100 protein-coding genes (2 of these 100 only partly in view) are annotated in these 114,686 nt (G+C 59.7%); 43 read left to right on the top strand and 57 right to left on the bottom strand.

Annotated elements, in window-relative coordinates; genetic code table 11:
* Nucleotides 1–836, top strand: the 3' portion of a protein-coding gene (locus ACN19L_RS07495; RefSeq protein ID WP_426492895.1) for a RagB/SusD family nutrient uptake outer membrane protein. The gene continues 553 nt to the left of window position 1, outside the view; the window shows 836 of its 1,389 coding nt (coding positions 554–1,389); its start codon lies off the left edge, out of view; its stop codon occupies nucleotides 834–836.
* 60 nt (nucleotides 837–896) lie between these two features.
* Here the strand turns inward: ACN19L_RS07495 and ACN19L_RS07500 are convergent, their stop codons facing one another.
* From ACN19L_RS07500 to lon, 4 genes are all read right to left on the bottom strand, one after another.
* A complete protein-coding gene (locus ACN19L_RS07500) occupies nucleotides 897–1,622 on the bottom strand; it encodes an SDR family NAD(P)-dependent oxidoreductase (protein ID WP_426492896.1) in 726 nt (241 codons plus the stop codon).
* A 123-nt stretch (nucleotides 1,623–1,745) separates the two neighbouring features.
* Nucleotides 1,746–3,164 carry an ATP-dependent protease ATPase subunit HslU gene (gene hslU / locus ACN19L_RS07505; protein ID WP_426492897.1) on the bottom strand — a complete coding sequence of 473 codons (1,419 nt, stop codon included), beginning with the start codon at nucleotides 3,162–3,164 and terminating at the stop codon, nucleotides 1,746–1,748.
* Nucleotides 3,165–3,282: 118 nt separating this feature from the next.
* Nucleotides 3,283–4,344 (bottom strand): type IX secretion system protein PorQ, encoded by a 1,062-nt coding sequence (porQ, locus tag ACN19L_RS07510; RefSeq protein WP_426492898.1) that lies wholly within the window; start codon nucleotides 4,342–4,344, stop codon nucleotides 3,283–3,285.
* 212 nt (nucleotides 4,345–4,556) lie between these two features.
* On the bottom strand, nucleotides 4,557–7,013 hold the full coding sequence (lon, locus tag ACN19L_RS07515; RefSeq protein WP_426492899.1) for an endopeptidase La: 2,457 nt from the start codon (nucleotides 7,011–7,013) through the stop codon (nucleotides 4,557–4,559).
* Between the two features lie 366 nt (nucleotides 7,014–7,379).
* Here lon and ACN19L_RS07520 point away from each other — a divergent pair, with 366 nt between their 5' ends.
* A complete protein-coding gene (locus tag ACN19L_RS07520; RefSeq protein WP_426492900.1) occupies nucleotides 7,380–9,455 on the top strand; it encodes an OmpA family protein in 2,076 nt (691 codons plus the stop codon).
* A 191-nt stretch (nucleotides 9,456–9,646) separates the two neighbouring features.
* On the opposite strand, the gene ACN19L_RS07525 is transcribed toward ACN19L_RS07520, so the two are convergent.
* The 5 genes from ACN19L_RS07525 to ACN19L_RS07545 form a co-directional block, all read right to left on the bottom strand.
* Nucleotides 9,647–10,153, bottom strand: coding sequence for a DUF6702 family protein (locus tag ACN19L_RS07525; protein ID WP_426492901.1), 507 nt, complete (start codon nucleotides 10,151–10,153; stop codon nucleotides 9,647–9,649).
* A gap of 130 nt (nucleotides 10,154–10,283) precedes the next feature.
* On the bottom strand, nucleotides 10,284–11,699 hold the full coding sequence (locus ACN19L_RS07530; protein WP_426492902.1) for a site-2 protease family protein: 1,416 nt from the start codon (nucleotides 11,697–11,699) through the stop codon (nucleotides 10,284–10,286).
* Between the two features lie 94 nt (nucleotides 11,700–11,793).
* Nucleotides 11,794–12,969 carry a 1-deoxy-D-xylulose-5-phosphate reductoisomerase gene (locus ACN19L_RS07535; RefSeq protein ID WP_426492903.1) on the bottom strand — a complete coding sequence of 392 codons (1,176 nt, stop codon included), beginning with the start codon at nucleotides 12,967–12,969 and terminating at the stop codon, nucleotides 11,794–11,796.
* Between the two features lie 63 nt (nucleotides 12,970–13,032).
* Entirely contained in the window at nucleotides 13,033–13,491 is a 459-nt protein-coding gene (gene lepB, locus ACN19L_RS07540; protein ID WP_426492904.1) for a signal peptidase I, read from the bottom strand.
* Between the two features lie 26 nt (nucleotides 13,492–13,517).
* A complete protein-coding gene (locus tag ACN19L_RS07545) occupies nucleotides 13,518–13,943 on the bottom strand; it encodes a hypothetical protein (protein WP_426492905.1) in 426 nt (141 codons plus the stop codon).
* Nucleotides 13,944–14,162: 219 nt separating this feature from the next.
* On the opposite strand from ACN19L_RS07545, the gene ACN19L_RS07550 reads away from it, so the two are divergent.
* Nucleotides 14,163–14,639: a hypothetical protein gene (locus ACN19L_RS07550; RefSeq protein ID WP_426492906.1), complete on the top strand. Its 477-nt coding sequence runs from the start codon at nucleotides 14,163–14,165 to the stop codon at nucleotides 14,637–14,639.
* Between the two features lie 59 nt (nucleotides 14,640–14,698).
* Here the strand turns inward: ACN19L_RS07550 and ACN19L_RS07555 are convergent, their stop codons facing one another.
* The 4 genes from ACN19L_RS07555 to ACN19L_RS07570 form a co-directional block, all read right to left on the bottom strand.
* Nucleotides 14,699–15,145, bottom strand: a complete 447-nt coding sequence (locus ACN19L_RS07555; RefSeq protein WP_426492907.1) for a 3-oxoacyl-ACP synthase — start codon at nucleotides 15,143–15,145, stop codon at nucleotides 14,699–14,701.
* A complete protein-coding gene (locus tag ACN19L_RS07560) occupies nucleotides 15,145–15,576 on the bottom strand; it encodes a hypothetical protein (protein ID WP_426492908.1) in 432 nt (143 codons plus the stop codon). Before ACN19L_RS07560 ends, ACN19L_RS07555 begins: the two co-directional genes overlap by 1 nt.
* A 15-nt stretch (nucleotides 15,577–15,591) precedes the next feature.
* On the bottom strand, nucleotides 15,592–16,437 hold the full coding sequence (locus ACN19L_RS07565) for an endonuclease/exonuclease/phosphatase family protein (RefSeq protein WP_426492909.1): 846 nt from the start codon (nucleotides 16,435–16,437) through the stop codon (nucleotides 15,592–15,594).
* Between the two features lie 141 nt (nucleotides 16,438–16,578).
* Nucleotides 16,579–18,075, bottom strand: a complete 1,497-nt coding sequence (locus ACN19L_RS07570) for a GH3 family domain-containing protein (RefSeq protein ID WP_426492910.1) — start codon at nucleotides 18,073–18,075, stop codon at nucleotides 16,579–16,581.
* 177 nt (nucleotides 18,076–18,252) lie between these two features.
* On the opposite strand from ACN19L_RS07570, the gene ACN19L_RS07575 reads away from it, so the two are divergent.
* Together ACN19L_RS07575 and ACN19L_RS07580 are read left to right on the top strand one after the other, a co-directional pair.
* Entirely contained in the window at nucleotides 18,253–18,681 is a 429-nt protein-coding gene (locus ACN19L_RS07575; protein ID WP_426492911.1) for an OsmC family peroxiredoxin, read from the top strand.
* 127 nt (nucleotides 18,682–18,808) lie between these two features.
* On the top strand, nucleotides 18,809–19,288 hold the full coding sequence (locus ACN19L_RS07580) for a hypothetical protein (protein WP_426492912.1): 480 nt from the start codon (nucleotides 18,809–18,811) through the stop codon (nucleotides 19,286–19,288).
* Between the two features lie 87 nt (nucleotides 19,289–19,375).
* On the opposite strand, the gene dnaA is transcribed toward ACN19L_RS07580, so the two are convergent.
* The 3 genes from dnaA to ACN19L_RS07595 all read right to left on the bottom strand — a co-directional run bounded on the left by dnaA (nucleotide 19,376) and on the right by ACN19L_RS07595 (nucleotide 23,012).
* Nucleotides 19,376–20,875, bottom strand: coding sequence for a chromosomal replication initiator protein DnaA (gene dnaA, locus ACN19L_RS07585; protein WP_426492913.1), 1,500 nt, complete (start codon nucleotides 20,873–20,875; stop codon nucleotides 19,376–19,378).
* Nucleotides 20,876–21,190: 315 nt separating this feature from the next.
* Nucleotides 21,191–22,120, bottom strand: a complete 930-nt coding sequence (locus ACN19L_RS07590; RefSeq protein WP_426492914.1) for a bifunctional metallophosphatase/5'-nucleotidase — start codon at nucleotides 22,118–22,120, stop codon at nucleotides 21,191–21,193.
* Nucleotides 22,121–22,253: 133 nt separating this feature from the next.
* Nucleotides 22,254–23,012, bottom strand: coding sequence for a 5'-nucleotidase C-terminal domain-containing protein (locus ACN19L_RS07595; RefSeq protein WP_426492915.1), 759 nt, complete (start codon nucleotides 23,010–23,012; stop codon nucleotides 22,254–22,256).
* 299 nt (nucleotides 23,013–23,311) lie between these two features.
* Here ACN19L_RS07595 and ACN19L_RS07600 point away from each other — a divergent pair, with 299 nt between their 5' ends.
* The 4 genes from ACN19L_RS07600 to ACN19L_RS07615 all read left to right on the top strand — a co-directional run bounded on the left by ACN19L_RS07600 (nucleotide 23,312) and on the right by ACN19L_RS07615 (nucleotide 28,779).
* A complete protein-coding gene (locus ACN19L_RS07600) occupies nucleotides 23,312–25,087 on the top strand; it encodes a methylmalonyl-CoA mutase family protein (protein WP_426492916.1) in 1,776 nt (591 codons plus the stop codon).
* A gap of 125 nt (nucleotides 25,088–25,212) precedes the next feature.
* Complete coding sequence (scpA, locus tag ACN19L_RS07605; RefSeq protein ID WP_426492917.1) at nucleotides 25,213–27,414, top strand: methylmalonyl-CoA mutase; 2,202 nt, start codon at nucleotides 25,213–25,215, stop codon at nucleotides 27,412–27,414.
* A 34-nt stretch (nucleotides 27,415–27,448) separates the two neighbouring features.
* Nucleotides 27,449–28,342 (top strand): hypothetical protein, encoded by an 894-nt coding sequence (locus ACN19L_RS07610; protein WP_426492918.1) that lies wholly within the window; start codon nucleotides 27,449–27,451, stop codon nucleotides 28,340–28,342.
* Entirely contained in the window at nucleotides 28,342–28,779 is a 438-nt protein-coding gene (locus tag ACN19L_RS07615; protein ID WP_426492919.1) for a hypothetical protein, read from the top strand. The genes ACN19L_RS07610 and ACN19L_RS07615 overlap by 1 nt, the downstream gene beginning before the upstream one ends.
* A 209-nt stretch (nucleotides 28,780–28,988) precedes the next feature.
* On the opposite strand, the gene ACN19L_RS07620 is transcribed toward ACN19L_RS07615, so the two are convergent.
* Together ACN19L_RS07620 and ACN19L_RS07625 are read right to left on the bottom strand one after the other, a co-directional pair.
* Nucleotides 28,989–30,110, bottom strand: coding sequence for an MBL fold metallo-hydrolase (locus ACN19L_RS07620; protein WP_426492920.1), 1,122 nt, complete (start codon nucleotides 30,108–30,110; stop codon nucleotides 28,989–28,991).
* 237 nt (nucleotides 30,111–30,347) lie between these two features.
* Nucleotides 30,348–30,839, bottom strand: coding sequence for a hypothetical protein (locus ACN19L_RS07625; RefSeq protein WP_426492921.1), 492 nt, complete (start codon nucleotides 30,837–30,839; stop codon nucleotides 30,348–30,350).
* Between the two features lie 232 nt (nucleotides 30,840–31,071).
* Between ACN19L_RS07625 and ACN19L_RS07630 the strand changes: the two genes are divergently transcribed.
* Nucleotides 31,072–31,815, top strand: a complete 744-nt coding sequence (locus ACN19L_RS07630; protein WP_426492922.1) for a metal-dependent hydrolase — start codon at nucleotides 31,072–31,074, stop codon at nucleotides 31,813–31,815.
* A gap of 117 nt (nucleotides 31,816–31,932) precedes the next feature.
* On the opposite strand, the gene ACN19L_RS07635 is transcribed toward ACN19L_RS07630, so the two are convergent.
* Nucleotides 31,933–32,421 carry an ankyrin repeat domain-containing protein gene (locus ACN19L_RS07635; RefSeq protein WP_426492923.1) on the bottom strand — a complete coding sequence of 163 codons (489 nt, stop codon included), beginning with the start codon at nucleotides 32,419–32,421 and terminating at the stop codon, nucleotides 31,933–31,935.
* A gap of 146 nt (nucleotides 32,422–32,567) precedes the next feature.
* Between ACN19L_RS07635 and ACN19L_RS07640 the strand changes: the two genes are divergently transcribed.
* Nucleotides 32,568–33,359, top strand: coding sequence for an SDR family NAD(P)-dependent oxidoreductase (locus tag ACN19L_RS07640; protein ID WP_426492924.1), 792 nt, complete (start codon nucleotides 32,568–32,570; stop codon nucleotides 33,357–33,359).
* A 79-nt stretch (nucleotides 33,360–33,438) separates the two neighbouring features.
* Here the strand turns inward: ACN19L_RS07640 and ACN19L_RS07645 are convergent, their stop codons facing one another.
* The 4 genes from ACN19L_RS07645 to ACN19L_RS07660 form a co-directional block, all read right to left on the bottom strand.
* Nucleotides 33,439–34,221, bottom strand: a complete 783-nt coding sequence (locus tag ACN19L_RS07645) for a CPBP family intramembrane glutamic endopeptidase (protein ID WP_426492925.1) — start codon at nucleotides 34,219–34,221, stop codon at nucleotides 33,439–33,441.
* A 132-nt stretch (nucleotides 34,222–34,353) separates the two neighbouring features.
* Entirely contained in the window at nucleotides 34,354–35,511 is a 1,158-nt protein-coding gene (locus tag ACN19L_RS07650) for a geranylgeranyl reductase family protein (protein WP_426492926.1), read from the bottom strand.
* 43 nt (nucleotides 35,512–35,554) lie between these two features.
* Nucleotides 35,555–36,022, bottom strand: coding sequence for a DUF4174 domain-containing protein (locus ACN19L_RS07655; protein ID WP_426492927.1), 468 nt, complete (start codon nucleotides 36,020–36,022; stop codon nucleotides 35,555–35,557).
* 8 nt (nucleotides 36,023–36,030) lie between these two features.
* Nucleotides 36,031–37,008: an alpha/beta hydrolase gene (locus ACN19L_RS07660; RefSeq protein WP_426492928.1), complete on the bottom strand. Its 978-nt coding sequence runs from the start codon at nucleotides 37,006–37,008 to the stop codon at nucleotides 36,031–36,033.
* A gap of 122 nt (nucleotides 37,009–37,130) precedes the next feature.
* On the opposite strand from ACN19L_RS07660, the gene ACN19L_RS07665 reads away from it, so the two are divergent.
* The 4 genes from ACN19L_RS07665 (at nucleotide 37,131) to ACN19L_RS07680 (ending at nucleotide 40,714) form a co-directional block, all read left to right on the top strand.
* Nucleotides 37,131–37,880, top strand: coding sequence for a L,D-transpeptidase family protein (locus ACN19L_RS07665; protein ID WP_426492929.1), 750 nt, complete (start codon nucleotides 37,131–37,133; stop codon nucleotides 37,878–37,880).
* Nucleotides 37,881–38,090: 210 nt separating this feature from the next.
* Nucleotides 38,091–38,888, top strand: coding sequence for a M57 family metalloprotease (locus ACN19L_RS07670; protein ID WP_426492930.1), 798 nt, complete (start codon nucleotides 38,091–38,093; stop codon nucleotides 38,886–38,888).
* A gap of 82 nt (nucleotides 38,889–38,970) precedes the next feature.
* Nucleotides 38,971–39,522 carry an NUDIX hydrolase gene (locus tag ACN19L_RS07675; protein ID WP_426492931.1) on the top strand — a complete coding sequence of 184 codons (552 nt, stop codon included), beginning with the start codon at nucleotides 38,971–38,973 and terminating at the stop codon, nucleotides 39,520–39,522.
* Between the two features lie 91 nt (nucleotides 39,523–39,613).
* A complete protein-coding gene (locus tag ACN19L_RS07680) occupies nucleotides 39,614–40,714 on the top strand; it encodes a TolB family protein (protein WP_426492932.1) in 1,101 nt (366 codons plus the stop codon).
* Nucleotides 40,715–40,947: 233 nt separating this feature from the next.
* On the opposite strand, the gene ACN19L_RS07685 is transcribed toward ACN19L_RS07680, so the two are convergent.
* Nucleotides 40,948–42,345, bottom strand: a complete 1,398-nt coding sequence (locus ACN19L_RS07685) for a DUF5723 family protein (protein ID WP_426492933.1) — start codon at nucleotides 42,343–42,345, stop codon at nucleotides 40,948–40,950.
* 127 nt (nucleotides 42,346–42,472) lie between these two features.
* Between ACN19L_RS07685 and meaB the strand changes: the two genes are divergently transcribed.
* Complete coding sequence (meaB, locus tag ACN19L_RS07690) at nucleotides 42,473–43,450, top strand: methylmalonyl Co-A mutase-associated GTPase MeaB (protein ID WP_426492934.1); 978 nt, start codon at nucleotides 42,473–42,475, stop codon at nucleotides 43,448–43,450.
* A gap of 60 nt (nucleotides 43,451–43,510) precedes the next feature.
* Here meaB and ACN19L_RS07695 read toward each other — a convergent pair whose 3' ends face one another.
* The 6 genes from ACN19L_RS07695 to ACN19L_RS07720 form a co-directional block, all read right to left on the bottom strand.
* On the bottom strand, nucleotides 43,511–46,114 hold the full coding sequence (locus ACN19L_RS07695) for a DUF5916 domain-containing protein (RefSeq protein WP_426492935.1): 2,604 nt from the start codon (nucleotides 46,112–46,114) through the stop codon (nucleotides 43,511–43,513).
* A 242-nt stretch (nucleotides 46,115–46,356) separates the two neighbouring features.
* Nucleotides 46,357–49,089: a M56 family metallopeptidase gene (locus tag ACN19L_RS07700; protein ID WP_426492936.1), complete on the bottom strand. Its 2,733-nt coding sequence runs from the start codon at nucleotides 49,087–49,089 to the stop codon at nucleotides 46,357–46,359.
* Nucleotides 49,086–49,505, bottom strand: a complete 420-nt coding sequence (locus ACN19L_RS07705) for a BlaI/MecI/CopY family transcriptional regulator (protein ID WP_426492937.1) — start codon at nucleotides 49,503–49,505, stop codon at nucleotides 49,086–49,088. Before ACN19L_RS07705 ends, ACN19L_RS07700 begins: the two co-directional genes overlap by 4 nt.
* A gap of 295 nt (nucleotides 49,506–49,800) precedes the next feature.
* The gene (folB, locus tag ACN19L_RS07710; RefSeq protein WP_426492938.1) at nucleotides 49,801–50,157 is read right to left on the bottom strand and encodes a dihydroneopterin aldolase; all 357 of its coding nucleotides are present in this window, start codon (nucleotides 50,155–50,157) and stop codon (nucleotides 49,801–49,803) included.
* A 172-nt stretch (nucleotides 50,158–50,329) separates the two neighbouring features.
* The gene (locus ACN19L_RS07715) at nucleotides 50,330–51,289 is read right to left on the bottom strand and encodes a DivIVA domain-containing protein (protein ID WP_426492939.1); all 960 of its coding nucleotides are present in this window, start codon (nucleotides 51,287–51,289) and stop codon (nucleotides 50,330–50,332) included.
* Between the two features lie 129 nt (nucleotides 51,290–51,418).
* Nucleotides 51,419–52,366, bottom strand: a complete 948-nt coding sequence (locus ACN19L_RS07720) for a WD40 repeat domain-containing protein (protein WP_426492940.1) — start codon at nucleotides 52,364–52,366, stop codon at nucleotides 51,419–51,421.
* Between the two features lie 137 nt (nucleotides 52,367–52,503).
* On the opposite strand from ACN19L_RS07720, the gene ACN19L_RS07725 reads away from it, so the two are divergent.
* Entirely contained in the window at nucleotides 52,504–53,163 is a 660-nt protein-coding gene (locus ACN19L_RS07725; RefSeq protein ID WP_426492941.1) for a 4'-phosphopantetheinyl transferase superfamily protein, read from the top strand.
* A gap of 87 nt (nucleotides 53,164–53,250) precedes the next feature.
* Nucleotides 53,251–53,859 (top strand): redoxin domain-containing protein, encoded by a 609-nt coding sequence (locus tag ACN19L_RS07730; RefSeq protein WP_426492942.1) that lies wholly within the window; start codon nucleotides 53,251–53,253, stop codon nucleotides 53,857–53,859.
* 208 nt (nucleotides 53,860–54,067) lie between these two features.
* On the opposite strand, the gene ACN19L_RS07735 is transcribed toward ACN19L_RS07730, so the two are convergent.
* From ACN19L_RS07735 to ACN19L_RS07765, 7 genes are all read right to left on the bottom strand, one after another.
* Nucleotides 54,068–54,943, bottom strand: coding sequence for a transglutaminase-like domain-containing protein (locus ACN19L_RS07735; protein WP_426492943.1), 876 nt, complete (start codon nucleotides 54,941–54,943; stop codon nucleotides 54,068–54,070).
* 217 nt (nucleotides 54,944–55,160) lie between these two features.
* On the bottom strand, nucleotides 55,161–56,888 hold the full coding sequence (poxB, locus tag ACN19L_RS07740) for a ubiquinone-dependent pyruvate dehydrogenase (protein ID WP_426492944.1): 1,728 nt from the start codon (nucleotides 56,886–56,888) through the stop codon (nucleotides 55,161–55,163).
* A gap of 110 nt (nucleotides 56,889–56,998) precedes the next feature.
* Nucleotides 56,999–57,856: a DUF5694 domain-containing protein gene (locus tag ACN19L_RS07745; RefSeq protein WP_426492945.1), complete on the bottom strand. Its 858-nt coding sequence runs from the start codon at nucleotides 57,854–57,856 to the stop codon at nucleotides 56,999–57,001.
* 90 nt (nucleotides 57,857–57,946) lie between these two features.
* Nucleotides 57,947–62,605, bottom strand: a complete 4,659-nt coding sequence (gene avs2 / locus ACN19L_RS07750) for an AVAST type 2 anti-phage system protein Avs2 (protein ID WP_426492946.1) — start codon at nucleotides 62,603–62,605, stop codon at nucleotides 57,947–57,949.
* Nucleotides 62,606–62,650: 45 nt separating this feature from the next.
* Nucleotides 62,651–64,279 (bottom strand): acyl-CoA carboxylase subunit beta, encoded by a 1,629-nt coding sequence (locus ACN19L_RS07755; protein WP_426492947.1) that lies wholly within the window; start codon nucleotides 64,277–64,279, stop codon nucleotides 62,651–62,653.
* 177 nt (nucleotides 64,280–64,456) lie between these two features.
* Nucleotides 64,457–65,458 carry an MlaD family protein gene (locus ACN19L_RS07760; protein WP_426492948.1) on the bottom strand — a complete coding sequence of 334 codons (1,002 nt, stop codon included), beginning with the start codon at nucleotides 65,456–65,458 and terminating at the stop codon, nucleotides 64,457–64,459.
* A gap of 65 nt (nucleotides 65,459–65,523) precedes the next feature.
* Nucleotides 65,524–66,333, bottom strand: coding sequence for an N-acetylmuramoyl-L-alanine amidase family protein (locus ACN19L_RS07765; RefSeq protein ID WP_426492949.1), 810 nt, complete (start codon nucleotides 66,331–66,333; stop codon nucleotides 65,524–65,526).
* An 87-nt stretch (nucleotides 66,334–66,420) separates the two neighbouring features.
* Between ACN19L_RS07765 and ACN19L_RS07770 the strand changes: the two genes are divergently transcribed.
* The 8 genes from ACN19L_RS07770 to rplS all read left to right on the top strand — a co-directional run bounded on the left by ACN19L_RS07770 (nucleotide 66,421) and on the right by rplS (nucleotide 74,770).
* On the top strand, nucleotides 66,421–69,288 hold the full coding sequence (locus ACN19L_RS07770) for a putative LPS assembly protein LptD (protein WP_426492950.1): 2,868 nt from the start codon (nucleotides 66,421–66,423) through the stop codon (nucleotides 69,286–69,288).
* A gap of 160 nt (nucleotides 69,289–69,448) precedes the next feature.
* Nucleotides 69,449–70,264 carry a 3-methyl-2-oxobutanoate hydroxymethyltransferase gene (gene panB / locus ACN19L_RS07775; RefSeq protein WP_426492951.1) on the top strand — a complete coding sequence of 272 codons (816 nt, stop codon included), beginning with the start codon at nucleotides 69,449–69,451 and terminating at the stop codon, nucleotides 70,262–70,264.
* Between the two features lie 115 nt (nucleotides 70,265–70,379).
* Entirely contained in the window at nucleotides 70,380–71,087 is a 708-nt protein-coding gene (locus ACN19L_RS07780) for an RluA family pseudouridine synthase (RefSeq protein ID WP_426492952.1), read from the top strand.
* Nucleotides 71,088–71,340: 253 nt separating this feature from the next.
* A complete protein-coding gene (locus ACN19L_RS07785) occupies nucleotides 71,341–72,096 on the top strand; it encodes an acyl-CoA desaturase (protein ID WP_426492953.1) in 756 nt (251 codons plus the stop codon).
* Nucleotides 72,097–72,290: 194 nt separating this feature from the next.
* Nucleotides 72,291–72,836 (top strand): 30S ribosomal protein S16, encoded by a 546-nt coding sequence (locus ACN19L_RS07790; protein ID WP_426492954.1) that lies wholly within the window; start codon nucleotides 72,291–72,293, stop codon nucleotides 72,834–72,836.
* Between the two features lie 118 nt (nucleotides 72,837–72,954).
* Nucleotides 72,955–73,536 carry a ribosome maturation factor RimM gene (rimM, locus tag ACN19L_RS07795; RefSeq protein WP_426492955.1) on the top strand — a complete coding sequence of 194 codons (582 nt, stop codon included), beginning with the start codon at nucleotides 72,955–72,957 and terminating at the stop codon, nucleotides 73,534–73,536.
* A gap of 15 nt (nucleotides 73,537–73,551) precedes the next feature.
* The gene (gene trmD / locus ACN19L_RS07800; RefSeq protein ID WP_426492956.1) at nucleotides 73,552–74,226 is read left to right on the top strand and encodes a tRNA (guanosine(37)-N1)-methyltransferase TrmD; all 675 of its coding nucleotides are present in this window, start codon (nucleotides 73,552–73,554) and stop codon (nucleotides 74,224–74,226) included.
* A gap of 166 nt (nucleotides 74,227–74,392) precedes the next feature.
* Nucleotides 74,393–74,770: a 50S ribosomal protein L19 gene (gene rplS / locus ACN19L_RS07805; RefSeq protein ID WP_426492957.1), complete on the top strand. Its 378-nt coding sequence runs from the start codon at nucleotides 74,393–74,395 to the stop codon at nucleotides 74,768–74,770.
* Between the two features lie 84 nt (nucleotides 74,771–74,854).
* Here rplS and ACN19L_RS07810 read toward each other — a convergent pair whose 3' ends face one another.
* Complete coding sequence (locus tag ACN19L_RS07810; RefSeq protein ID WP_426492958.1) at nucleotides 74,855–75,223, bottom strand: hypothetical protein; 369 nt, start codon at nucleotides 75,221–75,223, stop codon at nucleotides 74,855–74,857.
* Between the two features lie 155 nt (nucleotides 75,224–75,378).
* Here ACN19L_RS07810 and ACN19L_RS07815 point away from each other — a divergent pair, with 155 nt between their 5' ends.
* Together ACN19L_RS07815 and ACN19L_RS07820 are read left to right on the top strand one after the other, a co-directional pair.
* Complete coding sequence (locus ACN19L_RS07815) at nucleotides 75,379–78,375, top strand: M1 family metallopeptidase (RefSeq protein WP_426492959.1); 2,997 nt, start codon at nucleotides 75,379–75,381, stop codon at nucleotides 78,373–78,375.
* A gap of 99 nt (nucleotides 78,376–78,474) precedes the next feature.
* A complete protein-coding gene (locus ACN19L_RS07820) occupies nucleotides 78,475–79,077 on the top strand; it encodes an inorganic diphosphatase (RefSeq protein ID WP_426492960.1) in 603 nt (200 codons plus the stop codon).
* 73 nt (nucleotides 79,078–79,150) lie between these two features.
* Here the strand turns inward: ACN19L_RS07820 and ACN19L_RS07825 are convergent, their stop codons facing one another.
* Nucleotides 79,151–79,861: a DNA repair ATPase gene (locus tag ACN19L_RS07825; protein WP_426492961.1), complete on the bottom strand. Its 711-nt coding sequence runs from the start codon at nucleotides 79,859–79,861 to the stop codon at nucleotides 79,151–79,153.
* A gap of 272 nt (nucleotides 79,862–80,133) precedes the next feature.
* Here ACN19L_RS07825 and ACN19L_RS07830 point away from each other — a divergent pair, with 272 nt between their 5' ends.
* From ACN19L_RS07830 to ACN19L_RS07845, 4 genes are all read left to right on the top strand, one after another.
* The gene (locus ACN19L_RS07830) at nucleotides 80,134–80,541 is read left to right on the top strand and encodes a 6-pyruvoyl trahydropterin synthase family protein (RefSeq protein WP_426492962.1); all 408 of its coding nucleotides are present in this window, start codon (nucleotides 80,134–80,136) and stop codon (nucleotides 80,539–80,541) included.
* Nucleotides 80,534–81,223, top strand: coding sequence for a GTP cyclohydrolase I FolE (gene folE / locus ACN19L_RS07835; protein ID WP_426492963.1), 690 nt, complete (start codon nucleotides 80,534–80,536; stop codon nucleotides 81,221–81,223). The genes ACN19L_RS07830 and folE overlap by 8 nt, the downstream gene beginning before the upstream one ends.
* Nucleotides 81,224–81,355: 132 nt before the next feature.
* Entirely contained in the window at nucleotides 81,356–82,270 is a 915-nt protein-coding gene (locus ACN19L_RS07840; RefSeq protein WP_426492964.1) for a TIGR01777 family oxidoreductase, read from the top strand.
* Between the two features lie 9 nt (nucleotides 82,271–82,279).
* Entirely contained in the window at nucleotides 82,280–83,485 is a 1,206-nt protein-coding gene (locus tag ACN19L_RS07845) for a hypothetical protein (RefSeq protein WP_426492965.1), read from the top strand.
* A 33-nt stretch (nucleotides 83,486–83,518) separates the two neighbouring features.
* On the opposite strand, the gene ACN19L_RS07850 is transcribed toward ACN19L_RS07845, so the two are convergent.
* From ACN19L_RS07850 to ACN19L_RS07880, 7 genes are all read right to left on the bottom strand, one after another.
* Entirely contained in the window at nucleotides 83,519–85,906 is a 2,388-nt protein-coding gene (locus ACN19L_RS07850) for a transglycosylase domain-containing protein (protein WP_426492966.1), read from the bottom strand.
* Between the two features lie 188 nt (nucleotides 85,907–86,094).
* Entirely contained in the window at nucleotides 86,095–86,481 is a 387-nt protein-coding gene (locus ACN19L_RS07855; protein WP_426492967.1) for a hypothetical protein, read from the bottom strand.
* Entirely contained in the window at nucleotides 86,469–86,861 is a 393-nt protein-coding gene (locus tag ACN19L_RS07860) for a hypothetical protein (RefSeq protein ID WP_426492968.1), read from the bottom strand. The genes ACN19L_RS07855 and ACN19L_RS07860 overlap by 13 nt, the downstream gene beginning before the upstream one ends.
* 1 nt (nucleotide 86,862) lies before the next feature.
* Nucleotides 86,863–87,105: a hypothetical protein gene (locus ACN19L_RS07865; protein ID WP_426492969.1), complete on the bottom strand. Its 243-nt coding sequence runs from the start codon at nucleotides 87,103–87,105 to the stop codon at nucleotides 86,863–86,865.
* Between the two features lie 27 nt (nucleotides 87,106–87,132).
* The gene (locus tag ACN19L_RS07870) at nucleotides 87,133–88,758 is read right to left on the bottom strand and encodes a DUF4173 domain-containing protein (protein WP_426492970.1); all 1,626 of its coding nucleotides are present in this window, start codon (nucleotides 88,756–88,758) and stop codon (nucleotides 87,133–87,135) included.
* Nucleotides 88,759–88,822: 64 nt separating this feature from the next.
* Entirely contained in the window at nucleotides 88,823–89,116 is a 294-nt protein-coding gene (locus ACN19L_RS07875) for a winged helix-turn-helix domain-containing protein (protein ID WP_426492971.1), read from the bottom strand.
* Between the two features lie 107 nt (nucleotides 89,117–89,223).
* The gene (locus ACN19L_RS07880; protein ID WP_426492972.1) at nucleotides 89,224–89,898 is read right to left on the bottom strand and encodes a hypothetical protein; all 675 of its coding nucleotides are present in this window, start codon (nucleotides 89,896–89,898) and stop codon (nucleotides 89,224–89,226) included.
* Nucleotides 89,899–90,181: 283 nt separating this feature from the next.
* Between ACN19L_RS07880 and ACN19L_RS07885 the strand changes: the two genes are divergently transcribed.
* From ACN19L_RS07885 to ACN19L_RS07905, 5 genes are all read left to right on the top strand, one after another.
* Nucleotides 90,182–90,457 carry a hypothetical protein gene (locus ACN19L_RS07885; RefSeq protein ID WP_426492973.1) on the top strand — a complete coding sequence of 92 codons (276 nt, stop codon included), beginning with the start codon at nucleotides 90,182–90,184 and terminating at the stop codon, nucleotides 90,455–90,457.
* A 90-nt stretch (nucleotides 90,458–90,547) separates the two neighbouring features.
* Nucleotides 90,548–90,976 (top strand): hypothetical protein, encoded by a 429-nt coding sequence (locus ACN19L_RS07890; protein WP_426492974.1) that lies wholly within the window; start codon nucleotides 90,548–90,550, stop codon nucleotides 90,974–90,976.
* A gap of 53 nt (nucleotides 90,977–91,029) precedes the next feature.
* Entirely contained in the window at nucleotides 91,030–91,827 is a 798-nt protein-coding gene (locus ACN19L_RS07895; RefSeq protein ID WP_426492975.1) for a class I SAM-dependent methyltransferase, read from the top strand.
* Nucleotides 91,828–91,864: 37 nt separating this feature from the next.
* A complete protein-coding gene (locus tag ACN19L_RS07900; RefSeq protein ID WP_426492976.1) occupies nucleotides 91,865–92,740 on the top strand; it encodes a UbiA family prenyltransferase in 876 nt (291 codons plus the stop codon).
* A gap of 62 nt (nucleotides 92,741–92,802) precedes the next feature.
* Entirely contained in the window at nucleotides 92,803–93,426 is a 624-nt protein-coding gene (locus ACN19L_RS07905) for a hypothetical protein (RefSeq protein ID WP_426492977.1), read from the top strand.
* 144 nt (nucleotides 93,427–93,570) lie between these two features.
* On the opposite strand, the gene ACN19L_RS07910 is transcribed toward ACN19L_RS07905, so the two are convergent.
* Together ACN19L_RS07910 and ACN19L_RS07915 are read right to left on the bottom strand one after the other, a co-directional pair.
* Nucleotides 93,571–94,218: a DsbA family protein gene (locus tag ACN19L_RS07910; protein WP_426492978.1), complete on the bottom strand. Its 648-nt coding sequence runs from the start codon at nucleotides 94,216–94,218 to the stop codon at nucleotides 93,571–93,573.
* A gap of 41 nt (nucleotides 94,219–94,259) precedes the next feature.
* Nucleotides 94,260–95,693, bottom strand: a complete 1,434-nt coding sequence (locus tag ACN19L_RS07915; RefSeq protein ID WP_426492979.1) for a Gfo/Idh/MocA family oxidoreductase — start codon at nucleotides 95,691–95,693, stop codon at nucleotides 94,260–94,262.
* A 562-nt stretch (nucleotides 95,694–96,255) separates the two neighbouring features.
* On the opposite strand from ACN19L_RS07915, the gene ACN19L_RS07920 reads away from it, so the two are divergent.
* Nucleotides 96,256–98,613, top strand: a complete 2,358-nt coding sequence (locus ACN19L_RS07920; protein WP_426492980.1) for a T9SS type A sorting domain-containing protein — start codon at nucleotides 96,256–96,258, stop codon at nucleotides 98,611–98,613.
* 76 nt (nucleotides 98,614–98,689) lie between these two features.
* Here ACN19L_RS07920 and rho read toward each other — a convergent pair whose 3' ends face one another.
* The gene (gene rho, locus ACN19L_RS07925) at nucleotides 98,690–100,945 is read right to left on the bottom strand and encodes a transcription termination factor Rho (protein ID WP_426492981.1); all 2,256 of its coding nucleotides are present in this window, start codon (nucleotides 100,943–100,945) and stop codon (nucleotides 98,690–98,692) included.
* 482 nt (nucleotides 100,946–101,427) lie between these two features.
* Here rho and serS point away from each other — a divergent pair, with 482 nt between their 5' ends.
* Nucleotides 101,428–102,702: a serine--tRNA ligase gene (gene serS / locus ACN19L_RS07930; RefSeq protein WP_426492982.1), complete on the top strand. Its 1,275-nt coding sequence runs from the start codon at nucleotides 101,428–101,430 to the stop codon at nucleotides 102,700–102,702.
* A gap of 84 nt (nucleotides 102,703–102,786) precedes the next feature.
* Here the strand turns inward: serS and ACN19L_RS07935 are convergent, their stop codons facing one another.
* The 6 genes from ACN19L_RS07935 to ACN19L_RS07960 all read right to left on the bottom strand — a co-directional run bounded on the left by ACN19L_RS07935 (nucleotide 102,787) and on the right by ACN19L_RS07960 (nucleotide 110,560).
* Nucleotides 102,787–104,001 carry a sensor histidine kinase gene (locus tag ACN19L_RS07935; RefSeq protein WP_426492983.1) on the bottom strand — a complete coding sequence of 405 codons (1,215 nt, stop codon included), beginning with the start codon at nucleotides 103,999–104,001 and terminating at the stop codon, nucleotides 102,787–102,789.
* A gap of 26 nt (nucleotides 104,002–104,027) precedes the next feature.
* Nucleotides 104,028–104,471 (bottom strand): response regulator, encoded by a 444-nt coding sequence (locus ACN19L_RS07940; RefSeq protein ID WP_426492984.1) that lies wholly within the window; start codon nucleotides 104,469–104,471, stop codon nucleotides 104,028–104,030.
* A 2-nt stretch (nucleotides 104,472–104,473) separates the two neighbouring features.
* A complete protein-coding gene (locus ACN19L_RS07945) occupies nucleotides 104,474–106,786 on the bottom strand; it encodes an ATP-binding protein (RefSeq protein WP_426492985.1) in 2,313 nt (770 codons plus the stop codon).
* Nucleotides 106,768–107,337, bottom strand: a complete 570-nt coding sequence (locus tag ACN19L_RS07950) for a biliverdin-producing heme oxygenase (protein ID WP_426492986.1) — start codon at nucleotides 107,335–107,337, stop codon at nucleotides 106,768–106,770. Before ACN19L_RS07950 ends, ACN19L_RS07945 begins: the two co-directional genes overlap by 19 nt.
* Nucleotides 107,338–107,633: 296 nt before the next feature.
* Nucleotides 107,634–108,686 (bottom strand): glycosyltransferase family 9 protein, encoded by a 1,053-nt coding sequence (locus ACN19L_RS07955; protein WP_426492987.1) that lies wholly within the window; start codon nucleotides 108,684–108,686, stop codon nucleotides 107,634–107,636.
* A gap of 119 nt (nucleotides 108,687–108,805) precedes the next feature.
* Entirely contained in the window at nucleotides 108,806–110,560 is a 1,755-nt protein-coding gene (locus ACN19L_RS07960; protein ID WP_426492988.1) for a helix-hairpin-helix domain-containing protein, read from the bottom strand.
* A 288-nt stretch (nucleotides 110,561–110,848) separates the two neighbouring features.
* On the opposite strand from ACN19L_RS07960, the gene ACN19L_RS07965 reads away from it, so the two are divergent.
* The 4 genes from ACN19L_RS07965 (at nucleotide 110,849) to ACN19L_RS07980 (ending at nucleotide 113,892) form a co-directional block, all read left to right on the top strand.
* On the top strand, nucleotides 110,849–111,244 hold the full coding sequence (locus tag ACN19L_RS07965) for a lipocalin family protein (protein ID WP_426492989.1): 396 nt from the start codon (nucleotides 110,849–110,851) through the stop codon (nucleotides 111,242–111,244).
* A 42-nt stretch (nucleotides 111,245–111,286) separates the two neighbouring features.
* Nucleotides 111,287–111,679, top strand: a complete 393-nt coding sequence (locus ACN19L_RS07970; RefSeq protein ID WP_426492990.1) for a hypothetical protein — start codon at nucleotides 111,287–111,289, stop codon at nucleotides 111,677–111,679.
* Between the two features lie 50 nt (nucleotides 111,680–111,729).
* On the top strand, nucleotides 111,730–112,140 hold the full coding sequence (locus tag ACN19L_RS07975) for an EVE domain-containing protein (protein WP_426492991.1): 411 nt from the start codon (nucleotides 111,730–111,732) through the stop codon (nucleotides 112,138–112,140).
* 168 nt (nucleotides 112,141–112,308) lie between these two features.
* Nucleotides 112,309–113,892, top strand: coding sequence for a hypothetical protein (locus ACN19L_RS07980; RefSeq protein ID WP_426492992.1), 1,584 nt, complete (start codon nucleotides 112,309–112,311; stop codon nucleotides 113,890–113,892).
* A 77-nt stretch (nucleotides 113,893–113,969) separates the two neighbouring features.
* Here ACN19L_RS07980 and ACN19L_RS07985 read toward each other — a convergent pair whose 3' ends face one another.
* Together ACN19L_RS07985 and ACN19L_RS07990 are read right to left on the bottom strand one after the other, a co-directional pair.
* On the bottom strand, nucleotides 113,970–114,524 hold the full coding sequence (locus ACN19L_RS07985) for a DUF4252 domain-containing protein (RefSeq protein ID WP_426492993.1): 555 nt from the start codon (nucleotides 114,522–114,524) through the stop codon (nucleotides 113,970–113,972).
* A 108-nt stretch (nucleotides 114,525–114,632) separates the two neighbouring features.
* Nucleotides 114,633–114,686, bottom strand: partial view of an OmpA family protein gene (locus ACN19L_RS07990; RefSeq protein ID WP_426492994.1) — the 3' portion only. Its footprint extends 1,413 nt past the window's final position; 54 of the gene's 1,467 nt are visible here — the last part of the coding sequence; the start codon falls outside the window, past its right edge — the gene reads right to left on this strand; its stop codon occupies nucleotides 114,633–114,635.

Below are 114,686 nucleotides of genomic sequence, written 5' to 3' on the forward strand. Positions count from 1 at the left end.
CGAGCGATGCTGCGGCCATTGCTCGTAGCTCGGAGCAGGAGGTTATTGCGGCAATCAATGCAGATCTCACGTTCGCAATTGCCAACCTACCGGCTGCCGTGGGTAACCGTGCCCGTTTGAGCCGGCCTGCTGCTAATGCACTAAAGGCACGTTTTGCGCTGCGGAACCGAGACTACGCCACGGCCGCTGCCGCTGCGGCAGAGGTGCCAACCTACACCTTAACCAGCAGCTATGAGTCTATCTTCCGGGATAAAAACAGTTCCGAATCTATTTGGGAACTGGCTTTTGACCCTACGGATACCAACCAGTTAGCTTTCTTCTATTACCCTTCGGCTAATGGTGGGCGTACGGAAGTTGCCTTCACCACTTCGTTGCAACAAGCTCACGAAGCTAATGACCAGCGCCTACCGGTGAATGCTGCTACCACTCCCACCGGAACTACACGGAAATATACTCGTCCGGCTGGCGATGATAACGTGATTCTGGTTCGTTACCCAGAAGTATTGCTCACGCGTGCTGAAGCTCTTGCCCGTATAGGGGGAGCAGCAAACCTCACTGCGGCCGTCGGCTTTTTAAATACTGTACGTAGTCGAGCTGGCCTGGCAGCGCGCACTGTTACCACGCAGGATGCTCTGATTGCCGATATCCTACGGGAGCGGCGCATTGAACTGGCACATGAAGGTTTCCGCTGGTTTGATCTGCGCCGGACAGGTACAGCTCTGACTACAGTACCCAGCTTGGCTGCGCAAAATCAGTCCTTCCGACTATTATGGCCAATCCCGCAGCGGGAAATTCTTAATGGCGGTGGCTTAGTCGTTCAAAACCCTAACTATTAAGCGACTAGACGATTCTATTTAACAAAAAGAGCCCCGCATCAATTTGCGGGGCTCTTTTTGTTAAATAGAATCTATTCTACTTATTACTTCAGTGGCAGAGGCTGGTTGCTGCAGCCACATTACAATGCGCTGCGCTATTTGCAGAGGAGTACTCAACAAGCCCTCAGCATACAGTGTCTGAAATTTTTCTGCTTCGCTGAAGCTATCAGCAGCGGCAGTGCGAATGTGGTCCTGCATACCGGTATCAATTACGCCGGGGGCTACGCTGCGGATACGGACGCCGGTACCGCGGAGGTCCTGCTCCTTCTGGGCCGTGCAGGAGAGAGCGTCGAGGGCAGCTTTGGAAGCGCAGTAGGCGGCCCAGCCATCTACGGGACGCTGGGCGGCACCACTACTGATGTTTAAAATGGTACGCGGTATAGTAAGGTCAGAATAAGTGCTGAGAAACGTGTTCATAAGCATGGCTGGCGCAATTACATTCACATCGAAAACAAACTCGAAATGCTCGTTCGGTACCTCGCCCATGTAGCTGATTTCGCCTAAAACACCGGCATTGTTGATGAGCGTGATACTGCTGGCATCGGCAAAAGATGGAAATACTTTCTGCACGTTGTTTTGTAAGGCCAGCATATCCGACAAATCCAATGGCTGGTGCCGGTAGCGGGGATGCTCGATAGTGGCATGACGTGATACGCCGGTTACGTGCGTATCGGGCTGTTGCAGCAGCGTTTCGGCCAGGGCTTTACCCAGGCCGCGGCTGGCTCCGGTGATGATGTAGTAGTGCATGTGAGAAGGCAGAGAAGTAAAGTAAAGAGGCGTGTCGTTCAGCAGTCTATCCCACGGGCGATACGCCAGGGAACAGAAGACTGTTGGACGACACGCCTCTTTTTACGGAATACCTTCTGCCTTTTACAGAATATACTGGCTTAGGTCCCGGTTGCGCACCATATCCCGCAGGCGTTCCTCCACTAGCTCCCGGGTAATCTGCACGTGGGCATTGGCTCCGATGACGTCGGGCACATCGAAGAGAATATCATTGAGCAGACGACTCATAACGGTGTGCAGACGGCGGGCGCCGATATTCTCAACTTCACTGTTCACCTCAAACGCAATTTCGGCCAACCGCTCCAGCGCGGTATCCTCAAAACTGAGCTTTACATTCTCAGCCTGTAACAAGGCTTCGTACTGTTTGGTAAGAGCATTTTTGGGATCCTTCAGGATCCGGTAGAAGTCGTCCTTGCTCAGGCTCTGCAACTCTACCCGGATCGGGAAACGGCCCTGTAATTCGGGAATCAGATCGGAGGGCTTGGCGACGTGGAAGGCGCCGGCGGCAATGAACAGGATGTGGTCGGTGTGGATGATGCCGTATTTGGTATTCACGGCCGAGCCTTCCACGATGGGCAGCAAGTCGCGCTGCACGCCCTCCCGACTCACGTCGGGTCCGCCCCCACCCTTGCCGCTACGGCTGGCTACCTTATCAATTTCATCGATGAAGATGATGCCAGCGTTTTCAGCCTGGCGGATGGCTTCATCCTTGACCTCATCCATGTCAATGAGCTTGGCCGCCTCTTCATCCAGCAGGATCTTGCGGGCCTCGGCTACAGTTACTTTGCGCTTGCGGGTTTTCTTGGGCAACATGGAGCCCAGCATATCCTGAATGCCGGCCATGCTGGCTTCGTCAATGCCACCGGGGCCGCCCACTACCCCAATGCCGGGGCTGCTGTTCTGCTGCACCCGAATATCAATTTTCCGCTCGTCCAGCTCCCCATTGCGGATTTTCTCGCGGAACCGTTCCCGGGTCCGTTCATTCAATTCGTGGTCGGAGTCAGGTACATCAGTGCCGGAGGCAGGCAGCGGAAAACCGACCGTTGGTTTAGCCGGCGTGGGCGCGCCGGTTGTAACCGGCGGAATCAGGATGTCTAGGATGATATCTTCTACCACTTGGGCAGCCTGTACTTTCACTTCTTCCTTGCGGCGCTGCTTTACCATGTTCACCGACTGCTCCACCAGGTCGCGCACCATGCTTTCCACGTCGCGGCCTACGTAGCCTACTTCGGTGAATTTGGAGGCCTCTACTTTGGTGAAAGGCGCACCAGCAATGCTGGCCAGGCGGCGAGCAATTTCGGTTTTACCCACGCCCGTGGAGCCAATCATGAGAATGTTGTTAGGCACGATTTCGCGCTGCATCTCCCGGGGCGCGTGCAAGCGCCGCCAGCGGTTACGCAGGGCAATGGCTACGTGCCGTTTGGCATCCTGCTGGCCGATGATGTACTTATCGAGTTCGGCCACAATCTGGGCCGGGGTGAGGAACTCCGTGGAATCGAGCATGCAGGGGTACTATGATAAATGTGCCGAATGTATAAAATGTGCGGAGGCAAAATATGTTTACGCGCAGCAGTTGATGAACGGCTACCTTCTACCCACTCTTCACATTTCCCACATTCAACTAGGGCTGCTTTTTGAACAGCGAATCGAGGTTGCGGGCAATGGTAAAGTAGTTGGCCCCGCCCGAGGCGTGGTAGCCGGCGTGGGTGTAGTCGAGCTGAAACTGGCTGATGCGCAGCATGACGCCAAACGAGAAGCCAGCCCCGCCCGACGTATTTTCCAGGCGCAGTTCCCGGCGCTGCAGGTGGTTGTAGCCCAGGCGGACGTTCAGGTTTTTGCTCAGCAGCAGCTCGCCACCCACCACAAAATGCCGCGCAATCTGGTCGCCTAAACTTTTCTTCGGCTTAACTTCCTCCCCGTTTTCGTCGATTTGCCCGCGCTGATTGGGGTCGAGGTACACAATATCCAGCTGCTGCAGGTGGTGGGCCGTGAAGGAAAACCGGAATGGCAGGTGCTCGGGCTTGAAGGAAGTGCCCAGCTGCACATCCAACGGCATCGGTTCCCGGCCGGCTCCATCGTAGGGCTTAAGCTGCACACCAGCGTTGCGCACCACCAAGCCCACCGTAAAATCCTGCTCAGGGTGCTTGAACAGGCCGCCCACATCGGCCAGGGCCGCGTAGGAGTGGTTGCCCGCAATACCAGAGCCGACCAGCTTCAGCGTACCGCCAATGGTAAAAGCCCCGCTGGTGTAGGAGTCAGCCACACTTAAGGCGTATTCATTCACCGAAAATTCCCCCAGCAGATTACCCGCAGGATCATACTGCTTATTCTCACCGTAATTCAAATACGTGAGACCCACCCCGAAGCGGCCGGCTTTCTGAGTGTTGAACACATACGCAGCCGTAGTCTGCTTAATGTCGGCCAGGTAATCAACGAAGCCCAGGGCCAGGCGGCCATCCATATCGGCGTTCAGTAGGGCCGGGTTGCCGTACAGCATAGTGCCATCAGCGTCGCGGGCCGAGACATTGACGCCGCCCAGCCCGGCCAGTTTGGCGCTGGTGGGCAGGTTCAGAAACGACATAGCCCGCTTGCCCCCGATCTGGGCCCGGGCCGCCGGAGTGGCCCCCAGCACAGCCAGGCAGGAAACAGCAAGCAGAAGGGTGCGGCGTATGGGTAGCATCATCAGCAACGAAGATAAACGCGGATTGTGCGGATTACTCAGATTTCACGGATTTTGGATACGCCAAGGTTGCAGGCAATCTGCTTACCCGTTCTCGTGCGTCAGCCAGCTCTGGTCGGAGCCACTGAATCCAGTGAACGAGCCTACGGCTGAAAATCATATCCAAAATCATATCCAAAATCAGCGAAATCTGAGTAATCCGCACAATCTGCGCTTCAGTTGACTTCTACGCTGGGGCCGACGGGCAGCGGAGGCTCGTCGCGCACTACCAGCTTCATGGGGTGGGCCACTTTTTCCTCCAGCAGGGCCACGCGCAGCACATCATCTACCCGGTCGGCGTAGTGAATGGTGAGGTCCTTCAGGTACTCGGCCGAAATTTCGTCGATGTCCTTCTTGTTTTTCGGGCACAGAATAATGTCGCGCACTCCGGCCCGCTTGGCGGCCAGAATCTTCTCCTTGATGCCGCCCACCGGCAGCACCTTGCCACGCAGGGTAATTTCGCCGGTCATGGCCAGATGGCTGCGGATTTTGCGCTGCGTGAACACTGAGGCAATGCTGGTAAAGATGGCAATACCGGCCGAAGGGCCGTCTTTGGGGACGGCACCTTCGGGGAAGTGAATGTGCAGGTCGTACTGGTCGAAGAGGCGGTAGTCGATATCCAGTTCCTCGGCCCGGCTGCGCAGGTAGCTCAAAGCCGTTACGGCCGATTCCTTCATCACGTCGCCGAGCTGGCCGCTCAGGGTGAGTTTGCCCCGCCCCCGGCTCAGCAGGCTTTCGATAAACAGAATGTCGCCGCCCACGGAGGTCCAGGCCAGGCCCGTTACCACGCCGGCAGTTTCATTATCCTGGTACTGGTCCCGGTCGAAAAGGGCAGCCCCAAGGATGCGGCGCACGTCTTTGGCTTCCAAGGTGGCGGGGTGGGGTTCCTTCATGGCCTTGCTCTTGGCAATGTTGCGCACTACCGCGCCCAGCTTCCGCTCCAGGCTCCGCACGCCCGATTCGCGGGTGTAGTCGTCAATCACACGCTGCAGAGCGCCGTTGGTGATGCCGGCGTCTTTGAGGGTGAGGCCGTGCTCGTGCAGCAGCTTGGGCCAGAGGTGCTTTTTGGCAATCTGGGTTTTCTCCTCCAGCGTGTAGCCGGTCAGATCGATAATTTCCATCCGGTCGCGCAAAGCAGGCTGAATGGTATCCAGGGAGTTCGCCGTGGCAATGAACAGTACCCGCGAAAGGTCATATTCTACCTCCAGGAAGTTATCGGTGAAGGTGGAGTTCTGCTCGGGGTCCAGCACTTCCAGCAGCGCCGACGACGGGTCGCCGCGGAAGTCGGACGCCAGCTTGTCAATTTCATCCAGCACAATGACCGGGTTAGAGGCGCCGGCCTTCTTGATTTGCGAGATGATGCGGCCGGGCATGGCCCCCACGTAGGTTTTGCGGTGTCCCCGGATTTCGGCCTCGTCGCGCACCCCGCCCAAGCTCATGCGCACGTACTGCCGACCCAGGCTTTTGGCAATGGAGCGGCCCAGGCTGGTTTTGCCCACGCCGGGCGGGCCATACAGGCATAGAATAGGCGCTTTCAGGTCGTTTTTGAGCTTGAGCACCGCCAGATACTCCATAATGCGTTCCTTCACCTTTTCCATCCCGTAGTGGTCCTGGTCGAGGATTTTTTGGGTGCGCTTCAGGTTGAAGTTATCCTTGGTGTACTCGCCCCAGGGCAAATCCAGCAGAAACTCCACGTAGTTCAGGCTCACCGGATACTCAGCGGCCTGCGGGTTGATGCGGGTGAGTTTGTCCAGTTCCTTGGTGAAATGTTTGGCTACAGCCTCCGGCCAGTTCTTGCTCTTGGCACGCTGGCGCAGCTTTTCAACTTCCTGGTCGGGGCCATCGAAACCCAGCTCATCCTGCAACACTTTAATTTGCTGGCGCAGGAAATAGTCGCGCTGCTGCTGGTCGATGTCGGTGTGGACCTTCGTCTGGATTTCGCGTTTGATTTCCAGCAGCTGAATTTCCTTCATCATCAACTCCAGCAAGCGGGTGCCGCGCTCCACCCCGTCGGCCGTTTCCAGCAGCTGCTGCTTCATGCTCACCTCCACGTTGATGTTGGAGGACAGGAAATGCGTGAGGAACGAAGGCGACTCGATGTTATCCAGCGCCACCTGGGCTTCCTGCGGAATTTCGGGGTTGAGTTTGAGCATGCGGGCCGCCGCTTCCTTCAGCGACGAGACCAGGGCCTTTACCTCCTTGGAGGTTTTAGCCGGAAATACTTCCGGAATGTAGCTCACACGGGCCGTGAGGTAGGGCGTAGTCTGCACAGCTTCCTCGATGCGGAAGCGGGACTGACCCTGGATGATGATGGTAGTATTACCATCGGGCAGCACCAGCAGCTTCAGAATTTTGGCCATGGTACCTACGGGGTACAGGTCCTGCAGCTCGGGGTCGTCGCTCTGGCCGTTTTTCTGGGCCACTACGCCCACAATCTTGTTGCCCCGGTACGCCTTGCGCACCAGTCGGATGCTCTTCTTGCGCGTAACGGTAACTGGCAGCACCACACCCGGAAACAACACCGTATTGCGCACCGGCAGCAGCGGCAGTACCGCCGGCGACTCATCGGCCGTAAGCGTCTGGTCGGGGTCAGCGGCCACAATGGATACCAGTTCAGCGGGGTCTTCAGTCATCAGCAGCAAAGAAGAGAAGGATGGAGAGGGCGGTGTATGACGGCTCATGCGAGGAAAGGCAGGCAAAATCGAAGCCGGATGCCACAATGACAGATAACCGGGTTGGCTTCGGCCCCTAAAAGGTGGGGTATTTTCGAAGGTACGGATTCGGCAAGTGCCGTGCCACCACGAAGCGCCGTCACATCGGCAGGGCGCAACGTGGTGTGAATAGCAGAAGGGAAGAACGGGGGACGGGGGAATGAATGTGCATACGCTTGCAGTCATTCTTTCCTTCCACCATTCTTCCCTTTTCCCTGCCGCCGGTATCCAAAATTTCCTATTTTTGATGCTTGCCGGTTCCCACCGCTTTCGTGCCTTATTGCTGCTATGCGTTTTTTTGCCCGTTTGCTGACTTTATGCACGGTGTTCCTTGCACTGTGCCCACCTACTACTTTATCAGCGCAACAAAAAACGGGGCTACCCAACGCGCAACGTAAGCTGACGGCTAAGGTAATCCGGCAGGCCCGGGCCCGCCGCGACGCCACTCCTGAGTTCCTGAACGTGAACCGACTGGCGTATTTTCAGGATAAAAAGGCCCTGCGCGAGATTCAGCGGGCTGAAAAGCGCAAGAATTGGACGGCGGCCCGTAATCTGCTGGAAGCCTACGTGGGCCAGTTCGGCATTGAAAACTTCTATAAGGACAACCAGCTGCTCTGGCACCTGGGCCAGCTCTGGGAAAAAGCCGAGAACGAGGAGCGCGCCAAGGCCTACTACCGCCTGGCGCTCAAGCACCGCCGCCAGTCGCTTACCAAAGTGCAGCGCTACTACGACTCGCTGGAGCAGAAGGACACGGAGCTGTACGTGCCCCTGAAAACATACTATGACATTGTGGAGTACCGGAAGAATATTGCCACCTTCCGGCCCCCCAAAGGCGTGTACACCACCATGGGCGACGCCATTAACTCCCAGCGCGAGGACTACGGCCCCACCCTCAGCGCCGACGCCGACCAGCTGATTTTCTCCTCGAAGCGCAAAATGCGCGGCCTCAACGGCGTTATCGACGAAGACCTGTACACGGCTCACCGCGAAAATGGCGTCTGGACGCCGGCCGAGCCGCTGCCCAAGCCCATCAACTCGCCCTACAACGAAGGCTCGGCCTGCATCAGCAAGGACGGCACTACGCTCTACTTTGCCCGTTGCGAGTGCCCCACCTGCCACGGCAACTGCGACCTGTACACGGCTACGTTTAAAGACGGCAAGTGGTCGATGCCAAAAAGCCTCGGTACCAACGTAAACTCCACGGCCTGGGACTCGCAGCCCACCCTCTCACCGGGGGAAGACACGCTGTATTTCGCCTCTGACCGACTGGGGGGCTTCGGCTTGTCGGATATCTGGTTCACGGTGAAGCAGAAGAACGGGCAGTGGAGCAAAGCGCAGAATATGGGCCCGGTGGTGAATACCCGCGAGAGTGAGGTGAGCCCCTTCTACCACCCGCTCTACCATGTGCTGTATTTCAGCTCGCGCGGGCAGCTGCTCAACTTCGGCGACTTTGATATTTACAAAACTTACCGGGTGCGCAGCCGCTGGCAGGAGCCCATCAACATTGGCCCGCTGGTGAACGGCAAGGGCTCGGAATACTACTTCACCATCGACTCCGACTCCAAGAGCCTGTATTATGCCCGCTCCGAGGAAAAGGACATGAAAAACCTGGACCTCTACTCCTTCCCGCTGCCCATGGAGGCCCAGCCGCTGGCTACTACGCACGTGGAAGGCTCCCTCATCGACTCAGTAAGCCGCAAGCCCCTCAATGGCATCATCAGCATTATTGATACTGACAACGGCATTGAGGTAGCCAGCAAATACCTGCGCGACGACGGCTCGTTTGACTTCGACCTGATTGAGGGCTCGCACTACGTGATGCTCATCCAGAGCCCCGATTTCTTTAGCGTAGAGAAGAAGTTTGCGTTGGAAGGCGACACGGTGATGAAGCTCATGACGAACTCCATCGACTACAAACTGCCGCTGATTTTCAAGAACATTGAGTTCGACCAGGATAAGTCGCAGATTCGGGCGAGCATGCACCCCATCCTGGACCGCATTGCGGTGTTCATGGTTGACCACCCCACGTTCCGGCTCAGCATCACGGGCCACACCGATGGCAAAGGTGACCCGGAATTCAACGAACGGCTTTCCCAGGAACGGGCTGAATCCATCCGGCGCTACATTGAGCAGAAAGGCAAGCTGGCCCCCAACCGCATCGATAGTTTCGGCTACGGCTCCTCCCGCCCGCTCAAGGATGAGGTAACCGAAGAAGATGCTAAAACCAACCGCCGGGTAGAGTTCCGCCTTCTCCGCTCCGGCGGCGACAAGGACGACGAATTCAAAGCCGACCCCGTTGCCCCCACCAAGCCTGAGCCTGCCAAACCCACCAAGGGTGATAAGGATGGGAAGTTTGACTGGTAGAAGCACATGTCATTGCGAGCGAAGCAATCCGTCCTTCGCTCCGCTCCAAGCCCTGACCTATTCAAAAGCCCTTGCCATCTATAGATGGCAAGGGCTTTTCATTTGTCTCTTCCTCGATAGAAGGTTGGGGAAGGATTATTGGTTTGCGCGCTGTGAAAAGGACGGATTGCTTCGCTTCGCCCGCCATGACGCTACCATTTTAGCTGCTGCTGCGTCTCTCCCTCCCGAAAAAGCAGGCTTTGCTTCTGACCCCGGGCTTCCAGGTTCACGATGTTCATTTGGTCGGGAAAGAGGGTGAGCAGGAGCTGATGGCGCAGCGTGACGCCGGTAGCCTTGCCTGAGAGTGGGGCCGTGAAGAACACCCAGTACGCATCCTTTTCCTTCTGCAGCCCTACCAGCGTGAGCGGCAGCGCAGCCTCGCCGGGGCGGGCGCTGAACTGCACGGAGCGGCGCAACAGGTCTTCCAGCAGCGGGTTCAATTGGGCCCGCGTGAGCTGGTCGGTGCGTACGGGCCGGGGCTTGCCGTTGGACAGGTCTTGCTCCAGGTCGTCGGTGAAGATTTTCAGGGCCATTTCCAGCCGCTGCTTTTCCGGGTTGAAGCGCAGCTCCAGGATACTGGCGTGGTAGGCGTGCGCCCAGGCGGCCAGACTCAGCGTGAGCAACAGCCCCAAAGGCAGCAGAAAACGGGGAAACTTCATGGCGTACAGACGAGGAATTGGCAAGCGGGTTGCGGGCGGTGTATTCGCTCCGGTTGTAGAACCGGCTTCATGTAAAAGCCGTGCCACCTTTCGCAGGCGGCACGGCTTACACTTCGATGTCGGGAATCAGCTAGCCGATGGCGTTGAGGATCTGCTTGATGATCAGGACATACGCCATCAAGCTCAGAATAAGGAACATACCTACTTTCTGGGCGTTTTCCAGGAACGCGTCCGAAGGCTTACGGCCGGCAATCATCTCGTAAAGCAGGAACACCACGTGCCCCCCGTCCAGGGCCGGTACGGGCAACAGGTTCATGAAGGCCAGCACCATCGAGAGCATGCCCGTGAGAGTCCAGAAGCGGTACCAGTCCCACTGCCCGCCGTACTGCTGCGCTATTTCCACCGGCCCACCCAACGACTTGCTGAGGGAGGCTTCGCCGCTGAAGATTTTCTTGAAGCCCGCAATCTGCGTGGTTATCACCGCAAACGCCTGCTTGGTACCTACGCCAATCGATTCAACGAAATTATAGCGGCGCACGCCATCCTTAATCAGCAGCCTGGGCTTGAACCCAATCGTGCCGTCCTCATCAATCATAACGGACAGCGGCACTTGCTTGCCGGCACGCTCCACCAGCAGCGTGGTGGTGTTGGAGGTCAGCCGTTTGGGCTTGGTGCCCCGAATCCAATTGATAAACCGTTGCAGCAACGAAGGGTGCTCCACCTTGTTTGCGTTGGCCCGGAGTGCCTTCTGCAGGTCGGAGAAGAAGGGAACGGGCTGATTGCCCACTTTCAGAACCTTGTCGTTGGCCTGCAGCCCGGCTTTGGCGGCCGGAGTACCGGCCATTACCTGCTCTACGTCGAAGGCAACCAGCGGCGTCACAAACCGCTCTTTCGCGTCCGTCAGGTCGTCCATCAGGTTGTTGGGTACCGGCACGTCCACTATCTGCCCGCTGCGGTCAACGGTGTAGTAGGCATCCGTTCCAAGTAGCGCATCTACCCCGTAGATATTCTCGAAATCCGCGAATGGCAGACCGTTGATCTTCACGATTTTGTCGCCGCGCTGAAAGCCGATTTTCTTCCCCAGGTCACTGACATCCACCCCGTAGCGCACTTCCGACACCGGCAGATAGCTCTCCCCATACTTGAAAGTCAGCAGCGAGAAGATGACGATGCCGGTAATCACGTTCATGATGATGCCGCCCAGCATCACAATCAGGCGCTGCCAGGCCGGCTTGGCCCGGAACTCGTTGGGCTGGGGCTCGGCGGCCAGGGTGTCGGCGTCCTGGGTTTCGTCGATCATGCCGTGGATGGCCACGTAGCCGCCCAGCGGAAACCAGCCGAGGCCGTATTCCGTCTCGCCGATTTTCCTCTTAAACAGGGCGAAGTTCATTACCCCGGGCAAGGGGAACAGGAAGTCGAAGAAGATGTAAAACTTATCGACCCGGATTTTAAAGTATTTGGCGGCGGCAAAGTGGCCAAACTCGTGCAGGCCAACCAGTATGGAAAGGCCCAGCAGCATCTGCCCGGCCATAATAAGTCCTGTCAAGGGAAGTAGGTAATGAGGTGATGAAGGGTACTAGTGCCCGCCGCAACAAACAACGCACCGAAGCGAAGAGTTGCCGCTGGAGCCCGTCAAGGTGTCAGACGCGGGTGCTGATAAGCTCCCGGGCCACGCGGCGGGTTTCCTGGTCGGTCAGCACGTAGTCGTCGAGCGAGGGCGTGGCAAGGTACGAAACCCGGGCGAGGCTGGACTCCACTACATCGGACATTTCCAGAAACCCGATTTCGTCGCGCAGGAAGGCGGCCACGGCAATTTCGTTGGCCGCGTTGAGGATGCAGGCCGCATTGCCGCCCCGTTTCAGGGCCTCAAAGGCCAGGGCCAGGTTGCGGAAAGCGGTGGTATCAGGTTGCTCGAAGGTAAGCTGGGGATACTCAAGGAAGCTGAAGCGCGGGAACTGGTTGGGCAGCCGTTGGGGGTAGCCCAGGGCGTACTGGATGGGCAGCTTCATATCGGGCAGGCCTAGCTGGGCCTTCAGGGAGCCATCCTCGAACTGCACCAGGGAGTGGATGATGCTTTGCGGGTGCACTACCACGTCAATCTGCTCGTTGCGGAGGTTGAACAGCCACTTGGCCTCAATCACCTCCAGGCCCTTGTTCATGAGGGAAGCCGAGTCGATGGTGATTTTGGCGCCCATATCCCAGTTGGGGTGCTTGAGGGCCTGGGCCTTGGTTACCTGGGCCAGCTGCTCGCGGGTGCGCCCCCGGAACGGCCCGCCCGAGGCCGTGAGGATGATTTTCTCGATGGGATTCCGCTCCTCCCCCACCAGGCACTGAAAAATAGCCGAGTGCTCCGAATCGACGGGCAGCAGCTGCACGCCGTGCTCCTGCGCCAGCCCGGTGATGAGCTGGCCGGCTACTACCAGGGTTTCCTTGTTGGCCAGGGCAATGTCTTTGCCGGCCCGGATGGCGGCCACCGTGGGCAGCAGCCCGGCGTAGCCCACCATGGCCGTGAGTACCACATCGGCATCGGGCCGGCCGGCTACCTCGGTGAGGGCATCGGGGCCGGCCAGTACTTCGGTTTCGGGCAGGGAGGCTAGGGCGTCGCGCACCTGCGGGTACTTGGCTTCGTCGCCGATAACCACGGCGGCGGGCCGGAACTCCCGGGCCTGGGCGATGAGCAGCTCGGCGTTGGACTGGGCTGAAAGAGCCGTCACCTGAAACCGGCCGGGCTGAGCACGTACTACGTCGAGGGCCTGGGTGCCGATGGAACCGGTGGAACCCAGCAGGCTGACGCGTTTGGGAAAATCAGAAAGCATGAGGAAAACGATGAGGGCAGAGAGCCACAAAAGTAACGGGAAGTAATCGGGCCCGTGCCAGGGCTACTCTGCCGCTACACGGCTGCCGATGCGGCTCACACGGGGACTCCAGTAAATATACTGCACCGGGCCGGTCACGGAGGACGCCGGAATGGGGCCTATATAACGACTGTCCATGGCATTGTCCCGGTTGTCGCCAACAACGTAGTAAGTACCGGAAGGTACTAGTGTTGGCGGTACATTACTGTTTTCGAAGGCCTGACCGGCTTCGGAATACGTCCGGTAAATGGAAAAAGCAGGAGTTGCAGGTGAGGTAATCGTGTACTCGGAGCCCGGCACGTCTTCCTCCCTGATGCGCCGCATAAAGCGTCCTTGCTCGCGCTGGCCGTTGCGGATAACCCAGCCAGCCTGCACCGCCACGGTGTCGCCGGGTACTCCTACTACCCGGAATAGCCAGTAAGTGCCCGGTTCTCGCTGAAATGCTACAACTTCTCCGTAATGCGCCTCCCGCCGCTGTAGCACCTGCGTATCGACTACTACCCGCTCGCCTACCTGTAAAGTGGGGCGGACGAAGGGGTTACAATGGAAAATGTTTGAATGCCCGGCCAGCCCAGGCTACCCAGAAAGCCCACTCCCAGAAACCAGATGATCACCGTTGCCAGGTACCAGTACCACCGGTTAATGGGCTGCAGCGTGTAAGCCGCCAGGCGCCGAGCCATTACAACAGCCTCAATTGTTCCCGCCAAACGCAGGCCTATTTCCAGCAGTAGCAGCAATATCAATCCGCCGAAATACCGCACGATTCCGCTGGTGTGCATGGTCGCTTCCAGCAGCAAATAGCTCCCCATCAGCAGCCCCGCCCTGCCGGTCTGGCCGTTGTACACTTGTCCTAATCCAGGAATACAAAAGGAAAGAAGCCCCGCCAACCACGGCTTCCGTGCCGCTGGCTGTAGCTCTGGTGGAATGCTTGTCATGTCATTACGGATAATACGCAGCGCGGCTGGCACAGATGGTCAACAGTACCCGGATTCACTAGCTGAGAAATGGCAGAAATTTCGTGTTGCAGCTCAAAGAAACGGGAAGACTTAATCAGGACAAAATACCGAGTACGCAGGCGAATACTCCCCTACTCCCGTTAACTGCGCGCCCGTAAAACCGCGTACTTTTGGGCTGCTGATCTACGTAGCCACTCCGTGACCGAACCCGCCGCTTCTTCCGCCTTCGACAAAGCCCGCATCGGCCTCTGGGCCAGCCTGCAAAAGCACCTGAGTACGGTGTACTCCGCCGAAAAGGACTTCCGGGCCGCTACCCGCTTCACCGATACCTTTCCCTTCTCGGCTGCCAGCCTAGAACCGCAACAGCTACTCGACTACCAACACCAGCGGGCGGTATTGCGCGACCTGTACGTGGACGAAACCACCCAGCTCGACAGCCTGGTGAAAGCCGTGCGCCAGAAATCCTACCAGGAAGACGACAAGAAACTGCTGTTTCTGATGATCCTGGGCTACATGGACCTGGCCGAAACCGTTTTCACTCTGCTCGACACGCACCGCCCTACCAAGCTGGAACCCGACGAGGAAATGGACGAGGCCAACGCCCGCTTCGAGCGGGTGCGCAACTTCGTGCGCCTCAACATCCGGGGTATTTCGGGGCTGCTGCCGCGGGTGTAAAAAGAACTGTCATTCCTCGCCTTGCCCGGAATGACAGTTCAGGGCTTTTGCCACTTGGCTTACTCAATTCCCATAATCCGAACCGACTTGCCATTGAACACGGCCGACTCCCCAGCCCGCTTGCCGGCCAAAGCAGCGGCTACGGGTGCGGCAGCCGATACGGCGAAGTAGTCCTGGCCCTCCACGGTGAGCTTGCCGGCGCTGATGCCGAGGTAGAACGTGCCCATACTGGTGCGCACCAAAGCCCCGGGCCGCACGGTGTCGCAGGGCAGGGCGGGGTTGATGCGCTGCAGCTCGCCATGGAGCTGCTGGGCCTGCTGAAGCTGGATGGCGTTTCGGTCCCGCTCGTTCTGAGCCATGGCCCGGCCGGTTTCGTACTTGTCGCCGGCGCTGCTCTTGGTTTCGGAGTTGGCCGATTCCTGAGCGGCCCGAATGGCAGCCTGGCAGGCATCGATGCGCTCCTGCACGTAGGCCAGGCAAAGGGCGTGGAGGTGGGGTTTAAGCATTAGCTGGTTTGAGCTTCCCAATATATTTCAGAGTTGTCCTTCACTTCCCACTTGGCCAATAAGCGGCCCAGTTGGTTAAGAGAGGCTACCTCAGCGGGAATGGAGAAGTTAATACGAAAATCGTTGGGAGGCTCTTTCTGGTGGTCAATGTTTACTGTAAGGGCTGCATGCCCGAGACTATCGTAGCAGTACGCTTTCAATAAAATCTTCTCTTCTGCATAGCTGTCAATACCCGACTGGAAAAACAGATACTGAGTCGTTTTTGTCGGAAAAGCAAGTAGCGCATTACCGAATCCTTTCCAGCTGTTGGCATCTCCATAAAAACTCGTTTGCACCTCAAGCGCACCTTTTTGCACAGTTACGAAGAACGTACACATGCCATAGTTATATTCATCGACGTTGGCTCTAAACAGAATACTTCCTTGTAGCATACAATTACATTTTCTCTACTGCTGCACCACGTTCACCACTACCGGGAAATGGTCGGAGGGGTACAGGCCGCGCATGGAATCGGTGAGGACTGCGTAATCCAGCACGGTGAACTGCTGGCTCACGAAGATATAATCGATGCGGTCGGCCAGTGGCGCATCCAGCTTGAAGCCGTTGAACGTGCCCACGGGGCCGTAGGGTGGCTGCCGGGTGATGCGGAAGGCATCCTGCAGCAGCGTCTGCATCGTGCGGATTTGCTCGGTTTCGGGCGTGGAGTTGAAGTCGCCGACGCAGATAACCGGGGCAGACGCGGCAATTTCCTTGATCTTCTCCACCATCAGCCGGCCCGATTGGCGGCGGGCTTCCACACCCTCATGGTCGAAGTGGACGCTGAAGAAGAACAGCTCCTGTTTGGTAGCGAGGTCCCGGAACCGGGCCCAGCTACAGATGCGGTTGCAGCATTTGGCATCCCAACCCTTGGACGGCTGGGTGGGCGTCTGGCTAAGCCAGAAGTCGCCGGATTGCAACAGTTGCAGGCGGCTTTTCCGGTAGAAGATAGCCGAATGCTCCCCGGCCTCCTTACCGTCGTCGCGGCCGTGGCCCACGAAGCTATAATCGGTTAGCTCGGCCACATCGTTGAGCTGGCCGCGGAAGCCTTCCTGGGTACCGAATACATCAAAACCGTGGTAGCGCACCAGGTTTTTGACCAGCTCCTTGCGGTTGGGCCAGGCATTCACCCCGTCGCTGGCCACGTTGAGGCGCAGGTTATAGGTAGCTACCCGCAGGGGCTGGGCAGGCTTTTGGGCAACGGAGGAATGGCTGCCGAGCAGGAAGCTCAGCAGCACCAGAACAAGCAGGCGCATAATGGAAGCGGAAGGTGGAAGGCGGGGCAAATTACGGGTTCTGGCTTCGGTAGCATTTGTAGCGTTGACCGGTTTTATTCGAGCAGACAAATAGACACGAAGTGTCGCGTCTCTACACAGTTCAATAAACTACTTCAAGCATTATCCCATGCCCAACAGTCCCTCGGCTAGCGTCCGGTCGTTGCTGAGGCGGGGCACTTTGTTCTGGCCACCGAGTTTACCCTGGCTTTTCATGTAGCGCTGAAAGGCTCCGGCCGGCAGCGGCGTGAGCTGCAGCGGGGCCAGGATGTGGCCGGCCAGCAGGTCGTCGTAGTACACGTTGCGCTGGCGCAGGCTGGCATCGAGGGCAGCGGCAAAGGCGGCGGGGTCGTGGGGCGGGCGGGCGAATTCTACGAGCCACTGGTGGCGGGAGGGCACGGCGGGGTCGTCGCTGACCTGGGGGGCCACGGTGAATTCTACCACTTCCACCTCGGGGTGCTGGCGCATGGCCTCGCGCAGGGTCTGCTCCACTTCCTCCCCGATGACGTGCTCCCCGAAGGCCGACAAGAAGTGCTTGATGCGGCCCGTAATCACCACCCGAAACGGATAGCGGCTCACGAAGCGCACCGTGTCGCCGAGGGAGTAGCCCCAGAGGCCGGCATTGCTACTCAGCACTACAGCGTACTGGCGGTCCAGCTCCACGTCGGCCAGAGTGAGACGGGGCGGATTCTTCTCGAAAAACCGCTCAGCCGGGATAAACTCGTAGAAGATGCCCGCATCCAGCAGCAGCAGCAGGCCAGGGTTGCCGGGCTCGTCCTGGAACGCCAGAAAGCCCTCGGAGGCCGGAAACAGCTCCACGCTGTCCACGGGCCGACCGATGGTTTCGAGCAGCTTTTTGCGGTAGGGCTCGAAGTTGACGCCGCCGTACACAAACAGGTCGAACTCCGGGAACACCTCCCCCACCGGCCGGCCGGTACGCTGCACGATGCGGTCAAAATACATCTGCACCCAGGGCGGAATCCCCGAAATCAGCGTCATGGGCTGGGTCAGGGTTTCGTCCACAATCCGGTCGAGCTTGGTTTCCCAGTCCTCGATGACGTTGGTAGCGTAGCTGGGCAGCTGGTTGCGGCGCAGATAGGCCGGTACGTGGTGGTTCACGATGCCCGAGAGCCGGCCCGTGTGGATGCCGCCCACCGCCTCCAGCTCCGGGCTGCCCGACAAAAACATCAGCTTACCATCCAGAAACCGGCTGTTGCCGGTGCGGTGCACGTAGTGGAGCAGGGCATCCCGCGCCCCGTTGATGTGGTTAGGGATGCTGTCTTTGGTTAAGGGAATATACTTGGCCCCGGAGGTGGTGCCCGAGGTTTTGGCCAGATACAGCGGCTTGCCGGGCCAGAGCACGTCGGCCTCGCCGGCCTTCACCCGCTCGAAGTACGTTTTCAGGGCTTCATAGTCGCGCACGGGTACCTGCCAGGCCAGATCCTGGGCCGTGCGGGCGTTGTGCAGGCAATGGTCGCGCCCGAAAGCCGTATTGGCCCCGCGTGCCAGCAACCCGCGCAGCACCCGCTGTTGGGTTCCGATGGGGTCGTGCTGCCACCTGGCGTACTGGCGGGCAACGTAGGCGGCCAGCGGCCGGCTTAGAGTTGATTTCAGGCCCATGAGTGGTGAGGTTGTGCAAGGTGAAATTGTGAAGAGAATTGCGTACTCTTCGCATCAGACACCTTTCAAAGGTACGCTTCCGCTTATGTTTCGCCAGAAACGCTGAGCTCATCCTTTACGGCTTCTTTCCCGTACTGCCTTCACAACTTCACCTTTCACAACCACACCATCTCCCCCATGATCAACCAACGTGGCACGGCCGTCTGGAACGGCGACATTAAAGGCAGCGGCGAAATTTCTACCCAGAGCGGCACCGTGAAGGTGCCTTACTCCGTGGGTGCGCGGTTTGAGGGCCAGAAAGGCACCAACCCCGAGGAGCTGATTGGCGCGGCTCACGCCGGCTGCTACACCATGTTCCTGAACAGCATTCTGAGCAAAGACGGCAAAGCCGTGAAGCACCTGCACACCGAATCAAAAGTAACGCTGGATACGTCCGGGGACGTACCGAAAGTGGTGAAAATCAGCCTCAGCACCGAGGGGGAAGTAGAGGGCATTTCGCAGGAAGAATTTCAGCAGTATGCCGAGAAGGCCAAAGAGAATTGCCCCATTTCGGTGCTGCTGAAGGCGGTACCGGAAATGGAGCTGGCTTCGGCCAAGCTGAAGTAAGCGGTTGCGAGGGGCCGGTTGTCAATTCGGTCCGCAAAACCTTCACCTGGCAACCGGCAACTCACAACTGGCAACTCATAACCGGCAACTGCTTACTTTTGCGGGCTACAGCGACTTTTTGCCATTTATGCACCCTGACTCTACCCGCATTCGTCTTCAACCCGCCAACACGCAGCGCATCCCGTTCTGGGGGCAGCTTTTCCTAGGGCTGCTCTGGATAGCCTACACGGTGGCCCTCATTGTCACGGGCGAAGGGAAGAGCGACATGAACTTCCTGCACTACGTATTTCTGGTATTCAGCCTGGTTTACCTGGGCTACGTGCTGGTGCACAACGCCCCCGTATTCGGCACGCAGAGCTACCTGGAGTTTACACCCGCTTATATTGTGCACAAAGACGGTCTGTTTCGGCCCAAGCAGGCTTTTGCTGCCGAGAATATTGCCGGGCTGGAGCTGGCTCCCCAGCAGCTGCGCGTGCAGTTGAAGGAAGGCGGTACCTACTCATTGAGCCTGCGGCAGGTGAAGGGAGCCAAACGCAAGCGCATTCTGCGCGAACAGGTGCGCAGCTTTGCCGCCAAACACAACCTGCAGCTGCGCGACGCTCAGTAGCTTCCGCATGCAACTGAAAAAGGCCGGGCCCGCAACTGCTGTCGTAGTTGCGGGCCCGGCCTTTTTCAGTTGCATGCAGACGGAGTTTTACTTGCCTGCGAACTTTTTACGAAGCTCTACAATCGTGCTCCGGAACGACTTGTCGGAATCAATCAGGTCCGATACGGTTTGCACCGAGTGAATTACGGTACTATGGTCGCGCCCGCCAAAGTGGTGGCCGATGCTTTTCAGCGAGTGCGTGGTGTGCTCCTTGGCAAAGTACATGGCCACCTGCCGGGCCGTTACCACTTCTTTTTTGCGGGTTTTGGCCTTCAGCAGCTCTAACGATACCCCGAAATATTCGGCGCAGGTTTTCTGGATGAAGTCTAGGTTCACTTCGGCCTCCACTTCCTCAATGATGTGGCGCAACGCCTGCTTGGCCATTTCCAGGTCAATTTCCCGACGGTTGAGGCTGGATTGGGCCACCAAGGAAATCAGCACGCCTTCCAGCTCCCGCACGTTGGTATTCACTGAGTGCGCCAGGTACTCTACCACCTGCGGCGGAATGTCAATGCCATCCTGCTGCATCTTGTTCTGAATGATGGCCATGCGCGTCTCGAAGTCGGGACTCTGCAGGTCAGCCGTCAGGCCCCATTTAAAGCGCGACAACAAACGGTCTTCCAGCCCCACCAGGTCGCGCGGGGGGCGGTCGGAGGTCATCACAATCTGCTTGCCGGCCTGGTGCAGGTGGTTGAAGATGTGGAAGAACATTTCCTGCGTCTTGTCCTTGCCGGACAGGAACTGCACGTCGTCCAGAATCAGAATGTCCACCAGCAGGTAGAAGTTGGCGAAGTCCTGCACCTGGTTGGAGCGCAGGCTTTCGATAAACTGATTCGTGAACTTCTCGGCCGACACGTACAGCACGAACTTGTCGGTGTTGGTGGCCTTGATATGGTTGCCGATGGCCTGCACCAGGTGGGTTTTACCCAGCCCCACACCCCCGTAAATCATCAGCGGGTTGAAGCTGGTAGTACCGGGCTTGTTGGCCACGGCGAGGCCGGCCGAGCGAGCCAGGCGGTTACAGTCGCCCTCGATGTAGTTCTCGAAGGTGTACGTGGTATTCAGCTGCGACTTCAGGTAGTCGCGCTCAATGGTTTTGCTGGCCTCGAAGGGGTTGCGCAGGGTGGGCGGAGCCGGAGCCGGCGATACGGCGGCGGCAGCCACGTTGCGGGCCGAAGCGGTGAGGGCGCTGGCGGCCATGGCCGTCGCGGCGGGTGTAGCAGAGGCAGCCGGGCCGGCTACTTTGCGGGCCGTAGGCAGATTCAGGGTACGCGGCTTTTGCTGGGCGTTGCCCTGGTCCACCACAATGCTGTATTCCAGCCGGCCTTCAGGACCCAACTCCTGATGAATGGCGCGCTTGAGCTCTTCCACGTAATGCTCCTCCAGGAACTCGTAGAAGTAAGTACTGGGCACCTGAATCAATAAAATGTTATTGTGCAGCTGCACCGGCACGATGGGCTGGAACCAAGTGCGGAAGCTCTGCTCACCAATCGTTGCCTTAATGACACGAAGACAGTTGGCCCATACGGTTCGACAATCCTTGTGCATCAATCAGATAGGGCAAAAGCAACGGGTGCGCAGGTGAGGGAATAACAGGCCGGCAACGAACCTGGGAGGGCGCGTTTTTGGAAGGGGGAGACAAAAATGTGGAAAACTCCTGAGACAAAAAAAACTTCCGGGCCTTGCATTTTTCACGCTTTTACCACTCGCCACCGCAAATCGGGCTAGGGTTTCTCCAACGGTTTTTTTAGGGATGCGGGTATACTTTCGCGTAAATACTCCGCTGCCTGCAAAGCCGCAGGCTCCGGCCCGGCAGCCGAAGCCGCCCGGCCGGAGCCTGCTGCGCATGCTTGTAACTTCGGCCTATGCCTCCCGGATGGGCACTACGGCCGCGGCAGCCACCGTGGGCCGGCGGGTGCCGTGCTCAAACGCGTAATCGAGACGGCCCAGGTTGATGCCCGACCAGCCCACCTGGTTGATGAGCGTCTGCTGGCCGTTGGGGCTGGCAATGGGCTCGGGCTGCTCCAGAAACGTGTGCGTGTGCCCGCCCAGGATCAGGTCGATGCCGCTGACCTGGGCGGCCAGCTTCCGGTCGTCGATTTTGGCCGACTCGTACTTGTAGCCCAGGTGCGAGAGGCAAATCACCAGGTCGCACTTCTCGGTGCCGCGCAGCTTGGTTACCATGTCCTTCGCCACGGCTACGGGGTCGAGGTACTTGGTGGCCCCGAAGTTTTTATCGGCTACCAGCCCGGCCATTTCAATGCCCAGCCCAAACACCCCGATGCGGATGCCCTGCTTTTCGAACACTTTGTAGGGCTGAAACTTGCCGGCCAGAATGGTGCCCGTAAAATCGTAATTGGCAATCAGGAAGGGAAACGTGGCGTTGGGCAGCTGCTTCTGCAACCCTTCCAGCCCGTTGTCGAAATCGTGGTTGCCCAGGGTGCTGGCGTCGTAGGCCATCTGGCTCATGAGCTTGTACTCCAGCTCGCCCTGGAAGAAGTTGAAATAGGGCGTACCCTGCCAGATGTCGCCGGAATCCAGCAGCAGTACGTTGGGTTCCTGCTTGCGGATCTGCTCGATGAGCGTAGCGCGCCGGGCCATACCACCCATGCCGGCCCACTGGGCCGCGTTATCGGGGAAGGGCTCGATGCGGGAGTGCATGTCGTTGGTGTGCAGAATGGTCAGGCGCACACCTTTTTTATCGGCCGCGGCGGCGGGCACGGCAGCCGCGCCCAGCAGGCCCAGCGACGCGGCCCCGAGGCCAGAGTACTTCAGAAATTCGCGACGGTCCACGGTTGGAATGCGTTGATAAAAATGTGGAAAATGTGGGTTGAATGCATTAAATGTGCGGAATGACAAAGCGTGGATAGAAGTAGGTTAGTGCCGTTTTGCTTTTGCACATTTCCCGTTTTCCACTTTTCCCACATTAAAACTTCACCCGGCCTTCAACTTTGGCTTCGATGGGTTTACCCTGCTTGGTTTGCTCCTGAATGTACTCGGCAATGGCGGAGCGCAGTAGTATGCCCGTACCCCGGGGCTTGAGGGCCTTAAAGAACACCATGTTGTCGCCGCCCCCGGCCAGGTAGTCGGAAATGGCAATAGTGTAGGTGCGGCCGGCATCAAACGGCTGGCCATTGATGAGGATATTCTGGGGCTTGCCATCGGCCGAAACCACGTAAGTAGCGCCCGAAATGGCCATTTTGATGCGGGCCGCGTAGGTGAACAGCTGCTGCACCACGGCTCCGGGAGCATCCAGCACCACCAGCTCGTTCTCGAAGGGCATCAGCTCGAACACCGAGCCCATGGTAACGGCCCCGGCCGGAATGGGAGCCCGCAGCCCCCCATTCGACATCACGCCCAGATCAACCGGCTGGCCCAGCTCCCGGCTAGCCCGCACCCGCTGAATATCAGCCACGAAGTTGGATAGCGGCGACTCGCCACCATTTTTAGTGAGGGCCACCGGGGCCTGCCCGATGACGGCCGTCATCTGCTCGGTCACGCGCTGGCGGTAGGGCGCAATGGTAGCGGCGGCCTGGGCATTATCGGGCAGGGCTTTGCCCACGGGCTGGGCCGTTACGGGAGCCAGCTGGGGCTTGGCCACGTAGGCTCCGCGCTGACAGGCGGGAGCCAGGACCACCGTAGTCAGCAGGCCCAACGCGGCTATGCGGGAACGGAAAAACTGCATGTATTCAGGAAAAGAAGGACAGCAAACCACAAAGATACAGTGCGGCAGGTGGAATTTGGGTGAGTGGCAAATAGGGCCTCTTCGCCGTCTGAAAGCAGCATTGGCGGCCTGTTGACATCCTTCACGTCCAATATCAAAGCAGTTCCCTCTCCTCCTGCAAACCACCTTCTGGCAGTTTGCTAGGCCTGCTAACCTGAATCCCGCCTCAATTAACTGCTGCTGTCCGGATTCTCTCCCTGAACCGGTATCTTTAGCCCGCTGCCAGCAGCGCCCGTTCCACCCACTCCACCCGCCGCCTTATGGCCGATTCGCCGCGCCCGACGCCCGTTTCCTTTTCCGAGTTTGCTCCCGTATCCACCGCCCAGTGGCAGGAGCGCATTGCCCGCGACCTGAAGGGCAAAGACCCCGCCGCCCTCACCTGGACCACGCCCGACGGGTTTACGGTGCAGCCCTTTTACCACCAGGAGGCGTTGCAGGCCCTGGGCAGCCTGCCCGCCCCGCAGGTACGCGCCGCGGCGTGGCGCAACGTGCCCACCTACACGGTGCCCGCGCTGGAGCGGGGCCACGCGGCCATCCAGCGCGCCACCGAAGCCCTGCACCGGGGAGCCAGCGGCGCGCATTTTGTGCTGGGCCTGGCCGAGGGCTTTGATCTGGAATTGCTGCAGCAGGCCCTGCCGACGGAAAGCGCGTACATCGGCTACACCGTGCGGGGCGGAGCGGCCGGTTTCATGCAGCGGCTGGCCGCCTTGCCCACGGCCCCCCGGGGCTTTCTGACTTCCGACCCCGTTACCCGCCACGCACCCGATATGGCCACGCAGCTGGCCGATCTGCGGGCGGCTATTCAGCTGGCCCGCACCTGCCCCGAGTTTAAGGCCCTGGGCCTGGATGCGGCCTATTACGGCAACCGCGGCGCCACCGCCACCCAGCAGATTGCCTTCGCCCTGAGCACGGCCGCGTACTACCTGAGCGAGCTGCCCACTGAGGAGCTACCGGTAGCCGATGTAGCGGCGGCGTTGCACCTGCACGTAGCCGTGGGGCCGAACTACTTCTTCGAAATTGCCAAGCTCCGGGCCCTGCGCCGGCTGTGGGCTACGCTGCTGCACGCTTATGGGCTGCCCGCGGAGGCCGCCCGGCAGCTCACCATTTTCGCCAGTACGGCTACCTGGAGCCAAACCACCCTCGACCCGCACACCAACCTGCTGCGCACCACCACCGAGGCCATGAGTGCCGTAATGGGCGGGGCCGATGCCGTGAGCGTGGGCACTTTCGACAGCCTGTTTCACGCCCCTAACGAGTTTGCCGAGCGCCTGGCCCGCAACCTACCAGTGCTGCTGCGCGAAGAAGCCTACCTCGACCGGGTGCAGGACCCCGCCGCCGGCTCCTACTACGTGGAAACCCTCACCGACCAACTGGCCCGGGAGGCCTGGGCGCTGTTCCAAAAAATTCAGGCTCAGGGCGGGCTGCCCGCCGCCACGGGGTTTGTGCTGCAGGAGATGCACACGTCGGCCCAGGCGCAGTTCCGGCGCATTGCCACCGGCGAGCAGGTGGTGGTGGGCACCAACAAATTTCAGAACCCCCAGGAAACCTTCGACTACAACCCCAAGCGCCTGCTGCGCAGCCGGGACTTTGATAGCACCCGCGCTACGTACCCGGCTGAGGTGCTACGCCTGGCTACGGCCCTGCACTTTGAGCGTCGGGAGAAGAAGAAGAAGCGGGCGGCGCTGGTGCTACTAGGGGCCCACACCAACCAGATTATTCTGGAATCCTTCCTGCGTACCCTGCCGGAGCAGGAGCGGCCGGAACTCCGCAAGGCCCACCCCGAAGGCACATTGTCGGTACTGTTTTCCTCACCCGAGGAGGCTACGCTGATGTACGCCACACCCGAGCAGTTCGGCCGCCTGGCCCGGGCCATCAGCCACATTCCCATCGACGAGCCCAACTTTATCCCGCCCGCCCTGCTCACCGCCGACCTAGCCACGATGCAGGAAGCCACCCACATCTTCGGCCTGCAGGAATTCAGTGTGCAGGGCTATTCTACTGAGGACGTGCTGGCCCGCCTGCAGGGGAAGAAGTGAAATTGTGAAGTGGTGAAATGGTGATTTGACGTTCCGGCGGCGCTATCTGTGCTTTTCTGGTCTACAATCCATTTCACTATTCCCTTCAATTCACAATTTCACAAACTCACAATTTCACCATTGCCATGAAGCCCGACTTCTCTACCATAGCTTACGACGCAGCACAGCTTCCCACCCCAACTGTTGAGCCTACCGAAACCACCACGCCGGAGGGTATTGCACTGAAATCATTCTATACAGCGCAGGACGTGCAGCACCTCGACCACCTCGGCTTCGGGGCGGGGCAGGCGCCATATTTGCGGGGGCCCTACAGCACCATGTACGTGCAGAATCCCTGGACCATCCGGCAGTACGCGGGCTTTTCTACGGCTGAGGAAAGCAACGCCTTTTACCGCCGCAACCTGGCCGGCGGGCAGAAGGGCCTCTCAGTGGCCTTTGACCTGGCGACGCACCGGGGCTACGACTCCGACCACCCCCGCGTGGTGGGCGACGTGGGCAAGGCCGGCGTGGCCATCGACTCGGTGGAGGACATGAAGGTGCTGTTTGACCAGATTCCGCTGGACCAGATGTCGGTGAGCATGACCATGAACGGGGCGGTGCTGCCCATTCTGGCGTTTTATATTGTGGCGGCCGAGGAGCAGGGCGTAACGCCGGATAAGCTGGCGGGTACCATTCAGAACGACATTCTGAAGGAGTTTATGGTGCGCAACACCTACATCTACCCGCCCCAGCCGAGTATGCGCATTATTGCGGATATCTTCAGCTTCACGGCCCAGAAGATGCCCAAATTCAACAGCATCAGCATCTCGGGCTACCACATGCAGGAGGCCGGGGCTACTGCCGATTTGGAGCTGGCCTACACCCTGGCCGATGGACTGGAGTACGTGCGGGCGGGCCTGGCAGCGGGCATGAAGATTGACGATTTTGCGCCCCGACTGTCGTTTTTCTGGGCCATTGGCATGAACCACTTCATGGAAATTGCCAAGCTGCGCGCCGGGCGTTTGCTATGGGCCAAGCTCATCCAGCAGTTCGAACCTCAGAACCCCAAAAGCCTGGCGTTGCGCACGCACTGCCAGACCTCGGGCTACTCACTCACCGAGCAGGACCCCTTCAACAACGTGGCCCGTACGGCCATTGAGGCCATGGCCGCGGCCCTGGGCGGCACCCAGAGCCTGCACACCAACGCCCTCGACGAGGCCATTGCCCTGCCAACCGACTTCTCGGCCCGCATTGCCCGCAACACCCAGCTCTACATCCAGCACGAGACGGACATTACCCGCGTGGTGGACCCCTGGGGCGGCTCCTACTACGTGGAAACCCTCACCCACGAGCTGGCCGACAAAGCATGGGCCCTGATTCAGGAAGTGGAGGAGCTGGGCGGCATGGCCAAGGCCATTGAAACCGGCCTGCCCAAAATGCGCATCGAGGAAGCCGCCGCCCGCAAACAGGCCCGCATCGACTCGGGCAAGGAAACGGTGGTGGGCGTGAACAAGTACCGCGTAAACGAGGCCACCGACATTGAGGTGCTCGACATCGACAACGCCGCCGTGCGCGAGTCGCAAATCACCCGCCTGAACACTATTAAAGCCTCCCGCGACACGGCCGCCGTGCAGCAGGCCCTGGAGGCCCTCACGGCCGCTGCGCGAGGGAATGATGAATTAGGAATGATGAGTGATGAGTCAACCAGCTCAGACACCACTGCGGAAAACCCAACTCATAACTCATCATTCAACTCTCATAATTTATTGGCCCTGGCCGTAAACGCCGCCCGCCTGCGCGCTACGCTGGGCGAAATTTCGGATGCGCTGGAGAAAGTGTACGGCCGCCACCAGGCCACTATTCGGGCTATTTCGGGCGTGTACTCCCAGGAAATGAACTACGACGAGGAGTTTGCCAAGGCCCGCCAGCTGGCCGATGAGTTTGCCCAGCGCGAAGGCCGCCGCCCCCGCATGATGGTAGCCAAAATGGGCCAGGACGGCCACGACCGGGGCTCCAAAGTAATTGCCACCAGCTTCGCCGACGTGGGCTTCGACGTGGACATTGCGCCCCTGTTCCAGACGCCCGCCGAGGTAGCCCGCCAAGCCGCCGAAAACGACGTGCACGTAGTGGGCGTGAGCAGCCTGGCCGCCGGCCACAAAACCCTAATTCCGCAGCTACTCCAGGAGCTGCAGCAGCTCGGCCGCGAGGATATCCTCGTCATTGCCGGCGGCGTCATCCCCGCCCAGGACTACCAGTTCCTCTACGATGCCGGCGTGGCCGGCGTGTACGGCCCCGGGACGGTTATTGCCGTAGCCGCTCAGGAGATTTTGGGGAAGCTGGGGGAGTAGATTTTAATTTTTCAAATTCTTAATCATATTTCACATGAACCTAATAGAAATAGCTAATCTCATTCGAAATAATATACAAAATATAAAATATGAATATAAATATTTAAGTGGTGAACAAAACCCTTATTATCTTCAAGGTCTGGGAAAATTAAAATTAGGATTAAGAAATATAAAAAATATACCTTATATACAAGATGAATTAGATAAAATTGAATCAAGCTGGCTGTTTAAAAGTGATGCCGATGAAACACGTGTTGATTATAGTAAAAATAGCGAAGTAGAGCCATATATTAAAAAAATACAAACTGGTCTTGAGTATCTTTTAAGGGTTTACAATTCATCAAGTTACGCTAATTCTGAAGACGTTATATATATCAGACTTCCTGAATTACATTCGTTTGAAGAGCTTGCTAGAACAGCTAACGATCTAAAAAAATCTATTGAGATACCTGTTCAATTAGACAATATAGGAGGTGATGTTGAAATTGTGTCAGCTGAAAGCGGATCAATATGGTTAATTGTTTCAGTTGGATCGATAGCTGCCATAAATTTAGTAGGCTCTTTATGCTGGGCAGCAATGGTTCTTAGGAAAAAGCATTTAGAAGCAAAAATATTTGAACAACATTTAAAAACATTAGAATTGAAAAATTCAGCTATTGAAGATTTTGTAATGGCGCAAAAATCTCAACTTAGCAATATTTTAACAAACGAAGCTGAAGCAATTTCTAATAAACACTACAACAGAAACGAACCCGAAAATATTGAAAGATTGAAACTATCCATTAATACTATAGCAGATTTAATAGAAAAAGGAACGCAAATATTACCTGCATCTAAAGATAGTGACACGCAAAAATTATTTCCAGACTATAATAAAGGCAGCTTAATTGAATCAAGCATCAAACAAATAATGGGTTCATCAATATAATGCGCATTCACGAAATCGACCAGGAAGACGCCGATATTGACTACTTCGCCACCGATGCGGCCGGACACATTGTGCACGTTGCGTCCGGGGGCGGGGTGCTGCCGGAATCGGTGGCGGCGGATGAGGCGGCGCTGCTGGAGCTGCACCAGTATTTCCTGACGCGGCCGGAAACCGATTCGGCGGTGGCGGCCGCGCCGGCTTTGGCCCAGGACGGGGCCTACCCGGGCGCCGCCCGCTACGCCCGGCGCGGGCTGTTCTCCTTCGCCAAAACCCGCCTGCACGAGCGCGCCGATACCCGCTACTACGCGGTGGCCCGCCCCCTGCAGCCCCTCACCCTCACCGAGCTGCCGCCGCCGCTGGCGGAGCTACTGCGCCGCACCCAACTACCCGGCTCCGCCGCCGAGCTGGAAATGCTGGACATAGGCGGCATTGCCTGAACTCAAACCCGGCCCGCTGCTGCAGCGGGCCGGGTTTGGTTAGAGCTAAAGCTAGTTCCCCTCCTTGGAAAGGAGGGGCTAGGGATGGTTGATGAACGTCAGAACGATTCTAGAACTAGAGCTAGATGATGTTCAACGATTGTCAACCACCCCTAGCCCCTCCTTTCCAAGGAGGGGAACTAGCTTCTAGCTTTAGCTCTAGCATCGCCTCACTCCCACCACCGCCGCTGCGGCAGGGGCTGGCCCAACGTAATGGGCTGGCCCAGCTCGGGGGTGGTGATGGGCAGCTGGTGCAGGGCGGCGGCGGCGGTGGCGCGGCGCACGGGCTCATTCCAGGCGTGGTGGGCTTCGGTGAAAGCACCCCAGTGTACCGGCAGCATGGTGCGGGCCCGTACATCCAGGGCGGCCTGCACGCTTTGCTCGGGCAGCATGTGAATCTGGGCCCAGTTGGCGTCGTACTGCCCGCATTCCAGCAGGGCCAGATTAAAGGGGCCGTGCTGCTGGCCGATGGCGCGGAAGTGTTGGCCGTAGCCTCCGTCGCCGCTGTAGAACACGCGGTGGATGGGCGTTTTCAGCACCCAGGAACTCCAGGAAGTGGAGTTGCGGTTGGTGAGGCCCCGGCCCGAGAAGTGCCGGGCCGGCGTACTGACGATGGTCAGGCCCGGCAGCTGCACCGAATCCTGCCAGTCCAGCTCCTGTATTTTTTCGGGTGCTACGCCCCAGGCCAGCAGGTGCGCCCCCACGCCCAGCGGCACCAGGAAGCGGGCCGTTTTGTCCTTGAGCTTCCGGATAGTCTGGTAGTCGAGGTGGTCGTAGTGGTCGTGGGAGATGAGCACGGCGTCGATGGCCGGGAGCTGCTCGGCGGTAATGGCCAAGCTGGGGTTGTAGCGCCGGGGCGTTACGAGGGGCAGCGGGCCCATCTTCACGCTCAACATGGGGTCGAGCAGGACATTTTTGCCCCCGATTTCCACCAGACTGGCCGAGTGCCCGAACCAGGTGACGCGCACCAACTCCGGCGTTTTGCGGGTGATGCTGCTGGAATCGAGCGGCTGGGTGGGCAGCGGAGCCGCCGGGGCCGCGTTGGGTACTTTGGTGAACAGGAAACGCCACAGCACCGAAAACGTGCTGCCGCCCGTCATTACCTCGGTGGGCTCCAGGTTGCGGAATTCGCCATCGACGTAACGGCCGGTGCAGGCGTAGGCAGCCTTCTGGGCCTTGGTGGGCTTGCCGCCCAGCTCGGGGCTGAAGTTGGCAAAGGCCACGCCCGCCACTACCAGTACGGCCAGCAGCACCAGGGCCAGGCGGCCGGTTACTTTCAGAAATCTGCGCATCAATTCGAGCTATAAGTACCCGCCTGAGGGGCGGGTATTCAGGTAGTCGGATTGATACGGGAAATATTCGCCCGACGCTACTCAAAAACTGCCCGATGCTGCATTTCATCTCTATCTGTCATCCTGAGCACAGCGAAGGACCCTATCACGCCGCAACGACACTCGTTCCAACGCAATAAGGTCCTTCGCTGTGCTCAGGATGACAACGTCTGTAACGCTGAGGCCTGGTAAGCGTGCCTAGCCCCGGCCGTTGAAGTCGCGGCGCTGCTCGGAACCGCCGCGCCGCTGGTCGCCCCGGCGGCTTTGCAGCTGGCGCATCCGCTCCTGGCGCTTGGCTTCCAGCTGGGCGTACTGCTTTTTGGACAGCACGTCTTTCAGTTTTTTATCGGTGCCTTCGTGGATGCGCTTGAACTCGTCGCGCTGCTGGCTGCGGTCCTGGCCCGACTGGCCGCGCAGGGCCTGCATCTGCTGCTGCTGCTCCCGGAAGATTTTCTCCACTTTGGATTTCTGCTTGCTGCTCAGGTCCAGTTCCTGGGCCATGGCATCCAGGCGCTGCTGGCGGCGCTGGCCGTCCTGGCGCGGGCCCTTGCGGCCCTGGCGGCCATCTTTGTCACGGCGGTCATCCTGGCGCTGCTCCTGCCCGAACACGGCGGGGGCGGCAAAGGAGGCTTCGGCAGCGGAGGCAATCAGACCGAGAAGCAGGGCGAGGCTCAACAATTGCTTTTTCATGGGTGCTTGAACTAAAGGTGAAAGTCGAAGGAAAATGGGTTTCAGAACCGTGCGTTCTGGTCGGCCTTCATTCAAACCCAGTGCCGCAGACCGCCCGCGCGGAGCCGGAATCCAGCAAGCCCGCAGAAAAACCGACCAACCGCCGCATTTCTTCGCCCACGCCCCCGGCCGCTAATCCGGCCTGCGGCGTTACTTTGCCGCTTCTACCTCTTTCCCCCCGTTTTATCCGCTTATGACACCTGCCTCCACGCAGCTCCAGCTGCTCGGCCACGCCAGCTTCCGCATCACTACGCCCGAAGGCCGCATTATTCTGCTGGACCCCTGGCTCAGCAACAACCCCTACGTACCGGCAGCGCTGCGCCAGCCCGAGCGCGCCGACCTCATCCTGCTCACCCACGGCCACGATGACCACATGGATGCCGAACTCCCCGCCCTGCTGGCCCGCACCGGAGCCAAAGTAGCGGCCCCCGCGCCCGTGCGGTTTTATCTGCAGGAGCAGGGCGTACCCGCCGCCCAGTGCGAGGCCATGAACGTGGGCGGCAGCATTGACCTGCCGGACCTGCGCCTGACCATGACCGTAGCCCACCACGCCGCCCACGTGGACCGCCCCGATGGTACCACCAGCCACCAGCACGAGGGGGTGGGCTTCATTTTGCGCTTCTCCGATGGCACCGTGCTCTACGCCGCCGGCGACACCGCCTTGTTCGGGGATATGCGCCTGCTGGCGGAACTCTACCAGCCCACCGTAGCCCTGCTGCCCATTGGCGACCGGTACACGATGGGCCCGCTGGAAGCCGCCCACGCCGCCCGACTGCTGGACGTGCGCCACGTGGTGCCGTTTCACTACGGCACGTTCCCGTCGTTGGTGGGTACGCCCGGGCAGCTGCGCCAGCACTTGGGCCCCGAGGCGGCCGTGGCAGTACACCCGCTGCAGCCCGGCGAAACGCTGATGCTGGGTGAGCTGCAAGCGGTTTAGTGGATAACTGGGCTACCGTTGCGGTATTCTCGCTCAGAAGGCCGCTAACGACAACCGGCCCGACGGGCTGCGCCCGTTGGGCCGGAGCCGGAAGTTGCTGATGTGGTGGGCGGCCGGCTAGGCCTGCGGGAGCAGATTCAGGGCGGTTTCGTTGTTTTGCTGCGCGGCCACGTCGCGGGCGGAGCGGCCATCGGCGTCGCGCAGGGCGGCGTTGGCCCCGGCGTTCAGGAATAGCGTGATGAGGTGGTAGCGGCTGAACATGGTGGCAAACATGAGGGCCGTGCCGCCGGTGCCGTTCTGGGCGTTCAGGTCGGCTCCCTTATCGATGAGCAGCTGGGCAATTTCGGGGTAGCCTTTGAAGGCCACGCCCATCAGGGCCGTGTTGCCGGCGGCGTCGCGCAGGTTGGGGTTGGCGCCGGCCTCCAGCAGCAGGCGGGCAGCGTCGAGGTGGTTTTCGTAGGCGGCCAGCACCAACGGCGTGAAGCCGCGGGCATCCTGGGCATTGACGTTCAGGCCGGCTTGCAGCAGCTGGCGCAGCGTGGCTGTGTCGCCTTGGCGGGCCGCGTTGAACAACTGGTCTTCGGGACGGGAAGCGGTGGAATCCATGAGTAGAAAAGGTTGGCAGAAACGGAGCCGGCCCAACGGCTGGCTGGCCTGGACAGTACGCAGGCGGTCCGAAATGGATAGCCCGGCAGACAAAATAGCGGCCTTGGGGTTATACAACTTCATTCTTTCCATTCAGGTTATTTCCCATGGACTTACAGCTCACCCATAAAACGGCCCTCGTTACGGGCTCCACGGCCGGCATCGGGCTGGCCATTGCCCGCCGCCTGGCCGCCGAAGGAGCCGAGGTTATCCTCACCGGCCGCACCGAAACCCGCATCAACGAAGCCCGCGCCGCCATTCGGCAGGAAACTCCCACTGCCAAACTGCGCGGCGTTGCCGTCGATTTTAGCCGGGCTGAGCAGGTACAGCACCTACTCAGTGAAGTCCCGTCGGTGGATATTCTGGTGAACAACGTGGGCATCTTCGAGCCCAAGCCTTTCGCCGATATTACCGATGCAGACTGGCTGCATTTCTTCGAGGTGAACGTGCTGAGCGGAGTGCGCCTCGCGCGCCAGTACTTCCCGCCGATGCTGGCAAAGAAGTGGGGCCGCATCCTGTTCATCTCCAGCGAATCGGGCCTGCAGATTCCGCAGGAAATGATTCATTACGGCACCACCAAAACGGCCCAGCTGGCCGTGGCCCGGGGCCTGGCCGAACTCACGGCCGGCACGGAGGTAACCGTTAACTCGGTGCTGCCCGGCCCCACGGCCTCCGAAGGCGTGGAGGAATTTCTGCAGAAGCTAGCCGGCGACGGGAAAACCCGGGAGGAAGCCGAGCACGAGTTCTTCCGCGACGCCCGGCCCTCGTCCCTGCTCAAACGCTTCATCACCCCCGAGGAAATTGCCAACATGGTGGCCTACCTGGCCAGTCCGCTGGCCGTGGCTACCAACGGGGCCTCGGTGCGGGTAGATGGGGGCGTTATTCGCAGCATTGGGTAAGTATTGCCAGTTGAACCGCCGCGCCGCAGGGGCAGTGCGGCAGAACCTCTCGTTTGGGCTCCTGCGGCGCGGCGGCGGTTCAGGCAACTGATGGTGCCATGCGCAGCACCGGCTCCGCGGCGGGCCGGGCTGCTTGGCGGCGCAGGTACCAGCGGGTGGCTACTACGGACAGCAACACGGTAAGTGCCCGGCACACGTTGGCCCCCACGCTGCCCACTACCGTATCGGCAACGTCAAACAGCATCCACCAGCCATTCATAAAAATGTGCATGCAGGCGGGCACCCACAGATTTTGCCAGCTCTTGTACAGCCACCCAAACCACACGCCGCCGCCGAAGGTAATGGCCAGCACCCCCAGCGCGGAGGCCAGGTTGTGGCTCTGGTAAAGGTGGCCCGTGGCGAAAATCCCCGACTCAACCACCACCGTCAGCAGCCAGGGTAGCCGCACCCGGCGGTAAAACTGCCCGAACAGAAAGCCCCGGAACAGCGTTTCCTCGCTCAACCCCGCCCACACGGCTCCCCGCAGCAGGTGCGAGGCCAGCACGGCCGGAGCCACTGCGGCCATCGGGAACAGCAGGGCGTAGCCCAGCAGCATGGGCAGCGTGCAGCCCAGCCCCATAAGCAGGCCCGTGAGGAGTGAGGCGCGCCAGCCCAGCTCCGGCAGCACCCGCCGCCAGCCGTACCAGCCCGCCAGCATCAGCATGGGCAGGCCCAGCCACCACGCGGCCCGGTGCAGGGAGAAGGCCCAATCAGAGAAGTGCCGGGGGTGCCAGCCCAGCAGAGGATCTACGTAGCGAGGCCCGAAGCAGGCCAGCAGAAAGGTGGCCAGGGTGAGAATGGCGAGCAGCAGGCGTTTTTTCATGGCGTTGGGGGTTGAAGTATGGCTCTGCCTCAAAAGTGCGGTACCTCCTCTTCCACCCAAACCGGAAAGCCGCCAACCAGCGGAAAAACCGGCTAAGCTGCGGCAATCTTCCCACCGGCTGCTGCGCGGCCCCTACCCTACCGCCCGCACCAGTCGCCGCTGCAGCCAGGGCCACCGGCTCAGCCGGAAAGCCGCCTCCACCACTCCCGGAAACCGGGCCAGCCACCGCATCAGTCCGTAGCGAAACCGTAGCTCAGCCCCGAAGCGCTGGTGCACGGCCGCGGCGTACTGCGCTACTGAAGCCGGGCTGAAATCCTGCGTCTGGCAGCACCGCCGGGCATGCTCGGCCGCCAGGATGCCGCTGATCACCGCCTTATCGATGCCGTGGCCCTGCAGGGGGTCGATGAGGGCGGCGGCATCCCCGCAGAGCAGGGCCCGCGGGCCGGTAAGCGGCCGCCGGGAGCCGCCCAGGGGCAGCCCGAAGCCCTGCACCGGACCCAGTTGCCGGGCCGGCCGAAAACGCGAAGCCAGTGCGGGATGAGTAGTCAGCAACTCCTGCAGGACCTGTTTCAGATCCACTTTCTCGCGGGCAATATCTTCCGACAACATCCCAAACCCAACATTGTAGAGCCCGTTACCCACCGGAAACACCCAGCAGTAGCCCGCCCGGTAGCGGCGCAGAAATAGAAAGTCGCTGGTGGTTTGGGGGGCAGCGGCCACCCCCTGGTAGTACGCCCGCACCGCCGCGCAGTGCCGCTTGCGGTTGAGCGGGTGCGGCACCAGGCAGCGGCCCACCACGGAGTTGGCCCCGTCGCAGCCAATCACCAGCCGGGCCGTCAGAGTGTGTCCGCTGCGCAGGGTTACGGCTACGCCGGCCGCAGTGGCCGCTACCGTTTTTACCGGGCTGTTTTCCCGGATTTCGGTGGCGGTATGGCGGCGCACCAGCGTGAGCAGGGCATCATCGAAGTGCAGCCGGGCACTGTTGAAGGCCGGGGCCTGCCACTGCACGCTCAGCACCTGCCCCCGCGGCGACACCAGCCGGCTGGTACTCACATCGGTGCGGTGGGAACGGGTAAGCGCGCGCAGCTGCTCGGCATATAGCGGATTTAGGCGAGCCAGCGCCTGTAGTGCAGGTCCCGGAATGGCGTCGCCGCACACTTTGTCGCGGGGGAAGGTGGCTTTATCCAGCAGCCCCACCCGCAGGCCGCTGCCGGCCAGGGCCAGGGCGCAGCCCGTACCGGCCGGCCCCGCCCCGATAATTAACACGTCGAACTCCGCAGGTGCAGCCACGGGCCGAAAGTACGCAGCCGGCCGCGTTTAAGTGCGGGCCGGCTTACCGGGGCCCGCGCATTTCCCGTTGGCGCATAGGCATGGCATCAACGGTTGAGAACAGTTGAGCCGCGGGCACGGGGGCCGTTTCCCGCCGCTTGACGCCCCCATCCTTCCCAATCAGCAGCAGTACAAAGTCGGTAGTTTTCACGCCCAGCCGTTCCCGCAGATACCGCTGGTCAGGGGCGGCCAGCTGACTGAAGATAACCTCCCGCACCAGCATATCCCGCGCGGCCAACCCTGGCTGAACGGGTGTCAGCAGCTGCCGTTGCCGGGTCAGGCGGGCATCCTCGGGGCCGGGGGCGCAAAGCAGCAGCAGGCGCTTTTGCCATTTACTGGCGCGGATGGTCGTTTCCAGAGCTGATGCTGGCTGCTGGGCCGCGCCCGGGCCGGATGCGGCCACTACCAGCATCAGCCAGAGCCAACGGTAGCTGCTCAGCGGCTTCGCCTTACTTACCAATAGCTGTTTCATCCTCCAACTTACTCCATTACTGTGTGCAGCCACTCAAACAGCTGCTGATACGCCGTGGCCCGCACTTCGGGGGCTGAGAGAAAGACGTCGTGCACGGCCCCGGGCACGGCCTGCACGGTTACCCGTGGGCCGAGGCGCGGGGCCAGCTGCCGGATATGGGCTACATCCAGCACAATATCGGCCCGCCGGAAGTTCTCTTGCCAGCGGCGGCCGGTGGCAGTGTGGTCGGAGTGCAGCACCAGCACCGGCAGGGGCAGCCGCAGCCCCCGGCGCACCTGTTTCTGCCCCTGCCGGATGGCCCGCAGCCAGCCGGCATTCACCGCAAATACGTGGTTGGGCTTCCAGGCTAAGTTGTACTCCCACTGGCCCCGATAGGCCCGGTGCAGGCTCTGGCCGTAGGTATCGGGCAGGCCGGCGGGCAGGGGCAGGTTGGGCCAGCGCGCGCCCAGGGCCACGGCCACCGGCACTGCCACGTGCCGCCGCAGCCACGACTGGTGCAACTCCAGAAACGGGCTGTTCAGCACCAACGCCCGCACGGCCGGGGGCTGACGCTGCCCCAGGTACACGGCCGTAATCAGCCCGCCGGTTGAGTGGCCACTGAGCACAATTTCCTCGCAGCTTTCGGCCTGCATCTGCACCAGGGCCGCATCCAGGTCGGCGAAATACTCGGTCAGGTGGCGCACGTTGTTGGGGTGCTGCTGGGGCAACAGGGCCCGGCCATACTTGCGCAAATCAAGGGCGTAGAACCGGTAGCCACGGGCGGCGTATTCCAGCGCCAACTCCTGCTGAAAAAAGTAGTCGTTGAAGCCGTGCACGTACAGCACGGCCCGGCCCGTTTCCGAGGCGGCCTGACCACGGCGGCCGCGCACCAGCACGGCCTGCACGGGGCCTTCGTAATCGGGGGGCTGAGGCAGGCGGAGTTGCTCGAAATCAGGGCCCAGCGGGTCGGAGTGGTAGGCAGCGGCGGAAGCGGGAGCAGGAGGCATAGGTCGGGTACGCAAAACAACCCCGGAATGATAACTGCCCTTTTGAAATATCTACCCAACACTATACGAAGCCTGCTTCTGCCGCCGTTAGCTGGCCGCTGATTGCTTTTTTGCTAGCTGCTATGCGCTTATTTCTGCTTCTGACCGGAGCCCTGCTGGTGGCGGCCCGCGCTACCACCCGGCCGCCCGAGCCCAACCCGGCGTTCCGGACCACCCAACAACGGTTTCCACGGGTGCGCAATGCTTATGCCCTGCACGCCCCAGCCGTGCATACGCTGCTGCGCCGCCACGGCGTGGCCCCCGAGCGGCTGGAGCTGTTTATCCGGGCCTTCAAGGCAGAGCGGCGCGTAGAGGCCTGGGGGCGCAACCTGGGCCAAGGGCAGTTTGTACTGCTGCGTACGTTCCGGCTGGCGGGCACTTCGGGCACCCTGGGACCCAAGCGGCAGGCCGGCGACAGGCAGATTCCCGAGGGCTTTTATACCATCAACCGCTTCAACCCCGACAGCAAGTACCACCTCTCCCTGGGTCTCGACTACCCTAATGCGGCCGACCAGCAGCGGGCCGGCCTGCTCGACCCTGGCAACGACATCTTCATCCACGGCTCCGACGAAACCATCGGTTGCCTGCCCATCACCGATGCCGGTATTCAGGAGCTGTACCTGCTGGCGGTAGAGGCCCGCACGGCTGGCCAGACCAGCATTCCGGTGCACATTTTCCCGTTTGCGCTGACGGCCAACAACTTGGTCCGACGCCCGACCAGCCCCCATCTGCAGTTCTGGCGGCAGCTGGCCCCCGGCTACGAGGCTTTTGAGGCCACGCACGAAGTGCCGGTGGTTATGGCCGGCACACCCGACGGCTACTCCGTGCGCTGATGAGAAGTTAACTAACCCACGCGGCGAAGAACAGGAGCTAGCGCTGGTTTCCCTCCTCGCAAAGGAGGAAAACCAGCTTTCCAGTACCAGCCCTTATGAGCCGCGCCATAGGGCAACCACCAACTGGCATGATAAAAACCTAGTTATATAATTATATAAATACTTTATTTAGTACATTAGACAATTCATTCACCACAACCACACACGCGTATGAAACTGACCTCTTACCTTCTGCTGGCCGGCGTTACGGCCCTGTCTGTGTTAAGCGGCTGCTCCGAGAAGGAAACCGTTGTGAACAGGGATACCGACGTTAGCGCGGAAACCCTGACGCAAATCCGGCAGCTGGGTTTCAGCGCGGCCAACGTAACGCGCGATGAGGCGGGCAATTACGTGGTGGAGGGCGACATATTGTTGTCGCCGGCTGACTTAAGCAAGCCGGCTGCCGTGCAGCTGCTGCGCGTGGGCCAGGATGAGCAGTACCGCACTACCAACCTGGTTACCGGCCTGCCCCGCGTGATTACCGTGAGTATTTCCGGCCAGCTGCCGAGCTCCTACGTGGCCGGACTGGATGAGGCCCTGGCCCGCTACAATGCCCAGAACCTGCAGCTCACGTTTCAGCGGGTTTCCTCGGGAGCCACCATCAGCATCGTCAGGGCCAATGGCAGCTACCTGGCCTCGGCGGGCTTTCCCTCGGGCGGCGCCCCCTACAACCAGGTGAAGGTGAACTCCCGGGCCATCGGCACCACCCCCGCAACCGGCTACCTGGCTACCATTCTGGCCCACGAAATCGGCCACTGCATCGGCTTCCGCCACACCGACTACATGGACCGGAGCTACAGCTGCGGGGGGGCCACCAGCAACGAGGGCGCCAGCACGGTGGGCGCCATCCTGATTCCGGGCACGCCCGCCGGCCCCGACCCCAACTCCTGGATGCTGGCCTGCATCGGCGCGGGCCAGAGCCGCCCTTTCAACGCCAACGACCGGACAGCCCTGAGCTACCTGTACTAGCCCTGGGGCCGAAACCTCAAACAAACAAAACCGTACCTTGCCAGCGCCGCCGCGGAGTTGCCCGTGGCGGCGCTGTTGCATAATGCCTGACTTTCCCGATTTCCTGATTCCGACCAAGTTGCGTGATTCCGCCGTGCTGGTGCCCGTTTTCCGCGACGCGGCCAATGAGCTGCACGTAGTGATGGTGCGTCGGGCGGCCTTTGGTGTGCACGGCGGGCAGCTCGCGTTTCCCGGTGGCAAACCCGAGCCCCAGGATGCCAACTTGCAGGCTACGGCATTGCGGGAAGCGTTTGAAGAGGTCCATCTGCCTTCCACAGATGTACAGATTCTGGCGGCCCTGCCTCCGGTACCAGTGCTCACGGGGTTTCGCATCAGCCCGTTTCTGGGCCGCATCCGGCGGCCCGCCGCGTGGCAGTGGCAAACTGCCGAGGTAGAGGAAGTGCTGGAAATACCGCTCCGGTACCTGGCCGACGCCGCCAACCACACCGAAGAAACCTGGGAGCTGCCCGGCTGGCCCGGCCCGCGCCGGATACCGTTTTACCGGCTGGCGGGCGGGCACCCACTGTGGGGAGCCAGCTACAACATCATCCGCCCGCTCATTCCCCGGCTGCTCTCGGGCGAGTTCGACGTGTAAGAGCTGACGAGGAAGCCACCGACGCGTCATTTCTGGCACGAATTTGCGTTACGTGTTTGCCGTACTGCTTTCCGTTCTGATCAACCTCCGTATGAAACGATTTTCTCTCCTGCCCTTGGTGCTGGCGCTGTTGCTGCCGGGCCTGGCGTCGGCCCAGCACGAGCAGTCCGTCTGGCTGTTTGGCCAGCAGGCCGGGCTGCAGTTCCCGGCGGGCGGCGGGGCCCCTACCCCGCTGCTCACCAGCAAAATGACCACCTACGAGGGCTCGACCGTGGCCACCAACCAGCAGGGCCAGCTGCTGTTCTACACCAACGGCGAGTTTGTGTTCAACCGCCAGCACCAGGTAATGCCCAACGGCCGCAAGCTGATGGGCTCCAACTCCAGCACCCAGAGCGCCCTCATCGTGCCCGACCCCGGCAGCGGCAACGTGTTCTACGTGTTTACGGTGGGTGCGCAGGGCGGCTCCAACGGCCTGCGCTACTCAGTGGTGGACATGACCCGGGAAAACGGCCTCGGCGACGTGCCCCGGGCCAATGCCCTGCTCATCACGCCCGTGGCTGAGAAACTGGCCGCCGTGCGCCACCAGAACGGCCGCGACGTGTGGGTGGTGGCTCACCGCTGGAACTCCAACGCCTTCGTGAGCTACCTCGTCACCGCCGACGGCGTGGAGAGCAAACCCGTGATGAGCAACGTAGGCAGCATGCACGCCGGCCCCGGCCGCAACGCCATCGGGGCCATGAAGTTCTCGCCCGATGGCCGCAAGCTGGCCGTGGCCCTGTGGCGGGAAGCCAACAAGTACGAGGTGTTCGATTTTGACCGCACGACCGGCCAGGTGAAGAACGTGAAGGCCTTTGCTCCCTACCCCGAAGCCTACGGCGTGGAGTTTTCGCCCGATGGCTCGAAGCTCTACGGCTCCAGCAACGGCGAGGGCGGCGGCCAGGCCCAGGTATTCCAGTTCGATCTGAAAACCGGTAAAGCCACCGTCATCGGCAAATCGGCCAACCGCAAAGTGGGCTCCCTGCAGCGCGCCCCCGACGGCAACATCTACGTGGCCCGCGAAGACAACCAGTTCCTGGGCATCATCCAGAACCCCAACTCCGACGCCGCCAAGTACGTGGACGATGGCCTGAAACTAGGCGGCCGCCGCAGCAAGCTCGGCCTCCCCAACTTCATCACCGAGCCGGGGAAATAGGTGAAATTGTGAAGTGGTGAAAGGCAGAACCGTCATTGCGAGGCGGAGCCGAAGCAATCCTTCCTTTTCGCAGCGCCAAACCCTGGCCTATTCAAAAGCCCCTGACGCCAGCACGGACGTCAGGGGCTTTCTGCTTATCAAGGATTGGCACCCTGTCAAGGAAGGATTGCTTCGGCTCCGCCTCGCAATGACGGCTGTCCCACTCACCATTTCACTAAATCACTAAATCACCGCTACTGGCTTTTCCCGCCCAGCTTGAAGCGCAGGAAACCAGCGGCAGCGGAGAAATACGGGTGCTCGGAGGTGACCAGGCCGGCCACGTCGCGGGTGCTGATGCCGGCTTCGTAGAAGGAGGTCACCAGGGTGAAGCCCAGCGGTACGCTGAAGCCGTAGCCGGCTCCGCCCGTGAGGCCGCTGCTCAGGCGCAGCCATTTAACAGGTTTGTAGTCGAGGCCGGCGCCGACGAAGGGCGAGGGCAGGTTGCCGGCCACGCGGTTGAGCGGCATCGTCACGTCGAGGCCCACCTCGAAATACTCACTCAGGCGCACCCCGGCCCCGGCCCGCAGCTTGGTGGGCAGGTCGGCGCGGCGGTCTTGGCCGGTCTGGTACTGGAACAGGCTGTCGGTGCCGGAGGCGAAGATTTCGGCGGCTTCCTTGATGAAGTTGTAGCTCCCCACGCCGCTCGATTTGAGCCGTTTCAGCTTCTGGTCGTTGGCGGTGAGCAGATTGCCGGTCCAGGTCATCTGGCCGATATCCGTTACGGCCAGGCCCAGCCGCACGGCTTTGCCCACTTCGGCGGCCAGCCCCACGTCGAAGCCGTGGCCCTTGCCCACGGGCTGCAGGCCGCTGCCCGTTTTCAGGTTGAAGCTGGGGTTGTTCACGAGGTTGCCGTAGTCGATATCAAACACCGGCGACATGGAGGTATAGGCCCGCAGGTCGCCGGGCCGCACCCGGATATCCACAATACCCACGCCCTGAATATAGCGGTACCCCGCCCCGGCCGAGAGCTGGAACAACGGCAAATCGACGAGGCGGGTGCCCCAGGCCAGGTTGAACTCGTTGAGCACCGCAAACTGCAGTTCGGTACCGGCCAGCGCCTCCGACACCAGCGGCACGTTGCCAGCGGCGGTGCTGGTGTAGATGGGCGCATCCTTGCCCAGAAACAGGATGTCGGCCGCATTTTTATTCAGCCCCACGTGCCCGGCCGTACGCACCCGGTTGCTGATGGCCACGCCCCCGATTACGGGCAGCTGCACGGCCAGGGCCAGCGTAGTAGCGTCGGCGTTGACGTTGAGGGCGTTGTTGGAGTTGAAAGCCGTGGCCAACGCCTGCTTTTCGGCGGCCGTAAGCGGCTGGTTGGTATCAGTGATAAACCGGCGCAGCTGCGGGCGCGTGAGCGACTGGGAAGCGGCCCCGGCCCCTACCTCGCCAATGGTGAAGGCCACCGTGGCCCCGCCTATCCGGCCCAGGTTGGCGGGATTGATGCCGATGGATTGATAATCGGAGGCGAAGGTGGTAGCCACCCCGCCCCGGCCAGTGGCCGTGAAGTTGCTCAGCTCATTCTGGGCGTGCCCGGTGGTAGCGGTGGCTACTACCAGACCCAGACCGGCGGCGAATCGGGAGAAGTTCATAGCGAAAATGTGGCGTAAGCTGTAGCTTGCGCCGTTAGGTGGCCGCCCGTTGGCAGGCGGCCGTTGAAGTTAGCCGGTTTCACCGGCGTCCGGCGCAAGCTACGGCTTATGCCACATGTATTGCACCGTGCCCAAACGCTTTTCCCCTGCAGAGTACATCGACGGCGTGCTGGCCGGCAACCGCATTATGCTCAGCCGGGCCATTACGCTGGTGGAAAGCACCCTTCCTTCCGACCAGGCCCTGGCCCGGCAGGTGCTGGATGCCGTACTGCCGCACGCCGGCCGCTCGGTGCGGCTGGGCATTACGGGGGTACCGGGCGTGGGCAAAAGCACGTTCATTGAGGCGCTGGGCCTATACCTGGTGCGCGAGCAGGGCAGGCACCTGGCCGTGCTGGCCGTGGACCCCAGCAGCCAGCGCAGCGGCGGCAGCATCCTCGGCGACAAAACCCGCATGAACGAGCTGGCCGCCCACCCGCAGGCGTTTATCCGGCCCTCGCCAGCCGGGCGCAGCCTGGGCGGCGTTACGCGCAGTACCCGCGAGGCGCTGGCCCTCTGCGAAGCCGCCGGCCACGACGTGATTTTTGTGGAAACCGTGGGGGTGGGCCAGAGTGAAACCGCCGTGCACGGCATGGTGGACTTTTTCCTGCTGCTGATGCTGGCCGGGGCCGGCGACGAGCTGCAGGGCATCAAAAAGGGCATTATGGAAATGGCCGATGCCGTAACCATCACCAAAGCCGATGGCGGCAATGAGCAGGCCGCCCGCCGGGCCCGGGCCGAGTATCAGAATGCCCTGCACCTGTTCCCACTGGCTGCCTCCCACTGGAGCCCGGTCGTGACCACCTCCTCGGCCCTGACCGGGGCGGGTGTGCCCGAGGTGTGGCAGGTAGTGGAGCAGTACGTGCGGCACGCCCGGGCCAACGGCTACTTTCAGCAGCGCCGACAGGAGCAGAATCTGCACTGGCTGCACGAAACCATCCGGGAAACTCTGGAGGCCCGGTTCTACGCCCGCCCCGACGTGGCCGCCCGCCTCCCCGAGCTGCGCCAGCAGGTGATGCAGGGCAGCAAATCGGCGTTTGGTGCGGCCGAGGAACTGCTGGGGTTGTAGCCATCCGGCCCGGCAGCCAAAGCGGGCTACCGGGCCGGTTACATTTTCGGGGCACTCAGCCTACGCCTTTGTACGTCGCTTCAGCATCAGGTAATCCAGGTAGTACAGGATTTTGATGCTCACGTTGTTGTTATGAGGGGTGTTGATGGTGTTGCTTAGGTTGTCGAAGTACAGCGGCGTGGCCTCGTTGGCTTCCAGGAACGACGAGCTAGCGTTTTTCCACACGATGCTCACCTGCGAGCCGGGCGCAAACCACCACGAGTACACCGCGTCCACGTTGAAGGCGTTAAAGGTATTGTCGCGGTTGCGGCGGTAGTCCACGGGCTGCTCCTCGCCACCTTTACCCAGGCGGGCGAAGGCGCTGTAGTTCACTGTGCTGGTGTAGTGGCGCGCCCGTACCGTCAGGGACATGCGGTTGTTGAACGTGTAGCCCCCCGACACCGTGTTGGTTACCGTGAGTACGCGGCGCACGCCCAGCAGCACGTCGCCGGGGTGGTTGTCGCGGAAGCGGGCATCATCAGGCAGGCTCCGGTCGAGGCCGCCATTCACGTAGCCCACCTGGTTCTGGCGCAGGTTCCAGTCGAAGCTGTAGCGAAAGTTAAGCTGGTTGCTCACGCGGTAGCGGGGCGACAGGCCCAGACCATAGCCCATGCGCCGGGCCCGCGCAAACCGGTCGTCCTGGGCGTACCACCGCACGCCGGCGTTGGCATCCCAGGCCAGCTTCTTGCGGTAGTCGGTGGAGATGAAGCCCCCCACGTTGGCATTCACCGGCACCCGCACGTAGTAGTCGCCCAGCGGGTACTGCCGGGGCTCAAAATAGTCGTGCGTCACGGGGTTCACGTCCATGTTCATGCCCGTGGTCAGGAAGCTCTTGGTGAAGGTGGTGTTCCAGCCGGCAGCCAGGTTGGCGTTCTGGTAGCGCCGGGGTTTGTACAGTAATGAGTGGCTCAGCCCCATCCAGGAGTAAAAGTTGTTCACCTTCCAGAAGGGCTGATACTTATTGTAGCTGAAATTGGCGTACTGGGAAATGTTGTTGTTGCCGAACAGAATACCCAAATCGTTGGGATTGTACCGGTGCGACTCAATGCCCTGCCCAAGCTGCCAGGTGAAATTGCCGCTGATTTTACTCACGCCCACCTGGTACTTGTAGCCGTCCTGGTCATCAATGCGCTCCTCTGAGCCGAACACGTTGCCCCGCCGCCGCGAGTACACCACGCGCCCATCCAGGGCGTAGGCGTTCTTCTTGTTGGCGAAGCGGAACAGGCCGCCCGTTACGTTGGCATCGTAGGTGCTGCCCCAGCGCGTTACGTTGGTGTTGATGAGCGACACGTAGGAGTTGTTTTTCAGGCTCTGATCCAGCACCACAATGTTGTAGTTGCTGAAGGGCTGGGTGAGAATGTCCCGCTCCCGGCCGCTGGCCGAGTCGCGCACGGTAGCGTACACATCATTGCTGAGGGCGTTGAACACGCCCACGCCCAGCCCCGCGCTGGTACGACCTGATACTTTGGTGGCGTTCAGCAGGCGCGTTACGCCGGGGTTGCTCACCACGGCCTCGCCCGGGCGGCGCTGGCCATCGGGGCCCATTTCACTTTGGCGCAGCTGCCCTTCTACGTTGCCGAACCCGATGGGCGTGGCCCCCACGCGGCGGGAGTAAAACAGGTTGCCCTTGTTAAACAGCTCGGTACCCTCCGTGAAAAACTGGCGGTTTTCCTGAAACTGCACCTCAAACGGCGAGAGGTTGAGCACCTGGTTGTCGCTCTGCACCTGCCCGAAGTCGGGCACCAGCGTGGCGTCCAGGGTAAAACTCTCGTTGATGCCCCACTTCACGTCGGCTCCGCCATTGAAGCTGGTGCTGGTGTTGCGGGTGCCCTGCACGTTGTAGGGGTAATGGTTGGCGTAGGCCGAAATGTAGGGCGTGAGCGAGAGGCGCAGCGGGGGCTGCACGTCCTTCACGCCCAGCAGCTCGCCCCACTGGTTCACGAAGCCATCCACGGCAGGGCGCACTTCATTCCAGAAAAAGCCCTGGTTGTCTTTTTTTCGCTGGCGCATGAAGTTCACGCCCCACAGCTGTTCGGGGGCCTTGCTGAAGCGGATGGCCGAGTACGGAATGCGCATTTCACACACCCAGTCGGTGCCACGCAGGGCCGTGCGCGAGTCCCACACGGCGTTCCAGTTAAAATCCTCGCCCCCGGCCGGGGAGTAGCGGGCATCGGCCTGCACCCCGCCGGTGGTCACGAAGAAGCCGTAGCCGTTGATTTTATCGTGGTAGGTGTCCAGAAAAACCCCGAAGAAGTCGGTGTTGCCCATATCGTCGCGGGCCGACAGCTCCCGCAGAATCGAATCCTGGCTCACGTCGTGCATCACGGCCCCGATGTAGAGGTTGGCATCGTCGTAGAGCACGCGCACCTCGGTTTTGTGCTTTTCGCGGGGGCCTGGGTTGGGGCGGTTCTGAATGAAATCGGTGGCAATGGGAGCCTGCTGCCAGGCAGCTTCATCCAGTGCCCCGTCCAGCTTCATAGCTTCGGTGATGCGCACGGCCTGCAGCTGACGCTTGGGCGCAGGCACGGCGGCATTGGCCGGTGTTTGGGGGGCAGTTTGGGCCTGCACAGCACCCGCTGCGCAAAGCCAGCCAACCAGCAACAGGAGCACACGACAACAGTTCACGGCGCGACGACGAGAGAAAACGTACAACAAGCAGAAGGTGGTAGAGGGGATGGGATTGCCCGGCAACCGGGACGAAAATGAGGTAGTGGTGCCAGTACCGGAGGTCTGTTTTGCCGGCGGGTACCGGCCGCAATGCTGCAATAGATGCACACGCCTTCCAAACCGTTGCCTGTTCACAAGCACTTCACCGGAAAAAAACCGGCCGCCGTTGCAGCGGCGGCCGGTGGCAATGGGTACCTCACTTACTCACTTATCGAAATCTGCACGTTGCGGTGGGTGCTGCGGCCATTGCCGTCCGATTCATCCACCAGCTTACGGTATTTCTCGGCCAGGGCCGCCGACTGCTTTTTGCCGTTGACGGTCAGGCCTTCGTCGTTTAGCTGAAACTGGAAGCTTTTTTCGTTGGTCCCAATCACCCCGTCCTTGCGCAACTCCGCCCGGATGTTGTCGGAGTTGAAGCGCGGAGCACGCGGGGCCCGGGGGGGAGGGGGCGGAGCGGGGGCCCCCACTGCCGGCGGTACGGGAGGAGCTGGCGGCGCCGGAGCCTCGGGGCCCCGGAAATCAACCGTGCTACCGGAGGTCTGACGGTTCATTACAAACGAACCCTTAGTCAGTTTGCGACCAGTTTGCTTTTCAACCAGCTTCAGGTATTTGTCGCGCAGGGCCGTTGACTGCTTTTTGCCATTCACCGTGAAGCTGGCAGGGCTGAGGCTCATCTGTACGTTGTTGGCGCTTTTGATGAGGCCATCCTTACGTAGTTCGCGCAGCAGGGCTTCTTCCGATTCTTGGGCCTCACGGCGACGGATACCGGCTTCGTTGCGGCGCAGTTCAGCTTCATTGCGGCGCAGCTCAGCTTCATTGCGGCGCAGCTCAGCTTCGTGCTTGCGCATATCGGCTTCCAGCCGGCGCATTTCGGCTTCGTGGCGGCGCATTTCGGCTTCTATCCGGCGATGGGCAGCCTCGTCGTCGCCGCCGGCGCGGCTACGGCCTTCAGCATCTTCCAACTGGTCGCGCAGGTCTTCCTGGAAATCCTGGCGGGCATCCTGCTGCTGCTCCCGGATGTTTTCCAGCTGCTCCTCAATCCGCTCCCGCTGCTCATCGTTCAGGTCTTCGTCAGTGAGCGTATTGCGCAGGGAGCTTTCGGCCCCTTGTAAGGCCTGCAAACGAATTTTGAGGCTCTGCATACGGCCTTTCATGGCCTGGTTGGCCCATGCGTCGGCACCACGCTCCATTTCCATGCGCCACTGCGGGTTTTCGCGCAAGTGGCGGCGGGCATCGGCGGCGGTGCGCTGGGCATCGGCCTTGATGCGGGCTACCTCGGCGGTACTCGGGCCCGCCCCCGGAAACCGGAAGCTCCGGGCGAAGTTATCGTCGAAAGTGGCATTGAAGCCCCGGCCGGCCGGCAGCTGAATCACCTCGACCTGGCTGGCAGCTTTCCGGCCTTTCGATTTGCCGGTGCTGGCCGTTTCCACCGGCTGCCCGTCAACCGACAGGCTGGTGATGCGGCCTTTTTTATCTTTCTCAATGACTACCGTGCCGGGGCGGCTGCGGCCGGGCACCAGCACCACCTGCTGGCGGGTACGCTTACGTTTTTTGCCATCATCTTCTCCCTCATCAGCCTGCCCCATCGAAGTAGTGGTCTCAACAAAGGGCTGGTCCAGAGAAACGGCTGGCGCAGCGAAATCGGCGGCGGCGGGGGCGGCCGGCGCGCTCAGCGCGGCCAGGTCATCCTCACCGGCAACGGGCGGCAGCGGGGCCGAAGCACCGGGGGCCAGGCTGGCAGCTTTCTTCTGCGTCGTGTCGGGCTCCGAGTCCAGGAACGGCAGCTGCTTCAGGCTGCTGCCCAAATCCGATTCGCCGGCCGGCCGGGGGTCGGCCATGGCCACGGCGGAGGTCAGCAGCACCAAGCCGCCCAGCACCACGCAGGCCGCCATGAAGCCCTCCGTGAACGTGGGGGCCGTGCGGCCCTGCACCAGCCGCCGGATGCGGCCCAGCACCGAGCCATCGGGCCCCAGGGCCGACATGGCCAGGCGGGCTTCGCCGGGTTCGGGGGCGGCCGTCAGCTCGGCCAACGCCGCCAGGGCCCGGGCCACGGTGAGCGGGTTGCCACCTACCAGGGCAATGGCGGCATCGTCGCAGCAGTTTTCGCGCTCCGTGCGCAGGCAGGCCGTAATAAACCACACGGCCGGATGATAAAAGAACAGCGTTTCCGCTACCGACTGCAGCAGGTTCATCAGGTAGTCACGGCGCTGCACGTGGGCCAGCTCGTGGGCCAGAATGGCTTCCAGATACGCCGCGCTCAGGCCCGAAACGGTGCCCAACGGCAGCAGAATTACGGGAGCCACGTGCCCCACCACCACCGGCACCCGCACCAGCGCCGATTCCAGCAGCTGCACCGGCTGCTTCAGGCTGGCCTTATCGGCCAGGACCTGCAGGCGCTGCTGCCACTCCTCGGCCAGGGGCTGCACCCGGTAGCGGCGCAGGCGCTGCACGTAGGCCAGCCCCCCCAGCAGGCGGAGCGTCATGGCCAGCAACCCCAGTAGCCAGGCAGCCACCAGCACGGGCAGATTGTTGTCAAAATACGTGAGCCAGGCTTGCAGCCCGGTAGGTGCGGCCGGCTCCACGGCTACCGGAGTTGCCTGAACAGTTGCCGTAGCTACCGCAGCAGCAGCGGGTTTGATACCATCGGCCCGCACAGCAGCGTTATCACCCACCACAAAACCAGCCGTGGCCGACGAAGCCGCGGGCGGCGCGGCCGTGTAGTAGCGGGCAAAGGTGATGCTGGCCAACGTGAGCAGCATCAGCAGGGCCGCGGCCGAGGTGCGGTAGCGGACTTCGGCACTGTGCTGGCGCAGCAGCAGCAGCAAGCCCGCCAGGGCCAGGGCTACCACGGCTCCCTGCCAGAGGGAGTGCACCAGCGTCCAGCCCAGCGCGCGCACCAGCGCGGGGGGCAAAAAGGTTTCCAGCCAGTTCATTGCGCGTCGTCGGTTGAGGGTGGAGTGGTGTCGTTCTGGATTTCAATGTCGTTGAGCAGGCGGCGGATCTGGGCCAGCTCCTCGCGGGAGGTACGGCGGTTGCCCAGCGCCTGCATCACCAGTTTCATGGCCGAGCCCCCGAAGGTCGAATCCACGAACCGGTCGAGCAGCAGCCCCTGGGTTTCCTCTTCGCGCACGGCGGCCCGGTACACGTGGGTTTTGCTGTCGTCGTCGCGCAGCACCAGGCCTTTGTCCAGCATCAGCTGCAGCAGCTTCAGCGAGGTGGTGTAGCCTACCTCCCGCCGCTGGTTCAGCTCGTCGTTCACGAACCGGACGGTGCTGGGGCCGTGCTGCCAGAGCACCTGCAGGATTTCCAGCTCCGATTCGGTGGGTTTGGGAATGGATGATTTACTCATAAGAAAAACCTGAGGGCACTGAAGTATGACTACCGAACTGCCGCAACCGTTGCCTGCTGTGCTCTCGCCTTCGCGCCGGTGAAAGACCCGCCGCATAGCTACGAACCAGTTCGTACATCAAACATATACGAAGCACATCGTAGATACAAGTTTAACCTACGATTTTTTTCGTATAATATTTTAATCACTTGTATACCAGCAGTATTATCTACAAAAAAGCCTGCTACGGACACGCGCCGGGCCACTCCCGAGTGCATGTCCGTAGCAGGCCAATCAGCTGTTGCTTGGTATCGTGTTAGCGCCGACGCTCCAGCGTGACGCGGGCCCGGTGGCAGATGCCGCCCAGCGGGGGGTTGAATTTCGACACGCTCACGCGTACTCCATTGATATGCGGAAACTCCTCCAGCACCCGATCCAGTACCCGGTGGCCCAAATGCTCCAGCAGCCGGGCCGGGGCCTGCATTTCTTCAGCTACCACCCGGTACAATACCTCGTAATTGACCGTTTCGCGCAACTGGTCCGACTGTCCCGCCGCGTGCAAGTCCGTGTCGATGTATAAATCAACCCCATACTTGTTCCCGATTTTCTGCTCCTCGTCGTAGTATCCGTGGAAGGCGAAAAACTCCATGCCTTCCAGTGCAATCTGGCCCATATAGTGAAATGGTGAGTGGTGAAATGGTGCGTCGGCCGCACAGCTTTGCAGTGAACTGATGAACCTGCGAAGGCGCAGCTACAAAAAAACGAAGCCTGCCCCAACGGGCAGGCCTCGCACAATAGTCATTCACAAAATCCGTAAAAGCTGCTCAATCCGCAAAATCTGCGTTCTAGATTTCGTCGAAGAACGACTTCTCGCCCAGGTTAGCCGTTTGCATGCTGGGCTGGTCCGACTGGCCGGGGTGCGAAGGGGGCACGGGCTGCGGAATTTCCGGGCGGTCGGGTTGGCCAGGCTGGCCGGGCTGCACATCGGGGTTGGGAGCACCGGGGATTGGGGCGCCGGGGCGCTCAATTTCGGGCTCCGGCCGCTCGGGTTGGTTGGGGTCGGGTTGCTGGCCGGGCTTGGGGTTGTAGCCAATGGGGCGGCGCTCCACGGCCTCAGCCGATGAGCCTCCGTGGAAAGCAGCAGCGCCGCCAGCTACGGCAGCGGCCGAGGAAGTAGCAGAAGTGGAAACGTACATGGCGGGGTCAGGTTTAGGTGATGGGTCCGCAGACTGCGGCCGGCTCACTTTTACGCTGGCCGCCCGCGAAAGGATGGCCGCCGTGCTGGCCTTGGGCCGGCTGCGGGCTTTTTCCACCTTATCCAGGGCCTCCGAAGCCAAATTATGTAAGTCGCGGGTGAGGCCGTCGAGCAGATTTTCCAGCCGCTGGCACTCCTGGCCCAAGCCATTTACTTCCTTCTGCATATCGGCCACGGTGCGCTCGGCCTGCTGGTAGGCATCGTCCACCACCGAGCGGGCCTTCTGGCGGGCGTCGTTGAGAAGCTGCTCGGCCTGGAGCTGGGCTTCGCGGATGCGGAGCTGGGCGTCACGCTGAGCCTGCTCGGTGATGCTGTTGCCGGTATCCTCGGCCGTTTTAAGGGTGCGGTAGAGGCTGGTTTCCACCTCGCGCATCTTGCTGACCTCCTGGGTAGCGTGGTCGAGCTTGAGGCGCAGCTCCCGGTTTTCGTCGCCCATCCGCTCCCACTGCTGCGAGAGGGTCAGCAAAAAGGCTTGTACTTCATCCTTATCCAATCCCCGAAAGGCTTTTTCAAAGGTTTTCTGCCGAATATCGAGGGCGGTAATTTTCATAGGTACTTGGGAGCTAGAAGCCAGGAGTTAGAAGAAAGAAGCAGCGGCACGAAGAAGGGCCAGGTACGAGAGAAAGGCATTGCGTGTAGCAGCTGGGAAAAAGCATAGTACCATATAGGCTGCCCTCTACTAGCTCCTGACTCCTGCCTCCTCACTGCCCAGGATTTCCCACACCGCCAAGCTCCGGTCGTCGCTACACGAAACTAGCCGATTCCCGCTGCCCGGCCAAAATAACTTGTTTACGGAGGTGCCGTGGCCGGCGTGCCGGGCCCGGTCCACCACGCGCAGCAGCTGCCAGGTGTCGGCATCCCAGAGCTTGATGCTTTTGTCCATGCTGCAGGTGGCCAGCAGGCGGGCATCGGGCGAGAAGGCAAGGTGGTTGATGGTAAACATATGGGCCACGATGCTGCGGTGCTCCTGGTAGCCGGCGGCCACGTCCCAGATGCGCAGGTGGGCGTCGCGGCCGGCCGTGAGCAGGTAGCGTCCATCAGGCGAATACGCGCAGGTGAAAACCGAGTTGGTGGCACCCTGCACTACCTGCTTCACTTCCAGCGACGCCGCATCGAGGATGCGCACCTGGTGGTCGGAGCCGCCCACGGCCAGCTCGCCGCGCTGCTCGTGCAGGGCCAGGCAGCGCAGGCTTTTATCGGCGAGGCGCAGCAGTGTTTCCACCCCAAAATCAGTGCCCCGCAGCACGGCCAGCGTGCCGTCGGCCAGGGCCACGTACAGGCGGTTCTGGACGGGAGAGTACGCCAGATCGAAAATGGCTACCGGAGGCAGCGCCGTAGCATACCGCAGTGTTTTAGTACCTAACTCCAGCACTTGCACGCCCTGAAAATTGTGCCCCAGCACCAGCAGATTACGTTCCGGCAGGTGCAGCAGCGCATACACGGAGTTTTCCACGCGGGCCAGCAAGTCGCCATCCTGTTCGGGCGCATCGGCCTGCCAGGCTACCACCAGCCCATCCGCCCCCGACGAAAACACGGTTTGCTGCCCTTGTACGCCGGTCAGGGCATACACACAGTCGCGGTGGCCGGTAAGAGAAGCTACTTTGTGAACCTGCGGACGAGAAGACAAGGGTGAGGTTGTGAAAGGTGAAGTTGCGAAACCGGAGGGCGAAGATACCGCCCGGCGGCTACTCCGCCCGCTACGCAGGTACCAGGCCCTTGTTTTCCCTCGTACCTTCACCTTCACATACCTTCCTCTTCCGCCGCTTGCCGCTTCACACCCTCTCCCCTATTTCCCAAACGGCCGCCCTGGGCCTGTGGCACCTGACGGAACCAGCTGAAATGCTCTGGGACCTGCTGCCGGCCAAGCCGCACTACCTGGCCCGCTTCCCCCAGGGCCGCGACGAGCTGCGGGCCCGGCAATGGCTGGCCGGCCGGGTGCTGGCCCACCACCTGCTGCGGGAGCTGAACGACTCGCCCGCCACCCTGCACAACGACGAAAACGGCCGCCCCTATTTCCCGGAGCTGCCCGCCTACGGCATTTCCCTCTCGCACTCCGGGGAGTGGGTGGCGGCGGTACTTTCCACCCAGGAGGCGGTTGGCATAGATATTGAACTGATACGCCCCAAAGCTAAAAAGTTGGCTCCCCGGGTTCTAGCGGAATCTGAGTTAGCCGACGCTGGCAGTGACGCAACGAAGTATTGTCTGTATTGGAGTGCCAAGGAGACGCTGTATAAGTTGCATAGCCGCCGGGGCCTGGTGTTTAAAGAGCACTTGTTGCTCAGCCCGTTTGAGCTGCGGGAGGCAGGTGTGCTGACGGGACACCTGCTGCTCGAAAACTCCCGCAGCCAACACCAGATTCACTACCTGTACCCCCAACCCGACTACATTCTCACGTACACAATCGGTGAAAGCAAGAGTGCGTAGTATTGAGAGGCTTCGGCTTTTTCTTTCCGCCTCATCTGCGTAGTGAATACGCGTCCTTTCACTGCCTCACCCGTTTTCCTGCTCTCCATGTCTCTACGCCGACTTTCTATTGCCGCCGCCGCGGCCCTGCTGTTTTGCACGGTGGCCGTGAGTGTAGCCCGTGCCCAGGGCAGCCGCTCCGTGGCCGATTTCAGCCTGAAAAACGCCTCGAATGCTGAAGTGGCCCTCAAAAGCTATGCCGGCAGCAAAGCCGTAGTCGTGGTGTTTCTGAACCCTGGCTGCGCCTTTTCCAAGCTCTACCAACATCGGTTATCCGACCTCAGCAGTGAGTACGGAGCCAGGGGTGTGCAGTTCCTGTTCGTGAATGCCCCCATCAACCTGGAGGCCAGCGCCGACACCGGCGACGCGGAAAAGCTGAAGGTAAAAGCCACCGGGGCCGATTTGCCTTTGCTCACCGATGAGGGCCAGAAAGTGAGCAACCTGCTGGGTGCCAGCAAAACTCCGGAGGCCGTGATACTCCAACCCGTGGGCGACGGCTTTGCCGTGCGCTATAAGGGAGCCATCGACGATAACCCGCAGGTGGAGGCTTACGTGAAAGAAAAATACGTGGAGCAGGTGCTCAACAACCTGCTGGCCGGCCGCCCGGCCGCAGTAGCCGACAAGCGCGCCGCGGGCTGTCTGATCAAGAAGTTTTAGTGGAGAACTGAGAAGCCACCCGTCATTGCGAGGAGGCACGACGAAGCAATCCTTCCCGTCCTAAACTCACCATTCTGACCTATTCAAAAGCCCCTGACGTCCGTGCTGGCATCAGGGGCTTTTCGTATTCCAGGCTTTGGGATCTGAAAAGGACGGATTGCTTCGTCGTGCCTCCTCGCAATGACGAGTGCCTTCACTTTTCTACCAACTACTCCGCGTCCGGAGCCGCATCGGAGCTGTCGGCTACCATTTCCACCGTCAGGATGGCCAGTAGCTGACCTACCTCGGCAGCTTTGGCGGGCTCCTGCAGCTTCTCGAAGCTGAGCTGCAGGTTGCGCAGGGCGCGGCGCACAATATCCAAGTGTGAGCAGGGCTCGAAAAAGATTTCGTTGGGCGTGAGGTTGAGCTGGGCGATGTAGTGCTCAATATCGGTGCGGGAAAGCACCAGCCCCCGGTTGTAGCAGTTGATGTAGAACGACTCCAGCGGCGGCTCCTGCCGATAGGTGAGCACAAACAGGTTAGGCAGATTTACACCGAACACCGGCAGCTTGAGCCGCTGGGCCACCAGCAGATAAATCACGCAGAGCGTGAGCGGATTGCCGCGGCGGGTTTCCAGCACCCGGTGCAGCATGGAGTTGGCCGGAGAATGGAAATTCTGGGTATTGGCGGCAAACTTGTGGGTGCGGAATAGCACGTGGTTGAGCGCCTGCACCTGATCGGCGGGGTGCATTTCGGGTTGCAGCAGCGTCCACACTTCAAAGCGCAGCTGCTCAATGGCCCGGTTCAGCACCTGAAAATCGGCATCCGGGTACTGGTAGCTGTTCAGCAGCCACATACCTTCCAGCAGGTTCTCACCGCCCGAGTCGCGCCACACGCGCAGGCGCTGCTGCAGGCCCTCAAACTGCAGATGGTGAATCAAATCTTCGAGGCGCTGCTGCTGCTGCGGGTCCAGGGTTTCTTCCCAGCTTTCTTCCAAGAACGGAATGATAGTTTCGCCCAGCGTCTGAATTTTCTCCTGAATCTGCGGGGCAACTTCCGGGTCGTCGAGCAGGGAGATGAGGGCTTTGATTTCTTTGTTGGTCATGGAGCGGCGAGGTGGCGGCCGGGGCCGCACTGGGCAGAAGTAGCAAAAATAAACACAACCCCGGCATTCAGCCAGCCGGCGTATCGGGAAATAACAGCCGATAAAGACCTTTTTGTTCGTTCAGGAGGATTTTCAGCAGATAAGCAAAACCGCTACCTCCTCTCATCCTGCACTGCCCGCAGCATGGGATAGGGTAGCGGCTGCCAGCTCACGTGTACTACCGCAGCAGATTAGTTTTGGCCAGCTCCAGCACCTCATCCCCTCGCCCGCTCATAATGGCTTTCAGAGCATATAGGCTGAAGCCTTTCACCTGACTGGCCTGAATGGTAGGCGGCATGGAGAGTTCAGTGCGCTTTACCACCGCATCCAGCACTACCGGGCCGGGGTGGGCCAGCATTTCGGCAATGGCAGTGGGCAGGTCGGCGGGGTCCGAAACGCGGATGCCCCGCACGCCGGCGGCTTCGGCCAGGGCCGCAAAATTGGGATTATCCAGCTCAGTGCCGTATTCCAGGATACCAGCCGCTTTCATTTCCAGCTCCACAAAGGCCAGACTGGCGTTATTGAAGATGACGATTTTGACGGGTGTTTTCAGCTGTTTCAGCGTCAGTAGCTCGCCCATCAGCATGGCAAAGCCCCCATCACCGGCTAGGGCAATTACCTGCCGGCCGGGGCTGGCCAGCTGGGCTCCGAAGGCCTGGGGCATGGCGTTGGCCATACTGCCGTGGTTGAAAGAGCCAATCAGCCGCCGCCGGCCGTTCATGCGCAGGTAGCGGGCGGCCCAGATGGTGGGCGTGCCCACGTCGCAGGTGAAAATGGCGTCCTCGGCGGCCTGCTCGTTCAGGAGGCGGGCTACGTATTGCGGGTGCATGCTGGTGTCGCCGGCCTCGCCGGTTGCCAGCTCGTCCAAGTCCTGGCGGGCTTCCCGGTAATGGTCCAGGGATTTTTCGAGGTGGCGGCGTTCCTGCTTATGGTTGAGAATGGGCAGCAACGCCTGCAACGTGGCGGCCACGTCGCCCACCAGGCCCACCTCCACCCGGGTACGCCGGCCAATGTGCTCCCCGCGCAGGTCAACCTGCACCGTGCGGGTTTCCTGGGGCAGAAACTGGGTGTAGGGAAAATCCGTGCCCAGCATCAGCAGGGCATCGGCATCCATGATGGCTGCGTAGCCGGAGGTGAAGCCCAGCAGCCCGCTCATGCCCACATCGTAGGGGTTGTTGCCCTCCACGGATTCCTTGCCGCGTAGGGCGTGCACCACGGGAGCCCCCAGGGCTTCGGCCACCTGCAGCAGTTCGGCGTGGGCATCGGCGCACCCGGCCCCGGCCAGAATGGTGACTTTATCAGCGGTATTGAGCACATCGGCGGCGGCGCGCAAATCATCCATAGCCGGCACCAGCGTGGCCTTGCTGCGCAGAGCCGGCACCCGAGGCTCGGGGGCATCGGTTTCCTCGTACTGGATGTCGCCGGGAATCACCAGCACCGCCACGCCGCGTTGCGTAAGGGCCGTTTGCACCGCCGACTCCACCATGCGCACGGCCTGGCCGGGGTTGCCCAGTAGCTCGCAGTAGGCGCTGCACTCTTTGAAGGTATTTTCGGGGTGGGTTTCCTGGAAGTAGCCGGTACCAATTTCAATGCTCGGAATTTGGGCGGCAATGGCCAGCACGGGCACCCGGCTGCGGTGGCAGTCGTAGAGGCCGTTGATGAGGTGGGTATTACCGGGGCCACAGCTGCCGGCGCACACAGCCAGGGAGCCGGTGAGGTGGGCCTCGGCCCCGGCGGCAAACGCGCCGGCTTCCTCGTTGCGCACATGTACCCAGTCAATGTTGTCGCGCTTCCGAATTTCGTCGGTGAGGCCGTTGAGCGAATCGCCCACCACGCCGTACACGCGCCGCACGCCGGCTGCCACCAGGGTATCAACCAGTATTTCCGCTACGGTTTTCTTTGCCATCGTCTTCAGAGGAGTTAAGTCCGGAAGGCTATACGGCAACTTTCGCTTTTCTGACCATCAACCTCACGTAGCAGCCGTGCTACCCACAACCTGCGTTCAGACTGGGCCGCCTACTTCCGCAGGTACTTCCGCGCCTCCACCACCCGAAACTCCGGGTCACTGGCGAAAATGCTTTGCAACGAGCCGATGTGCGCCGCCCCGAACAGGGCCAGCACCCGCTTCGGCCGGACCGGCATAGCCTGCGTGACGATGTTGGAGTAGATTTTATAGTCCCGGTTCTTGAACACCGAAATCAGCTCTGCCCCAATGTAGCGAGGGTCCACGAAGGCCGTATCCACGGCCGCGTCGGGGTTGGTGAAGCGGCCATTGGTGACGCGGGCTGGCGTGACGTAGCGCAGCCGGTACACCAGGTTATAGATTTCGGGCTGGTTGAGGGCGGCCAGGTAGCTATGCAAAGGCAGGCTCCCATCTTCCAGCGCGGCCCGCTTGGTGCCGGCCACTTTACTCAACTCCGCTCCGGCCTGCTGGTACACCTCAATGTTCTGACCGGTGCGTAAAATGCCCTGCGACGTGCCGCCGGGCGCATTGGAGCAGTAAATCCGGGGCAGCTGTAGCTGTTTGCCTAGCCGAAACGCTACCTGGTACACTTCGCTACGGCCGCCCGGTAAGGCCGCCAAATCCAGCTTATCCTGCCGGTAGAGGGCGTAGAGGCTGTCGAGGCGGGGCTGCTCCTCGGGCAGCATTTCCACCACCAGCATATCGGGCCGAAACCGGGCAATGGCGGCCGTGAAGCGGCTGATCTGCTGCTGGCCCTGGGGCGTCAGCACGTCGGTGGCGGGCTTGTCGGGTTTGTAGATCTGGTTGAGATGGTCGCAACCTACCACCATTACCTCGGCGGGCGGCCCCGACTGCGCAAAGCCCGTTACGCGGAGCAACAGCAGCGCGGGCAGCAATAGTCTAATTTTCATGGAATGGATACGTAAGCGGGCATATCTAGCGGCCGAAACCAGCAGGCTCCGGCAGTAGCTTTCTACATAGTGAGCGTTTTTACTTTACTATTAAGTCCTTATGGTTTGTGTTAGTATATCTTCATTCTGGCCTTCTCGGCTATTTCGTTCTAAGAAGCAGTTCAAGAAACCAACAGGACCCTGTTGTGACAAAGTATAAGCCCCACAAAGATTCATGCGACCATGCCAGCTTCCGCTATGAGGACCAATTATCTGCTTTTCACCGATGACTATCCAACACAGACTTAATTTCTCGCGAGCAAGAAATTCACGCATAAAGTCTTCGCGCAACAGAAGGGCCCCTGGCCCATCTTGATGAACGGTTGGGTCAAAGGCAACCAACTGGCCTTCGCTTGTAAAATCAGCTCCAATACCCGTCCAACGCAAGTTAAGTGGCACTATCAACTCTGCGCGTGGCATATTCAGCGAGATGGTTTCATCAAGTGAGCAGTCGAAGGTACCCTGCTCATTCAGGTAGTCGAATGAAAAAACCTGCACTTCAACCGGACAGTCGTTCCTCGGCCTGCGCCATAACTCGCCGTTTTCATAGTCTCGCTGATAATATTTTGATGCTGGCGACCAACCATGTTCTCCTAAAAACACTTCATAAAGATGTGCTGGCTCCGGCATATCTCTCCCCTGTAACTTATCAGTTTCCGCCCACTGCATAAAAGCTGAAACATCTGCTTCCCTGAGTAGGTAGCTTCTAGCGATGTACCAAATCTGTCTCCGTTCAACATCTGTTGATTCTAAGTCTGCAGATATCGGTTCCGACCAGTTGAAATGACCATCCAGGTTGAGCCAATTAACTCTATCTTCTGGGCGTTTTACAAGCAGAAGACTTTCGACAGTCGGCAAGTCATGCCACTGAGTTAGCCAGTCTTTAGGCTTACTAAGTTCACCCCAAGCTAACTGTAGTTGTGGTGCCCACCAAGCTGGGGTATGTGACGACCAGGAATTAGTGCTGGCAGTGGCCCGAAGCATATTAGAAGGGTCTAAGTTGCGCGCTCCTGGCTGCCAAGGGCCTTCGTATGCAGTTATCCGATCCTCATCTGAGGAGAAGCGTTCATAAAAATGATAATGGTCGGCTACATAAGCCATTATCTCATGCAAAGCAATCCATTGGTATTTCTTTCCTATTCGCTCGGTCTTAGCTGCGTGTCGACCACGATAACCAACAGTGTCCTCATCAAAATGACCAAAAAGCTCTGCCGACCACCCCAATTCTAAGACCCGGCCAACAATGTATCGTTTGGCTATGCTTTCATCAAATAGCGGTTCTCGTCGTTCCTCTTGGCTAACCTCAGGCTGTCCTTGAATATCTGCTAGTTGTTGAGCATGTTCTGGTGTTAACGTGCTTTCGAGGGTTTGTCTAGCCGATTCAACTTCGGTTTGCTCTTCCTTAGTAAGCGCACCAGCTTTCTTTAGCAGTGTCTTGAACTTAGGTGAGTCTCTGAACTTTTGATTAAAGATCCAAGGCTCAGCAGCGCCCTTTTGCTGAGCAATCAATTGCTTTAAATGCACATATTGAGCATCACGCAAAACACTTTTAGCCTTTTGAAGTGTTTTCCAAGCACTTTTTTCAGCCCTAGATAAGTGCTGCACGAATTCATCAAGCAGTTCTCTTTTATCTTTGGGTTTCACCCAATTTGGTTCGCTTAGTGGTACACTCAACCAGTCGTCAAGTCTGGGGTCTATAACGTATCGGCCAAAATCATCGTTCATTACTGAGCTTTTGATACGGTCATGCGCCCAAGAGCCGTCACCATTCTTCCATTTAGCGGGAGAATCAGGAAATAGTTGGTCTATTTCTTCTGCAGTAGGAATAGTAGGCCAAATGCTATTATAAGGCGGTCGAATGTACTCAGCCTCAATAGATAGCTCTGCGCCTAGATAGATTGCTCGCTCAACTATTCCGCGTGCGTAGTCGCGCAACAGAATATGTACGGGTGGTGATTGAGCGGCAAAAACGCACGTATATACGCGAGTAGCAAGTTGCTGAATTTCGGTGCGGTCGTGGCTCCGCATTACAGCCCCGTAAGCCGCCGCATAGATGCGCTCCGCCACATACAGGTCGTCTACGTCTGCAAATCGTTCAATCAGTTTGCCAGCGGCTTCAAGCCGGCCGGTGAGCAAATTGGCTAGGGCTTTGGTCGCTCGGTCGCGCAGGAACCGGTTAGAAGTAGTGAACAGCCAAGCTAGCGTAGTAGCGCATAAGTCAACTGCCTGCACGTCAAGATTCGTGGTGGCTGTCACTCCTGAAGCCCAATCGACCAATCGGTCTACTGCGCCTTGTGTATCCCACATATGATGCAAGTAGATGCTCCACCATGCGTCCCGTTCCGGCATCGTATCCTTTCGTAAGCGCTTATCCAAAAACTCCGCATTGAATGGGTGTTCGGGCAGGCTGGCAACGGTAAGAATAGCCTCTAAGGTGTGTTGCGTCTCTCCATCTGTTTCATCAAACTCCCGAAGGGCCTGCCGGGTGGCATCTGAGAAAGCATCTGCTTTTCGCCAAATGATACTTTGGCGAAAAGCGTTACTGTGCCAGTGAGTTACCACATCAGGAGCAAGTTCGGAGAGTTCCCGGCCAGTGCGTTCGGGTATCTGAATGAATAGTGCTTCCACCGTGCCCTCTCGAAAGCGACTGTGCAAATCGTAAAGCGCAGTTAAGGGTTTGTCAGCTTCAAACGAGGAAGCCGGGTTGGCTACGTTCAGATACTGGTCGAGCAGAATGTTAGTCAACAGGTGGTCGGCTAGGCGCTCGTACGAGATGTACACCACTTCCTCAGACCCTTGCTCACTGTGCCAATGCGGCGCTTCTTCCGTCAGAACGCCTTCGGCTACCAAGCCGTGGTAAAGTGACTGATTATGGCCTCTCCCTGGTAATAGAGCATCTACCACAGACGTAGCGCTATTAAGCGGTAGCCAGCGCTCATCATTGTTGGCCGTTGCCTGAGCAAATGCTTCCAGCGCTTTTCGTACTAGATTTTGCTTAGAATTATAGTCAAGCTTGACCGCTAAGGATTCATTTACACCGTCGAGATACAGGTTAAAAGCAGATGTGATGCCGTGAAATCCCCGAGGCAGACGTCGCTGCTTCGTTAGCTTCAATCCGTTACATAGTGTTTTCAGAAATAGTGGATTGCGAAACTCTGGTGCCAACAAAGGAGTTGACGGCAGTTCCAAGCCGTAGTGAATGAAGAAGCTCTTGGTGGCGTCGTATTCTAGACCATCAAAACCATGATGAGTTACCCGGTATGCTTGGTCACGCACCTCAGCGGGCACCAAATGTGCTTCATAAGAAGAGCGTACCGAAAACACGACCCCAAGCCAATGGGAGCGTAGAACCTGCGTTAAAAACGAGGCTATGTTGCTCGGCCAGATAGCTCGGCCGTTACCCTCATTTATAGCGTCAATAAGTAGCAATAAGCGGCTATCAGCAACCTGAGCGGCAGCTTCTAGGGCACCAACTACTTCCTCCACGCTAGCAGTAGCCAAGTCCAATTGTTGCAATGCCTGCGCCCAAGGGTCGTTGGAGCTGATGAAGCGCTGGCCCATCAGCAATACAGTTGGCCGACCCTCGCGGATTCGGTTAGCGGCAACATCGCATAGAAGGTGCGTTTTGCCACACCCAGCTGGGCCACTCATCACCAGCAATTGGTTATTCGCAATAGCAACGGCTTCTTCTAGTCGGCGCCGGGCTTTCGTAAGCGAGTTTTGCAACCGATGGATTCCACTGCGTAAATCCTGGTAGGGATTATGGTCCGTCGCGCCGTATTTATCCTGTGCCTGAATTTCTTTAGGCTTAAATTCCTCCGTCAGCAGAAGTTTTCCGATTTCATCAGCTACCTGAAGCGCTTGCGAAAGCTGCTGAATAATAGGCTCAAAAGGCAATTCATCAATGGGCTGTACTTGGATTCGGCCAATGCTGGGCAAAATGTTCTGTATTAACTCGGAGAGCCTTTTATAAGTCTCTCCAACCTCCTGATGCTCCAGCACTTCCTTTTTGGGGTATAGCCGCCGGTAGTTTTCGCGGATGTCTTTAGCCAGTGCCTTAAGCGTATCGAAGAAGCGGGTAGTCCGCCCAAAAAACTCGAATTTTTCTGCTATTGGCAGACTCAGGTTCAACTCCGGTGTATAACGTGCCCCCGCTGTGCGGATAGCATCTTTAAGCCGTGTTACAAACCATTCCTCATCAAATGCCTGCGTGTCGAACCAGAAACGTAACCGGCCCAAATGAGCCGGTTGGGCTAACATATCTAAAATCTCAGATTCACCCCAGTAGATGAACTCAACGCTCATTCCTTTGTCCGTTGCCAGTTTCTGCCATTTGTCGACATGCGTATCCCAAGCCTGCATTGCCGACTGTCTGCCGGGTATTCGAGCATCAGGCCGATTGAGCGGCACACAGACGAAGTAACGCACCAATTTAGGGTGCTTCGCCAACACGGTCTTGACAGATTCGTCTAGCTGCTGCCATTGAGAAGAACTGAACGAATCAAAATACTTCGACTGCCAACCCCACTCACTGTCATCTTCCAAAATAGCGAAACACTCCACTCCGGCATCGGGAGTACCCTTGCGCACGAAACGTGAATTAGCGGGTCTTTCAATTCGAGCGAGTTGGGCACATAGCTCCTCGAAGCCTTCCGTTCGTGCACCATTTAGCGGCCGGATAGCACTTAGGTCTACATTCGTTTTACTCATACAACAAACAATAAATCAAACTGAATAAGAACTGAATTGTAACCTTCACACCTGAATCACACCCACATTATACGCTTTTTCAATGGGCGCGCTGTTGGCCATACTGATGCCCTGGGAAATGACCTTGCGGGTTTCCAGCGGGTCGATGATGGCATCGACCCAGAGGCGTGCTGCCGCGTAGTAGGGCGAGAGTTGCTCGTCGTAACGGGCCTTGATGTTGTCGAACATTTCCTTTTTGGCCTCGTCCGTCAGCTTTTCACCCTTGCCCTCGGCGGCGGCTACCTGAATCTGCAGGAGCGTGTTGGCGGCGGCGGCCCCGCTCATTACGGCCAGTTGGGCGGTAGGCCAGGCCACAATCAGGCGGGGGTCGTAGGCCTTGCCGCACATGGCGTAGTTGCCGGCCCCGTAGCTGTTGCCCACGATGACGGAGAACTTCGGCACCACGGAGTTGGCCATGGCATTCACCATCTTGGCTCCGTCCTTGATGATGCCGCCGTGCTCACTCTGGGAGCCCACCATGAAGCCCGACACATCGTGCAGGAACACCAACGGAATCTTCTTCTGGTTGCAGTTCATGATGAAGCGCGCGGCCTTATCGGCCGAGTCGGAGTAGATAACGCCGCCCATCTGCATGGCGCCCTTCTTAGTCTTCACGATTTTGCGCTGGTTGGCCACGATGCCCACGGCCCAGCCATCAATGCGCGCCAGCCCGCAAATCAGGCTCTGCCCATACAGGTCCTTATAAGGCTCAAACTCCGAGTTGTCCACCAAGCGGTTGATGATGTCCATCATATCGTAGGGCTTGGCGCGGTCGGCGGGCAGCAGGCCGTAGATTTCCTTCTCATCCTGGGCCGGAGCCTGGGGCGCTTTGCGCGAGAAGCCGGCCGTGGCCTGCCCGCCCATCTTATCGAAGATGTTGCGGATGTGGTCCAGACACTCCTCGTCGTTGGCAAACTTGTAGTCCGTGACGCCCGAAATTTCGGAGTGCGTGGTGGCCCCGCCCAGCGTCTCATTGTCGATGGATTCGCCGATGGCCGACTTGACCAGGTAGGAGCCCGCCAGGAACACCGAGCCCGTACCGTCTACAATCATGGCTTCGTCGGACATAATCGGCAGATAGGCCCCGCCGGCCACGCACGGGCCCATAATGGCGGCCAGCTGCACGATGCCCATGCTGCTCATTACCGCGTTGTTGCGGAAGATGCGGCCGAAATGCTCCTTATCAGGGAAGATTTCGTCCTGCATGGGCAGGTACACGCCTGCCGAATCGACGAGGTAGATAATGGGCAGCTTGTTTTCGATGCTGATTTCCTGGGCACGCAGGTTTTTCTTGGCCGTAATCGGGAACCAAGCCCCGGCCTTCACCGTGGCGTCGTTGGCTACTACCACGCACTGCCGGCCCTGCACCCAGCCAATTATCACCACCACGCCGCCCGAGGGGCAGCCTCCTTCTTCCTTGTACATCCCCTCCCCCGCGAAAGCACCAATTTCCACGGTTTCCGCGCCTTTATCGAGCAGATACTCTATCCGCTCCCGGGCGGTGAGCTTGCCCTTGGCTTTGTGGGCGGCAATGCGCTTCTCGCCGCCGCCGAGGGCCACTTTTTCCAGCCGTTTTTTCAGCTGAAAGTTGAGTTGCTTAATGCTGTCTTCGTTCTTGTTGAATTCGAGGTTCATTGGGGGTGGGTGGGAGTGGAAGAGTAACTGAGTAGCGGAGTAACTGAGTAATGGTTCTGCCAGCTAGCATACTTACTCAGCTACTCTGTTACTCAGTTACTCGTAGAGTAGAAGCAAAAAATCCGCCCCTCGCGGGGCGGATTCAAAGGTAAGAGGATTGCCGGTTGTGGCGGGTGCCTACTTTACCGTCGTTTTCACTTCGGTTTCCGTCACGGTGCCGTTAGGTTTCACGGTAGTCGTTTCGGTTTCCTTTTTGGCTTTACCGCCGCCCCCGAATACCGAAAAGTGCACGTAGTTCTTGGGGTTAGCTTTCAGGTCCTGCAGCAAGGCATTGGAGCTGGCGGCCGTGGCGTTGAGGTTGTTGTACAGCGTAGAGTCACTGATGAGCTTGCCCAACGAGCCTTTCTGGTCCGATAACGAACGGTTCAGCGTGGTCATCGTCTGCTGGGCCTCGCCCATGGTGGCGTTGAGCTTGCGCATGGCCGGGCCCACCGGAGCACCTTTTAGCGAGTCGCTCAGCGTGGAGAAGTTACTGGCAATCCGGTCAAACTTGGCGCTGGTTTTATTCAGCTCCGAGGTCAGGCGGGCCATGTTGGTGGTAATCTGGTTGATGTTGCGCTGGTTCATCAGCAGCAGGTTTTTGAGCGCCTCGGTGCTGCCCTGGGCGTTTTGCAGCGTGGCCTGCAGGCTTACTTTGGCATCCTTATTCAGGAAACCATTCACCTTAATCAGCGTCGAATCGACGGTGCCCAGTACGGGCAGGGCCTTGGCCTGGAAGGCATCGGTAATGCTGGCCACGGTGTAGGATTTCAGCTCCTCGCCCCCATCGTACACCTTGCTGTCCTTGCCCAGAAACAGCGTGATGGTTTTGGAGCCCAGCAAAGAGCCGCTCAGGCTGGCCACCGTAGAGTCGCCGACGGTTACGCCCTTCTGCAGCTCCACGGCCACTTTTACGCGGTTGCCTTCTTCTGGTACCAGCATCATTTCTTTTACCTGACCCACCTTAATACCGTTCAGAATCACGGGGTTGCCCACGTTCAGCCCATCCACGTTATCGTACTTGGCGTAGTAGGTTCGGTCCGACGACAGTAGATTGCTTCCTTTCAGGAAGTTGAAGCCCACGATGAGCAGGGCAATGGCCACAATACCCAAGAGGGCTACTTTAATTTCTTTCGACACGGTGGTCAGCGGTTGGTTGGAGGGAGAGTCGGGAAGCTGGGGCCGGGTTGCACGGTCCGGCGGGGTTATTCGCCCGAAGCAGCTTCCAGCTCGTTCTTATAGTCGCGGAAGGCCCGGTAAATGCCCGAGGCCATATACGTCTGATTGGTCTTATCGTTCAGATACTCTTCTTCCTGCCGGTTGGTAAGGAAGCCGGACTCAATAAGCACGGCCGGCATAGCAGATTTCCACAGTACCAGAAACCCGGCCTGCTTCACGCCCCGGGAAGGCCGACCTACGGTGGTACGCAGCTGCCGATCCACTTTTTGGGCAAACCGGATGCTATTCACCATGTGGGCGCTCTGGAATAGTGAGAACAGAATGTGGCTCTGGGGTGAGGTGGGGTCGAAGCCGTTGTAGCGTTCCTGGTAGTTGTCTTCCTGCAGAATTACCGCGTTTTCCCGCTTGGCCACGGCCAGGTTGGCGTCGGTTTTGTGCGGGCCCATCGTCCATACTTCCGTCCCGTTGGCCGAAGCCGCCGAGGCATTGCAGTGGACGGAGATGAATAAGTCGGCGTTATTTTTGTTAGCAATGCCGGCCCGGTCGGCCAGCTCCACAAATACGTCGGTCTTGCGGGTGTATACAACCTTTACGTCCGGCATATTCTCTTCTATCTGCCGGCCCAAGGCCAAAATTATTTTCAACGCCACATCCGCTTCGCGGGCTTTCACGCCGGCGCAGCCTCTATCCTTGCCCCCATGTCCCGCATCCAGCACCACTGTGCGCAGCCGATACCGCGCCGGCTCCGGCACCTGCACAGGCTCCGAATGAGAAGGAAAAGCAAAACCGGCGAGTGAAAACAGGGCCGCCGCGCCCAGAGCGACAATATTCCGCACGGAGTTCGTTAGTTGGGGCAGCGACCCGCTACCTTTGCAAACCGCCACAAAATAAACGATAAAAACTACGTGGCCTCACCCGCGCCTGTGTTCCCTTCTGTTGTACGTGCGTCCCGGCCGCTACGGTGGCTTCTTGGCTGGCTGGTGCTGGTATTGAGCCTGGGCCTGACCGGACCGCTGCGCGCCCAGCAGCGGCCCCGCACCACCAACGTGCCCGCCGACGTGCGGCCCCAACCCCAGATTTTGAATCCGCCGGCTCCCACGGGCCCGGTGCGCGACACTACCGGGCTGGTAACCGGCACGCCCGACTCGCTGCGGGTGGCGGCCGGGGGGCGCAAGGGCGCGGTGGAAACCACCGTGAAGTACAAAGCACAGGACTCCATCCGGTTTGAGGTGCAGAACAAGCGCGCCATTCTCTACGACAAAGCCGACGTGGACTATGGCGAGATGAACCTGAAAGCGGCGCTGATTACTGTTGATTACAGCAAAAATCTGGTAACGGCCGAGGGTGCCGCCGACTCCACCGGCCGGGTGCGCGACAAGCCCGTGTTCAAGCAGGGTGCCGAAACCTACCAGGCCGGCCGCATCGACTATAACATCAAGAGCAAGCGGGGCCGCATCACCGATGTGGTTACCCAGCAGGGCGAGGGCTACATCCACGCCGAAACCATCAAGAAAAACGAGCTGAACGAAATGTTCGGGGTGCACGGGCGGTATACCACCTGCAACCTGGAGCACCCGCACTTCTTCATCAACGCCAGCAAGATGAAAGTGATACCGGGCCAGAGTGTGATTACCGGCCCGTTCAATCTGGTTATCGGGGATATTCCCACGCCGCTGGGCTTTTTATTCGGGTATTTTCCTTCGCCGAAGAATAAGCGCCGGTCCTCCGGCCTCATCATTCCCACCTTCGGACAGGCCGCTGACCGGGGCTTCTTCCTGCGCAACGGCGGCTACTACTGGGCCGCCAACGAGCACATTGGCGTGCGCCTCACCGGCGACATCTACTCGGGCAACGCCGACGATTTTGGGGGCTGGCGGGGCACGGCCGAAATGCAGTACATTACCCGCTACCGCTACCAGGGCCTGTTCACGTTCAACTACAGCTGGCAACCCACCGAGCGGCTGCTGGCTTCCACCGATGCTAATACGAACCCGACTTATAATTTACCTCGCTCCCAACAGACGTTTGCCCTGCTCTGGACGCATACGCCGGTACCCCGCCCCAACGGCGGCCGGTTTTCGGCCAACGTGAACATCAGCAGCAGCAACGGCTCCTACTACCGCCAGAATTCCTACAATCCGCGCAACTACCTGTCATCGGCGTTCCAGTCCACGGTTTCCTACTCCAAGCAGCTGCGGTACGCGCCCATCAACTACAGTATCAACCTGAGCCAGAGCCAGAACACGCAAACCGGCACCATGGACTTCACCCTGCCCGACATTTCGGCGCAGCTGGCCCGGCAGTACGTGTATGACATCCTCAAAATCCGGCCCCGGAAGGCGTATGAGCAGCTGGCGTTTTCCTACGACCTGACCTTCCAGAACAAGCTTTCCAACAACATTGCGGCCCGGCAAATCAACGGGGGCGCGGTGCCGCTGCTGGGCGGCTCCTCGGCGGCGTTTGTGATGCCCGTAAAGCTGAATAACCTGGACAAGCTGCTGCGCAACTCCCAAACGGGCATGCGCCACAACTTTGGTATTACGCTGGGCAGCTACAACTTCGCCAACCTCAACATCAGCCCCACAGTTACCTACAACGAAATCTGGTATTTCAAGAAGCTGGATTATAGCTACAACGAAACGGCCCGGGCCATTCGGGTGGATACCATTACGGGCTTCAACCGCCTGGCCAGCTACAACGCAGGCATCAGCATGAGTACCAACCTGTACGGTACTATTGTGCGAAAGGGCACGCGCAAGATTCAGGCCCTGCGCCACAAAATCACGCCCAGCCTTACCTACAACTACACGCCCACCAGCACGGCCCGCAACTCAGGACTGGAGCGCATTGCCACCCCCGGCCTGCGCGACCCCGCCACCGGCCGGTTCTATTCGGAGGGCGAGACGTACAGGACCAACGAAGGCTTCCTGCTGCCCCAGTACAACGGCTTCGTTTACGGCTACCCCACCTCCACTGAGGTCAGCCAGCTGGGCTTCTCCTTGCAGAACGCTGTGGAAATGAAGGTGCGCAACTCCAACGACACCACCGGTAACACGCCCTTCACCAAAGTAAGCCTGATTGATGGGCTGGACTTCAACACGGGCTACAACTTTGCCGCCGACCGCCTGAAGCTAGCTCCGTTGTCGTCCACGTTCCGCACGCAGGTAGCCCGCAAGCTGAACGTGACGCTGAACGCCAACTTCGAGTTCTATCAGCGCGACTCCACCGGCACGCTGAAGGATGATTTTCTGTGGCAGAACACCAAGAAAATCCGATTGGCCCGCCTGGCTACGGCCAACGCCTCCCTCTCCTACCAATTCAACCCCAGCCAAGGCAACAAGAAATCCACCATTTCCCGCGACGCGGCCCCGGTCAACGACCCGCAGCTGGGCTCTCCGCGCGTCGTCAACCCCTACGAGGATTACGTGGATTTCTCGATTCCGTGGGAGCTGAACACCACTTTCACAGCTTCCTACGCCAACCAGGGCCCCTTGCCGGCCCTGGTTTCCCGGCCCCGCAAATCTCCGTACACGGCCGCCACGCTCAACCTGAACGGCTCCGTGAAGCTCACCGAAACCTTCCGCTTCGGCTTTAGCACCAACTACGACTTCATCAACCGCGCCCCGGCCTTCACCAATCTGGATATCACCAAGGACCTGCACTGCTGGCAGATTACCGGCAACTGGCGGCCCTTCGGTCCTACCCGGGGCTACTTCGTGACGGTAGCGGCCAAATCGGCGCTGCTGCAGAGCCTGAAGCTGAGCCGCAACCGCACCTTCCTGAATTATTAGGGACTTCGGGACTTAAGATGTATGGTTTAGCAGCGGTTCGGTTGCTTTGCGGAGTTCTTTTCTGAAAATTTCCGCAGCTTTGACCTCACGTTAGAGCCGCTGGATACCTTTTCGGAATCCAACGTCTCTGAGTCCTCAAGCCCCTAAGTCCTCCAAAACTATGTCCCAACACAAGGAAGTCAAGCTCGTGACCACGCACCAGCTGCTGGCCATGAAGCAGCGCGGCGAAAAAATATCCATGCTCACCGCCTACGACTTCTCGATGGCCCAGATTCTGGATGGGGCCGGCGTGGATGTGCTGCTCGTGGGCGACTCGGCCTCCAACGTCATGGCCGGCCACGAAACCACCCTGCCCATCACCCTCGACCAGATGATTTACCACGCTCAGAGCGTAGTGCGGGCCGTGAAGCGGGCCTTCGTGGTAGTGGACATGCCGTTTGGCTCTTATCAGGGCAACTCGTCGGAGGCGCTGCGCTCCGCCATCCGTATCATGAAGGAATCGGGCGGGCACGGCATCAAGCTGGAAGGCGGGGCCGAAATCAAGGACAGCATCATTCGGATTCTGACGGCCGGCATTCCCGTAATGGGCCATTTGGGGCTTACTCCCCAAAGTATTTATAAATTTGGCACCTACACCGTGCGGGCCAAGGAAGAAGCCGAAGCTCAGAAGCTGATTGAGGATGCGCTGCTGCTGCAGGAAATCGGCTGCTTCGCGCTGGTGCTGGAGAAAATTCCGTCGGCTCTGGCCAAACAGGTAGCTGAAAAGCTGACCATTCCGGTTATCGGCATTGGGGCCGGGCCCGATGTGGACGGGCAGGTGCTGGTGGTGCACGATATGCTGGGCATCACCAAGGAGTTCAAGCCCCGTTTCCTGCGCCGCTACGCCGAGCTGGGCGACCTGATGCACGACGCCGTGCAGCGCTACATCCAAGATGTGAAAGCCAACGACTTCCCCACCCCGGACGAAGCGTATTGAGTTGAATCATGAATGCTGAATTATGAATTATGAGTTGAATAATGGCCTTACGCTGACAGTTGTCGGCCTGACCATACTTCATACTTTATACTTCATACTTCATAATTGACACCTAGTGAATCGTCCGAATCTGTGGTCGGAGCGGAAGGAAATTCTGTTCGAAGACAATCATCTGCTCATCATCAACAAGCCCGCCGGCCTGCTCGTGCAGGGCGACGCAACTGGGGATGAGCCGCTTTCGGCCAAGGCCGAGGAATACCTGCGCTTCAAGTACAAGAAGCCCGGCGCGGCCTTCGTGGGCGTGGCTCACCGCCTGGATAGGCCCGTGAGCGGCGTGGTGGCTCTGGCCAAAACCAGCAAAGCCCTGAGCCGCCTCAACGAGATGTTCCGCGACAATAAGGTGCACAAAACCTACTGGGCCCTCACCGGCAAATGCCCTGAGCCCACCCAGGGCCACCTCACGCACTGGCTGGTGAAAGACCCCATCCGCAACACCACCAAAGCCTACCCCGAGCGCCACGGTCAAGGGCTGAAATCGGAGCTGGACTACCAGGTATTGGGCCAGGCCGGCTCGCGCTGGCTGGTGCAGGTGAACCCAATCACGGGCCGCCCCCACCAGATTCGGGTGCAGCTCAGCTCGGGCCTGGGCACCCCCATCGTCGGCGACGTGAAGTACGGCTTTCTGGCCCCGCTCCCCGATGTAAGCATTGCGCTGCATGCTCGGCAGCTGGAGTTTCAGCACCCCGTCACCAAAGAAGCCATGTGCTTCAAAGCCCCCCTGCCCGACATAGCGCACTGGGAAGCGGCTGAAGCGTACTATTAGCAGGTAAAAGTGAGCCGATAGAACACGAGTAGGGAAGCAGGCGAGTTCTTCAGCGAAGCCGTCTGTTTCACTGCCGTGTCCTGTTGGTTCACTTCTGGTTGATAATAACATTTTGTCCTTTTGAGGACACGAATTGCACTTGGGGCAGGCCGGGCAGTAGTTTTGTGGTGCGGCACTTGAACTTTAGCAAGGATTCTGCGCTTTTGGCCTCAAACGTGCCCTCCCTAGTCTCGACCTCTAATTTTTCTGCCCCATGGCAATACTCGTTTTCTTCGTAGCGCACTACTACCTGTCGCTCTTTACCCAGACGTTTTACCTGCACCGGTACGCGGCCCACAAGATGTTCACCATGAACAAGTTCTGGGAGAAGTTCTTCTTCCTGTTCACGTACATCTGCCAGGGCTCCTCGTTCCTCTCGCCCCGGGCGTACGCGCTGCTGCACCGCATGCACCACGCCTATTCCGACACCGAGCTGGACCCCCACTCGCCCCACTTCTCGTCCAATGCGTTCAGCATGATGTGGAAGACCAAGGTGATTTACGGCGAAGTAGTAGAAAACCGCTATGAGGAAGCCAAGCGTTTTGAGGGCGACACCCCCGAGTGGAAGGCGCTGGAGGCTTTCGGCGGCACGGCCGTTTCCCGCATTGGCTGGGGCGCGCTGTACGTGCTGTTCTACGTGCAGTTTGCTACCGCTTGGTGGCAGTTCCTGCTGCTGCCCATCCACTTCCTGATGGGGCCCATTCACGGTGCCATCGTGAACTGGGGCGGCCACAAGTACGGCTACCAGAACTTTGACAACCACGATAAATCCATGAACACGCTGCCTTTCGACTTCCTGGCGTTCGGTGAGCTGTTCCAGAACAACCACCACAAGCTGCCTATGCGCGTGAACTTCGGCGTGAAGAAGTGGGAGCTGGACCCCACCTACGCCGTTATCTGGGTGCTGGATAAAGTGGGTGTGGTGAAGGTAAAGCGCAAGTGGCAGCAGCCCGTGCAAATGGCTGCTTAATTCTGCCGAAATATATTTTCTTGCAAAAGGCCGTTTCTGTCCGGAAACGGCCTTTTTGTCTTTCTGGCTTTTCTCTTTTGCGGCCGCCGACACGTTGAATCTGCGCAATCCTTTTAATCCGGTAAATCTGTGATTACCTTTGCACCTCATTTTCAACCAGACGCACGGGATGCGTCGCTTAACCAAACCGGTTTATGGCAGTTAAAATCCGCCTCGCCCGTCGTGGCCGCAAGAAGGCCGCAATGTTCGACATCGTTGTTGCTGACTCCCGCTCACCCCGTGACGGCCGCTTCATCGAAAAAATCGGTACCTACAACCCCCAGACCAACCCCGCCACCATCAACTTCGACGGTGACAAGGCGTTCGACTGGATCATGAAAGGTGCCCAGCCCACGGATACCGTGCGCGCTATGCTCTCCTACCGCGGTGTACTGTACCGCAAGCACCTGCAGCTGGGTGTTATCAAAGGTGCTATTTCGCAGGACACTGCCGATCAGCGCTTCACCGAGTGGAAAGAGCAGAAAGACGCTAAGATTGAAGGCAAGCGCACCAACCTGGGCAACGCCAAGGAAGATGCCCGCAAGCAGCGTCTGGCCGCCGAAACCAAAGTAAACGAGGCCCGTGCGGAAGCTCAGCGCGCCAAGCAGGCTGCCGCTCTGGCCGCCGCCGCTCCGGCCGCCGAAGCCGAAACCACGGAAGCTGAAGCTCCCGCTGAAACTACGGAGGAAGCCGGCGCCTAATTTTGGGTTTAAAAGTTAGAGAGTTTGGAAGTTAAAAAGGGAGTAGCTGGTGTTATCATACGCATCAGGACACCATTTTTTAACTTCCAAACTCTCTGATTTTCTGACTTCTCTGTCCATGACGCTAAATGACTGCTACGAACTGGGTTCCATTGTGAAGCCCCACGGCCTGAAGGGCTTTGTGGTGGCCGCGCTGGACGTAGATGACCTGGAAGCGTACCGGAAGCTGAAAATGGTGCTGCTGGAATTTCCCGCCGCCCCAGGTAAGCTGGTGGAGTACGCCGTGGAGAAGCTACAGCCCCAAGGTACCGAGCGGGCGTTGCTCAAGCTCAAGGGCATTGAGCGGATTGAGGAAGCCGAACCGTTGCGCAATGCTAAGCTGTGGCGGCCCCTCGCGGAGCTACCCACGCTGGAACAGGATCAGTTCTACTTCCATGACGTGATTGGCTACACCGTGGTGGACGAGCAGTTGGGTGAGCTGGGTATCGTGGAAACCTTCTACGAGCTGCCTCAGCAGGATGTACTTTCCATGCGTTATAAAGGGCAGGAAGTACTGATTCCGGTGGCCGACGAGCTGATTTCGCACGCCGACCAAGCGGCCCGCAAACTGTTCGTGAACCTGCCCGAAGGCCTGCTGGAGGTGTACCTTACGCCGGCCTCCCGGGAGCGGGACGAACCCGACGAAGCTGTAGCACCCTAAGCGGCCTGCCTGATCATGCGCATCGACGTTGTTACGTGCCAGCCGGATTTGCTGGTGAGCCCCTTTGCCTATTCCATTGTGAAGCGGGCCCAGGAGAAAGGCTTGGCCGAAATCCATCTGCACGACCTGCGCCGCTACGCCATCAACAAGCACGGTCAGATTGATGACTACGTGTTTGGGGGCGGAGCCGGCATGGTGCTGCGCGTGGAGCCTATTGCCGCCTGCTTCGATGAGTTGCTGGCACAGCGCGCCTACGAGGCCGTCATTTACATGACGCCGGACGGGGAAACGTTGCGGCAGCCGCTGGTCAACCGCCTTTCGTTGGCGGGCAACCTGCTCATTTTGTGCGGGCACTACAAAGGCGTGGACGAGCGTATCCGTCAAGCCTACATCACCCACGAAATCAGCGTAGGCGACTACGTGCTGAGCGGGGGTGAGCTGGGCGCCGCTATTCTGGTGGATGCGGTGGTGCGGCTGCTGCCCGGCGTGCTGGGCAACGAGGAATCGGCCCTGAGCGACTCGTTTCAGGACAATCTGCTGGCTCCGCCCGTGTACACCCGCCCAGCCGAATGGCGCGGCCTTGCAGTACCGGAGATATTGCTTTCGGGCAATACCCCCAAAATTGACGTGTGGCGGCACGAGCAGGCCCTGGCCCGCACCGAGCAACGCCGCCCCGACTTGTTACAGTGAATGAGCTTCTAAGCAAATCCGGTCAGTTCTTCCGTCCTGACCGTTTGGTTCGCTTACTAAATCACTCATTCACTCATTGTTTTACTCGAAATAGAGGGCTATATTTGCGCCTCTTTACCCGAAACCCTTCAGGGCGGCGCGGCCGTCCTTCACAGTTTTTCCAGCCATGAGCGTACTACTCGATTTTATCCAGCAGGAATCCCAGGAGCGCCGCGCCAGCTTCCCCCAGTTTGCAGCCGGTGACACCATCAACGTCCACGTAAAAATCCGCGAGGGCAACAAGGAGCGCATTCAGCAGTTCCAAGGCGTGGTGATTCAGCGCAAAAACAGCAACTCGAACGGCGAAACCTTCACGGTTCGGAAGATTTCGAACCAGATTGGCACCGAGCGGATTTTCCCGCTGCTGTCGCCCAACATCGACAAGATTGAAGTTATCCGTCGTGGTAAAGTTCGTCGGGCTCGTCTGTTCTACCTGCGTGGCCTGTCGGGCAAAGCTGCTCGCATCAAGGAGAAGCGTCGCGTGGTTGCTACTACCGCCGCCTAAGCTATACCAGCTTCCTCATAAAAAAGCCCGGTTCCTACTGCAGGAACCGGGCTTTTTCGTTGGTTTAAGGTCTGTACGTGAAGCTTATTTCAGCTGCGCGGCGGCCGCGCTCAGTGCTTCCCCCAGCTTCGTTACCCGCTCGGCCGTGTTGGGGTTCTCGGCGAATACGGCAGCTTTGGTGGTATTGGTACCTAGGCGGCTCAGCAGCTGGGCTACTTTATCCTTATCAATGCTGCCCCCATTAAAATGAGCTTTCAGCTCCTGCAGGTCGGTTACCAGCTGGTGCAGCTCGGGGTTATTTACGTCTTTCAGGTCTTCAATCCAGCGCTGGAAGTGGTTATCCAGCCCAGAACGGTCGGCTTCTTCCTGCAGGTCGTTGCCGAGCAGCTTGGTGGTGCCGTCGAGGTGGTTCTGGTGTTGGGTGTCGTCTTTAGGTTGCTTGTGGAAAGACATCGGTAGCAAGGGTTAGTCCGCCTAGTATGGCGGAGGTTGGGAATAGGCATCCAAACGCAGGCAACGGGCAAAGGTTGTGGGGTATCTTCCCGGCCGAAGGGCTACTTTCGTAGCGGCTACCTGCCTCTTTTTCCCCTCCCTGTTTTCTTTTTCCTATGATAAAAGGTGTATTCCTGGGTACGCTCCTGGCCACCCCGCTGCTGAGCCTGGCGCAGTCGGCTACGTGGCAGCAGCAGGTTAAGTATTCCATTGATGTTACGCTGGATGACCGCCAGCACCAGTTGACCGGGCGCGAGGAAATGGTGTACACCAACAACTCGCCGCAGACCCTCCCCTATATCTGGTTTCACCTCTGGCCCAATGCGTACCGGGATACCAACACGGCCTTTGCCCGGCAGCTGCTGCGCAACGGCAACCGGGAGTTTCAGTTTGCCCCCGCCAGTGAACGGGGGTTTATTGATGGGCTCGAATTTCAGGTAAACGGGCAGCCGGCCCGCCTGGAGTACGTGGCCGACAACCCCGACATGGCCAAGCTGGTGCTGCCGCAGCCGCTGGCTCCTGGAACGGCCGTTACCATTAGCACCCCGTTCCGGGTAAAGATTCCGGGGTCCTTCTCACGCTTCGGTCATGTGGGGCAAGGCTACCAGATAACCCAGTGGTACCCCAAGCCGGCCGTATACGACCACAAGGGCTGGCATCCCATGCCCTACCTCGACCAAGGCGAGTTTTACTCCGAGTTCGGGACGTTTGATGTGCGCATCACCCTGCCGGCCAATTACACTGTGGGGGCTACCGGCGTACTCCAGAATCCGGAGGAGCAGCAGCGACTGGAGCAGCTGGCCACCGCTGGCCTTGCAGGAAATCCTAACTCCAGCACGCCGCCGGCGTCGCTGAGCAAGCCGGCCGCTTCCCCTTTTCCGGCGTCCAGCACCGAAACCAAAACCCTGCGCTACGTGCAGGACCGGGTGCACGACTTTGCCTGGTTCGCGGACAAACGCTACCAGGTCCGCAAAAGCCAAGTTACGCTACCTTCGGGCCGGCCGGTAACTACCTGGGTTATGTTCGTCGATAAAGACAGTACGGCCTGGGTAAAGGGTCTGCAGGACATTAATCAGGCCGTAACGTACTATTCCAAGTGGGTGGGGGAATATCCGTACGCTGCCGTAACGGCAGTTAGCGGCTCGCTGAAAGCCGGCTCCGGCATGGAGTATCCCATGGTAACGGTAACCGAGCCCCGAGCCATTGCGCACGAGGTAGGGCACAACTGGTTTTACGGAATTCTGGGCTCCAATGAGCGGGAGTACCCGTGGATGGATGAGGGCGTGAATACGTACACCGAAAACCGGATAGCTACGCTGGCTACTGGCGGGACGGGCGGACCGAGCAATTTTTTCGGAAAACGCGCTGAGCTGGCCGCGAAATTTGGGTGGGATAAGCTGCCACCGGCCGCTTTTGAGCTGCTTCCCTACCAGCTAACGGCCTCCCGCGGGCTGGACCAACCCGTGGCGCGGCCTTCGGCGGAGTTTGGCAAGTTGAATTACGGCTTGATGGTGTACGGCAAAACGCCTTCCCTGCTGAAGTACCTGGCTGGCTATCTGGGTCAGGAGAAGTTTGATGAGGCCATGCGCGCTTACTACCAGCGCTGGCAGTTCCGGCACCCCTACCCCGCCGATATGCAGGCAGTGTTCGAGGAAACTACCGGCCAGCAGCTCGACTGGTTTTTCCGGGACATGCTCGGCAGCCAGCACCACTACGACGTGGCGCTGTCGGATATGCTGGTGGAGAAAGGCACCGTGAAGGTGTTGGTTCGCAATGACTCCCCGGCCCCGCTGGCCGTGCCCGTTGCCACGCTGGACGCGCAGGGCCAGGTGTTGGAAACCCAGTGGACACCCGTATTCGGCGGCACCGATGACGACGAGAAAGACGAATCCCAGCTCAACTTCCGCCGCGAAGGGGTAGCCGCCGTGGTAGTTGACCCCGGCTATCTGACGCCCCAGCTTAACCGCCGCGACGATATGCGCCAGGTGGAAGGCTCCTTTCCAACCTGGGACCCGCTGCAGCTCAAGCCCCTGGCCAGCCCCGAGCGGTGGGACCGGCACTTCGTGAACTGGGCCCCGGTGCTGGGGGCCAATACCTCCGATAAGTTTATGCTGGGGGCCGCCTTCTACACCAACCTGCTTATCCCCAAGCGGCTGAATTTTCTGGCTATGCCCATGTACAGCTTCAATCGGGGCGAGGTGAACGGCATTGGTCGGGTGGCGCTGCATGTGCTGCCCCGCAACAAGGTACGCCAGCTGATTACGCAGGTGCAGGTAACTCGCTTTGAGCGCTTTGTGAAGCTGGAGCCCAGCGTAACGCTCCAGCTTCCTCATTCCGCCTACAACCGAGTGCAGCAATGGGCCCGGCTGGCTACCACTTCCGTGCAACAGGAGGCACTGAACCGCACCAGCAGCATTCAGACGCTGGAATACCAGGCCGAGCACGGCAACGCGCTGCAGAACTGGTCCGCCCACGCAGAGCTGAATTTTCTGGCGGCCGATGCTTCCCGGGATATCAGTGCCCAACGCGCCTCATTGCTGCGGGTAACGGCCATGTACGGCCGCTATTACAACGCCCGCAAGCAGGTGCGGGCTCGCCTTTTCGGGGGGACCTTCCTGAAATCCAGCCAAGACTTCCAGATGGGGTTGAGCGGCAGCTTCGATTACCGCCGCCAGCATACCTTCCTTGACCGGCAGCAGATTTCACCTACGTTCGCCGCCCAACTGCACCAGACCGACGACCGGGACGGCGCTTTTAAAGGGTACCTGCCCGTGGTGAGCCGCGACTGGCTGACTTCCCTGAATCTGGAGGCCGACCTGCCCGTAACGCCCCTGGCTGCGTACGCCGACCTGGGCCTGGGCAAAGTGCGGAATGCCGGCTCCCTGAGCAGCGTAACCCGCAGCTACTACGGCGCGGGCCTGATTCTGCCGGTTTCGCAGTTGATTATTCCCACGGCCAAGAATTTCCTGCGCATTTACATTCCGGTAGCCGGTTCCCAGTTCAGCAACGGGCTGCCTGAAAGCCGGCGTGATTTTACCAGCAACATCCGGTTTGTGCTGCACCTGGAGCGCCTGAGTCCGTTCCGATTGCTGGATGAACAGCTGGCCCAGTAGCCCGTTGATGCTGACGCCCTATGCTAAGCCCGACCGGTATGGGATGTACTGGCCGGGCTTAGTATCTTTTGTCCGCTCTGCTCTCCAACTCCCAGCTTTATGCGCATCTCCCGTTATCTTCTGCCCGGCGTACTTCCCTTAATCACGCTGGCCGGCTGCCGCACCGACTACGCTAAGTTGCCCACTTACTCAGCCGAGCGTAAGCTGCTGCAGGTAGTAGTGGAAATGCCGGCGGGTACCAGCCAAGTCCAGCACTACAACCCCGCTACCAAGGAATTTGAGCCCCGGCAGCAGGCAGGCACCAATGAAACCATTGAGTTTCTGCCGCTGCCCGGTAATATGGGGTTTGTGCCCGGTACCCAAATACCGGGTGTGGCAGCCGGAGCCGGGCAACCAGTGCAGGCGCTGGTACTGGCCGAAACTCAGCCAGCCGGCACCGTGCTGGAAGTAACCCCCATTGCCTTGCTTGCACTTGATGTTAATGGCCTGCTGGAATCGGTACTGGTGGCGGTACCGGCCCGCCCGGCCCAGCGGATTCTGCCCGATGCCACCGATTGGGCTACTTTAAACCGGCACTATCCGGGCCTGCGCAGCTCCCTCAGCCTGTGGTTTCAGCACCGCACCCGCCCTACCGCAACGCGCATCGTAGGCTGGAAAAATGAGCAGGAAGCCGAGCAGTACGTGCGCCGCCACCGCCAATAAAATCACAACGCCCCGCCTGCGCGGGGCAGACGGGGCGTTGAAAGTAACTGCGGGAAGTTACCGGCTTCGGCAACTACTCAATCTTGTTCATGCGCTCTTTCACGGCTTCCAGCGCGATACGCATGTTCACAATGTCGGCGCGGGCAGCTTCCTGCTCTTTCAGGTTCAGGTCCACCAGGTTGTTGAACTGCTGCAGTTCGGCGGCGTTCTGAGCCAGCTGCTGCTGAATCTCAATTTTACGCTGCTTGTTCTTCTCGATATCCTTCTTGATGCCATCGGCCTTGGCGATAACGGCCGTGTGGTTGTCCTGCGACTGGGTCAGGGCTTTCTCAGCGGTAGCAACCTGCAAAGCCAAGTCTTCGCGGTACAGCTTACGGGCGAAATCCTTCAGGTAGCCTTCGGCCGATTTCCACTGCACGGGCGTGGCATCTTTGCTCAGGTAGGCGTTGCCCAAGTCAATCGACCACCATACGGTCGTACCGGTCGGCACGGCGTCCACCTTGCTGATTACGCGGATGGGCGTTTTCGAAATTGCTTCAATCACGACACCATCCATGGTATATACCCCTTTGTCGGATTTTACTTTGCTGCCGAATTGCTCGTCCAGCTGTTTTTTCCAGGAGTCTTCCACGCGCTTGCTGTCCAGCTGCAGCGCTACCCGCTGGCCTTTGCGCGGAATGCCCTTAACGGCCATTTCCGTTTCGTCAACGAGCGATTTTTGCGCGAAGCTCGTTACCGTCGTTGCCAACGTCAGCAGCAGGGAGAAAAGTAAGGCTCGTTTCATAAATGAATGAAATAGAGTGATGAAGAAATGAAGTGCAGGGGTCTATGCCGGACTACTGTATCCGACTGACCAAATTTAACCAGACTCCCAGCATCTTTCTACGCCCCGGATTGATTTTTTTGAAGAAAGTTGACTTTTGTAGAAATAGTAATATTTGGCATAGCTTAGGTACCACAAATGTATAGACATATATCTATACTTCCCGATCAGCGAGCTGTCGGTCAGGTTATTTGCCGTAAACAAAAGCAACCTTTACGCGTTGATACCCGACCATGACAGTTACTATCTGCCGCAAAGAACACTTCAACGCCGCCCATCGCCTGCACAATCCGGCCTGGAGCGACGCCGCCAATCAGGAGGCCTTTGGCAAGTGCAACAATCCTCATTATCACGGCCATAACTACGAATTGGTAGTGAAGCTGACCGGAGAGATTGATCCGGCCACTGGGTACGTATATGATATGAAGCGGTTGAGTGACCTGATCAAACGCGAGATTCTGGATACCTTTGACCACCGGAATCTGAACCTGGATACGGAGGAATTCCGGCAGCTCAATCCCACGGCCGAAAATATTGCCGTAGTCATTTGGAACCGCCTGCGCCCCCACCTGGAGGAACGCCTGGCCCTGTCGGTCACGCTGTATGAGACCGAACGTAATTTTGTAGAATACCATGGATAATTCCGTGCCCGCGGCCCCGGCCACGGACGGTGCCGCCCACCGTCCGGCAACCCCTGACCCGCAACTGCCGGCCGATTTGCGCACCCCGCTTCGCCCTGATGCCTTCGCCCTCAGCGACGAGGAAAAAATTACTGCTATTTCCGGCCATTTCCAGGAAATCATGCATCTGCTGGGCCTTGACCTGACGGATGACAGCCTGAGCGGCACGCCCCGGCGGGTGGCCAAAATGTACGTGCAGGAGTGGTTTAAAGGCCTCGACCCCAAACATCACCCCGAGGTGCGCCTGTTTGAGAACCGCTACCATTACCAGAACATGCTGGTGGAGCGCGACATTACGGTTTTCTCCTGCTGCGAGCACCACTTCGTGCCCATTATTGGGAAGGCGCACGTGGCGTACCTGCCGGGGGCCCACGTAGTGGGTTTGAGCAAGCTGAACCGCGTGGTACAGTATTTTGCCCGTCGCCCCCAGGTGCAGGAGCGGCTCACGCGCCAGGTTGCTGAGGAGCTGAAAAACGCCCTGGGAACGGAAGATGTGGCGGTACTGATGGAAGCCGACCACTTGTGCGTGATGAGCCGGGGCGTGAACGATACGAACAGCAGCACCATTACGGCCGAATACGGCGGGGTCTTCGGGCAGAGCGAATCCCTGCGCCAGGAGTTTCTCCGCTTAATCGGCAAGTAGGCCGGGGTATTTCGGGCGGGCGGTTTTCCTGTACCTTCGTTTGTTTTTTTACGCGTTGCACCTTTTCCGTGGTACCGGGCCCGGGCATTCCTGTCTGCTACCCCTGGCACTACGCCCTAAGCACCCACCCTCATGTCCCGTAAAGTTCTGATTACCGGGGGCACCGGTATGATTGGCACCCGTCTGGCGGAAATGCTGATTGATAGTGGCTACGAAGTGGCCCTGCTCAGCCGGACGCCTGGTAGCGGCCGGTTCCGCAGCTTCCGCTGGGACCCGCTGGCCGGCACCATTGACGAAGCTGCCGTACCCTACGCCGACTACATCATCAACCTGGCGGGCAGCAGCGTATCGGACGGAAAGTGGACGCAGGAGCGCAAGCGCGAAATCCTCTCGAGTCGGCTGGCGGGCACGCAACTCGTGGCCCGGGAACTGGCCAAGCAAAACCACCACGTGCAGGCGTTTATTTCGGCCTCGGCCATTGGCATTTACGGGGACCGGGACGACCAGGTGGTAACGGAAGAAACTGCTCCCGCCGCCGATGATTTCCTGGCGGAAGTATGCCGACAGTGGGAAGCCGCCGCGCAGGGCGTGGCCACCCACGACCATATCCGGACGGCCATTTTCCGCATCGGTATCGTGCTGAGTCCGGAGGGGGGGGCGCTGGTACCGCTGGCCCGCACCGTAAAAATGATGGCCGGGGCCCCGCTGGGCTCGGGTAAGCAGTACATGTCCTGGATCCACCTCGACGATTTGTGCCGCCTGTTCATGCAGGCCCTAGAGCAGCCGCAGTGGCAGGGCACGTACAACGCCGTGGCCCCACACCCCGTTACCAACCAGGAATTCACCGAAACCCTGGCCGACGTGCTGCACCGCCCGCTGGTACTGCCCAAAGTGCCGGAGTTCGGGCTGAAGCTGGTGATGGGCGAGATGAGCGAGATTGTACTGGCCTCCCAGCGCGTGAGTGCCGAGAAAACGCTGCAACAAGGCTTCCGGTTTGATTACCCGGAGCTGCGCGGAGCACTGGAGTCGTTCTACGGCGAGGAGTAAGCGACGCCAGTGCGGATTGTTACCCGGCTGTTGGCAGGAAGTGCGCTGCTGCTGATTCTGTACCTGAACGGCAAGCTTTTGTATGCTCCCTCGCTGAAGCCGGTGCAGGGCCGTCCGATAAACCAGGAGGTAGTAGCTCAACTGCAGTTTCTGCGGGGGAGCCTGCGGGCCGGGGCAGGCGAGCAGATGCAAGCCCTATACCCGGAAGGCTTCGTGTATCTGAATGCACTGTACGCCCTGAGTTGGACCGAACTGCTGCCCCATTTGGCTGCCGGCTCGGAACTGCATCAGCAGGCCCGGCAGGAAACAGAATGGGCCCTCAGTGAAATGCAGCGTCCGGCGGCGCGCTCCATCTTCGAGTCGGATTTGCCACTGCCTTACGGGGCATTTTACCAAGGCTGGTCGGCGTATTGCCAGGGGCGCTACCTGCACGCGCTGCCGCCCACTCAGCGGGATACAGCCGCCCTGCGCACTTTCAACCGCCACTGCGCGGCCATTGCCACCGCCCTCAGCACCAGTCCTTCGCCCTACCTGGAATCCTACCGCGGAGCTGCCTGGCCCGCCGATGGGATACTGTGCGCCGCCGCCCTGGCCTGGCATGACCGGATACAGCCACCCTTGTATCAGTCGCTGCTGCAGCACTGGCTGCAGGCCGTAGATTCCCGGCTGAATACCAATCGGCTGATTCCGCACGAGGTAAAAGCAGGCTCCGGAGCCGTATTAACCCCGGCCCGGGGTTCTTCGCAAAGCCAGCTGCTCAACTTTCTGATAGAAATTGATTCCGCCTACGCCCAGCCGCACTTTCAGCGCTACCGGGCTTTATTTCTGACCAGCCGGCTAGGTCTGCCGGGTCTCCGGGAGGCAGCCGCGGGCACGCCAGACGCGGAGGATATTGATTCCGGCCCCGTTATCTGGGGAGTGGGCGGCGCGGCATCTGTAGTAGGCCGACGTACCATGCAGCGTTTCGGAGACTCTACTACTGCTGTGGGCCTGCGTAACAGTATTGAGGCGTTTGGAATGCCTTGGCATGATGCTGCGGGCAAGCGGTATTTGTTCGGACAGCTGCCCATTGCCGATGCCTTTATTGCCTGGGGAAATGCTGTGGAAGCTACCCGGCCACTTAAGGCAATACCCGGCTGGCGCACCACCTTTCAACTGCTGTCAGTGATGGTAGTGGCCGGGTTGGTTGTGCTATGGCGTAGGGTGGAGAAATAAGCCTTCCCCAGGCTATGCTCCCGGCGGTCCGTACTAAAGCCCGCCCAGGCTATCCGGTAGTGGCACAGAGCCGTTATTCAGGTTTTCCAGCAGGTTATCCACCACAATGGTATCCACAGACTCCTCGCGGCGACGGCGGCGCGGCTCCTCGGTTACGCACACGTACTTTTTGGTGATGGTAACGGTCGGCTTGGGAAAGGGGCCCATCCGAATGTCGAGGTCGGGGTCCTGATACACCTTTTCCATGTAGGTGCCGAAGATGGGCAGAGCCATGCGGCCGCCTTCGCCCTGCTGGGAGTTCAGGAAGTGGATGCTCCGGTCTTCACCGCCTACCCACACGCCGGTTACCAGGTCTTTGGTGATGCCCATGTACCAGCCGTCGGAGTAGTTGCTGGTGGTGCCGGTTTTGCCGCCAATCTGGTTGTTTTTCTTCCAGAGTTCATAGTCCCAGAGCGCCTGCGAGGTGCCGCCGGGCTCCTCCATGCCGCCGCGCAGCATGTAGGTCATCAGCCAGGCCGTTTCGGCCGGAATTACGCGCTTCTGCTGGGGGTCGAACTGGGCCAGCACGTTGCCATTCACGTCCTCAATGCGCGTAACCAGCATAGGTTCGGTGCGGAAACCCTGGTTGACGAAGGTGCTGTAGGCATTCACCATTTCAAACACACTCACGTCGCCGCCCGAGCCCAGCCCGATGCTGGGCACTGGCAGCAGCTTGCTCCGGATACCGACCTTGTTGGCGTATTTGGCCACGTTATCCCAGCCGACTTTCTCGGTGAGCTGGGCCGTGACGGAGTTAACGGAGCGGGCCATGGCGTAGCGCAGCGTCATGTTCATACCGGTGTACTCGCGGGTTACGTTGTCGGGCTGCCACTGCATGGGCTGGCCGTTTTCCACGTAGTTGATGGTTACCCGCTCGTCCCGGATTCGGTCGCAGGGTGAATAGCCGTTATCCAGGGCCGTGAGGTACACGAAGGGCTTGAAGGTGGAGCCAGCCTGGCGCTTGCCCTGCTTCACGTGGTCGTACTGGAAGAAGCGGTAGTTAAGGCCCCCCACCCAGGCTTTCACCTGCCCGGTGAAGGGGTCCATCGTCATCATGCCGGCGTGCAGGAAGTGCTTGTAGTAAGCCAGCGAGTCGAGCGGGGACAGCATGAGCGTGGTGTCGCCGTCACCTTTCCAGGTAAATACCTTGGTAGGGTGCTTGCGGTGCAACGCTGAGTCCAATAGATCGGGGCGGCCCTTGTAGCGGGCGGCCAGCTCCTTGTATTGCTCGGTGCGCTTCATCTGGGTTTCGATGAAGTCGGGAATTTCCTTGCCGTCCTCGTCCACCCAGGGGTTGGAGTCCCGGTTGCGCCAGAAGTTGTCGAAGGTACGCTGCAGGGACTTCATCTTCTTCTGCACGGCCTCCTCGGCGTACTGCTGCATGCGCGAGTCGATGGTGGTGTAGATGCGCAGGCCGTCCCGGTACATATCGTAGCCGTTCTGCTTACACCACTCGTTCACGGCCTGACTCACGGCCCCGCGGAAGTAGGTTTCGGGACCGTCCACGTGCTTTTCTACCTGGTATTTCAGGGCAATGGGCCGGGCCTGCTCCTGCTGTACCTGGGCGGCCGTGAGCACGCCCGCCTGCCCCATGCGCGTGAGCACCAGATTGCGGCGGCGCTGGGCAGCCTGAGGGTGAAACTTGGGGTTGAAGGCCGTGGGGTTGTTGAGCATACCCACCAGCATGGCGGCCTGCTCAATGGTGAGGCTGTCGGGGGAGGTACTGTAGAAGGTTTTGGCCGCCACCTTCACACCGTAGGCCTGGGAGCCGTACTCCACGGTGTTGAAGTAGAGGGCCAGAATTTCGTCCTTGGTGTAGCGGCGCTCCAGCTCTACGGCCGTGAGCCACTCCTTGGTTTTGCTGATGATAGTGCCCACCAGCGGTACGTGGCCCAGCAGGCCGGTATTCTCTTTACGACGGGTTTTGTAGAGGTTTTTGGCCAGCTGCTGCGTAATAGTGGAGCCCCCGCCCCCGCTGCCGCCGGTAGCCACGCCCTCCACGGCCCGGGCAATGGCCGTGGGGTCGATGCCAGAATGCTGCTGATAGCGCACATCTTCCGTTGAAACCAGGGCTTTGATCAGCCAGGGCGACATTTTGCTGAGCGGCACCGGGGAGCGGTTTTCGCGGAAGTAGCGGCCAATCAGTACGCCGTCGGCGGTAAATACCTTGGAGGGCTGTTCCACCCGGGGGTTTTCCAGCTCCTCTAGGCTCGGCGACTTGCCAAACAGGAACAGAAAGTTCATGCTCACCAGAATCGGGTACAGCAGAAACGTACCGGCCCCCAGCACAAAAATGGCCCACAGCGCCCGGGAAACGCGGTTGGGCCAACGACGGGCGGGAGCAGGAACGGCAGGTTTATCGGACGGCGTAGGAGCGGGCATGCAGAGCGCAGTGAGGCGAACCAAGCCGGCCGGGCCGGTTTGGGAGACGCAAATATACCAGTTGCGGCCGGGTCGTGGGTAGTTTGTTAGTTAGCGGGAAGGCGCCTGCGGCGGATAACCGGAGGGACTATACCTACCTACCCTGACCGCCACTCACCTCCGTGCCTGCAGAGCCGATTCCAACCTCTTCAATCCGTCATCCGCCCACTGAGGAAAGCCACCAACCCGATACCTGCCGCAACGGTTATGCAAGCCGCGCCGACGTATCCGCCCCAGGAGGCCAGGCACCATAGCCACCGCCAAGCCTGATTCTTGAGCATTGCAGCTATGCGGCCCGCTGCAAGAGCCGCCAGCCACGGCAAGCTCACCACGCATCCGATGAACGTCGCGCCAAACCACACCCCGGTCTGCGGGTGATGCGGCCAGATTTCATCCTCGAACACCAGATTCAGGATGCAGAAGGCCATACCGCCGGCCAGCCACCACGCCGCCCGGGGCACGGCGGGCAGCACCGTATCCAGCCCGAACCGCCACAGCCGCCCGGGCAGGGCATCCAGCCAGCTCACGAAGGCCATAGCGGGTTCAGCGGCAGCCAGCCGGCTCCCACCAACACCAGCAGGAGCAAACTAACCAAGTGAAAGAACGTGCACAGCCAGAACACCGCCCCCGCGAGAGAGGCCCGCGTATCCAGCAGGCTGCCCGGCGACGAGGGCAGCGCCAGCGGCAGCGTGGCCCGGTACAGCACCACGGCGTTGGCCGCCGTTGTCAGCAAAGCCAGCAGCCATTTCTGCTGCCACAGCTGCACGAGGTAAGCCAGGGTGGCTTCATCGGCCGCACCCAGACGGTACCAATTCGGGATTTGCCACCACGTCCAGAGCAGGGCGCAGGCGGCCAGCAGCACCGCCAGGCTGCGGCCGGCGGAGTGGGGCTGCAGGAGTACAGGAGCACTTGCCATATCAGCGGACGGCCAGGGGTTGCGGGGCATTCGGTCCCCACAGCAGCATCACGTGCAGCAGCGTCCAGAGCACGGAGCCCAGCAGCAGGGTGGCGCAGGGCAGCACTACTACCAGCAAACGCTGGGTACGAACGACGAAGGTGGCGGCCCGCTCCCGCCAGGTGAGCAGGGCAGCCAGGGCAGCCACGCTGCCGGCGCACCAGAGCAGGCCTAGCAGCGTAAATCCAAGTTGTAGCAGATGCATAGAAAGGAGGGAAAATTGGGCGAGTGGCTACTGGTTGCGCAGGGTTTCGTAGGCTGCTGCCTCGGCTTGCGTCCAGCTCTGCCAGCGGTGGTACTGGGGGTAGTTGCGCTGCCAGGCTGCAACGCGGTGCCGGATAGCGGCTTTGGCCTGCTCGGATGTAACGGTACTCTCGTAATAAGCCCCGGGTGGGCTGATGATGATGCGCGTGGCCCCATCCAGTATACTTTGCCGGGCGACCAGTTCGGGCAGTACCCGCTCGGGCATTGCCAGCAAAAAACCCAGATTGATCGTCCGGAAGCGGGGGCTGAGGTTGTAGCGGGCAATCCAGATTTCCCAGTTGCCCAGGACCAGCACCAGCAGCAGTGCATAGGCCGCCAGTCCGTTCAGCCGCACCAGCGAATAAGCCGAACGCCGCTGCCAGATCTTGAGCAGCACCGTCAGCAACCCGAACAGGGTGAGCACCAGAAAGCCGTACACCCCGATGCGCTTGTAGGCCAGCTCCGTATGCAGGATGTAATAGTAGTTGCGCAGGCCCACCGAAATAGTCAGCACCACGTTTTGCAGCACCCACACGGTAGCGCCCCAGCGCAGGGCCGGCAGGCCGGGCTGGTAGAAATTAAGGTTGCGGCGGAAAAACCACAGCACAATGCCCATAGCCACCAGAATGCTCAGAATGAGCACATACGTGCCCTCGTGCACGAACTGAGTGAGGTCGAAGCCCGGCTCGGGCCGGAAGCCCAGCCAGATCCAGCGCACATCGATGACGTTGACCACCAGCAACAGCCCGTTTACCAGTCCGAACACCGCCAGCGCGGCCAGGTATTCCTTGCGCAAATCCAGCAGCTTGGTGGAGCGCAGCCGGAAATCGGGCTGGCGCACCCCGAACGAGGCCACCCGGTTGCGCTGCCGCCGCACAAACTCCCCAAACCGGGACTCGTGGTCAAGAAAGAAATGAAACGGCACCACCACCAGGGCCCCGGCCGTGAGCATGAGCCCCAGCAGAAAAAACAGCAGATGCGGCACCGAGAAATTGGGCCACAACGCCATCAGCCACTCGCCTACCTGCGCCAGGGCCGTATCCGTCAGCGCCTCGTAGCGTGGGTTGGCCAGCACAAACAGCACGTGAAATACCAGCAGCACGCCCATCGGCACCACCAGCAGCCGCCCATAAAAGCGCACCCGGTTCCAGCGGCTCGTTTTGCCCGCTGGCAGCCGCAGATACGGTAGCAGCCCCGGCAGCACCCGCATGGCATTGCCCAGGGCCGTGAACAGGGCGTACGCTACCAGCTTAAGGTGGGGCTGATTCACGTAGCCCAGCAGCATTATCAAGGAAGCCACGCAGGCTAGCTGGGCCGCGCCCGAGCCGTACCACACCACGCCGCCCGCGCTAAGCACCGTGCCAGCCACCATCAGCCAGAAATAGCCCGAGCGCCACACGGCGGCATTTCGGCGCTGGCTAACCAGCGTAGCGCCCAGCACAAAACCCGTGTACAAAGCCAGGTTAAGGCCCCGTTCCTGATTCCAGAACAGCACATCAAACAGCACGGCGCCCAGCGGAATCAGCAGCTTTTGCAGGGCCGTGAGCGGCAACGGCACCCGGCGGGTGGTAGCGTAGGCTCCCGGAGCGGGCACGGCAGTGGGTACGACAGTCATAACCAGTTTTTTTATTTTAAAAAGAACTTTGTATTTCAAAGTTTAAGAACAAAAAAATAGCTCCTTATCCGCGCAGCAGTTTTTCCAGGGCCGCCAGGTGCTCCTGGAAAGCCGTTTTTCCCTCGCCGGATGCCGCGTAGGTGGTATTAGGCTTCTTGCCGATGAATTGCTTGCTCACGGTTACGTAGCCGGCTTTTTCGAGGGCCGAGACGTGGCTGGCCAGGTTGCCGTCGGTTAGGTCCAGGGCCTCTTTCAGCTCGTTGAAGCTCACCGATTCGTTGGCCATCAACACGGCCATAACGCCCAGCCGCACGCGGTTGTCGAAGGCCTTATTGAGGGTGTGAATGAGGTGTTTCAAGAGGAAAAGCTAGGAGTTGGGAGTCAGGAATTGGGAGCCAGAAGCTGGGAACTGGGAGTTAGGAAAGAGCAGTCGTAGGTAATTCCTTCCACTTTCTCTCCTGGCTTCTAACTCCTAACGCCTGCCTCATTACGCTCATACCGATTGTACATCAGCAGGCCGTAACCGATATGGCCCAGGCCGAAACCAAGCGCAAAGAACGCCAGCCCGAAGCCAGGGAACAACATGGCCACCAAACCCAGCAGAATTTCGGTCAGGCCCAGCCACCGGATTTCGTCGAGGGTGTACTTGCTGCCGTTGAGCAAGGCTAGGCCGTAGAACAGCAACATGCCCGGTACCACCAGTCCCACCGCGCCCTGTACAAACAGGGCCAGGCAGAACAGGCCGCCCGCCACCAGCGGAATGGCCAGGCTCAGGGCCAGCCGCCGCCCCAGCGCACTCCACACCGGCTGCCCGGCCCGGCGGGCCCGCCGCACCGTGAAGTACGTAGCCACTGCCAGCGCCGCGCCCACAATGCCCACGGCCAGCAGCAGCAGAAACGGCAGCACCAGTAGCCGCTCCTCGGGCGTACTTTGCAGCAGGCGCATAAACCCGCCGTAGGAGTAGCCCTCGGCGGCGTAGCGCTGCTGCAGGTACCAATGCCCCACCCCGGCCCCCGCCAACGCTACTACCCCCGCCCCTACCCCGGAAAGGCCGCTGAGCGAGATAAAGCGCGACGACCGTTCCATGATGGAGCGGATTTCGGTGAGTTGAGCTAGCGGATCAAGGGCGGGCTTGGCCATATCGTCTAAAGAACTTTGCGTTACAAAGCAACCACATTTTTAGCTAGTAGCAAACACTTTCACTGTATTTTTCTCCCTGACCATAAATAGCCGGATTTTAGCACCAAATCATTTATGGAAGTCCTGGCTCTGGGGACTGATTATTTCAATACCAACAGTGTGGATCTATTTAGTCAGCAACAGGCCTGGCCTTGGTTCTTTTCGTTTCATCCCTCCTTACCTCGTATATATTAGTGTTACGCGGGGTCTTCCTGCATTACTTGGGGCTTGGCTACGGCGTCGGATGATGCAGTGGGTTTTCCGCAGCAGCAAATCCTACCTGCAGCTGATCTGGCGCACTGCGTTTGTATTCGAGGGGTCAGTGGCTCTACTCTTGCTTGCCTATTTCCTGCCTGTAGTTGCTTCCGGTTATGAAAACCGGGAATACCGGCCTGCTAACCTCTTATTGCAGATGTTCTTCGGTTTGAGCTTACCGTGGCTACTTTCTTCAGTAGCCGTTGCGTGGTGGCTGTATCCTTCCCAATATGACACTGATATTCCCAACAAAAAAACGGATTAATACAAACCAACCGGTTTTCAGGGTTCGTACCTGCATATAGGCTGCCCGCTCAGCAGCCGGGTTGGTTTTACTATTCTGAATATTACGACTATGCTCCATCATGACGCCACTACCAGTCACTCTACCATTACCCGCACCCTGATTCTGTGGCTGCTCAGCAACCTGGGCGGCACCTTATGGCTGCTGGTTGACTTTGCTTCTGACCGACTGGAGGACTACTCTATTGCCTTAATGGCGGGTCTGATGAGTGCACTGGTATCCTTGGCCATTGTGCCGCTGGTGATACCCTTTTTCACGCTGATGAGCGGCTTCCGTACCGAGTGGTCGCGCCGCACGATGGCGCTGGCGGGCGTTACGCTGTTCTTTTTGCTGGCCAATCAGCTCCTGCTGCTGCTGATTCCGGTGGATTCGCTGCGGGGGCTGCTGCCCATGTCGCTGCCGTATTGGGTAGCGGCGGTGCTGGCGGTGCTGTGGCTGTACGGGCCGGCCAAGCGGGTGGCGGTGGCAGCAGGCCGGTAGCGGCCGGGACGCGCGGCCCTAGCTTTTACGGAAAAACCTGCGTAAGCTACCGTATGAAGCTACGTTTCCAGCTGTTTGAGTTTGAAGACCTGCCCTGGTTTCCGCGGGTGATTCGGGCGGGCATGATGGACTACCTGCGGTTTATGATTTCGACGCTGCGCACCTACCAGCCCATTGTGCCGCTGCTGCAAGGTGCGCTCCGGCAAACCGGGCAAACGCAGCTGCTGGAGCTGTGCGCCGGAGCCGGGGGCGGCACGGCCGGGGTCCTGCAGCAGCTACGGGCCAGCGGCCTTCCCAGAGCCCGCGTACGGCTCACCGACCTGTACCCGCAACCGGCAGCCTGGCAGGAACTGCAGCGCACTACGCCCGGCCTGGAAGCGGAACTGCAGCCCGTGGATGCCACGGCCGTACCCACCGCGCTGCCGGGGTTTCGGGTGGTATTTTCGGCTTTTCATCACTTTCCGCCTGCTGCGGCGGAAGCATTGCTGGCCGATGCCGTGCGGCAGCGGACCGGCATTGGGGTATTTGAAGGAGCCGGCAAGCACTGGCTGGAACTGGTATTGGCCGTTACGGTGCTGCCCGTAGCGCAGCTGCTCATCACGCCCTTCATCCGGCCGTTCAGCCTGAGCCGGCTGTTTTTCACCTACCTCGTGCCGCTGATTCCACTGTTCACCATCTGGGACGGCTGCGTGAGCATTCTGCGGATGTACCCACCGGCGCAACTGCTGCGGCTGGCCCACCGCGCCGACCCTGAGGGGCGGTTTGCCTGGCAGGCGGGCAAAGTGCAGCATAGCTGGGGCCCGCAGGTGACGTATCTGATTGGTACGCCCCTACTCCCGGATAACGCGTAGCTTGCGGCTCCTCGTTGTCTGCTCTTGCCTTCCCCTCATGCCTGCCTTTGCCGCTTACCGCCGCGCGCTGCCGCTGCTGCGCATCCCCTTCTCCGTGTACCTGATGCCAGTGTTCTGGTTTGGCCTGAGCGCCCTGCGGGAGCCGTTCAGCGGGTGGCGGGCGGCGGGCGTGTTTGTGGTGCTGCACCTGCTGGCCTACCCTGCCTCCAACGGCTACAACAGCTACTACGACCGGGACGAGGACAGTATCGGGGGACTGCGTAACCCGCCCAAAGTATCGCTGGAGCTGCTGCATCTGGTGTGGCTGTTTGATGTGCTGGCCGTGCTGGGCGCGGCTTCGTTGAGCTGGCAGTTTGCCGGGCTGGTGGCGGTGTATCTGCTGGTATCGAAGGCGTATAGCTTTGAGGGAATTCGACTTAAGAAATACCCGCTTATCAGCACCGCGGTGGTAGTGATATTTCAGGGTGCGTATACCTTTCTGATGACGCAGGTGGGCGTGGGCGCCTCGCCGGATCAGCTGCGGGAGCCGAGCAACCTCCTGCTGGCGTTGGTAAGCAGCCTGTTTCTGGCCGGCTCCTACCCGCTTACTCAGGTGTACCAACACCAAGAAGACGCCCGGCGCGGCGACCGGACGCTTAGTTTGCGGCTGGGCATCCGCGGAACGTTTGTGTGGGCGGGCCTGGCCCTGATGGCGGGCGCGGCACTGCTGGCGGCCGTGTACGTGCAGCGGCAGGAGCTGCGCCACCTGGTGCTGTTTCTGGTGGCTACTGGCCCGGTAGTGGGGCTGTTCCTCAGCTGGGCCCGGGCAGCCTGGCGCAATCCGGCCGCCGCCGACTTCGACCATACTATGCGCATGAATCAGGTTTCCTCAGTCTGCCTGAGCCTGGCGTTTGCCCTGATGCTGCTGTGGTAGCCCAGCTTAACAAGCGCGCTGCCGCCTGCGTAAAGGCGAACTCACAGTTTACCTCTCTACCCATGCGCTTCATCCTGCTATTGCCCCTGCTGCTGGCCGGGGCATGTTCAGCCCCCGATCAGCCAGCCGCCACGGCCCCGCTGGCAGGCCCCGATACCGCCACGGCTCCTCTTCAGCCCCTGGATACCACCCGGCCCGCCACGGTACCCGCCCAGGCCGATACCTTGCTGACCAGCCGTAGCCGACATATATTTTCCGCTGCCAGCACCCCGGATGTTTTCACGCTCATGCTGCGCGGCTCTTCAGTTCTGAGTGCCGAGGCTACTTTCACCATTACTACAACCGGCGGGGAGGTCATTTTCCGGGAAATTCTGTCATCGGCCGATTTGGAGGCGGCGCTGGTGTACGAGATGAAGGGCCCTACCGCCACGCAGGCGGAGCGCGAAGCCTACGTGCGGAAGCGGGTGCGGGAGTTTTTTGCCGAGAAGAACTTTAAACGGCCCGCCGTACCCACTTCAGCCGTTTTCCCGGGTCCCGGCGCAGCTCCCGCCGGCCTCGACCGCGCCGCCTGGGACGACCTGCGTAGCCGCCCTACTGCCGTGGCGTTCCACTACCTGCTGGGCAAGGAAGACCGGCGCGCCGTGGCCTGGTCCCCGCTCCGCAAGCAGGTCGTCCATATTCCCTGAACGGCACATCCAGCCAAAACAGAACGCCCCTTATGGTTGGTATAAGGGGCGTTCTGTTTTGGCTGGATACAAGCTCGCTAGTGGTTTTATCAAAACGACTTGACGCTGCCGGCATTGCTGGCGTCCTACTCATGTGCGGTGGTTCTAGGCCTCCAGCAGCGCCTGCTCCAGCGCGCTGCTGAAAGCTGGGTAGGGCTGGTAGCCCCGGGCCAGCACGTAGCCCTGCGACCCTACCCGCAGCACAACCGTCGGGAAGCCATGTACCCCGATTTTGCCAACCGCCGCAAACTCCAGAATGGTGCCCCGGATAACTTCCCGGCTTTGCAGCCGCTCCTGAAAGTCGGCGGCATCAAGGCCGTAGGCTGCCACCAGCGGCGCGTACGTAGCCGGGTTGTTAAGGTCGGTCCCATCCCGGAAATACGCCTGCTGCACTTCGTGGGCGAACTGCGCGGCATTGGCCTGCCGCAGCTGCCGGAAAGCGTGAATAGCCCGACACGGCAGCTCTGAGTTGAGCACGTAGCTCCCCTCCTGCCCCAGCGCCCGAAAGGCCGGCCCAAACTCCACGCCCGTTACCTGCTGCACCTGCCCCAGCGCCCCCGATAGCACCGGCCACTGCTCCCGGATAGGCTCCACCTGCTCGCCGGTAATCATGCCACCGCAGAGCACCGATACCTCCACGCGGCCCGCAAACTCCTGCTGCACGCGCTGGATAACCGGGCTCATGCCATAGCACCAGGCACACAATGGGTCAGAAATATAAAGCAGTTCGGGCAGGTCGGGCTGTTGTTCCATAGCCGCAAAGGTAACGCACGCGCCGCAGGCGGCCCGCTGCCTCAGGCCGATTTGGGCTCAGGGCCCCGGAACACGTCGGTACCCGGTACGGCGGGCAGCTTCACGGGCCGCCCTTCCCGCGCCGATTGGTAGATGGCCTGCATGATGCGTTGGTCCTGCAGGCCCTCCTCGCCGGGCGTGTGGGGCGGCTTGTTTTCCAGAATGCACTCCGAGAAATGGTCCATTTCGGCGGCAAACTGGTTTTTGGCCGGAATAACAATCTGGTTCTGCATTTTAGCCGGGCCCTCGGCCTGGGAGGTCTGCAGCTGCTGACCCGTGTAGGCGTAGCCGTTGTGGAGGTGCAGCCAGCCTTTTTCCGCATTCACGCGGTAGAAGCGGGAGTCGTGGGTGTTGTAGTGCGTAATGCTGTCCACCACCACGCCGTCCGGGAAACGCATCTGCCAGCTCATCAGCTCCTCTACCTCCTTGAACAACGGGTTGCCGGGCGTGCTGTGCATGTAGCCGAACACCTCGGTGGGCTCAGTACCGAGGATGAACCGGGACGTATTCAGGCAGTACAGGCCAATATCGGGCAGCGCGCCGCCGCCGGCCAAGGCTTTCTTGTGCCGCCAGTGGTCCACGTTGGCCGAGCTTTGGCTGTTCTGGGCCTGAATGTATTTAGGCTTGCCGAACTTGCCGGCCCGCACCATGTCGCGCACCAGGCGGTTATAGGGCTCGTACTGGATGCGGTAGGCAATCATTAGCTTCACCTGCGCCTTTTTGCAGGCCTCAATCATCAGCTCACACTCCCGCACCGAGTTGGCCATAGGTTTCTCGCAGAGGATGTGCTTGCCGGTTTTGGCACCCCGAATCACGTACTCGGCGTGCAGGGAGTTGGGCAGCACAATGTAAATAGCCTTTACCTCGGGGTTATCCTTGAGCTGCTCGTAGTTTTCGTAGCTGTAGCAGCTTTCGGGCTTGATGCCGTACTGAGCGGCCACTTTCTTCAGCTTCTCCGGCGAGCCGGTGACCAGGGCCACGGGCTTCGATTTTTTGCACTCCCCGAAAGCCGGCAGCAACTCTTCCAGCGTCAGGTGGCCCAGGCCCACCAGCGCGTAGCCCACCCGCTCATCAGGCGGCAGCGGCGTAGGTGTGGGCCCGGCCTGTGGGTCCACCTTCGATTTCCACTCTTCCAGTACAATAGGCTTATCGGGCGCGGCGGGTACCTGGGCCGGGGGCGACACGGCCTCGGAAGATGCTACCTGCGCGCCCCCGGGGGCAGTGTAGGTGGTGGAGGCATCTACCTGGCTGGCGGGTGTGCCGGTGGTGGGCCCGGCGGCCGATGGCTTATCGGGGGTGGAGCTGCAGCCGGCTAGCGTGCCGGCCGCCACGCTCACCGCCAGCCCCCGGCCCGCCAGATTTAAAAACTCCTTGCGGGATACCTCTTGGCCGGCGTGGCGCAGAACAGTGTTAAGCAGCTCGTTGGTGAAGGACATAAACTAAGAAGAAATGTGCATGCCTTACATAAGGCTGTATATTCTTCCCCTACGGCATTGTCACCCGCTTTGATATGATCGTCTATACCTGTCCTTCTTTACTGCTCACTTTTAAGCATCCCTGTTAGCGTTACTCGCTAATCATACGTGCGTTTTTTGGCATGCCAACTCATCAGCAGGTCTGAAAGCGAATGGTTATTTGAGACGTACACAATCTGTTATATAACAACAGATCATATTAATTAAATACAATAAAGACAATTCTATTCCCATTTCCAATTCCTAGAATTGTTCAGCTTGCGAAGCCTATACAATATAATAATTTCTGCTCTATATAAGCATTTCAATAATAATTTTTCAGATACTATTATATAGAACACCTTTAATTATTTTTGATTAACCTGCTAACGTATAGACAATTACCTACAAGTTTTAATTTTCTTGCTATAAGGCTCATTTTAGTGTCTGAACGCTTCATTTTTGTATCTAAATGGGAATGAATAAAGGGTTATCCACAAATAGATCCTATATTCGAGATATCAATCACTCTGTGCCTCTTCAAATGCTCAAGAAAATTACACCTGTGCAGCCCAGCTTGAATCTTTTGTCAAGAGCAAGTCTGTTTTTAGCCTTAGCGGCCCCCCTGTCCTCAGTTGGCGCGACGTTAAAATGGGTAGGGGCCTCCGGGGCGTTGATCACTGCCAGCACAAGCTGGGTCGTGGTTGACCCAGTCTCATATCAGCCAACGGGCGCTGGTAATCAGGCCCCCACTGCAGCTGATGTGCTGGTATTTGATGGCGCGCAAACCCCAACGGTTAGTGTTCAGACTACCGCAGCTGATTTCAACATCAGCCAATTGTTCCTGATTAACAACATAAGCACCTCATTCATTGCGCCTTCCAATGGCAATGGTGATGGCACCATTATTCTTACCAACAATATCTCCGGTGACGATTTTGTAATAGGAGCCGGTTCCAGCCTGACGCTGAGCACCACCGCTTCCACCACCAACCGCTATACTACCCTTAAGCTGAATACGGGTGCCACGGCAGCAATAGCGGGCACTCTTACCCTAACCGGCAACGGTAATGGAACCCCCTTACCCCAGCGTTTAATTGCCGCTAGCCCCAGTGCTATTCAAGTCCAAAGTGGCGGCTCCATCGTGGCCGGTAATATTATCGGCTATCCTTTCGGCACTAACGGCACCATCCCGACAGGTAATAACAATACAAATTCCGACGTAGCATCTACCGCCGGGTCGGTTGTATTCAACGCCGGAGCCACGTTCCGGCAAGTAACCGGTGGTGAACCATTCGGAAACGGCTCAACAGGCGTAGCCGTTTTCAACAGCGGAAGCACGTACATTTACTCAGGTGGTACGTTTTCCTCGGTAGGACAACAGTATGGCAACCTGCAGTTGCTGGCCGCTGCCACGGTGGCGGGCACGGCTAACTTAACCATACTAAATGACCTGACCGTTACTGGCGCAACCGTTAACCTGAACGTGGTTGGGACTGGCACCACTGCTGGAACCAGCATTGGTGGTAACGTATTTATCAACAGCAATGCAACGCCTACCGCGGGTGCATTGAGTTTCGCTCCGGCTAATGCCAGCAACGTCATCTTCAATGGTACGGCTGCCCAATCGGTTGGCGGCATTGGTTCCGGTAGTGGTTCCGGTACGTTGTCTTTCGGTAACAATGCCCGGCTGGTAGTTAACAATACGTCTGGGACCACCACAGGGGTGACGCTACTTAAGCCCCTGACGGTTGCGGCCGGCCTGACACTGACCGATGGTGTACTGACCACTTTGCCTGTAGGTGGGGTAAGCAATGCGCTTACTGTGCCCTACAACGTAACCAGTAGCACCGATGCGCTTGTTACCGGCGGCAGCAGTTCGAGCTTCGTGAGTGGACCGCTGACGCGTTCTACGAGTACTGCGGCCACCGGCCGTCCGAACATTGTGTACCCTTTAGGCTCAGTTCGGGCTGGAGCCTTGGCGTATCGCCCGATAACTTTTTCGCCTAACCAACCCTCGGCCAACACCTACACTGTTCAGCAAGTAGAAGGAGCTCCGACTAACCGCACGTTTCCATCGGACAACAGCATCAGGCGGGTATCTCGCATTCGGTATTACACGCTAACACCAGGCAGCGGTGCTACTTTTAACAACGCAACCATTACCCTGACATTTGGCCCCGATGACCAAGTAGACAACGGAAATTTTTTGCGGGTAGCGCAAGGAGTTGGAACTACGTGGGCTAATTTGTTTGGTAACGCTAGCTTTACTTCTACCACGCCTCCTTTTTTCTCGGGCTCCATTCAATCAAGCCAGCCATTCAGTACCGGTGGGGATTTTGTCTTAGCCAGTACCCAGCTTAGTCAAGATCCTGGCAACAACCCACTCCCCGTTACGCTCACCCGCTTTTCTGCCACGGCAAAACCCACAAGCGTATTGCTTACCTGGGCCACGGCAGCAGAGTTACACAATGCTTATTTTGAGGTGCAGCGCAGTACCGATGGGCAATCATTCAGCACATTGGGCAGAGTGCAGGGCGCAGGCACCACCAGTACCGGAGCTACCTACCACTACTCGGATAGCAAGCCCCTGACGACCCAAACGTATTACCGGCTACGGCAGGTAGACGTGGACGGTACGTCGTCTTTCTCGTCCGTCGTTACGGTTAGCGGCAAACTGGCAGCCTCCTTTTATCCCAACCCCAGCAACGCTTTCATTACGCTGCCCGGCACCACACAAACGGTGCAATACCGCCTGTACACGACTACCGGAAAAATCCTGCTGGCCGGCAGTGCCCAGGGCGGCAGTACGCTGGACATTCAGCGCGTACCGGCGGGCATCTATTTCCTCGAAATCAGCACGAATGGTCAGCACAATGTGCAGCGTTTTGTGCGGCAGTAAATCTCAAACCAGACCATAAAAAAGCCTCCGTTGCAGCTGCAACGGAGGCTTTTTTATGGCGTATTCCAGCTAGTAACTAGCCGTTCATGGCTAGCAGGAACTCGTTGTTGTCGCGGGTACCTTTCATGCGGTCCTTCAGGAACTCCATGGCTTCGGAAGCCGTCATATCCGACATGAACTTGCGCAGCACCCAGATGCGGTTCAGCTCGTCCTTGCTCATGAGCAGGTCTTCGCGGCGGGTACCGGAGGCGGGCACGTCGATGGCCGGGAAGATGCGCTTGTTGGCCAGCTTGCGGTCCAGCTGCAATTCCATGTTGCCGGTGCCTTTAAATTCCTCGAATATAACCTCGTCCATCTTGGAGCCGGTTTCGATGAGGGCCGTGGCAATAATGGTGAGCGAGCCACCATCTTCCACGTTGCGGGCCGCCCCGAAGAAGCGCTTGGGCTTGTGCAGGGCGTTGGCATCTACCCCACCCGACAGGATTTTGCCCGAAGCCGGCTGCACCGTGTTGTAGGCGCGGGCCAGGCGGGTGATGGAATCAAGCAGAATCACCACGTCGTGGCCGCACTCCACGAGGCGCTTGGCCTTTTCCATGGCAATGGTGGCAATTTTCACGTGGCGGTCGGCCGTTTCGTCGAAGGTGGAGCTGAGCACCTCGGCTTTCACCGAGCGGGCCATGTCCGTTACCTCTTCCGGGCGCTCATCAATGAGCAGAATCATCAGGTACACCTCGGGGTGGTTCTCGCTGATGGCGTTGGCAATTTCCTGGAGCAGTACCGTTTTACCGGTTTTGGGCTGGGCCACAATCAGGCCCCGCTGGCCTTTGCCAATGGGGGCAAACAAATCCAGAATGCGGGTGCTGTACTGCGCGGGTTTGGTGGTGAGCTTCAGGCGCTCCTCGGCAAACAGCGGCGTGAGGTTGTTGAACGGTATCCGGTCCCGGGCTTCTTCTACCGAGCGGCCGTTGATACCGTCCACGCTTACCAGGGCAAAGTACTTCTCCCCGTCGCGCGGGGGCCGGATGGTACACTTCACCGTATCGCCGGCTTTGAGGCCGAATTGCTTCACCTGCTGCGGGGCCACGTAAATATCGTCGGGCGAGGCGAGGTAATTGTAGAAGGGACTACGCAGGAAGCCATAGCCGCCGTCAGGCATCATTTCCAGCGTGCCCTCCCCGGGAATGGTAATATCAAATTCCTGGCGGGCCGGGCGCTGCTCTGAGCGGTCAGCGCGGGGCTGGTCGGTGGCACCACTGGTTTGCCGCTCAGCTTGGCGCTGCTCCTGCCGTTGCTGGCGCTGCAGCTCCCGGGCAGCGTACCGCTCTTCGCGGCGCTGCTCCCGCTGCTCACGGGAATCAGTGCGGCCACCCTCGCGCAGATTGCGCGGCTGGTCGTTACGGGGTTGGTCGTTGCGGGGTTGGTCGTTGCGGGGTTGGTCGTTGCGGGCTTCGCGGGCCACGCCATCCTGGCGAAAATCGGCGCGGGGCTGGTCGTTGCGGAACTCCCGGGGCTGGTCGGCGCGGCCATTGCTCTCGGCCCGCACCTCACCGCGGTTTTCCTGGGTCACTTCCCGACCGTTGCGGTACTCGCGGCCATCCCGGAAGATACGGGGCTGCTGCTGCTGCTCGGGTCGGTTTTCCCGCAACGGAGCCGGGGCAGTGGGGTCAATGGGCTGCACTTCCCGGGTGGGAGCGGTCACAGCTTCGGGAGCAACGGGCGCTTCTTCGCCGGTTTCCGGGGCAACGGCTACATCCGAGGATGCGGCCGGGGCAGCGGCCCCAATGGGCCGGCCGGCCCGATCGGTGCGGGCCCGGCGCTCCGGGCGCTGGTATAATTTTACGGGCCGCACCGCACCATCCGCCTCTTCCGTGGCCGAAGCAGCACCGGTTTCAGCCGGGGCAATTTCCGCCGCCCCTGTTTCGGCGACTGGCTCAGTATTGGTGGCGGATGTTTCAGGGATTACGGCAGTTGGAGCCGGGGCAATTTCAGCTACCACGGGCGTTTCGGCGGGGGTAGTGGCTTCGGCGGCTACTGCAGCGGCGGCGGCCACTTTGCTCCGGGCCGGACGGGCGGCTGCAGCGCGCGGGGCCCGGGTAGCGGCCGGCTTGGCGGCCGGTGCTGCCACCGTAGCATCTCCTTCAACGGCACCAGTTGTGCCCACCGGTTTCACTTTTTGGGGAAGTTTATCGGCTGGCGTGATGGCTTGCTGGTCCAGAATCTTGTAAATCAGATCCTGCTTGCTGAGTTTCTTGAAATTGCCAACTTTCAGGTTTTCTGCAATTTCCTTCAATTCGGACAGTAAACGGTCCTTTAACTCGTCAATAGTGTACATATAAAAGCGGAGCGAAAAGGGGCGGCTAAAAGCCTACAATAGGGCAGCACAGGCCATTCCGGGCACAGAAGGTAGCCGCAACGCGGCGCCCGACGCAGAAAAAAGCGAGAAACTAAAACCGAGGGTGGAGCCGGCTGGAGCAAAAGCGAAATACGGACCAGGCTCGTAGAAAAGATGCCCCGGGGTCCGCCAACCATTGCCGGCTTATACGTGCAATGTTAGCGTAATACCGGGGAACTGCCAAATTGTATTTCAGAATTTGCAAGTTCCCCGGTAGTACGCAGAGTACAGCCCAAAGGATGCAGCGCCCCAACCACTTATCAAGGGGCCGGAAGCTACAGGGTATCCGCCGTCTATTGTGCTTCGGGCGGCGGTAGTGGCGGGCCCCGGCCGGCACCAAACCGGGGAAACTACCGGCAGGCACTACATCTGCGGGCGTAAACTTCTACTTTTGCTACTCTGTTTCCCGAGTCCTCTGTGTTATGCTGCAAGTTTCCGTTCTAAAAGAAAATACCGCCGCCGTGCTGGCAGGCTTGGCCAAACGCCACTACCCCACCGCCGAAGCCGATGTGCAGGCTATTCTGCGCCTCGACCAGCAGCGCCGGGAGCTACAAACTGCCCACGACCAGGCGCAGGCCGAAGCCAATGAGCTGGCCCGGCAGATCGGGGGGCTGATGAAGGCCGGTAACAAGGCCGAGGCGGAAACGCTGAAAACCCGCACTGCCGAACTGAAGCAGCTCACCAAAACGCATGCTGAGGAGCTCACGCAGGTAGAGCAGCAGTTGCAACAACTCCTGTACAAGCTGCCCAACGTGCCCCATAGCAGCGTACCTGCCGGCCGCTCAGCCGATGATAATGAGGTAGTGCGGGAAGTGGGCACCAAACCAACCCTGGCCGCTGATGCCAAGCCCCACTGGGAGCTGATTGAGCAGTATGATATCATCGACTTTGCTCTGGGCAACAAGATTACCGGGGCCGGCTTTCCGGTGTATAAGGGCCAGGGGGCCCGCCTGCAACGGGCACTCATCAACTTTTTTCTGGATGAGGCCCGCAATGTCGGCTACACGGAGATTCAGCCCCCGATTCTGGTGAATGAGGCCTCGGGTTACGGCACCGGCCAGCTGCCCGATAAGGAGGGCCAGATGTACCACGCCACCGCCGACGATCTGTACCTGATTCCGACGGCCGAGGTACCCATTACCAACCTCTACCGCGACGAAATCATCAACCCCGCCCAACTCCCGATTCTGAACACGGGCTACACGCCCTGCTTCCGCCGGGAAGCCGGCAGCTGGGGTGCGCACGTGCGCGGCCTCAACCGCCTGCACCAGTTCGATAAAGTGGAGATTGTGCAAATTACCAAGCCCGAGAACAGCTACGCGGCTCTGGAAGGCATGGTAAGCCACATTGAAAACCTGCTGCAGAAGCTGGAGCTACCCTACCGCGTACTGCGCCTGTGTGGCGGCGACATGGGCTTCACCTCGGCCCTCACCTACGACCTGGAGGTGTGGAGCGCCGCCCAGCAACGCTGGCTGGAAGTAAGCTCGGCCTCGAACTTTGAAACTTACCAAGCCAACCGCCTGAAACTGCGCTACCGCACCGACAACGGCAAAACCCAACTCCTGCACACGCTCAACGGCTCGGCCCTGGCCCTGCCCCGCATTGTGGCGGCCCTACTGGAAAACAACCAGACCGCCGAGGGCATCCGGCTACCGGAGGTGCTGCATTCCTACTGTGGGTTCACCCACATTGGCTAGTCCAGCCAATTCCTGGAAAAAAGTCCGGCCCCGCTGCAGTAGCGGGGCCGGACTTTTTTCCAGGAATTGGATTGCGAGAAGTCGTTAGTCCGGTCGGCCGAGATACACCCGAAACAACGTGCCTTCACCCTCCACGCTTTCTACCTCAATGCGGCCCCCGGCCGTCTGGACCAAACGGTTCACCAGGAACAGGCCTACCCCCGTGCCTTCTACGCCTGGGTGGAAGCGCCGAAACAGCTGAAACAGTTCCGTCCCGTGCCGGGTCAGGTCCAGTCCGAGCCCATTATCCTGCACCTCCAGCACCGGCTGACCGTGGTGGTAGTGCGTTCGGATGCTGACTTCGGGGTGGCGGCTGGGGTGGCGGTATTTCAGGGCATTGGATACCAGATTCAGCACGATGGTGCGTAGGTTTGCCCGCTCGTAGATTACCTCCGGCAACTCACTCACCTCCACATGCACATGGGCTTTGGTGTCGCGCACCTGGGTGCGGAGCGAGTTGCATACTTCCTGCACTACCTCGCGTACGCTTACCTGCTCAGCACTTTGGTTGCCCATGCGGCGCTGCTCCTGCACTACCATGGCCAAGTCAACAATGGTGGTAGATAGCGCCTGCAGCGAAACGTCAGCGAGCCGCAGCACCTCCTCATCTGAGGGGTCGGGGAAGGTAACTACGCGGCGCAGCTCGGCAAATAGGCCCTGTAAGTTGTGCACCGGCTGACGCAAATCGTGCGAGGCGGCGTACACAAAATTATCGAGGTCAGCATTGGTGCGGGCCAAGGCCTGGTTGATGGCGGCCAGCTCCTGGTTACGAGCCTGTAGTTGCTGGCGGGTAGTTGTCAGTTCGGCAAGCGAATCACGCAACTGCTGATTGATCAGCTGCAGCTCGGCGTGGTAGCGGGCCTGGTACTGGTACCACTCGGTTTTCTCGATGGCGTGCCGCACGGTTTTAGCCAGCAAGTCCCGGTCAAACTGGCCCTTTATCAGATAATCAGCGGCCCCACCATTCAAAGCCTGAACAGCCAGTGCCTCATTGCCGCTGCCGGTTATCATCACCACGCACATGGCTCCGGCCGGTACTTGCGCCCGGCACTGCTCCAGCACCTGCAGGCCATCCATATCCTGCAGGTTATAATCCAGCAGCATACAATCGGGCTGCAACTGCCCGTAGAGCTGCACAGCTTCCTGCCCGGAAGCTGTTTCATAAAACTCCAGACTCTCATAGCCCAGTTGCCGGCCCAGAAAGCGACGATACAACACCCGGTCGGTTACGTTGTCGTCAGCCAATAAAATCTTTTTCACAGGAGCGGGAAACGGGGTAGTTAGAACTAGGTTACCGGCAATTCCACGGTTTCCAGCCAATAACGGACAATAAGCTGAATTTTATCTTCCAAGGCACTATATTCAATAGGCTTGGTCAGGTAGCTGTTAGCTCCCAGCTGGTAGCACGCTTCAATATCCTTTACGTTGGAAGACGTGCTGAAAATGATGACCGGAATGGTACTCAGCCGAGGATCAGCTTTTATTATTTCCAACACCTGGCGGCCATCGGTGCCAGGCATGTTCAGATCGAGCAGCACAATGGCGGGCAGCACCGCTGGCCACGCAGTGTTGCGACCGTAGCCCTGCAAATACTCCAGGGCCTGGTCACCATCGGCGCACCGCAGTACCGGATTTTGCAGGGCATGCTTGCGGAATGCCCGGCCCAGCGCAGTAAAATCCTCTGCGCTGTCCTCAACTACCAGCACGGGCTTTAGGGAAGCAGAACTCATGACTATTGTTTCGGAATTGTAAAGTAGAAAGTAGCACCCTGCCCCAACTCAGACTCAACCCAGAGCTGACCACCGCTCCGCTCAATCATCTTCTTGGCAATGGCCAGCCCTGCCCCGGTACCACCTCCGTACTTTTCCTGACTATGCAGGCGCTTGAATATTTTGAAAATGCTCTCGTGGTGCCGGGGGGCAATTCCAATGCCGTTATCCCGCACGTACAGCACATGGTACTCAGCATCCGATACCAAGCCCCGGGGACTTGGTACGCCGGCCGGCGCCACCCCAACCTCTACGGTTTTCGCGGGGTTATCGTTGTAGCGCATGGCGTTGGTCAGCAGATTATTAAATACTTCCTGCACCCGCACGGGGTCGGTGTACACAGTAGGCAGCGGACCTTTCACGTGCAGTTGCGTACCTGTTTGCTGAAAACGGGGCTGCAGCACATCGGTCACCTCGGCCAGTATCTCGTTGAGGTTCACAGCCCGTATTTCCGGCTCCAACCGGCCCACTCTGGAAAGCTGCAACAATGATTCGATGAGAGACTCCATTCGCTGGCTGAGGCGCACCAGGGTTTCCAGCTTATGAATTCCGTCAGAATCCAGCTTATCGGCGTAGTCTTCCAGCAGGAACAGCGAGTAATTATGAATGCCCCGGAGCGGTTCTTTCAGGTCGTGGGAGGCCACGTAGGCGAAGGAATCCAGCTCATCATTGCTGCGCTCCAACTCAGCGTTCAGCTGGGAAAGCAACTGGGCCCGTTCCTGCATTTGGTTGAACAAGCGGAGGCGGATGTCGGCAATACGCAGGCGAATTTCCTGGGCAGCTTCCACCTCTACCGGCTTCCAGGCCAATGCTGTGCTTTCCACCGATTGACTCCAAGCGGCAAAGGAGCGCCGGGGCGAAAGGTGCAGTTGCCCATCCTGCAGTACCTCCGCTTTCTGCTGCTGCCCGGCCCAGGTCACAGTCTGCAGCACCTCAGGCCGCAGCCAGATCAGGTACTCACCCACCGTATGGCTCAGGCGAATAGCCAAAATACCGCTGGCCGAGGCCCGGATGGCACTGCCCGCCGGGTTATGCCGGGCGTAGGAGTTGGTGTGAAACAGTTCGCCCTGCATGTGCTCATCAAGCCAGGCCACTAATTCCCGTGCTTGACCTTCGGCGGGAGCGGTGCCGCTGGTGGCCAGGGTGCCATCGAAGCTGACGATAACGCCCCCACAGTCGAATACCTCTTTCACGGCCGGTAAATGGTCGTAGAGGGTTTTACGAAAATCGGGGTATTCGGCCAGCAGCCCGAAAAGGCGGGCTTGCTGCTCGCGCAGATTTACCTGGTAGATGAAGTCATCGGCCTGCTCCTTGCTTTTGAGCAGGGCCGAAAAGGTTTTGCCGATAAACTGGCACAGGTCGCGCAACTCGTAGCTCACCAGCCGGGGCGAGTAGTGGTGACACACCAGCAACCCCCACAGCTTTCTATCCCGAATCAAGGAAATGGTCATGGTGGCCCCCACACCCATATTCTTCAGGTACTCCACATGAATAGGCGACACGCTACGCAGCACGGCATAGGTCATGTCGGGCGGGCGGGCGGTGCCGGGGTGGTTGGTGGGCACCAGCGGCACGGGCGTGTACTTCACATCCGGAATAAAGCGCAACCAGTTGCGCAGGTACATGGCCCGGGCCTGCTGCGGAATATCGGTGGCAGGGTAATGCAGGCCTAGAAAAGGCTCCAGATCAGGGCGGCAGGCTTCGGCCACCACTTCCCCACTCTCGTCCTCGGCAAAGCGGTAAGCCATCACCCGGTCGAAACCGGTAATCTGGCGTACCTGCTGCACGGCGTACTCACAGAATTCTACAACGGAGGAGGCCGCCAGCATCAACCCCAGCGCATCATTCAGGGAAGGCAGATCAAGAGGGCCATCGGAAGCTGACTGGACCGGCTCGAACTCCAGCCACAGCAGCCCATCAAAGCGGTGCATGATGAGCTTGTAGAAAGGCTGCTCAGGATGGGTATCAAGGCGCACGCCCAGCAGGCGGTGTGCTTCACGCACGGTATCCAGCTGGGCATGGATGCCGGGCAGCCGGCCCGCATCAAATAATAGTTCCAGCCCCTGCCCGATCAGCTCTTCGGCCGACAGCCCCAGCAGTTCCCGGGTATTGGCGCTGACCTGCACAATGCGGCGCGTATGCTCGTCCAGGCACAGCAGGAAGCCATAGGGTTGAATCAGACCCGGAATATGAATCGGTTCCCGGTCACAGTTAGTCAGGTTGATTTCCTTGCCTACCAGACTCTCATCGGTAAGGGCTATGCCTGTTCTATCCACTGGTGTAAGCGTTGGAAGGTAAGAGAAGCCGAATGTACTAGTTCGTCGGCTGTTTCGGGAGTGGCCGCCGCAGCCAGCAGCTGCACGAATGCTTTCCAGAGCGGGCCGGTCTGTTCAGCGTGGCCGCTGAAGTAGGCGCGGGTAGCAACCCCATTTTTAGCCAGTTGACGGGCAATTACCTGCCCGCCCAGCGTGGAGCCCTCCAATACGTACAAAGCCCCCAACAGTTGAGCCCGCGTGTGCAAAGGCGGCAAATTTGGGGCCAGCGGCAGCGTATCGGCAGCCGGTAGGTCCTGGCGGAGCAGGTGGCCGCGGAACCGGCGTTCCAGCTCCCACTCGGGCCCGAACCAACTCTGGTGCGCCCGGAGCTGCTTCTCAAACGGCACGATGAACCCGTAGAGCTTGGCCAAAAACCGGGCTGTATCGGCTTCGGAAATGGTGCCGGCGGTCAGGGCCCGGTTGAAGTCGTTGGCTTCCAGCGCCTCATGGTAAGGCCGGGTTTCCTGGCGCAAGCGAGTGAGGATATCGGCGGAGCCGGCAGATTCGGTCATTCGAAAGAAAAAGAAGGGCAGCCTCGGGCAGGGGTGCCGCCGCGGTAAGCGGTAGCAAAGGTAAAACGATTGCAACAGTCCAGCTGGTTCAATGCGCGGTGCGGCTTTCTTGGCTCCGACAGCACCACTTAGTATAAACTAAAGTCTCCTTATCCAATAAGCCCGCGGCCGGCAGCGTTCCGCCCCTATACTTCGGTAATCAATCATTGCATCGTGGTAGCTAACGGCTGCCCAACCACTTCAAAAAATCGGGAACTCCCGGCGGGTAGCGGCCGTCCACAGCGCACCCTCGGCCCCTACCCCGCCGGGGGCAGGTCCAGGTCGAAGCGGATGTCGCGCATGCAGCGGAAGTGGCCTTTAGGGCACTTTTCGTAGCCGATTTTGGAGCAGGGCCGGCAGTCGAGGCCCTTTACTTCCAACACCCGAAACTCGGTGCGGTAGGGGTACATGCCAAACTCCGGTACCGTGTTGCCCCACACGCTGATGATTTCCTTGCGGAAGGCGGCAGCAATGTGCATCAGGCCCGTATCGTGGCTGACAACCAGGCTGGCTTGCCGCACCAGCGAGGCCGACTGATTGAGGTTGAACTTGCCGCAGGCGTTGTAAATGACGGTAGCGGGCGGCGTGGCGGGCACCTCCGGGAAGTAGTATGGGCTGTCGGGGATGCGGCCGGGGGCGGGGGGCGAGGCGGCCGCGCCCTGGTCGAAGGCCAGCTCCACTACGTGGCCGGTGGTTTCGTCGGTGGGGCCGCCCAGCAGCACCACGGGCCGCCGCAGCAACCCGCACAACTCAATAATGCGCTCCACGGGCAGGCGCTTGGTGGCGTGCTGGGCCCCAATGGCAAAGGCCACGTATCCGCCCTGAAAGGCCGGGGGCAGGGCCGCCCGGATGTCCACCTCGTCAGCGTCGGGAATGAAGTAATCGAGCCCCTGCCCGTCGGGGCGCACGCCCAGCGGGGCCGCGGCGGCCAGGTACCGCTCCACAATGTGCACGCGGGGCAGGGTATCCATCTTCAGGTTTACCAGCAGCCACTTGCGCCAGTTCAGCTTATCAAAGCTGCGCGACTTCACGCCCAGCTGGGCCTTGATGAGGGAAGTGCGCAGGTTATGGTGCAAATCCACCACGAAATCAAACTGCTCGGCCCGCAGCTCGGCCACCAGCTCCTGCAAGGAGCCCGTGAGGCTGTGCACCTTGTCCACGTAGGGGTTGGCCTCCAGCATCCCCCGGAAGGCTGGCTTGGTGGCGAAATGCACCTGCGCCCCTGGCACCTGCCGCTTCAGGCCGCGCACCACGGGCGTAGTCAGCACAATATCCCCAATGGACGAAAAGCGCAGAACGAGAATTTTCATGAAGAAGGAGTTAGGAGACAGGAGCCAGAAAGGAGGAGTTGGGAGACAGGAGCTAGGAGTCCGCCTTACTCTGACTTTTCGGCTCCTATCTTCTAATTCCTAGCTCCTGACTCCTTTTCTCACCCAAATAACGAGTCCTTGAACTCCAGCGGGGGCTTGATGGTGGCTTTGCGCCGGGCAAAGTACTCGGCCACTTCCGCCGCCGATTTGGCGTTAAACGTCATGTCTTTGGTCAGTCCGCCTTTGCGGCCCATCAGCACGCCGTAGCGCATATCGGCGTAGCCGTTGGTGTGGTGGGCATCGGGGTTGATGCTGAGCTGCACGCCTTTATCGAGGGCGTAACGCACCCAGCGCCAGTCCAGGTCGAGGCGCCAGGGGTTGGCGTTGATTTCGATGATGACGTTGTGCTGAGCGCAGGCATCGATGACGGCTTTGTGGTCGAGCGGATACCCCTCGCGGCGCAGTAGCAGGCGGCCGGTGGGGTGGCCCAGCATGGTGGTGTAGGGATTTTCGATGGCCCGCAGCACCCGCGCCGTGGCTTTGCGCTCATCCATTTTGAGGTTGCTGTGCACCGAGGCCACAATGAAGTCAAAGGTTTCCAGCACGGCCGGCGGGTAATCCAAGGAGCCATCGGAGAGAATATCCGACTCAATGCCCTTGAAGATGCGGAACGGGGCCAGCTCCTGGTTCAGCTCATCAATTTCGCGCTGCTGCTGGCGCACCCGCTCCGGCGGGAGGCCGTTGGCGTAGTGCGCCGCCTGCGAATGGTCGCAGATGCCCAGGTACTCGTAGCCCTGGTCGCGCAGAAAAGTGGCCATTTCGCGCAGGCTGTGGCTGCCGTCGGAGTAGGTGCTGTGGTTGTGCAGGGAGCCGCGCAGGTCGGCATCCACCAGCAGCTGGGGTAGCTTGTTTTCGCGGGCCAGGGGCAGCTCGCCCAAACCTTCGCGCAGCTCGGGCTCCACGTACTGCAGGCCGGCGCGCTCGTACAGAGCGGGTTCGGAAACGAACTGCTCCCGCCGCAGCCAGTGGCGCAGGGTGGCGGGCTGGCCGGGCTGAGGCTGCTCCATCAGGGCTTCGGTCAGGTGAGCTTCGGCGGCGGAGTTCAGCAGCAGCTGGTTGGTGAAGTCGGCCGGGGCAGTCAGCAGCACTTCTACCCGCACGCCCGAGGCCGTAGCCGTGCCCCGCCAGGCAAACGGCCCACTGCGGCGCGGGTCGGGCGTGAGGCCTTCCAAGCCGTTGAGCACCGCATGGGCAGCAGCCGGCGCGGTGGTAGCGGCCACCAGCGTAACAGTTTCAATGGTTTCGAGGCGGCGGCGCACTTCTCCGGCCACGGCAGCCTGCTCTACACCGGGCGCGGCAGCCAGCCGCTCGCGCAGGTCCTGGGCCAGCTCCTCGGCCTGCGGGTACAGCAGCTTGCCGCGGCTCTGGTCGGCAAACTCCAGGGCCTCCAGAATGGTCTGCTGGGTTTTCTGCCCGAAGCCCTTTAGCTTGCTTACCTCGTCGCGCTGGGCGGCCTCGCGCAGCTGAGCCGGGCTTTCAATACCCAGCTCCTTCCACAGGCTGCGGATTTTCTTCGGCCCGATGCCCTTCACATTCAGCAGCTCCACTACCCCGGGCGGGGTTGCGGCCAGCAGCTTGGTCAGTTCCTCAAACGAGCCGGTATCCAGCATTTCGGCCACTTTGGCGGCGGCGGTTTTGCTCAGGCCGGTACGGTCGGGCAGGCCCGTGCGGTCCAGGTCGGCCACGGGTACCGTGAGCTGCTCCAGGGCGTTGGCCGTGCCCTCGTAGGCCCGTATTTTGAAAGGATTTTCCTCGTGCAGCTCCATGAGTTGGGCAGTGAGGCGAAAGGCTCGGATGAGGGCGCGGTTATCCATAGGGCGGCAAAGGTAGCGGTTGAGTGGGTAGGTGGGTTGTGAGGTGGTTGGGGAGGGCAGGTGGTTTTTGGGGGATGCAACGCAGAGGCAGAAGCTTATAAAGTAGTCCGGCACCAACAGACTACGACACGCTCATACGTGAACAGGTTCTTCATAAGCTTAGAATAACCGAGTCTGCACTAAATCCACCTAAACAACCCAACCACCTAACAACCCATCCAGCCACCCAACAATAAACTACCTTGCGGCCCCGCACGTTACATGTTCCACACCAACTTCTGCACAACCATGCGCCTTTTCACCCTGCTGGCTTCCCTGAGCATCCTGCTGCTGGCCGCCACCTGCAACCCCGATGCTACCTCCGCCGCGCGCCTGAAGCAGCTGGAAGGCACCTGGCTGCACGCCCACGAGGAAGACCAGGGCGACGTGCGCGTGTACCGCCCCAACACGTACGCATTTCCGCCTTCGCGGGGCCGCACCGGCTTTGCCTTCGACCACAATGGCCTGTTTACGCAGTACGACATTGCCCCCACTGATGGTATTGAGGGCCGTAAAGGCCGCTGGACGGCCGAAAACGACCACACCGTGCGCATTACCCTCGATGACAAAAAGGACCCTGATTATAAGCTGGAAATTGTGTCGCTGGAAAATAACATCCTGAAAGTGCGCCGCGTGGAGCTGTAGCTCTCCCCGCTATCTGTTTGCCCCTGCTTTGTTCTCCATCATATGCGTATTTCCCTGTTTGTGGGGCTGATGGCCACGCTGGCCCTGGGCAGCTGCCAGACCGAGAAGAATACCTCCGCTCCTTCCGTCATCTTCGGTAAGGACTGGTACTATAAGCATCAGCAGCCGGAGCCCAAGGAAGGCTTTCTGACCTACCGGCTCAAGGGCACCGCCGAAATTGTACCCGGTATGGGCGTGGATGGCTTCCGGCTGGAACCAGGCGGCAGGTTTGTGCTGCACACCCAGGGTCCCGCCGATGAGCTGCTGGACGTGCCCGGCACCTGGCAGGCCGAAGAAGGCAATACGTACCGCATTACGCTACAAAACGAAGAGCCGCCCTACCAGTTTACCATTCAGGCCCAGAACGACACCACCCTGCTGGCCCGCAAGCAGTAGCCGACAGGCCCAACGCTTCACCTTTACTCTCCCATTCACTCATTCCCGCATTGAACTACTGGCTCGTTAAATCCGAACCCGCGGCGTATTCCTGGGACACGTTTGTGCGCGACGGCGGCACCGACTGGACCGGCGTACGCAACTTCCAGGCCCGCAACTTTCTGCAGCAGATGCAGCCCGGCGACCTGGTGCTTTACTACCACAGCGTAACCGACAAGCAGGTAGTGGGCGTGGCCGAAGTAACGGCCCCCGCCGCCCCCGATGCCACCGCCGAGGCCGGCAGCGGCTGGGTGGCCGTGCACCTGCGGCCCCAGCAGCTCCTGGCCCGCCCCGTGTCGCTGGCCCAGATCAAGCAGGATGAGCGCCTTAACCAGATTGGTCTTTTGCGCCAGTCCCGCCTATCGGTGATGGCCCTGCGCCCCGAGGAGTTTGATACTCTGCTGGAGCTGGGCAGCGCCTGATAACGGCCCCCGCTTAGCCCTGCACGGCCCGCTCAGAAAAACCTGAGCGGGCCGTGTGCATTTCCGGTTTGCGCGGCATCTATTTTGGGTGAGCCTTGTTAGGTCATGCGCAACTTTCGCAGTATCTTCCTAGTGCCTAGATGTATCCCGCCTTTTCTGCTCAATCGTATGAAATACGTGTACCTGTTCTTCTGCCTGCTGGCCGGTAGCCTGGGAGGGTATGCTCAGAAAACGCCCGTCGCCAAGCCCGCCATCGAGCCCCGCCAGCAGTACCGCGCCGAGCTGGAGCTGGAAACCTACAGCAGCGACGTGCAGGTGCAGCCCTTACCCGAGGACAGCAGCCTGGTGGTGCTGGTGGAGCGTGACCCGCACATTGCGGGCAAGCCCGAGTTTTTCTTTCAGAAATTCAACCACACGCTGCAGGCCCAGCCCAAAGTAACCATTCCGGTGCCCCGGGGCTATGATTTTCAGCGCCTCTGCGCCGAGGGTACCGCCGTGTATGCCGTATTCAGCGGCACTGACCCGGCCACGCTCTGGGTGGCGGCCTTCGATTCACGCACCGGGCAGTTGGGCACCAGCGAGTTCAAAACCAAGCGCGCCCGAGGTATTCAGGAACTGAAAGCCTTGGATGGCAACCTGTTTGTGACGGTAGAGGTAGATCAGCACCTGACCATTCTGCTGCTGAATCTGCACACGGCTCAGTTCCAGTTTCTGCCATCCGTGTATGAGCCTCTGCCTGCCCGCTTCACCTTTTTGGCCGACTCCGTGACCAAACGGGCCGAGCTGATTCTAAGTGAGACCAACGGCTTAAAGTCGCGGCTGCAGCTGAAGCAGCTGGGTGAGGATGGCCGCCTGCTACGCTCCGAGTTTGTGCAGGCCAGCAGTGAGCGGGGCCTGCTCGATGCCCAACTCAGCCCCGGCGACAGCGCCGCCCGCCTGCTGGCCGGTACCTACACCCTGCGCGACTCCCGCTACTCCCAGGGACTGTTTGCTTCCGACCTTACGGCCGGCGTAACCCCCACCGGGCAGCGTCGGTCCTTGCGCTACTACGATTTTCTGAATCTGAAGCACTTCTTCGATTTTATGAAGCCCGGCCGCCTGGCCCGGCTGCGCCAGCGCCACGAGCGGCTTAAAGCCGCTGACCGCCAGTACCGGCACCGTTTTCAGCTGCTGATGCACGATATGCTGCCCACTTCGGAGGGCTTTGTGCTGGTATCGGAGGTGTACTATCCGCGCTACTCCAACTCGGGCTATAACAACTGGTACTCGCCCTACGGCTTTGGGATGCTGCCCGGCTACACCAACGGATTTGGTTATCCGTCGCGCTTCAACAGCTCCTACAATTCCCGGCGCAGCAATGAAGGCTTCCGCACCACGCACGCCCTCATCTGCGGATTCGACCGCCAGGGGAATCTACTGTGGGACAACTCTTTTCTGCTGAAGGAAGTGGAGAATTTTCAGCTCCAGGAAACCGTACGCGTCCGGCCCCTTCAGGATGGCCGGCGTATGGTCATGGCCTATCTGAAAAAGGATGAGTTCCATTACAAGATAGTGGACCGCGCCATCGATACTCCCAACGACTGGCAGGTGAAGCTCGCTACCGCCGACTCGACCGACAAAACCAACGATACCACCCAGGAGCACCTGATGGAGTGGTATGGCAGCCGGTTTCTGGCCGTAGGCTATCAGCATGTACGCCCCGAGAAAGGTGCCGGCCGGGACGTATTCTTCCTGAATGTGCTGGAGTTCTAATCAACTACGTTACGCACGCAAAAGCCGGCCCTACGCTGAGTAGAGCCGGCTTTTGCGTGCGTAACGAGGTAAATGCCCTAATTCGCGCCGGTAATCACGTTGGGGAGAACTTTGCCCAACTCAGTAACCTGCTCACGGGTGAAACTGCCGGCCACTGACATCAGCACAAACGAATCGGTGGTTTCCTGCTTGCCCACGGCCACAAATTCCGTCACCTTGCCGCCCTGCTCCCGCACGGAGTAGCGCAGTTGATTGGGCAGGTCGGAGTTGGTGGTAGCCAGAGGTGAGTACCGTTCGTTCGCCAGCAGGCCATCTACTTCCCGGATCAGCCCCTCCGTTACCAGGTTGCGAGCCGAGCCGGAGGTAGGCGTGAAGGTGATGACCCGGGCCGAGCGGATGGAGGACAGCGCCTGCGTCAGATCAGTACCGCCGCCCAGCTTGCCCAGGCGGCCCAGGATAAAGCGCGTACCCAGCCCGGCGTTCCAGTCGGTAGCCTTAAAGCCGGAGCGGTTCTCGTATTTGTTAAAAAACTCGGCCACAGTGCGGGCGGGCGTACCCGGCCCGCTGGCGCGGCAGCCAGCCAGCAGCAACAGTACTACGGCCAGCAGAAAAGAGGCGGAACGAAGTTTCATAGAGGTTTATGGGGGAGAGAGAATGGAAGGAAATGAGACGAGCAAGCTTACAAAAAAAGCGGCGCACCACTTGGTACGCCGCTTTTTTGAGTTAGTTACTCCCGGGCCTTAGGGCTGGGGAGCGTTGGGAATGAAGAATTCGAATTTGAATTCAACCCGACG

The organism is Hymenobacter sp. 102, assembly GCF_049949205.1.
GTDB lineage: Bacteria > Bacteroidota > Bacteroidia > Cytophagales > Hymenobacteraceae > Hymenobacter.

Excerpts from the sequence above, each read along its gene's own strand:
- ACN19L_RS07500 (WP_426492896.1), bottom strand. The coding sequence starts at position 1,622 with ATGCACTACTACATCATCACCGGAGCCAGCCGCGGCCTGGGTAAAGCC.
- hslU (WP_426492897.1), bottom strand. The coding sequence starts at position 3,164 with ATGCTCGATTCCACGGAGTTCCTCACCCCGGCCCAGATTGTGGCCGAA.
- porQ (WP_426492898.1), bottom strand. The coding sequence starts at position 4,344 with ATGATGCTACCCATACGCCGCACCCTTCTGCTTGCTGTTTCCTGCCTG.
- lon (WP_426492899.1), bottom strand. The coding sequence starts at position 7,013 with ATGACTGAAGACCCCGCTGAACTGGTATCCATTGTGGCCGCTGACCCC.
- ACN19L_RS07520 (WP_426492900.1), top strand. The coding sequence starts at position 7,380 with ATGCGTTTTTTTGCCCGTTTGCTGACTTTATGCACGGTGTTCCTTGCA.
- ACN19L_RS07525 (WP_426492901.1), bottom strand. The coding sequence starts at position 10,153 with ATGAAGTTTCCCCGTTTTCTGCTGCCTTTGGGGCTGTTGCTCACGCTG.
- ACN19L_RS07535 (WP_426492903.1), bottom strand. The coding sequence starts at position 12,969 with ATGCTTTCTGATTTTCCCAAACGCGTCAGCCTGCTGGGTTCCACCGGT.
- ACN19L_RS07545 (WP_426492905.1), bottom strand. The coding sequence starts at position 13,943 with ATGACAAGCATTCCACCAGAGCTACAGCCAGCGGCACGGAAGCCGTGG.
- ACN19L_RS07555 (WP_426492907.1), bottom strand. The coding sequence starts at position 15,145 with ATGCTTAAACCCCACCTCCACGCCCTTTGCCTGGCCTACGTGCAGGAG.
- ACN19L_RS07560 (WP_426492908.1), bottom strand. The coding sequence starts at position 15,576 with ATGCTACAAGGAAGTATTCTGTTTAGAGCCAACGTCGATGAATATAAC.
- ACN19L_RS07565 (WP_426492909.1), bottom strand. The coding sequence starts at position 16,437 with ATGCGCCTGCTTGTTCTGGTGCTGCTGAGCTTCCTGCTCGGCAGCCAT.
- ACN19L_RS07570 (WP_426492910.1), bottom strand. The coding sequence starts at position 18,075 with ATGGGCCTGAAATCAACTCTAAGCCGGCCGCTGGCCGCCTACGTTGCC.
- ACN19L_RS07575 (WP_426492911.1), top strand. The coding sequence starts at position 18,253 with ATGATCAACCAACGTGGCACGGCCGTCTGGAACGGCGACATTAAAGGC.
- ACN19L_RS07580 (WP_426492912.1), top strand. The coding sequence starts at position 18,809 with ATGCACCCTGACTCTACCCGCATTCGTCTTCAACCCGCCAACACGCAG.
- dnaA (WP_426492913.1), bottom strand. The coding sequence starts at position 20,875 with ATGCACAAGGATTGTCGAACCGTATGGGCCAACTGTCTTCGTGTCATT.
- ACN19L_RS07595 (WP_426492915.1), bottom strand. The coding sequence starts at position 23,012 with ATGCAGTTTTTCCGTTCCCGCATAGCCGCGTTGGGCCTGCTGACTACG.
- ACN19L_RS07600 (WP_426492916.1), top strand. The coding sequence starts at position 23,312 with ATGGCCGATTCGCCGCGCCCGACGCCCGTTTCCTTTTCCGAGTTTGCT.
- scpA (WP_426492917.1), top strand. The coding sequence starts at position 25,213 with ATGAAGCCCGACTTCTCTACCATAGCTTACGACGCAGCACAGCTTCCC.
- ACN19L_RS07610 (WP_426492918.1), top strand. The coding sequence starts at position 27,449 with ATGAACCTAATAGAAATAGCTAATCTCATTCGAAATAATATACAAAAT.
- ACN19L_RS07615 (WP_426492919.1), top strand. The coding sequence starts at position 28,342 with ATGCGCATTCACGAAATCGACCAGGAAGACGCCGATATTGACTACTTC.
- ACN19L_RS07620 (WP_426492920.1), bottom strand. The coding sequence starts at position 30,110 with ATGCGCAGATTTCTGAAAGTAACCGGCCGCCTGGCCCTGGTGCTGCTG.
- ACN19L_RS07625 (WP_426492921.1), bottom strand. The coding sequence starts at position 30,839 with ATGAAAAAGCAATTGTTGAGCCTCGCCCTGCTTCTCGGTCTGATTGCC.
- ACN19L_RS07630 (WP_426492922.1), top strand. The coding sequence starts at position 31,072 with ATGACACCTGCCTCCACGCAGCTCCAGCTGCTCGGCCACGCCAGCTTC.
- ACN19L_RS07635 (WP_426492923.1), bottom strand. The coding sequence starts at position 32,421 with ATGGATTCCACCGCTTCCCGTCCCGAAGACCAGTTGTTCAACGCGGCC.
- ACN19L_RS07640 (WP_426492924.1), top strand. The coding sequence starts at position 32,568 with ATGGACTTACAGCTCACCCATAAAACGGCCCTCGTTACGGGCTCCACG.
- ACN19L_RS07645 (WP_426492925.1), bottom strand. The coding sequence starts at position 34,221 with ATGAAAAAACGCCTGCTGCTCGCCATTCTCACCCTGGCCACCTTTCTG.
- ACN19L_RS07655 (WP_426492927.1), bottom strand. The coding sequence starts at position 36,022 with ATGAAACAGCTATTGGTAAGTAAGGCGAAGCCGCTGAGCAGCTACCGT.
- ACN19L_RS07660 (WP_426492928.1), bottom strand. The coding sequence starts at position 37,008 with ATGCCTCCTGCTCCCGCTTCCGCCGCTGCCTACCACTCCGACCCGCTG.
- ACN19L_RS07665 (WP_426492929.1), top strand. The coding sequence starts at position 37,131 with ATGCGCTTATTTCTGCTTCTGACCGGAGCCCTGCTGGTGGCGGCCCGC.
- ACN19L_RS07670 (WP_426492930.1), top strand. The coding sequence starts at position 38,091 with ATGAAACTGACCTCTTACCTTCTGCTGGCCGGCGTTACGGCCCTGTCT.
- ACN19L_RS07675 (WP_426492931.1), top strand. The coding sequence starts at position 38,971 with ATGCCTGACTTTCCCGATTTCCTGATTCCGACCAAGTTGCGTGATTCC.
- ACN19L_RS07680 (WP_426492932.1), top strand. The coding sequence starts at position 39,614 with ATGAAACGATTTTCTCTCCTGCCCTTGGTGCTGGCGCTGTTGCTGCCG.
- ACN19L_RS07685 (WP_426492933.1), bottom strand. The coding sequence starts at position 42,345 with ATGAACTTCTCCCGATTCGCCGCCGGTCTGGGTCTGGTAGTAGCCACC.
- ACN19L_RS07700 (WP_426492936.1), bottom strand. The coding sequence starts at position 49,089 with ATGAACTGGCTGGAAACCTTTTTGCCCCCCGCGCTGGTGCGCGCGCTG.
- ACN19L_RS07705 (WP_426492937.1), bottom strand. The coding sequence starts at position 49,505 with ATGAGTAAATCATCCATTCCCAAACCCACCGAATCGGAGCTGGAAATC.
- folB (WP_426492938.1), bottom strand. The coding sequence starts at position 50,157 with ATGGGCCAGATTGCACTGGAAGGCATGGAGTTTTTCGCCTTCCACGGA.
- ACN19L_RS07715 (WP_426492939.1), bottom strand. The coding sequence starts at position 51,289 with ATGAAAATTACCGCCCTCGATATTCGGCAGAAAACCTTTGAAAAAGCC.
- ACN19L_RS07730 (WP_426492942.1), top strand. The coding sequence starts at position 53,251 with ATGTCTCTACGCCGACTTTCTATTGCCGCCGCCGCGGCCCTGCTGTTT.
- ACN19L_RS07735 (WP_426492943.1), bottom strand. The coding sequence starts at position 54,943 with ATGACCAACAAAGAAATCAAAGCCCTCATCTCCCTGCTCGACGACCCG.
- poxB (WP_426492944.1), bottom strand. The coding sequence starts at position 56,888 with ATGGCAAAGAAAACCGTAGCGGAAATACTGGTTGATACCCTGGTGGCA.
- ACN19L_RS07745 (WP_426492945.1), bottom strand. The coding sequence starts at position 57,856 with ATGAAAATTAGACTATTGCTGCCCGCGCTGCTGTTGCTCCGCGTAACG.
- avs2 (WP_426492946.1), bottom strand. The coding sequence starts at position 62,605 with ATGAGTAAAACGAATGTAGACCTAAGTGCTATCCGGCCGCTAAATGGT.
- ACN19L_RS07755 (WP_426492947.1), bottom strand. The coding sequence starts at position 64,279 with ATGAACCTCGAATTCAACAAGAACGAAGACAGCATTAAGCAACTCAAC.
- panB (WP_426492951.1), top strand. The coding sequence starts at position 69,449 with ATGTCCCAACACAAGGAAGTCAAGCTCGTGACCACGCACCAGCTGCTG.
- ACN19L_RS07785 (WP_426492953.1), top strand. The coding sequence starts at position 71,341 with ATGGCAATACTCGTTTTCTTCGTAGCGCACTACTACCTGTCGCTCTTT.
- ACN19L_RS07790 (WP_426492954.1), top strand. The coding sequence starts at position 72,291 with ATGGCAGTTAAAATCCGCCTCGCCCGTCGTGGCCGCAAGAAGGCCGCA.
- rimM (WP_426492955.1), top strand. The coding sequence starts at position 72,955 with ATGACGCTAAATGACTGCTACGAACTGGGTTCCATTGTGAAGCCCCAC.
- trmD (WP_426492956.1), top strand. The coding sequence starts at position 73,552 with ATGCGCATCGACGTTGTTACGTGCCAGCCGGATTTGCTGGTGAGCCCC.
- rplS (WP_426492957.1), top strand. The coding sequence starts at position 74,393 with ATGAGCGTACTACTCGATTTTATCCAGCAGGAATCCCAGGAGCGCCGC.
- ACN19L_RS07810 (WP_426492958.1), bottom strand. The coding sequence starts at position 75,223 with ATGTCTTTCCACAAGCAACCTAAAGACGACACCCAACACCAGAACCAC.
- ACN19L_RS07815 (WP_426492959.1), top strand. The coding sequence starts at position 75,379 with ATGATAAAAGGTGTATTCCTGGGTACGCTCCTGGCCACCCCGCTGCTG.
- ACN19L_RS07820 (WP_426492960.1), top strand. The coding sequence starts at position 78,475 with ATGCGCATCTCCCGTTATCTTCTGCCCGGCGTACTTCCCTTAATCACG.
- ACN19L_RS07825 (WP_426492961.1), bottom strand. The coding sequence starts at position 79,861 with ATGAAACGAGCCTTACTTTTCTCCCTGCTGCTGACGTTGGCAACGACG.
- ACN19L_RS07830 (WP_426492962.1), top strand. The coding sequence starts at position 80,134 with ATGACAGTTACTATCTGCCGCAAAGAACACTTCAACGCCGCCCATCGC.
- folE (WP_426492963.1), top strand. The coding sequence starts at position 80,534 with ATGGATAATTCCGTGCCCGCGGCCCCGGCCACGGACGGTGCCGCCCAC.
- ACN19L_RS07840 (WP_426492964.1), top strand. The coding sequence starts at position 81,356 with ATGTCCCGTAAAGTTCTGATTACCGGGGGCACCGGTATGATTGGCACC.
- ACN19L_RS07850 (WP_426492966.1), bottom strand. The coding sequence starts at position 85,906 with ATGCCCGCTCCTACGCCGTCCGATAAACCTGCCGTTCCTGCTCCCGCC.
- ACN19L_RS07855 (WP_426492967.1), bottom strand. The coding sequence starts at position 86,481 with ATGGCCTTCGTGAGCTGGCTGGATGCCCTGCCCGGGCGGCTGTGGCGG.
- ACN19L_RS07860 (WP_426492968.1), bottom strand. The coding sequence starts at position 86,861 with ATGGCAAGTGCTCCTGTACTCCTGCAGCCCCACTCCGCCGGCCGCAGC.
- ACN19L_RS07865 (WP_426492969.1), bottom strand. The coding sequence starts at position 87,105 with ATGCATCTGCTACAACTTGGATTTACGCTGCTAGGCCTGCTCTGGTGC.
- ACN19L_RS07870 (WP_426492970.1), bottom strand. The coding sequence starts at position 88,758 with ATGACTGTCGTACCCACTGCCGTGCCCGCTCCGGGAGCCTACGCTACC.
- ACN19L_RS07880 (WP_426492972.1), bottom strand. The coding sequence starts at position 89,898 with ATGGCCAAGCCCGCCCTTGATCCGCTAGCTCAACTCACCGAAATCCGC.
- ACN19L_RS07885 (WP_426492973.1), top strand. The coding sequence starts at position 90,182 with ATGATGCAGTGGGTTTTCCGCAGCAGCAAATCCTACCTGCAGCTGATC.
- ACN19L_RS07890 (WP_426492974.1), top strand. The coding sequence starts at position 90,548 with ATGCTCCATCATGACGCCACTACCAGTCACTCTACCATTACCCGCACC.
- ACN19L_RS07895 (WP_426492975.1), top strand. The coding sequence starts at position 91,030 with ATGAAGCTACGTTTCCAGCTGTTTGAGTTTGAAGACCTGCCCTGGTTT.
- ACN19L_RS07900 (WP_426492976.1), top strand. The coding sequence starts at position 91,865 with ATGCCTGCCTTTGCCGCTTACCGCCGCGCGCTGCCGCTGCTGCGCATC.
- ACN19L_RS07905 (WP_426492977.1), top strand. The coding sequence starts at position 92,803 with ATGCGCTTCATCCTGCTATTGCCCCTGCTGCTGGCCGGGGCATGTTCA.
- ACN19L_RS07910 (WP_426492978.1), bottom strand. The coding sequence starts at position 94,218 with ATGGAACAACAGCCCGACCTGCCCGAACTGCTTTATATTTCTGACCCA.
- ACN19L_RS07915 (WP_426492979.1), bottom strand. The coding sequence starts at position 95,693 with ATGTCCTTCACCAACGAGCTGCTTAACACTGTTCTGCGCCACGCCGGC.
- ACN19L_RS07920 (WP_426492980.1), top strand. The coding sequence starts at position 96,256 with ATGCTCAAGAAAATTACACCTGTGCAGCCCAGCTTGAATCTTTTGTCA.
- rho (WP_426492981.1), bottom strand. The coding sequence starts at position 100,945 with ATGTACACTATTGACGAGTTAAAGGACCGTTTACTGTCCGAATTGAAG.
- serS (WP_426492982.1), top strand. The coding sequence starts at position 101,428 with ATGCTGCAAGTTTCCGTTCTAAAAGAAAATACCGCCGCCGTGCTGGCA.
- ACN19L_RS07940 (WP_426492984.1), bottom strand. The coding sequence starts at position 104,471 with ATGAGTTCTGCTTCCCTAAAGCCCGTGCTGGTAGTTGAGGACAGCGCA.
- ACN19L_RS07950 (WP_426492986.1), bottom strand. The coding sequence starts at position 107,337 with ATGACCGAATCTGCCGGCTCCGCCGATATCCTCACTCGCTTGCGCCAG.
- ACN19L_RS07955 (WP_426492987.1), bottom strand. The coding sequence starts at position 108,686 with ATGAAAATTCTCGTTCTGCGCTTTTCGTCCATTGGGGATATTGTGCTG.
- ACN19L_RS07960 (WP_426492988.1), bottom strand. The coding sequence starts at position 110,560 with ATGGATAACCGCGCCCTCATCCGAGCCTTTCGCCTCACTGCCCAACTC.
- ACN19L_RS07965 (WP_426492989.1), top strand. The coding sequence starts at position 110,849 with ATGCGCCTTTTCACCCTGCTGGCTTCCCTGAGCATCCTGCTGCTGGCC.
- ACN19L_RS07970 (WP_426492990.1), top strand. The coding sequence starts at position 111,287 with ATGCGTATTTCCCTGTTTGTGGGGCTGATGGCCACGCTGGCCCTGGGC.
- ACN19L_RS07980 (WP_426492992.1), top strand. The coding sequence starts at position 112,309 with ATGAAATACGTGTACCTGTTCTTCTGCCTGCTGGCCGGTAGCCTGGGA.
- ACN19L_RS07985 (WP_426492993.1), bottom strand. The coding sequence starts at position 114,524 with ATGAAACTTCGTTCCGCCTCTTTTCTGCTGGCCGTAGTACTGTTGCTG.